Genomic DNA, 115,343 nt, shown 5'->3' on the forward strand with positions numbered 1-115,343 from the left:
TCGTCACGTCGCGGATCGAGGTGACGGTGAAGCCCGCGGCCTGCAGCGCGCGCAGGGCCGACTCACGGCCAGAACCCGGACCGGCAACCTCGACCTCGAGGGTGCGCATGCCGTGCTCCTGGGCCTTCTTGGACACGTCCTCCGCCGCGACTTGCGCAGCATACGGGGTCGACTTGCGCGATCCCTTGAAACCCATCGTGCCGGCCGACGACCAGGCAATGGTGTTGCCCTGGGCATCGGTGATGGTGATGGTCGTGTTGTTGAACGACGAATTCACGTGGGCGACGCCGGAGGCGATGTTCTTGCGCTCACGACGACGGACACGTGCGGCTTCCTTGGCCATATAGGTACCTTTCTCGAGATCTCAACGCCGCCGTAGTGCCAGCGGCTACACCAAAAGCGCGAATGGTGAATAGCGAGTAGCGAATAGGGAACTCCCCTACTCGCCACTCGCTATCAGCAACTCGCCAAAATTACTTCTTCTTGCCGGCGATCGCCTTGGCCGGACCCTTGCGCGTACGCGCATTGGTATGGGTGCGCTGACCGCGCACCGGCAGGCCGCGGCGATGACGCAGGCCGCGATAGCAGCCGAGGTCCATCAGCCGCTTGATGTTGATGCCGGTCTCGCGCCGCAGGTCGCCCTCGACGACATAGTCACGGTCGATGACTTCGCGGATCTGCAGGACTTCCTGGTCGCTCAGCTGGTTGACGCGACGATCCTCGGCAATCTTCACCTTCTCGATGATGTCGGCCGCGATCTTCGGGCCAATGCCATGGATATACTGGAGCGCGATCAGGACGCGCTTGTTGGTCGGGATGTTGACACCGGCAATACGGGCCACGGACTTCTCTCCTGTCACCGATCCAAGGACGGACCGGCCTTCGTTCTCGCTATCTCGGGCAGGCGTCCGCAAACGCGAACAAGACGCCCACCCCTCGATTCCTGGGGCCCGGCATCTTTGGGAAACTATCCGACTTGGATGCGGGCTTATTAATGGATTCACACGGCGGTCGTCAACCGCCCCTACAAGATTCGATCACCTCTTGGCGCGCTTTTTTGGCGCCTTTGCAGAGGTTTTCCGGGTTCCCCCGGTCGCCTTGGCGGCGGCCTTTGGGGCCTTCTTCGAAGCCTTGGAGGCCTTCTTGGGGGCCGCCTTGGCGGCCTTTGTTGCAGTCCTGGCCGCCCTTTTGGCTGTCTTGCCGGCCTTTTTCACCGGGGCAGCCGCCTTCGGAGCCTTTTTGGCGGCCTTCTTGGCCGATTTCGCCGGCGTGGCCTTGCCCGAAGCTTTGGGGCTCCGCTTGGCCTGGCTCGCCTTCTTCGCCGCCCGACTGCCCCCACTCTTGCCGACGGCGGCCAGGATTCGGCCGATCTCCTCGGTCACCTCCTCGATCGGCATCATGCCGTCGACGGTCGCGAGCATCCGGTGGTCGGAATAATAGTGGATCAGCGGCTCGGTCTGATCGCGGTAGCTGGCCAGGCGCTTGGTGAGCACCTCCGGGGTATCGTCCGCCCTGACCGCCTCGCCGCGAGCCCGCGTCTCGGCCGCCCGGCGCTCGACCCGCTCCAGCAGCACGCCTTCGTTGACCCGGAGCTCGATCACGGCGTCCAGCTTCATCTGCTTCTGCTTGAGCAGCGCGTCCAGCGCCTCGGCCTGCGGCACGGTTCGCGGGAAACCATCCAGAATGAAACCATTCGCCGCATCAGGCTGCTCGATTCGGTCGGCAATGATGCCAACCACGACCTCGTCCGGCACCAGGCCGCCGGCCGCCATGATGTCCTTGGCCTTCAGCCCGATCGGCGTCTGCGCGGCCACAGCGGCACGCAGCATATCGCCGGTCGATAGCTGGACGATGCCATGACGCTGCACCAGGCGCTGCGCCTGCGTGCCCTTGCCCGAACCGGGCGGTCCCAGAAGAATGAGTCTCATCGAATTTCGCCCCCCGGCACACGGTGAGCGACCCTCCCGCACACCTTGTTCTTGGCTTTTGGTTCCCGGGCGCGGATTCGCCGCGATCAGCGGCGACGCCCCCGCAACTTCGACTTCCTGATCAGCCCCTCATACTGATGGGCGAGCAGATAACCCTGAACCTGCGCCACGGTATCCATCGTAACGCTGACCACGATCAGAAGCGAAGTGCCACCAAAGTAGAACGGGACGGAAGCGTAGGAAATCAGAATTTCCGGGATCAGACACACGATCGCCAGATAGATGGCGCCGAGCACGGTGATCCGCGACAGCACGTAATCGATGTATTCCGCAGTGCGCTCACCCGGCCGGATGCCCGGGATGAAGCCGCCATGCTTCTTCAGATTGTCGGCCGTCTCGGTCGGGTTGAATACGATGGCCGTATAGAAGAACGCGAAGAACAGGATCAGAGCCAGATACAGCACCAGGAACAGCGGGCGGCCGTGGCCGAGCTGGGTGGTGATCCACTGGAACCATTCCGGCCCCTTGCCGGCGTTGAAATTGGCGACCGTGGTCGGCAGCAGCAGCAGCGACGAGGCGAAGATCGGCGGAATCACGCCCGAAGTGTTGAGCTTCAGCGGCAGATGCGAGGACTGGCCCTCGAACATCTTGTTGCCGACCTGACGCTTCGGATACTGGATCAGGAGGCGGCGCTGGGCGCGCTCCATGAACACGATGAAGGCGATCACGGCGACCGCCATCACGATGACGATCAGGATCAGGCCGGTCGACAGCGCGCCCTGGCGTCCGAGCTCGAGCATGTTGGCAAGCGCCGAGGGCAGCTCCGCGACGATGCCGGACAGGATGATCAGCGAGATGCCGTTGCCAATGCCGCGCGAGGTGATCTGCTCGCCCAGCCACATCAGGAACATGGTGCCGCCGGTCAGCGTGATCGCAGTCGACAGGCGGAAGAACAGGCCGGGATCGGCGACCACATTGCCGGCGCCCTCGAGGCCGACGGCGATGCCGTAGGACTGCACGGCGGCCAGGATCACCGTCAGATAGCGGGTGTACTGGTTCAGCATCTTGCGGCCCGCCTCACCCTCTTTCTTGAGGGCTTCGAGCTGCGGCGAGACGGTGGTCAAGAGCTGGATGATGATCGATGCCGAGATGTACGGCATGATGTTCAACGCGAAAATCGCCATGCGGTGGATGCCGCCGCCGGCGAACATGTTGAACATGCCGAGAATGCCGCCGGCCTGGGTGCGGAACACCGAATCCCAGATGTTCGGATCGATGCCGGGCAGCGGAATATAGGTGCCGAGGCGGTAGACCAGCAGCGCGCCGAGGGTGAACCAGATGCGCTTCTTCAGCTCATCGGCTTTTGCAAGCGCGCCGAAATTGAGGTTTGCCGCAAGTTGTTCCGCTGCTGAGGCCATGTCTAGCTTTCTCCCGCCGCCCGTTCTTGACCGCATCAGCCCCGCGAGGGCTCGCGGGGCTTGGGCAGACGTCGAATATTATCTGGTGCGCAGGCGCAGTCTGTCCATCGCCCTGCCCGCTTCGGCATGAACCGAAGGCAGGGAGATGACGCAGAAGTTACGCCGCTTCGCCTTCGTCCTTGGCCGGAGCCAGGAGCTTGACGGTGCCGCCGGCCTTCTCGACCGCCGCGATCGCCGACTTCGAGGCACCATGCACCTCGATGTTGATCTTCGCGGTGAGCTCGCCGCGGCCGAGCAGACGCACGCCGTCCTTGGCGCGGCGCAGCGCGCCCGACTTCACGAGGGATTCGGCGTTGATCACGCTGCCGGCATCCAGCTTCTTGGCATCGATCGCCTGCTGGATCCGGTCGAGATTGATCTCGACGAAATCGAGCGCGAAGATGTTGTTGAAGCCGCGCTTCGGCAGACGGCGATGCATCGGCATCTGACCGCCTTCGAAGCCCTTGATGCGCACGCCGGAGCGTGCGGTCTGGCCCTTGCCGCCACGGCCGGAAGTCTTGCCCTTGCCGGAGCCGATGCCGCGGCCGACGCGCATGCGCTTCTTGCGCGCGCCGGCGTTGTCGGCGATATCGCTGAGCTTCATCGCCCTTCTCCTTACTTCTCGTCGACGATGCGGACGAGATGATGAACCTTGGTGATCATGCCGCGCACCGACGGCGTATCCGCCAGCTCGGTCACGCGGCCGATCTTGTTGAGCTTCAACCCGATCAGCGTCTCGCGCTGCGAATGATGCCGGCGGATCGGGCTGCCGATCTGCTCGATCTTGATCGTCTTGGCGTCAGCCATTGTCCTCACTCCGAGATGCGCCAGCCGGTGGCGGCGCGCGTTCGTTAGTCGGCGGCTGCCTCGGCATCGCCACCGACGCGGCGGGCCTGCAGGGTCGACACCTTGATGTTGCGGCGGGCAGCGACCGAGCGCGGGCTATCCTGGTGCTTCAGCGCGTTGAAGGTCGCGCGAACCATGTTGTACGGGTTCGACGAGCCGATCGACTTCGCCACCACGTCCTGGATGCCCAGCGTCTCGAACACGGCGCGCATCGGGCCGCCGGCGATGATGCCGGTACCGGCCGGAGCGGCACGCAGATAGACGCGGCCCGCACCGTGACGACCGAAGATGTCGTGGTGCAGAGTGCGGCCTTCGCGCAGCGCGACGCGGGTCAAATTGCGCTTGGCGGAGTCGGTCGCCTTGCGGATCGCCTCCGGCACTTCGCGCGCCTTGCCGTGGCCGAAGCCGACCCGGCCCTTCTGATCGCCGATCACGACGAGCGCCGCAAAGCCGAAGCGCTTACCGCCCTTCACGACCTTCGCGACTCGGTTGATGTGGACGAGCTTGTCGACGAACTCGCTGTCGCGCTCCTCGCGCTCCTTGCGATCGCGACCGCCTCGTTCCCGTTCACCTGCCATGGTGCTATCCAATCTTCTGAGGGGCTCTCGCGCCCATATCCATTGATGTTAGAAGCTCAGCCCGCTCTCGCGCGCCGCATCGGCCAGCGCCTTGACGCGCCCGTGATAGAGATAGCCGCCGCGATCGAACACGACTTCCTTGATCCCGGCCTTCACCGCGCGCTCGGCGAGCAGCTTGCCCACCGCCTTGGCCGCGTCGATGTCGGCACCGGTGTTGCCGGCCGCGCGCATCTCCTTCTCCATCGACGACGCGGAGGCGAGCGTCTCGCCCTTCTGATCGTCGATGACCTGAGCGTAGATGTGCTTCGACGAGCGGAACACAGACAGACGCGGACGGCCGCCGGCGGAGCGGCGCAGCGACAGCCTCACACGCTGCTTGCGCCGGGCATTCGTAACCTTTGCTCTCGACATGTCCGGCTCCGTTACTTCTTCTTGCCTTCCTTGCGGAAGATGAATTCACCCGCGTACTTCACGCCCTTGCCCTTGTAGGGCTCCGGCGGACGGTAGGCGCGGATTTCGGCGGCCACCTGGCCGACGCGCTGCGGGTCGATGCCCGTGACCGTGATCTCGGTCGGCTTCGGCACCGCGATCGTGATGCCTTCCGGGATCTGGTAGACGACGTCGTGGCTGTAGCCGAGCGCGAGCTGCAGGTTCTTGCCCTGCATCGCGGCACGGTAGCCGACGCCGGTGATCTCAAGCTTCTTCTCGAAGCCCTTGGTCACGCCTTCCACAAGGTTGGCGATCTGGGCGCGGGCGGTGCCGTACAGCGAGCGCGCGCGCTTGGTCTCGGCGCGCGGGGCAACCTTGACCTGGCCGTTCTCGAACTTCACGTCCACGTCGTCATGAACGATGAACTGAAGCTGGCCCTTCGGCCCCTTCATCTTGACGGTCTGTCCGTCGACGGAAGCCGTCACACCGGACGGCACCGCCACAGGCTTCTTGCCAATACGTGACATGGCTCAATCCTTCTTAGAACACCGTGAAGAGAACTTCACCGCCGACATTCGCGTCACGCGCGCTATGGTCGGCCATGATTCCCTTCGGCGTCGACAAAACAGAAATTCCGAGCCCGTTGTTCACGCGCGGCAGGTTCTTCACCGAGGTGTAGACGCGCCGGCCGGGCTTCGAGACGCGCTCGATCTCACGGATCACGGGCTCGCCGTCGAAATATTTCAGCTCGATCTCGATCTCGCTGCGGCCCGACGGATGCTCCACCGTGGCGTAGCCGCGGATGTAGCCTTCGGACTTCAGCACTTCGAGCACGCTTGCGCGCATCTTGGAGCCCGGCGTCGAAACCTTCGACTTCGAGCGCATCTGCGCGTTGCGGATGCGGGTGATCAGATCGCTGATGGGATCGTGCGTTGACATGTTCGACCCTCCTTACCAGCTCGACTTCACGAGGCCCGGAACCAGGCCCTTGGATCCGAGCTCGCGCAGCGCGATGCGGCTCAGCTTGTTCTTGCGGTAGTTCGACCGCGGACGGCCCGTCAGCTCGCATCGGTTGCGGATGCGGGTGGCCGACGAGTTGCGCGGCATTTCGGCCAGCTTCAGGGTCGCGGCGAAGCGCTCCTCCATCGGCTTGGTCTTGTCGGCGATGATCGCCTTCAACCGCGCACGCTTCGGGGCGGCGTTCTTCGCCATCCGCTTGCGCCGGTTGTTCTTCTCGACTGAACTCTTCTTTGCCATGCTTGGCTCCTGGGTATCCGCGTTTGAGAAGCTTGAAGTCAGCTGCTCACTGCCGGAACGGGAAATTGAATGCGGTCAGAAGGGCACGGGCCTCGTCGTCGGTCGTCGCGGTGGTGCACACCGTGATGTCCATGCCCCAGCTCTCCCCGGCCTTGTCGAAGTCGATCTCGGGGAAAATGATGTGCTCCTTGATGCCGAGCGAATAGTTGCCGCGGCCGTCGAAGCTCTTCGGGTTCAGGCCGCGGAAGTCGCGGACGCGCGGCAGCGCGACGTTGATCAGGCGGTCGATGAACTCGTACATCTTGGTCTTGCGCAGCGTGACCTTGCAGCCGATCGGCTGGTTCTCGCGCAGCTTGAAGGTAGCGATGGCGACGCGCGAATAGGTCACGACCGCCTTCTGGCCGGCGATCAGCGACAGGTCGGCCGCCGCCGTCTCTGCCTTCTTGCGGTCGTTCACGGCCTCGCCGATGCCCATGTTGAGCACGACCTTGTCGAGCCGCGGCACCTGCATGACGTTGGCGTAGCCGAACTTTTCGGTCAGCTGGCTCTTGATCGTGCGATCGTATTCCGTGCGGAGGCGCGGGGTGTAAGCAGTCTCAGCCATCGATCTCAACTCCCGAGCTCTTGGCAACGCGGACCTTCTTGCCGTCCGCCTGAATCTTGAATCCGATGCGCGTCGGCTTGCCGTCCTTGCCGACGTAGGCGACGTTGGACAGGTTGATCGGCGCTTCCTTGGTGATGATGCCGCCTTCCTGGTTCTGCGTCTGCTTCTGATGACGCTTCACCAGGTTGATGCCGCGCACCAGCGCCGTGCCGGCGTCGGGACGCACCTCGTACACCTCGCCGGTGCGACCCTTGTCGCGACCGGTCAGGACGATCACCTTGTCGCCCTTGCGGATCTTGGCAGCCATCACAGCACCTCCGGCGCGAGCGAAATGATCTTCATGTGGTTCTTGGCGCGCAGCTCGCGCGGCACCGGCCCGAAGATACGGGTGCCGACCGGCTCCGACTGGTTGTTGATCAGAACGGCCGCGTTGCGGTCGAAGCGGATCACCGAGCCGTCGGCGCGGCGAATGTCCTTGCGGACGCGCACCACGACGGCCTTCATGACGTCGCCCTTCTTCACCTTGCCACGCGGAATGGCTTCCTTGATCGACACCACGATGATGTCGCCGACGGTGGCGTAGCGGCGCTTCGAGCCACCGAGCACCTTGATACACATGACACGGCGTGCGCCGGAATTATCGGCCACGTCGAGGTTGGTCTGCATCTGAATCATTGATGCACCTCGTCCTCTTCATCTGCTGCGCAGGAAAGCTGCGCCTTTTCTGATCCCGAAAGCGAAACCGGCCCCTTCAATCAGGGCCGCGTCTCACGACTCAGGCGGTTTTCTTATGCTCGCCGCGGACCACCGTCCAGCGCTTGAGCTTCGAGATCGGCTTGCTCTCCTCGATCCAGACCATGTCGCCCGGCTTGAACTCGTTGTTCTCGTCGTGGGCGTGGTAGTTCTTCGAGCGGCGGATCGTCTTCTTGTAGATCGGGTGGGTGAAGCGCCGGTCGACGCGCACGACCACCGTCTTGGCCTGCTTGTCGCTGACGACAACGCCCTGGAGGGTCCGTTTCGGCATGTCGAGCCTCTTACTTCGTCTTGGCGCGCTGCTGCGCGGCGATGGTCTTGATACGGGCGATGTCGCGGCGCGCTTCACGCAGGCGGGCGGTGTTCTCGAGCTGCCCGGTGGCGCGCTGGAAGCGCAGGTTGAAGCGCTCCTTCTTCAGATTGACGATCGCATCGTCCATCTGATCGGGGCTCATCGCGCGAATGTCGGCAATCTTCATCTCGGCCATGACCATTACTCCGCAATGCGCTCGACGAAGCGCGTCTTGATCGGCAGCTTGGCGGCGGCCAGCGTCAGCGCCTCGCGCGCGATCTGGTTGCTGACACCATCGATCTCGAACATCACCCGGCCCGGCTTGACGCGAGCCACCCACAATTCCGGCGAGCCCTTGCCGGAGCCCATGCGGACTTCGGCCGGCTTCTTCGACACCGGCAGGTCCGGGAACACCCGGATCCAGACGCGGCCGGCGCGTTTCATGTGACGGGTCAAAGCACGACGGGCGGCCTCGATCTGGCGCGCGGTGACGCGATCCGGCTCCATCGCCTTCAGCCCGAACTGGCCGAAGGCCAGCGTCGCGCCCGAGGACGCAACGCCGTGGATACGGCCCTTATGCGCCTTTCGGAACTTGGTCTTCTTTGGTTGCATCATGGCTTTGAGCCCTCAAACCTGTCTTGTCGCGGCTGATCGATCAGGCCGCGTCGCGGCGCGACCGGGGCTGCGAGCTCTCGCCGCCGCCTTCGTTCATCCGCTTGTCCTGTGCCATCGGATCGTGCTCAAGGATCTCGCCCTTGAAGATCCAGACCTTCACGCCGCAGGTGCCGAAGGTGGTGAACGCGGTGGCCACACCGTAGTCGATGTCGGCGCGCAGCGTGTGCAGCGGCACCCGGCCCTCGCGATACCACTCCATGCGGGCGATTTCCGCGCCGCCCAGACGACCCGAGCAGTTGATGCGGATGCCCTCGGCGCCGAGACGCATCGCCGACTGCACGGCGCGCTTCATGGCGCGGCGGAACGCGACGCGACGCTCGAGCTGCTGAGCGATCGACTCGGCGACCAGCGTGGCATCGAGCTCCGGCTTGCGGATCTCGACGATGTTGATGACGACGTCAGACGACGTGATGTCGGCGACGCGCTTGCGCAGCTTGTCGATGTCGGCGCCCTTCTTGCCGATCACGACGCCGGGACGCGCCGAGTGGATCGTGACGCGGCACTTCTTGTGCGGACGCTCGATCACGATGCGGGCGACGGCCGCCTGCTTGAGCTCCTTGTGCAGGATCTCGCGGATCTTGACGTCCTCATGCAGCAGCTTGCCGTACTCGGCCTTGCCGGCGAACCAGCGCGAATCCCAGGTCCGGTTGATGCCGAGACGCAGACCGATCGGATTGATCTTTTGACCCATCGTATTCTCCCAGCGCCTGCTTTAAGCGCTCGCCTCGACCTGACGCACAATGATCGTCAGCTGCGAAAACGGTTTGAAAACTCGGCCCGAACGGCCACGGCCGCGCGGCGAGAAACGCTTCATCACGATTCCCTTGCCGACGAAAGCCTGCGAGACGACGAGATCGTCGACCTCGAGCTCGTGGTTGTTCTCGGCATTGGCGATCGCCGATTCCAGGCACTTCTTGACGTCGACCGCAATCCGCTTGCGCGAGAACTGCAGGTCGGCGAGGGCTGCCGACGCCTTGCGGCCGCGGATCATCTGCGCCACCAGGTTCAGCTTCTGCGGGCTCACCCGAAGCATCCGGGCCACAGCCTTGGCCTCGTTGTCGGGGAGGCTCCGTTCGCGCTTTGGTTTGCTCATCGCTTAATCCTCAAGCCTTCTTGGCTTTCTTATCGCCCGAATGGCCGTGGAAGGTGCGGGTCGGCGAGAACTCGCCGAACTTGTGGCCGACCATCTCTTCGTTGATCGCCACCGGCACGTGCTTCTGGCCGTTGTAGACGCCGAACGTCAGGCCGACGAACTGCGGCAGGATGGTCGAGCGGCGGCTCCAGATCTTGATGACGTCGTGACGGCCGGACGCGCGCGCCGCATCTGCCTTCTTGAGCAGCGACGCCTCGACGAACGGGCCTTTCCAGACTGAACGAACCATGTCCGTCGTTCCTTACTTCTTCCGCTTGTGGCGGCTCAAGAGAATGAATTTGTCGGTCGACTTGTTGGTGCGGGTCTTCTTGCCCTTGGTGGGCTTGCCCCATGGAGTGACCGGGTGACGACCGCCCGAGGTACGGCCTTCGCCGCCGCCGTGCGGATGGTCGATCGGGTTCATCGCGACACCGCGGTTGTGCGGGCGACGGCCCATCCAACGCTTGCGGCCGGCCTTGCCGATCGAGGTGTTCATGTGGTCCGGGTTCGACACCGCACCGATGGTGCCGCGGCAGCGGCCATGCACCAGGCGCTGCTCGCCCGAGTTCAGGCGGACGATCACGTAGTCCTGGTCGCGACCGACGATCTGGGCATAGGTGCCGGCCGAACGCGCGAGCTGGCCGCCCTTCCCGATCTTGACCTCGATGTTGTGGACGATCGTGCCCACCGGCATGTTGCCGAGCGGCATGACGTTGCCCGGCTTCACGTCGACATAATTGCCGGCGACGATGGTGTCGCCGACCGCCAGGCGCTGCGGCGCCAGGATGTAGGCGAGCTCGCCGTCCTGGTACTTGACCAGGGCGATGAAGGCCGTCCGGTTCGGGTCATACTCCAGGCGCTCGACGGTCGCGGGAACGTCGACCTTGTCGCGCTTGAAGTCGACCGTGCGGTACGACTGCTTGTGGCCGCCGCCGAGGAAGCGAACCGTGATGCGGCCGGTGTTGTTGCGGCCGCCGCTCGACTGCTTGCCCTCGGTCAACGCCTTGACCGGCTTGCCCTTGTACAGGGCCGAACGATCGACCATCACCAGCTGGCGCTGGCCCGGCGTCGTGGGATTGAATGTCTTCAGTGCCATGGCAGCTCAGCCTTACAGTCCGGTGGTGACGTCGATCCGGTGGCCCTCTTCGAGGGTCACGATCGCCCGCTTGCTGTCCGATTGCGAACCGAAATTGCCGCGGAACACCTTGGTCTTGCCCTTGCGGACGAGCGTATTGACGCTCTTGACCTTGACGTCGAACAGCTTCTCGATCGCTTCCTTGATCTGCGGCTTGGTCGCCTTGGCGGCCACCTTGAACAGAACCTTGTTGTGCTCCGAGGCGAAGGTCGCCTTCTCGGTCACGACCGGCGCGATGATGATGTCGTAGTGGCGCGGATCGATGGTCTTCATTTGAAGCGCGCCTCCAGCGCATCGATCGCCGCCTTGGTCAGCACGAGCTTCTGACGGCGCAGGATGTCATAGACGTTGATGCCCTGGATCGGCAGTACATCCATGTTCGGGATGTTGCGGGCGGCATTGGCGAAACCGGTGTGCAGCTCGGCGCCGTCGATGATCAGCGCATTGGTCAGGCCGAGACCGGAGAAGTGTCCGATCAGCGCCTTGGTCTTCGCCGCCTCGAGGGTGGCGTTCTCCAGCACGACCAGATCACCGTCCTTGGCCTTGGCCGACAACGCATGCTTCAGCGCCATTGCACGGACCTTCTTCGGCAGGTCGGTCGCATGCGAACGCACGACCGGACCGAAGGCGCGGCCGCCGCCACGGAACTGCGGCACGCGGGCCGAGCCGTGACGAGCACCGCCGGTGCCCTTCTGCTTGTACATCTTCTTGCCGGTGCGCCAGATCTCGGCGCGGCCCTTGGCCTTGTGGGTACCGGCCTGGCGTTTGTTGAGCTGCCACTGGACGCAGCGCTGAATGATGTCAGCGCGCGGCTCCAGACCGAAGATGGCGTCGGACAGCTGGACGGAGCCGGCTTCCTTGCCCTCGAGCGTGGTGACTTTCAGTTCCATTTATGCGCCCTCCTGCACGGCCGGCGCTTCGGCAGCCTGCTCACCCGCGACCTTGAACTTGCCGGGCTTCGGCGCTTCCTTCGGCAGCGGCTTCTTCACGGCGTCGCGCACCGAGATCCAGCCACCCTTGGAGCCGGGCACCGCGCCTTCGACCAGGATCAGGCCGCGCTCGACGTCCGTCTGCACCACACGCAGGTTCAGCGTGGTGATGCGGTCGACACCCATGTGACCGGGCATCTTCTTGTTCTTCCAGGTCTTGCCGGGGTCCTGACGGCCACCGGTCGAACCGATCGAACGGTGCGAGATCGACACACCGTGCGTGGCGCGCAGACCGCCGAAGTTCCAGCGCTTCATGCCGCCGGCGAAGCCCTTACCGACCGAGGTGCCGGTGACGTCGACGAACTGACCGACGACGAAGTGGTCGGCCTGGATCTCGGCGCCGACCGGGATCAGCGAGTCCTCGCTGACACGGAATTCGGCGAGCTTGCGCTTCGGCTCGACCTTGGCGACCGCGAACTGGCCGCGCTCCGCCTTCGGCATGTAGACCGTCTTGCGGCTGCCGCTGCCGAGCTGCAGCGCGACGTAGCCGTTCTTCTCGGTGGTGCGGTGACCGACCACCTGGCAATTGCCGAGCTTCAGCACGGTCACGGGGATATGTTCGCCGGTCTCCGTGAAGACCCGCGTCATCCCGACCTTTTGTGCGATCACTCCGGAGCGCATCGGCGTGCTTCCTGTTCTTCTCTATGTCCGCGAAAAGGCGAACGTGAATCCAAAAACTTAGAGCTTGATCTCGACGTCGACGCCGGCGGCCAGATCGAGCTTCATGAGAGCATCGACGGTCTGCGGGGTCGGATCGACGATGTCGAGCAGGCGCTTGTGGGTGCGCATCTCGAACTGCTCGCGGCTCTTCTTGTCGACGTGCGGCGAACGGTTCACGGTGAACTTCTCGATGCGGGTCGGCAGCGGAATGGGTCCGCGAACCTGCGCGCCGGTCCGTTTCGCCGTGTTGACGATCTCGCGCGTCGACGTATCGAGGATACGATGGTCAAACGCCTTGAGACGGATGCGGATATTTTGGCCGTTCATTGCCGTATCTTTCTGTGAGTAGTGAGTGGCGAGTAGCGAACGGCGAATGGATAATCTCCATTCGCCACCCGCCATTCCCTATTCGCTGTTGTTACTCGATGATCGAGGCGACGACGCCGGCGCCGACGGTACGGCCGCCTTCACGAATGGCGAAGCGCAGCTTCTCTTCCATCGCGATCGGCACGATCAGGTGCACTTCCATCGCGATGTTGTCGCCCGGCATCACCATCTCGGTGCCTTCCGGCAGATGAACGACGCCGGTCACGTCGGTCGTGCGGAAGTAGAACTGCGGGCGATAGTTGGTGAAGAACGGGGTGTGGCGGCCGCCCTCTTCCTTGGTGAGGATGTACGCCTCAGCCTTGAACTTGGTGTGCGGCTTGACCGAACCCGGCTTGCAGAGAACCTGGCCGCGCTCGACGTCCTCACGCTTGGTGCCGCGGAGCAGCGCACCGATGTTGTCGCCGGCCTGGCCCTGATCGAGCAGCTTGCGGAACATCTCGACGCCGGTGACGGTGGTCTTCTGGGTCGGACGGATGCCGACGATCTCGATTTCCTCACCGACCTTGATGATGCCGCGCTCGACACGGCCGGTCACCACGGTGCCGCGGCCCGAGATCGAGAACACGTCTTCGACCGGCATCAGGAAGGGCTGATCGATCGGACGCTCCGGCTGCGGAATGTACTCGTCGACATTGCGCATCAGCTCGAGGATGGCGTCGTGGCCGAGCTTCTTGTCCGAATCTTCCAGAGCGGCCAGCGCCGAGCCCTTGATGATCGGGATCTTGTCGCCCGGGAATTCGTACTTCGAGAGCAGCTCGCGAACTTCGAGCTCGACCAGCTCAAGCAGCTCCGGATCGTCGACCATGTCGCACTTGTTGAGGAACACGACCAGCGCGGGCACGCCGACCTGGCGGGCGAGCAGGATGTGCTCGCGGGTCTGCGGCATCGGGCCGTCAGCGGCCGACACGACCAGGATCGCACCGTCCATCTGGGCGGCGCCGGTGATCATGTTCTTCACGTAGTCGGCGTGGCCGGGGCAGTCGACGTGCGCGTAGTGGCGGTTCTTGGTCTCGTACTCGACGTGAGCCGTCGAGATGGTGATGCCGCGGGCCTTCTCTTCCGGCGCCTTGTCGATCTGGTCGTAGGCAGTGAACGTCGCACCGCCCGTCTCGGCCAGGATCTTGGTGATGGCAGCCGTCAGCGAGGTCTTGCCATGGTCGACGTGACCGATGGTGCCGATGTTGCAGTGGGGCTTGTTACGTTCAAATTTAGCTTTGGCCATTTGACTCTCCGTTCAGTCGCTAACTTGAGCTCGCGACAATCAGGCAAACTTCTTCTGGACTTCCGCCGACACGTTGGCCGGCGCTTCAGCGTAGTGCGAGAACTGCATCGTGAAGGTCGCGCGACCCTGGCTCATCGAGCGCAGGTTATTCACGTAACCGAACATGTTCATGAGCGGCACCATCGCGTTGATGACGTTGGCGTTGCCGCGCATGTCCTGGCCCTGGATCTGGCCACGACGCGAGTTCAGGTCGCCGATGACCGAACCGGTGTAGTCTTCCGGGGTCACGACCTCGACCTTCATGATCGGCTCGAGCAGAACCGACTTGCCCTTCTGCAGCGCTTCGCGGAAAGCCGCGCGGGACGCGATTTCGAAGGCCAGCGCCGACGAGTCGACGTCGTGATACTTGCCGTCGACCAGCGCGACCTTGACGTCGACCACCGGGAAGCCGGCAACAACGCCCGCGCCGAGCACACTCTCGATGCCCTTTTCGACGCCGGGGATGTATTCCTTCGGAACCGCACCGCCGACGATCTTGGACTCGAACACGTAACCGCCGCCCGGCTCGTTCGGCTCGACCACGAGGCTCACGGCCGCGAACTGGCCCGTGCCGCCGGTCTGCTTCTTGTGGGTGTAGTCCACATTGGCCGGCTTGGTAATGCGCTCACGGAACGCCACCTGCGGCGCGCCGATGTTCGCATCCACCTTATAGGTGCGCTTCAGGATGTCGACCTTGATGTCGAGATGGAGCTCGCCCATCCCCTTGAGGATGGTCTGGCCCGACTCGTGGTCCGTCGACACGCGGAAGGACGGATCCTCCGCGGCCAGCTTCGCCAGCGCGACACCGAGCTTCTCCTGGTCGGCCTTCGACTTCGGCTCGATCGCGATCTCGATGACCGGCTCCGGGAATTCCATCTTTTCCAGGATCACCTGGTTGGACGGATCGCACAGCGTGTCACCGGTGCGGGCTTCCTTGAGGCCTGCGAGAGCGACGATGTCGCCGGCATAGGCTTCCTTGATGTCCTCGCGATTGTTCGCATGCATCAGCAGCATGCGGCCGATGCGCTCCTTCTTCTCGCGGGTCGAGTTCACGACGCCGGTGCCCGAGGTCAGGATGCCCGAATAGATGCGGCAGAACGTGATCGTGCCGACGAAGGGGTCGTCCATGATCTTGAACGCCAGCAGCGCCAGAGGCTCCTTGTCGTCCGCCTTGCGCACGACTTCGTTGCCCTTGTCGTCGGTGCCCTTGATCGCGGGCACGTCGAGCGGCGACGGCAGGTAGTCGACGACCGCGTCGAGCAGGGGCTGAACGCCCTTGTTCTTGAAGGCCGAGCCGCACAGCACCGGATAGAAGGCTCCGGTCAGCACCGCCTTGCGGATCAGCTTCTTGAGCGTCGCCTCGTCCGGCTCCTTGCCGTCGAGGAACGCGGTCAAGGCATCGTCGTCGAGCTCGACGGCAGCTTCCACCAGCTTCTCGCGATATTCCTTGGCCTGATCGGCCAGATCAGCCGGGATCTCGGCGTAGTCGAACTTCGCGCCGAGCGCTTCGTCGTTCCAGACGATCGCCTTCATCGTCACGAGGTCGATGCAGCCCTTGAAGTTGTTCTCGGCGCCGATCGGCAGCTGGATCGCAACCGGCTTCGCGCCCAGGCGGTCGACGATGTCGGCCAGGCACTTGAAGAAGTCGGCACCGGTCTTGTCCATCTTGTTGGCGAAGACGATGCGCGGCACCTTGTACTTGTCGCCCTGACGCCAGACGGTCTCGGTCTGCGGCTCGACGCCCTGGTTGGAGTCGAGCACGCATACGGCACCGTCGAGCACGCGGAGCGAACGCTCGACTTCGATGGTGAAGTCGACGTGGCCGGGGGTGTCGATGATGTTCAGGCGCTTGCCATTCCAGAACGCGGTGGTGGCAGCGGAAGTGATCGTGATGCCACGCTCCTGCTCCTGCTCCATCCAGTCCATCGTCGCGGCACCTTCGTGCACTTCGCCGATCTTGTGGCTCTTGCCGGTGTAATACAGGATGCGCTCGGTCGTCGTGGTCTTACCGGCGTCGATATGCGCCATGATACCGAAGTTACGATAGTCTTCGATGGCGTGTTGGCGGGGCATGGATCTGTTCCCTGATTTCCGTTCGGGCCGCTGTTACCAGCGGTAGTGCGAGAAGGCGCGGTTGGCTTCCGCCATCCGGTGCACGTCTTCACGCTTCTTCACGGCGTTACCCCGATTGTTCGAGGCATCGAGCAGCTCCGCCGAAAGCCGCTCGGTCATGGTCTTCTCGTTGCGGTCGCGGGCCGCCGAGATCAGCCAGCGAATGCCCAGCGCCTGCCGGCGGGTCGAGCGAACTTCGACCGGCACCTGGTAGGTCGCACCACCGACGCGGCGCGAGCGCACTTCGATCGTCGGCATGACGTTTTCCAGCGCCTGCTCGAACACCGTCAGCGGGCTCTGCTTGGTCTTGGACTCGATGATGCCGAACGCGCCGTAGACAATACCTTCGGCGACCGACTTCTTGCCGGCGTACATCACCGAATTCATGAACTTGGTGACGATGATGTTCCCGAACTTCGGATCCGGAAGCACTTCACGCTTTTCGGCTGAATGGCGACGCGACATGTGATCTTTTCCCGCTTTTCTCGAACGTCTTACTTCGGACGCTTCGCGCCATACTTCGAACGGCGCTGCTTACGGTTCTTGACGCCCTGGGTATCCAGCACGCCGCGGAGGATGTGGTAGCGAACGCCCGGCAAGTCCTTGACGCGACCGCCGCGGATCATGACCACCGAGTGCTCCTGCAGGTTATGGCCCTCACCCGGGATGTAGCCGATCACCTCGAAGCCGTTGGTCAGGCGCACCTTGGCGACCTTACGAAGCGCCGAGTTCGGCTTCTTCGGGGTCGTGGTGTAGACGCGCGTGCAAACGCCACGCTTCTGCGGCGACTGCTGCAGCGCCGGCACCTTCTTGCGCGACTTCTGCACTTCGCGCGGATTTGCGATCAGCTGGTTGATCGTCGGCATCTTGGCCTTCACCCTTCTCAACGTTCGAACGGAGACCGTGACCGGCTTCCGCAAATTCTGTTCGAGGTTCCCCGCCTCACCGGGCCGCCTCGCGCGAAAAACCCGCGCAAAACGAAATCGCGCCAACCATTCATCGCTGAACGGAAAGCGCTTGACGCCACAGAGGACCGCGATCACCCCCCTTCAGCTTGCGCTGACGGCGGCCTACCGAGGTCATGCATCCGAAATTGGTCTCAAGAGAACGAGCTCAAGAGATCGAATATCGTTTTGGCATTGCCTAGCTATGATCGACAGCGTTTGAGCGGCATTCGTCGAGGTTGGTGCCCGTCTTGCCCTGTTAGAGGCGGTCCGGGTGATCCGTACCGACGCTGGCGAAGCTCACCGCCTGTCGTTGAGTGCCGGCCTTTTATAAGCGGTAAAACCCCAAGTCAAGCAAAACGACGCCGCAGGACGCGCAAACCGCTCTTTCGGGAGCCGGCCACCACACCCCATCGCCCGCTCGGTACCGGCCATCAGGTCAGCCTCACCTATTCACTCAATGCTGCCTTTCAAGTCCATGTTGTCGCTGCAAGATTGGTCTCCTGGCAGAATCGCTTTCAATGATGCCGGTGCGAGACAAAGGGCCTGACGGCCACTTGTGCTGCCGCCCGCCGCGCGACCGGCGGGCCGCCATGCTCCGCAGCCTGGCAGGCGGTGGCCGCCCGGCGAATCCGTCCGTTCACGCTCAGCAACAGGCTGAAACAACAGAGCTAAGGCTTTGTTCGGCTTTGGCGGACAGGATGGCGCCGCAACGAGGCATCCGGTGACCCGATATACCGACATTGCGATCATTGGCGGCGGTCTGGCGGGCTCGATTGCGGCCGGCATGCTGGGGCGGGCAGGCATACCTGCGGTTCTGGTCGATCCGCACCCGGTCTACCCGCCGGACTTCCGAATCGAGAAGATCTCCGGCGCCGAGCAGATCGCGCGCTTCAGGCGCACGGGGGGCGCCGACCTGGCGCTGCGCCGTGCGACATTGGCGTCCGAGAACTGGATCGCGCGATTCGGCTACGTGCTCGACAAGGCGCCGGTCCATCAATACGGGATCGTGTACGATGCGCTGGTCGCGGCGGTCCGGGAGGAGGTTCCCGGCGCCGTCGCGCGAATCGTCGCCAAGGCGGTCGCGATCAACCCCAGCGAAGACCGCCAATCGGTCACCCTGTCGAACGGAGAGATCCTCTCCGCCCGTCTGGTCGTGCTCGCCAACGGCCTGAATGTCGGGCTTCGTCACATGCTGGGAATCACCCGCAGGATCACCAGCCCAGCCCACTCGATCTCGGTCGGCTTCGATCTGGTGCCGATCGGGCGCCCCACCTTCCCGTTTCCGGCCATGACCTATTTCCAGGAGCGGGCCAGCAGCCGGGTGCCCTACGTCACGCTGTTCCCGATCGGCGACCGCATGCGGGCCAATCTGTTCGCCTATCGCGAGGTCGACGATCCCTGGCTGCGGGCCGTCCGGCACGACCCGGTCAAGATGCTGCAGGCCGCCCTGCCCGGCCTTAAGCGGATCACCGGCGACTACGCCGTGACCGGCGAGGTCAAGGTCCGGCCGGCCGACCTCATCATCAACAGCGGCTATCGCATGCCCGGCGTCGTCCTGGTCGGCGACGCGTTCTGCACCACCTGCCCGGTCACGGGTACGGGCTCCGACAAGGTGTTCACCGATGTCGAGCGCCTGTGCAACGTGCACATCCCGCGCTGGCTCGCCACCGACGGGATGAGCGAGGGCAAGATCGCGGCGTTCTACGACGATCCGGTCAAGACAGCCTGCGACGCGTGGTCGCTCGACAAGGCCTGGCGTTTCCGAGAGGTCTCGATCGGCACCGGCCCGTATTGGCTGGCGCAGCGCTGGGCGCGGTTTGCGGTCTCGCTCGGCCGCGGCGTGCGACACCGACTTGAAAGCGCGGGGCTCCAGGCGGGTTCTCGTAGCCCGGAAGAGCGCAGCGATATCCGGGGTCTCACCAAAAGCTCGTGAGACCCCGCATGTCACTGCGCTCATGCGGGCTGCGGGTCACTCCTCATCGTCCTCATCGTCCTCGAGGTCGTCTTCCTCTTCCTCTTCCTCGTCCTCGTCGTCGCTGTCGTCATCCGCCTGAGCGAGCCGGCTCGGCTGGTGGCCCTGGTCGTCCCAGAGCTTGCGATAGGTACCGTTCTTGGCCAGCAGCTCGGCATGGCTGCCGCGCTCGATGGCGCGGCCGCCGGAGATGACGATGATCTCGTCCATCTCGACCACCGAGGTCAGGCGGTGGGTCGACCAGATCATGGTGCGGCCCTTGGCGACCTTGAGCAAGGTGCGGTTGATCGCGGCTTCCGTGGTCTGGTCGAGCGCCGAGGTCGCCTCGTCGAGCAGCAGCACCGAGGGATTGCGGATGATGGCCCGGGCGATCGCGATGCGCTGGCGCTGGCCGCCGGACAGCGTGTCGCCGCGCTCGCCAACGAGGGTGTCGTATTTCTGCGGCAGGCTCATGATGTAGCGGTGGATCTCGGCCTTCTTGGCCGCTTCCTCCACCTCCTCGTCGGTCGCCCCCTCCTTGCCGAGCCGGATGTTCTCGCGCAGCGACATGTTGAACAGCATGTTCTCCTGGAACACGACGGCCATGCTGCCGCGGAGCGAATCGCGCGTCACCTTGCGGATGTCGACGCCGTCGATCGTCACGCGCCCCTCGTCCGGGACGTAGAGCCGCAGGATCAAATTGAGCAGCGTGCTCTTGCCGGAACCGGAGGGCCCGACGATCGCGATGCGCTTGCCGACATCGAGCTTGAGGCTGAGATTGTCGAGCACCGGCGTCTCACTGCCCTCGTACTGGAAGCTGACGCGCTCGAAGGTGATGTCGTGGCTGATGCGCGGCAGGTCCGGCGCGCCCGGCCGGTCCGCGCCGCGCGTCGGCTCGTCCAGCAGCTCCTGCATGTGACGGATCGCGGCCGCCGAGGAGATCGACACCGGCACGAAATGCATGACGTGGGCAATGTTGTAGGACACCTCCCAGAACGCGCTCTCGAAGGTGACGAAGGTGCCGATCGTGATCTGGCCCTTGGTGGCGAGATAGGCGCCGATCGCCAGCACCACGAGATGCAGCAGCAGCACCGCGATCGTCACCGAGCGCTCGACCATCGTCGACAGGAACATCGCATCTGCGATCTTTCGCCGCGCCTCGTCGTTGCGGAAGGAGAACCAGCCGAACACCTTGCGATGCAGGCTGAAAGCCTTGATGACCGCCTGCGCCGCGATGTTCTCCTGGATGACGCCAAGCAGCGAAGCCTCGTTGAGCTTCTGCTCGTAATTGGCCTGCACCGCCTTGGGCGTCAGGATGCGCGGCCCGATCAGGGTGATCGGGAACACCAAGAGCGCGATCGCCGCGAGCTGCCAGTTGAGAAACAGCATCAGGACAATGCCGGCGATGAGCTCGAGCAGCGGCAGGGCCGCGCTGTTGACGAAGGTCTTGACCACGCCCTCGAAGGCCGACATGTCGACCGAGAAGCGTGACAGGATCTCGCCGCGCTTGGTGCGCTGGAAATAGGCTGCCGGCAGGTTCTGCACGTGATCGAACAGACGCGTGCGGACATCCGAGATGATGCCGGCCGCCAGACGCGCATCCCAGCGCTCATAGAGCACGGCGACGATCGAGGTGAAGATGCCGGCCGCGGCCAGCACGCCGAGGATGCGGTAGAGCGCCTCGAAATCCTCCTCGCCGAGCGCGTCGTCGATCAGGAACTTCAGGCTCAGCGGCATGATGACGTTGAACAGCGTCTCGATCAGCACGCCGATCGTCACGAAGGCCAGCATCTTCTTGTACTTCGCCAGCAGCGGCGAGACGAAGCCATAGATCGTCGCCAGCGCGCCGGCGGCCTCGCGGGCCGTGTAGACGACGAGATCCTCGTCGTCGTCATCGTCGTCGAGATCGAGAGCGGCCTCTTCGCCCTCCTCCTCATCATCGTCGCCGGCGATAGGGGCCTTGTCGCTCGCGGCCGCCTTTGGTGTTCCGGCTTTTGGAACCGCGGGCTTGGCCGCAGCCGTCATCGCGCGCTTGTCAGCAGGATCATCTGCCGATCCGGACTTCTGATTTTCCGGCGGTGAAGATTTGGGCGCCATTCAACGAACCGATCCTGTACGGCCCCGAAGCCGTCACGGATTAAAGCGGCCCGGCTTTAACACCTGTGCTGGCCTCCCGCCAGCGTTCTCGCGACATGGTGCCGCAGCCGCCGAGAGCACGGCGTGCCGCTGTCGCGCAATCAGCACAGTTCATCGGGCCGGGTTACGACGAGCGCGCCAGCAGCCGTGCGTCCCGCTGTCAGTCCTCGTCGTCCTCGACCTTGTCGAAGAACGAATAGCGCAGGCTGTCCGCGTCGGCATACCACCGACCAGGCCCCTTGTTGGCCGCCAGGGTCGCAGCCCACACCTCGTCGGTGCAGTCGCGGCGGTGCATCGCCAGATCGAAACCGTTGCCGAAGAACAGCTCGGACCATTCCCACCAGGTGCCGAGCTTCTTGACGCCGCGCAGCAGGTCGTAACGGTCGACCAGCGCCGGCGCCATGTCCGAGGTGATCGAGCCGAACACCAGGCCGGTCTTGACCACCCGGTTGAGCTCGCGAATCGCCCGGGCCACCTGCTTGTCGCCGAGATGGCACAGACTGGTCTCGAACACGAAGTCGAACTCGCCGGCCTTGAACGGCAGATCGGTGATCGAGCCGAGCTTGTTGTACTTCTTCAGCGCCTTCGGCGTCTTGCCGTGAATGTAGCGGTTGTTCTCGACGCCCCAGGCATCGATGCCGCGCTCGCGCAGCGCGCCGATCAGTTCGCCGCTGGCCGAGCCTGCGACCAGGAGCTTGTAGCCCTTGCCCTTGCTGGCACGGTTCCAGACGATCTTGATCAGGCTGGTCAGATAGTCTGGATCGGTGAAGTGGGACCATGATTCGCCGTATGGCCCCTGCCCGCGATAGTTGTCGAAGTAGTCGCGGTCGATCTTGTCCGACAGTGGCGCTTCGGCCTGCGAGCGGGCACGGCGCAACCGCATCATCTCGGTGAGGATGATGTCGGTGGCTGCATCGGACGAATCCAGCAGGCCGTTCAGGGTTGAGTCGAACAGGTAGTCGCCGACCACCACGATCCCCGGATGCTCCTTCGGCTCGGGCCGGTGATTCGTCATGACGTCGCGCACCGGCAGGCCGCCGGGCAGCGCATTGACCGACGACAGCCAGCGGTGGATCTTGCCTTCCATGAAGTGCGCCCGAGCGTCGCCAAGCGCCGCCGGCAGCGACTTCAGGGCGGCATCGATCAGCTCCTGGTCCGAGAGGTTGGCGAAGGCGAGCGCATCGGACCCGGCGATCAGCCAGTTCAGCACGCCGTGCTTGCCGACGTCGTGGCGCGAGCCCTCGTTGTAGATGCAGCAGCCGCCGAACGCTTCCGACATGAACCAGGACCCCGGGATCCGGTCGCCCCAGAACGGCTCGTCGAACAGGATCGAGACCCGCAGATAATGCGCAGGCCGGTCGAAATAAGCGATGTGCTTGATCATCGACTGGCGCAGCTTCTCGCCGTCCCAGCCGACGGTCGACAGCCAGGAATGTGGCAGACAGACCAGCACGAGATCGAACTCGCGCGTCTCGGGGCCCTTGCCGTTCATCATGTTGAGCCGGTAGCGACCCTGCTCGGTCTTGCCGATGCGCAGCACGCGGTGATTGAGCTGGATGTCGGCGTCGACCTCGGAGCGCAGGCACTCGATCAGTTGCTCATTGCCGTTCTGGATCGAATACAGGCCGATGTAGTCGTCGATATCCATCACGAAGTTCTTGAGGGCGTTGAGGCCGTTGGTGTTGTGGGCCTCGGTCGCGAGATCGGAGCGCGACATCACCTTGAAGAAGCGCTTGGCGGTGGGGTCCTCGACCTCCTCGTCGAGCAGCTCCTCGCAGGTCTTGTAGGCCCATGGGTGCTCGTTGTCATGGGCGCCGACGCCCTCGTAATATTCGACCGGCGACATCACGTCGGCGCAACGCTTGCGGAACGCTTCGACGGCGGCCGCCGTCTTCGGCCCGTATTTGCGGCGCAGCCCCGGCACGTCGTCGAGCAGCTCGCCATCGAGTTGCACCTGCAAGGCGTCCATCGGGATCGTCTGCAGGCCGAAATGCTGGATCAGTTCGCGCAACGGATCGGGGCCGGTCATGGAGTAGTCGTAGATTTCGGCTACACCCGCTTCATACATGGCCGGCGCGCTGTCGAACTTGCGCGTGACGATCTTGCCGCCGAGCCGGTCGGACGCTTCGAAGATCGTCACCTTGCAGAGATCGCCGAGCTTCCGCCTCAAGTACCAGGCGCTCATCAGGCCGCCCGGACCGCCACCAACAATCGCAAGGTCAAGCATCGAAGTTCCGCCATCTCCGGCTGTCAGCAACGTTGCCGGTCGTCCATGTCACGGGTCCTGCCACCCACACCCTCGGCGCCCGACCAGCCATAGCGTATCGCTCTCCGCATGGTTTGCGCCTGAGCAAATCAGCGCATCGCATCGCGGTCGACGGACATCACGTCGGCGGATCAGGCGTTACCAGAAGCGCCATTTTCCCTGAAGGGAAGATGAACAAGGAAGGTGCAGCGCTGCAACAGGAGAAGATAATGTTAAAAAAGGCCGGCAAAAGCCGGCCTTTTTCTATGCTCGATGAACGCGCGGCAGAACCAGGCACCGCTGGCCGGCTCGCCGCTCGTTCGCTTACTCCGCCGGGGGCAACGCCAGCGGCTGCGGCTCGGGCTGCGACGGCACGATCGCCGCCTGCTTCTCGCGCTCGTCCAGAATCAGCTTGTCGCGCTTGAGAGCGACTTCGCGGATGCGGGCCATCGAGGCGCCGGTGCCGGCCGGGATCAGACGGCCGACGATGACGTTCTCCTTCAGACCCTCGAGCGGATCGATCTTGCCGTTGACGGCCGCCTCGGTGAGGACGCGGGTGGTCTCCTGGAACGAAGCCGCCGAGAAGAACGACCGGGTCTGCAGGCTCGCCTTGGTGATGCCGAGCAGAACCGGATTGCCGGTCGCAGGCTTCTTCGCCTCCTCCACGGCCTTCGCGTTCAGCGCGTCGAACTCGATCTTGTCGACCTGCTCGCCGGCAATCATGTCGGTGTCGCCCTGGTCGGTGACCTCGATCTTCTGCAGCATCTGACGGACAATCACCTCGATGTGCTTGTCGTTGATGAGCACGCCCTGGAGCCGGTAGACCTCCTGGATCTCGTTGACCAGATAGGCCGCGAGCTCCTCGATGCCCTTGATCGCCAGGATGTCATGCGGCGCCGGGTTGCCTTCGACGATGAAGTCACCCTTCTCGACGATGTCGCCATCCTGCAGATGGATGTGCTTGCCCTTCGGGATCAGGTACTCGCGCGGCTCCTCGGTCTTGTCCACCGGCTCGATCGAGATGCGACGCTTGTTCTTGTAGTCGCGGCCGAACCGGATGGTGCCGGCGATCTCGGCGATGATCGCGGCATCCTTCGGCTTGCGCGCTTCGAACAGCTCCGCCACCCGCGGCAGACCGCCGGTGATGTCGCGCGTCTTGGCGCTCTCGGTCGAGATACGTGCCAGGATGTCGCCCGGCTTGACCGTCGAGCCGACGTCGACCGACAAAATCGCATCGACCGACAGCATGTAGCGGGCATCGCCACCGCGGGCGAGCTTGAGCACCTTGCCGTCCTTGCCCTTGATCACGATCGCCGGACGCAGATCCGCGCCACCGCGCGTTCCGCGCCAGTCGATGACCACGCGCTTGGCGATACCGGTGGATTCGTCCAGCGTTTCCGAGATCGAGAGGCCTTCGGTCAGATCCTCGAACCCGATCGTACCCTCCGCTTCCGTGAGGATCGGACGGGTATACGGATCCCACTCGGCGATGCGCTGGCCGCGCTTGATCGTGTCGCCGTCGTCGACATGCATACGCGCGCCGTACTGGATACGGTGCGTCGCACGCTCGGTGCCGTCGGAATCGACGATCGCAACAACCATGTTGCGGACCATCGCGATCAGGTGACCCTCGCTGTTGCGAGCGATCGCCTTGTTGCGGATCACGACCTTGCCTTCGAAGTTCGATTCGACGAAGGACTGCTCGTTGAGCTGCGCGGCGCCGCCGATGTGGAACGTGCGCATCGTCAGCTGCGTACCCGGTTCACCGATCGACTGCGCGGCAATGACGCCGACAGCTTCACCATGATTGACCGGAGTACCGCGGGCCAGGTCGCGACCGTAGCACATCTTGCAGATGCCGTTGACGAGCTCGCAGGTGAGCGCCGAACGGATCTTCACCTCCTGCACGCCAGCCTGCTGGATGGCGTCGATGTGGCTCTCCTCCATCAAGGTGCCGGCCTTGATCAGCACATTGCCGGTGGCCGGATCACGCACGTCATCGCAAGGCACGCGGCCGAGGATGCGCGAGCCGAGCGAGGCCACGATGGTGCCGGCGTCGACGATGGCGCGCATCTTGATGCCGAGATGGGTGCCGCAATCGTCCTGCGTGATGATGCAGTCCTGCGCGACGTCGACCAAACGACGGGTCAGGTAACCCGAGTTCGCGGTCTTCAGCGCGGTGTCCGCGAGGCCCTTGCGCGCGCCGTGGGTCGAGTTGAAGTACTCGAGAACCGAGAGACCTTCCTTGAAGTTCGAGATGATCGGCGTCTCGATGATCTCGCCCGACGGCTTGGCCATCAGGCCGCGCATGCCGGCGAGCTGACGCATCTGGGCCGGCGAACCGCGGGCACCGGAATGCGACATCATGTAGATCGAGTTGATGTCGGCATCAGCCCCCGTCGCCGTCTTCTTGGTGACGGAGATCTCCTTCATCATCTCCTTGGCGATCTCTTCCGAGGCCTTCGACCAGGCGTCGACGACCTTGTTGTACTTCTCGCCATGGGTGATCAGACCGTCATTGTACTGCTGCTCGAAATCCTTCGCCAGCGTACGCGTCGTGTCGACGATCTTCCACTTGCCGGCCGGCACGACCATGTCGTCCTTGCCGAACGAGATGCCCGCCTTGAAGGCGTTGTAGAAGCCGAGCGCCATGATGCGGTCGCAGAAGATCACCGTCTCCTTCTGACCGCAATGACGGTAGACCTGATCGATGACGCCCGAGATCTCGCGCTTGGTCATCAGCTTGTTGATGACCTCGAACGTCACGCGCGGATGCTTCGGCAGCAGATTGCCGAGCATGACCCGGCCAGCGGTGGTCTCGATCCAGCGCTTGGCGATCTTGCCTTCCTCATTCATCCCCTCCCAGCGGTACTTGATCTTGCTGTGGAGATGGATGGCCTTGGCGTGCAGCGCATGCTCGAGCTCGGCCATGTTGCCGAACGCCATGCCCTGGCCGGGCATGCCCTCGCGCATGATCGAGACGTAGTAGAGACCGAGCACGATGTCCTGCGATGGCACGATGATCGGCTGGCCGTTCGCCGGGTGCAGGATGTTGTTGGTCGACATCATCAGGACGCGCGCTTCCAGCTGCGCTTCGAGCGACAGCGGAACGTGCACGGCCATCTGGTCGCCGTCGAAGTCGGCGTTGAAGGCCGAGCAGACCAGCGGATGCAGCTGGATCGCCTTGCCCTCGATCAGCACCGGCTCGAACGCCTGAATGCCCAGGCGATGCAGCGTCGGCGCGCGGTTCAGCAGTACCGGATGCTCGCGGATGACCTCGTCCAGGATGTCCCAGACCTCGGGGCGCTCCTTCTCGACCAGCTTCTTGGCCTGCTTGACGGTCGTCGACAGGCCCTTGGCGTCGAGCCGCGAGTAGATGAACGGCTTGAACAGCTCGAGCGCCATCTTCTTCGGCAGGCCGCACTGATGCAGGCGCAGCTCCGGACCGACGACGATGACCGAACGGCCCGAATAGTCGACGCGCTTGCCCAGCAGGTTCTGACGGAAGCGGCCCTGCTTGCCCTTGAGCATGTCGGCGAGCGACTTCAGCGGACGCTTGTTGGCGCCGGTGATGACGCGGCCGCGGCGGCCGTTGTCGAACAGCGCATCCACCGCTTCCTGAAGCATGCGCTTCTCGTTGCGGATGATGATGTCCGGCGCGCGCAGCTCCATCAGCCGCTTCAGGCGGTTGTTGCGGTTGATGACGCGGCGGTAGAGGTCGTTCAGGTCCGAGGTCGCGAAGCGGCCACCGTCGAGCGGCACCAGCGGCCGCAGATCCGGCGGGATCACCGGAACCACGGTCATGATCATCCATTCCGGCTTGTTGCCGGAGTGGCGGAACGCCTCGACGATCTTCAGGCGCTTGGCGAGCTTCTTGTGCTTGATGTCGGAGTCGGTCTCCTGCATCTCGGCACGCAGCGTCTGCTCGAGCTTTTCGAGCTCGAGGCCGCGCAGCAGCTCACGGATGGCCTCGGCGCCGATCATGGCGGTGAAGCTGTCCTGGCCGTACTCGTCCTGCGCCTTGAGGTACTCGTCCTCGGACAGCAGCTGACGGTCCTTGAGCGCGGTGAGACCCGGCTCGAGGACGACGTAGTATTCGAAGTACAGGATCCGCTCGAGATCCTTCAGCGTCATGTCGAGCAGCAGGCCGATGCGCGACGGCAACGACTTCAGGAACCAGATGTGCGCGACGGGAGCGGCGAGCTCGATGTGACCCATGCGCTCGCGCCGGACGCGCGACAACGTCACCTCGACCGAGCACTTCTCGCAGATGATGCCCTTGTACTTCATCCGCTTGTACTTGCCGCACAAGCACTCGTAGTCCTTGATCGGTCCGAAGATGCGGGCGCAGAACAGGCCGTCGCGCTCCGGCTTGAAGGTGCGGTAGTTGATCGTTTCCGGCTTCTTGATCTCGCCGTAGGACCAGGACAGAATCTTCTCCGGAGACGCAATCGAGATCCGGATCTGGTCGAAGACCTGAGCCGGCGTCGTCGGATTGAAGAGATTCATAATTTCTTGGTTCATCGTATTCTCCTCGCGGACCGATCGGGGGTCAGCCGCAAATTCGAAAATCTCTTGGCAGACGGCGCCCTGCCCCGACCCGCGGGAAGAAGGCGCCGGCACCCGGCCGTCAGAGGACGGCCGGGCCTGATGTCTTGAACTACTCGGCGGCTTCCGACGTCGGCGCCGGTCCGAGCTTGGAGTTGTGCAGGTCGACGTTGAGGCCGAGCGAGCGCATTTCCTTGACCAGCACGTTGAACGATTCCGGAATACCGGCCTCGAACGTGTCGTCGCCGCGCACGATCGCCTCGTAGACCTTGGTGCGGCCGGCGACGTCGTCCGACTTCACCGTCAGCATCTCCTGCAGCGTGTAGGCCGCGCCATAGGCTTCGAGCGCCCACACCTCCATCTCACCGAAGCGCTGGCCGCCGAACTGGGCCTTGCCGCCCAGCGGCTGCTGGGTGACCAGCGAGTACGGACCGATCGAACGCGCATGGATCTTGTCGTCGACCAAGTGGTGCAGCTTCAGCATGTAGATGTAGCCAACGGTGACCTTGCGGTCGAAGGCATCGCCGGTGCGGCCGTCATAGACGGTCGACTGACCCGAGGCGTCGAGCCCGGCGAGCTTCAACATCTCCTCGATGTCGGCCTCCTTGGCGCCGTCGAACACCGGAGTCGCGATCGGCACGCCGCGGCTCAGATTGTGACCAAGCTCGATCAACTCGTTGTCGTTGAGCGACTTGATGGTCTCGTCCTCGCCGTAGATGCGCTTCAGGGTCTCCTTCAGCGGCTTGACGTCCTGCTTCGACAGATACGCATCCACCGTCTGCGCGATGCGCCGGCCCAGGCCCGCGCAGGCCCAGCCGAGATGCGTCTCGAGGATCTGGCCGACGTTCATGCGCGAAGGCACGCCCAGCGGGTTCAGCACGATGTCCGCATGGGTGCCGTCCTCCAGGAACGGCATGTCCTCGATCGGCACGATCTTGGACACGACGCCCTTGTTGCCGTGCCGGCCGGCCATCTTGTCGCCCGGCTGGATCTTGCGCTTCACGGCGACGAAGACCTTGACCATCTTCATCACGCCCGGCGGCAGCTCGTCGCCACGCTGCAGCTTCTCGACCTTGTCGAGGAAGCGCTGTTCCAGCCCCTTCTTCGACTCGTCGTACTGCTTCCGCATGGCCTCGATCTCGGCCATCAGCTTGTCGTTCGGCGAGGCGAACAGCCACCACTGCGACTTCGGATACTCGTCGAGCACCGCACGGGTGATCTTGGTGTCCTTCTTGAAGCCCTTCGGCCCCGAGATGCCCTGGCGGCCGTCCAGCATGTCGGCGAGACGGCTGTAGACGTTGCGGTCCAGGATCGCCTGCTCGTCGTCGCGGTCCTTGGCGAGACGCTCGATCTCTTCCCGCTCGATCGCCAGCGCACGCTCGTCCTTGTCGACGCCGTGACGATTGAACACGCGGACCTCGACGATCGTGCCCTGCACGCCCGGCGGCACCCGCAGCGAGGTGTCACGAACGTCGGAAGCCTTCTCGCCGAAGATGGCCCGCAAGAGCTTTTCTTCCGGCGTCATCGGGCTCTCGCCCTTCGGCGTGATCTTGCCGACCAGGATGTCGCCGGCGCGCACTTCCGCGCCGATATAGACGATGCCGGCTTCGTCGAGGTTCTTCAGCGCCTCTTCCGACACGTTCGGAATGTCGCGCGTGATTTCCTCCGGACCGAGCTTGGTGTCGCGGGCCATCACCTCGAATTCCTCGATGTGGATCGAGGTGAAGACGTCCTCCTTCACGATCCGCTCGGAGAGCAGGATGGAGTCCTCGAAGTTGTAGCCGTTCCACGGCATGAACGCGACCAGCACGTTACGGCCGAGCGCGAGCTCGCCGAGATCGGTCGACGGACCGTCAGCGATGATGTCGCCCTTCTTGACGATGTCGCCGACCTTCACCAGCGGACGCTGGTTGATGCAGGTCGACTGGTTCGAGCGCTGGTACTTCATCAGCCGGTAGATATCGACGCCCGACTTGGTCGGATCGAGATCTTCGGTGGCGCGGATGACGACGCGGGTCGCGTCGATCTGGTCGATCACGCCCGAGCGGCGGGCCGCGATCGCGGCGCCCGAGTCACGGGCCACCACGCCCTCCATGCCGGTGCCGACGAACGGCGCCTCGGCGCGAACCAGCGGCACCGCCTGGCGCTGCATGTTCGAGCCCATCAGCGCGCGGTTGGCGTCGTCGTTCTCGAGGAACGGGATCAGCGCCGCGGCCACCGAAACCAGCTGCTTCGGCGACACGTCCATGTAGTCGACCTTGTCCGGCGTCATCGGCACGACTTCGCCAGCGTGACGGCAGACCACGAGGTCCTCGGTGAAGCGGCCCTTGGCATCGAGCGGCACGTTGGCCTGCGCGACGCGGTAGCGCCCCTCTTCCATGGCGGACAGATACACCACCTCGTCGGTGACGCGGCCATCCTTGACCTTGCGGTAGGGCGTCTCGACGAAGCCATACTTGTTGACGCGGGCGAACGTCGCCAGCGAGTTGATCAGGCCGATGTTCGGACCTTCCGGCGTCTCGATCGGGCAGATGCGGCCGTAATGCGTCGGATGCACGTCGCGCACCTCGAAGCCGGCGCGCTCGCGGGTCAGACCGCCCGGTCCAAGCGCCGACAGACGGCGCTTGTGGGTGATCTCCGACAGCGGGTTGGTCTGGTCCATGAACTGCGACAGCTGCGACGAGCCGAAGAATTCACGCACGGCAGCGGCGGCAGGCTTGGCGTTGATCAGGTCCTGCGGCATCACGGTGTCGATATCGACGCTCGACATGCGCTCCTTGATGGCGCGTTCCATGCGCAGCAGACCGATGCGGTACTGGTTCTCCATGAGCTCGCCGACCGAGCGCACGCGGCGGTTGCCGAGATGGTCGATGTCATCGATCTCGCCCTTGCCGTCGCGCAGGTCGACCAGGGTCTTGATGACCGCCAGGATATCTTCCTTGCGCAGCGTACGCTGGGTGTCCGGCGCATCGAGCTCGAGGCGCATGTTCATCTTGACGCGGCCGACCGCGGAGAGGTCGTAGCGCTCGGCGTCGAAGAACAGCGACTGGAACATCGCCTGCGCGGAATCCAGCGTCGGCGGCTCACCCGGACGCATCACGCGGTAGATGTCGAACAGCGCATCCTCACGCGTCATGTTCTTGTCGGCCGACAGCGTGTTGCGGATATAGGGACCGACATTGACGTGGTCGATGTCGAGCAGCGGCAGGTCCTTGTAGCCCTGCTCGTTCAGCACCTTGAACAGCTTGTCGGTGATTTCGTCGCCGGCCTCGGCGTAGATCTCGCCGGTCTTCGGGTTGACGAGATCCTCGGCGATGTAGTTGCCGAGCAGCTCCTCGTCCGACATACGCAGCGCCTTCAGCCCCTTCTCCTGGAGCTGGCGGGCGGCACGGACGGTGAGCTTCTTGCCGGCCTCGAGCACGACCTTACCGGTGTCGGCATCGATCAGGTCGTTGACGGTCGAGTAGCCGCGGAAGCGGTTGGCGTCGAACGGAACGCGCCAGCCTTCCTTGATGCGCTTGTAGATCAGCTTCTTGTAGAAGGTCGACAGGATCTGCTCGCCATCGAGGCCGAGCGCGAACATCAGCGACGTCACCGGCAGCTTGCGGCGACGGTCGATGCGCGCGAACACGATGTCCTTGGCGTCGAACTCGATGTCGAGCCAGGAGCCGCGATACGGGATGACGCGGGCGGCGAACAAGAGCTTGCCCGACGAATGGGTCTTGCCCTTGTCGTGGTCGAAGAACACGCCGGGCGAACGGTGCATCTGCGAGACGATGACGCGCTCGGTGCCGTTGACGATGAAGGTGCCGTTCATGGTCATGAGCGGAATGTCGCCCATGTACACGTCCTGCTCCTTGATGTCCTTGACCGACTTGGCGCCGGTCTCCTCGTCGATATCGAACACGATGAGACGGAGCGTCACCTTGAGCGGCGCAGCGAAGGTCATGCCGCGCTGGCGGCACTCGTCGACGTCGTATTTCGGGGGCTCGAACTCGTAGCGGACGAACTCGAGCATCGAGGTGCCCGAGAAGTCGGAGATCGGGAACACCGAACGGAACACCGCCTGCAGGCCCTCGTCCGGCCGGCCGCCCGTGGGCTCGTCCACCATCAGGAACTGGTCGTAGGATGCCTTCTGAACCTCGATGAGGTTCGGCATCTCCGCGACTTCCTTGATGTGTCCAAAGAACTTGCGAACGCGTTTGCGACCGGTGAATGTCTGCTGCGCCATCGTGGCCTCTCATGTCGTCGCCCGGAGGGGCGATCCTTCCGAAACAGCGGCTGCCACCGCCATCCCGGGTTGAATTTCGATCCATTTCGAAGGTCTGAGGCACAGAACGCGGAACGGAAACGTCCCAGATCTGTTCTTCACACCGCCAAAACGCAAAACGACGCGCGAGGCGCGAGGACGCACCCGCTCGTCAGAACCATCTCGTCACGGACTGCAAAAGCCCGAAATTGCCTATCTCCCAACGGCTTACGACGGAAACGCCACTCCATCGTCAAAACCGGCTTTTCGTGCTGCCGACCCAATATGGGTTGACACTAGTCGAGATTCGAGAGCGACGCCCCCAAATCTCCACACTTTTCCGTGTTCGGCCCGCAGCGGATGTTTCCGTTGCACGCCTTTTGCAACGATTCCGGCCGACCCGGATACCCCCGCAAACGTCTTTGTCTTTATGATGACCGGGCGATGTTACCACCCGGTCACCAAATTCGTTTGGAAGCGCCGCGCCTTGCCGTCAGGCGGCCCGGCGCTCCGCAAGAAGCCGTCGCTTACTTGAGCTCGATCTTGGCGCCAGCCTTCTCGAGCTGAGCCTTGATCTTCTCGGCCTCGTCCTTGTTGACGCCTTCCTTGACCGGCTTCGGAGCGCCCTCGACGAGGTCCTTGGCCTCCTTCAGGCCCAGGCCGGTGATGGCGCGGACTTCCTTGATGACCTCGATCTTCTTGTCGCCGGCCGAAGCCAGGACAACGGTGAACTCGGTCTTCTCTTCCGCCGGAGCGGCAGCGGCGCCACCAGCGCCCGGAGCGGCGACGGCCACGGCGGCCGCGGCGGACACGCCCCACTTCTCTTCCAGGAGCTTGGCGAGCTCAGCGGCCTCGAGAACGGTGAGGGCCGAGAGGTCGTCGACGATCTTCTGCAGGTCAGCCATTGATGTAGTCCCTTAATGTGGTTCGGTTCGAAACCAGGTTGTGAGTGTTTGCGAAGGGCGTCAGGCCGCTTCGCCCTTTGAGGCATGAGCCTGAATGACGCGCGCGACCTTGGCCGCGGGAGCATTGGCGAGCTGGGCCAGCTTGGTCGCCGGAGCCTGAATCAGGCCGACGAGCTTGCCGCGCAGTTCGTCCAGCGACGGCAGCGAGGCGAGAGCCTTGACGCTGTCGACATTCAGGACGGTTGACCCCATCGAGCCGCCGAGGATGACGAACTTTTCGTTCGCCTTGGCGAATTCGATGGCAACCTTGGGCGCCGCGACAGGATCGTTCGAAGTTGCGATCACGGTCGGCCCCTTCAACAGGGAACCGATGCCGACGACGTCCGTGCCTTCAAGAGCAATTTTGGCGAGACGGTTCTTCGAGACCTTCACCGACGCGCCAGCCTGCTTCATCTGCTTGCGCAGGTTCTGCATCTGGGCCACGGTAAGGCCGGAATAGTGAGCGACGACGGCAACGCCCGTGGTCTTGAAGACCTCGTGCAGCTGCTCGACCGCCTCTTTCTTTGCCGCTCGTTCCACAGCAAGCTCTCTCCGGTTGGCAGCCTTCGCCCGAAAGCGGGACCGCCGGGTTAAACCCGCCGCCCGCCAAACCCGACCTCTGGACGCTAGAACCCCAAAGGACACGTCAGGCAGCACGACGATGAATAGCCTGCCCTTCCCGAAGGCCTGACCGGCCCTGGGAGTGTCGAGGTTCGAACCAAACCTGCATGCCATCGCGACGAGCGCAGAGGACATGCCGAAATCCGGTCTTCACCCGTCTATGCAGGCTGAATGATTAAGCCATTGAGGAAATTTGATTTCCGCGCCGGCGCCTGCAGTCTCGGACAGGATTCGAGGGGATCGGCGGACCGACCTCCCCTGCGGCATTCGAGAGCAGAAAGATCCTTCTTCCTTCCGAGAAATCCAAACGGATATCCTCAAAAGGAATGCTGGCTCCCTAGGCTGTCGGAATGCGCGCACGGTCGCGCCAGCAACAGCCAGCCCGCCCGGAAGCCGGTTCTTTAACGGGTCGATCGCGACTTGCCAAGACCCCCAAGGAGCAAAAATCGCACCAATTGGGCCACGCCGGAAAGCCCCTAGCCCCGCATGCGCGACAGCCGGCGCGCGGGACGCCCGTCGGTCATAGCGACATGCGAACCTCACGTGCCGGCCGGAGAATCCGGATGTCGCTGAGCGCATCCGAGGCTACCGGGAATCACGCGCAGTGGCGCGATCCCGCCTCACCCTTTCGGACAGGCTGCTCCGGCGTCGGCCCAGGCCTTGATCAGCTCACCAAACTGTTTCTGGGTTCCCGGCGCCGGCGTCCGCCCCGCGCCCGGATTCCAGCCCCAGCCGACCAGCTCATCCTCAGCCATATGGTGAACCAGCTGGGCCATGGTCTTGCCGCCGTTGAGCTTCGAATCCTTGATCTGCGCGCAGATCTGGCCAAGGGAGCGGCCTTGCCACGCCATTTCGATCGGCGCCAGCTGCCACTTTGGATTGCCGGGCACACGTGCGGCGTCGAAATTGGCCTCGTGGTGACAGGTGGTGCAGGCGAGCCCGCCTGGCGCTCCCATGCCGGCTTCGCCGCGGACCACCAGGGGCTGGTGCGGAAGCATCTTGTCGGTCTGCGTCGGACGATCGCCAGCCGGATGACAGTTCATGCAGCGCGGCGACTGCAGCACCTTGCCGGCTTCCTCGAACAGCGCCACCGCACGTTCGTCCTTGTTCTTGATCCTGGCGAAATCCGTCACCGGCTTCAGCCCGGCGGCCATGCGGACCGCCTCCGGCGCTGCGTCGGCGCGCCGCAGCCCCGGATAAGCGGCGATCGCAACCGCGGCCAAGCTGCCGGCGAGCAGCGCCAGCGTCCCCGTTCCGACCACTCTCATGCGGTATCTCCCGGCCGGATCGGCAATTGCGTTGGTCGCGGCAGGCCGAGTTTCGCCATGGCATTGGCGACGGCCGGTCCGAGCGGCGGCACGCCGGGCTCGCCTACACCCGTGGGCTTCTCTGTCGACGGCACGATGGCAACCTCGATCTGCGGCATCTCGTTGATCCGCAGCGAGCGGTAGCTGTCGAAATTGCCTGCCACTGGCCGGCCCTCCTCGAGCGGCTGCTGCGCATACAGGATGTGGCCGAGCGCAAAGCCGATGCCCCCCTCCATTTGGGCCCGGATGATGTCCGGGTTGACGGCAACGCCGCAGTCGACGGCGCACCAGACCTTGTGAACCACCGGTCCCTCCTGGCCCATCGACAGCTCGACCACTTGCGCCACATAGGTATTAAAGCTCTCGACGACGGCGACGCCACGGGCGCGGCCGGCTTCGAGCTTGGCGCCCTTCCAGTCGGCGAGCTGCGCAACCGCCTTGAGCACGCCGGCATGGCGCGGCTTGTCGGCCATCATGGCAAGCCGGCCCTCGACCGGGTCCTGACCGGCGGCTTCGAGCAGTTGATCGACGAAGGCCTCGACGGCGTAGCCGGTATGGGTGTGGCCGACCGAGCGCCACCACAGCACGGGGACGCCGACATCGACCTGGTGCAGGTCGCAGCGGAAGTTCGGCACCTGGTAAGGGATCTCGTTCGAGCCCTCATAGGCGGTCGAATCGAGACCATTCTTCATGGTCATCGCCTCGAACGGCGAGCCCTTCATGATCGACTGGCCGACGATCGTGTCCGACCACGCCACGATCTTGCCGTCGCGGACCACGCCGCGCATGCGGTGCAGGCTGAACGGCCGGTAGTAGCCGCCACGCATGTCGTCCTCGCGGGTCCATACCAGCTTGACGGGCCGTCCCGGCCCGATCGCCTTGGCAACCTGCGCCAACTCCAGCGCGACATGGGTCGATTGCTGTGCCCGCCGGCCGAAGCTGCCGCCAGCCAGGATCGTCTTGAGCTCGACCTTGGCAATATCCAGCCCGAGCACCTGGGCAATCGCGGCATGATCCGGCGTCGGAAACTGGCTGCCATAGCGCGCCGAGGCGGTCTCGCCCTTCCAATGAATGAAGGCGTTGATCGGCTCCATCGGCGCATGGGCCAGATACGGAAAGACAAACTCGGTCTCGATCAGCTTGCCGCCCTTGGCGATCTCGGCGTCGACGTCGCCCTCCTGCTTGACCAGCGCGCCCTGCTTCTTCGCGCGCGCGCGAAACTCCTCCAGCAGCTGCGCCGTGCCGCGCGTCTCCGCCTTGCTGTCATCCCAGGTGATCTTGAGTAACTCGCGAGCTGTCTTGGCCGGCCAGAAGCCATCCGCATAGACGGCAACGCCGTTCGGCACCTTCTTGATGTCGACAACACCGGGCACGGCCTTGGCTGCCGCCGCGTCGAACGAGGCGACCTTGCCGCCGAATCGCGGCGAGCGCGCCACCAGCACGGTCAACGTGCCCGGATCCTTGATATCGAGCGTGTACTCGGCCGTGCCGTTCGACTTCGCCACGCTGTCGAGCCGGGTCACGGCGCCTTCTTTGCCGATCAGCTTGAAAGCGGAGGGATCCTTGAGCTGCGGGTTCGCCGGCGCCGGCTGCTGCATCGCCTTGGCGGCCAGGGCGCCGAAACCGCTCTGCTTGCCCGAAGCGTGCTTGATGATGCCCTTCTCGACCGTGATCTCCTCGGCCGGCACCTTCCATTCGTCGGCGGCCGCGGCCACCAGCATCGCGCGGGCGGCAGCGCCGACCTTGCGCATCTGCTCGTAGGAATTGGCGATCGCGCTGGAGCCGCCGGTGCCCTGCACGCCGAACAACAGGTTCTTGTACAGCACAGGGTTGGAAGGCGCGTGATCGGCGCGCATCTGCGTCCAATCGGCGTCCAGCTCCTCGGCCACCAGCGTGGCCATGCCGGTGAACGGCCCCTGCCCGAACTCGATGTGCTTGCACAACACCGTGACAGTGTCGTCCTGACCGATCACCAGGAATGTATTCGGGGCGATGTTGACCGACTTGGCCGCGGCGCCGTCCTGCGCGTAAGCCACACCGTTGCGGGCGACATAGGTGGCGAGCACCAGGCCCGCCCCTGCTTTCAGCAGCGAACGGCGTGACAATGCGGTCGAGGCAGCAGGCTTCACATGTGCATTCATGGTCAGCCCTCCAGCGACTTGGCGGCGGAATGGATCGCAGCGCGGATGCGGACATAGGTCGCGCAGCGGCAGATGTTGCCGTTCATCGCCAGATCGATGTCCTGGTCGGTGGGCTTGGGATTGAGGCCGAGCAGCGCGGCCGCGCTCATCACCTGCCCCGACTGGCAGTAGCCGCATTGCGGCACGTCGTGCGCGGCCCAGGCCTTCTGCACGGCGACGGCTTCCTTGGATGTCAGCCCCTCGATCGTGGTCACCTCGCTCTTTCCGACCGCCGAGACGGGCAAAGAGCATGAGCGGACGGTCTGGCCATCGACATAGACGGTGCAGGCGCCGCACTGCGCGACGCCACAGCCATACTTCGTGCCGGTCAACCCGACATTATCGCGAATGGCCCACAACAAGGGCGTCCCAGGATCGACATCAATCTGATGCTCCCGCCCGTTGATCTTCAAGGTGAACGCCGCCATTGCCGCCCTCGCTCTTCATCGACGAATGGCAAGGATTAGAAGCGTTCGAGAACGACTCGCAACTCACAGAGATGTGCAGTGCGTCAGAATATTTCTCCGACTGCACGGAACTATTTTGGATGCAGGAGAACGCCGCCGCGAGCTGATCACTTGACCTGGTAAGGCAATGTCTCACCGGCGAAGAAGGCGGTGAGATTGGCGACAACGCAGGCCTGCATCGCGACATGCGACTCCCGCGTGTTGCCGCCGACGTGCGGCGTCACCACCACGCCAGGAAGCGAGGTCAGTTCGTCAGGTGCATGCGGCTCGGTTTCGAACACGTCGAGCCCGGCGCCGGCGATGACACCGTCCTTCAGCGCTGCCAGCAGCGCGCGCTCGTCGATCACCGAGCCGCGTGAAATGTTGACGACATGGCCGTCGGGCCCGAGCTTCTTCAGGAGTTCAGCATTGACGGCATGGGTCGTCTCGGTGCTGGCGCGGACGGCGATCATCAGTACGGTGCACCATTCGGCGAGCGCATCGAGGCTCGGGAAGTATGGGTACGGCAGCTCGTCGTAGCGGGTACGGTTGAAATAGCCGACCTCGGTCTCGAACGCGGCGACGCGGGCCGCGATCTTGCGGCCGATCTCGCCCATGCCGTAGACGCCGACCTTGCAGCCGGACAGGCTCGGCGGCGGCTTCATCAGTGGCGACGGCTTGGACGCGGCCCAGCCGCCGTCGCGGACATAGGCATCGGCAACGACCAACCGCCGCGTGCTCGCCAGCATCAGCATCACCGCGACATCGGCGACCGCCGCGGCATTGGCGCCGGGACTGTGGCCGACAGCGATGTTGCGCGCCGCCGCCGCCTCCAGGTCGACGCCATCGTAGCCAGTGCCATAGCAGACGATCGCGCCCAACGCCGGCAGCCGGTCCATCTCTTCCGCGCCCAGCCGAGTGGCACCAGCCGTGATCAGCGCGCGGACCTGCGCCACCTCCTCCGCCGCAAACACCTCGTCCGCCGGCCTGCCGCCGGTGTCGAGCAGGTCGAAGCGGTCGGCGAAGCGCTGGGTCAGGGATTTGGGGAAACGGGAATAGATCAGGACCTTGTCGGGCATGTTGGCCAAGCACTCCAAATGCGAAGGGCGGGATCGTTCGACGATCCCGCCCTTCTCAATCTAACGCATGCCTGGCCGCTTAGGCGAGCACGGTGCCCGGCTCGACCTTGACGCCCGGGCCCATCGTCGAGGACACCGCGACGCGCTGGACGTAGGTACCCTTGGCGCCTGCCGGCTTGGCCTTCACGACCGCGTCCGCCAGCGCCTTGATGTTCTCGACCAGCTTGTCCTCGGCGAACGAGGCCTTGCCGACGCCGGCCTGGATGATGCCAGCCTTCTCGACGCGGAACTCGACCGAGCCGCCCTTGGCACCCTTGACGGCGCCCGCGACGTCCATGGTCACGGTGCCGATCTTCGGGTTCGGCATCATGCCGCGCGGACCGAGCACCTTACCGAGACGGCCGACCAGCGGCATCATGTCGGGGGTGGCGATACAACGGTCGAAGTCGATGTTGCCGTTCTGCACCTTCTCGACCAGGTCCTCCGCACCGACCACGTCGGCACCGGCGGCCTTGGCTTCGTCGGCCTTGGCACCACGGGCGAACACACCGACGCGCAGCGTACGGCCGGTGCCGTTCGGCAGCATGACGACGCCGCGGACCATCTGGTCAGCGTGGCGCGGATCGACGCCGAGGTTGATCGAGACCTCGATGGTCTCGTCGAACTTCGAGACGGCCCGCTCCTTGATCATCTTGATCGCGTCAGCAAGCGGGTACAGCTTGGTGCGGTCGATACCCTCGCGGGCCTTCTTCAAACGCTTTCCGATAGCCATTGGCGCTTACCCCGCAACTTCCAGACCCATCGAGCGGGCGGAGCCCTCGACCATCTTCATGGCCGACTCGATCGAGTCGCAATTCAGGTCCTTCATCTTCTTCTCGGCGATCTCGCGCACCTGCGCCTTGGTCACCTTGCCGGCCTTGTCGCGACCCGGGGCCTTGGAGCCCGATTGGATCTTGGCAGCCTGCTTGAGGAAGAAGGACATCGGCGGGGTCTTCATCTCGAAGGTGAAGGACCGGTCCGCGTAAATCGTGATGACCACCGGGATCGGGGTGTTCTTCTCTTCCTTCTGGGTCTGCGCGTTGAACGCCTTGCAGAACTCCATGATGTTGAGACCGCGCTGACCGAGCGCGGGGCCGATCGGCGGCGACGGGTTCGCCGCGCCGGCCGGAACCTGAAGCTTCAGGTAACCGGTTACTTTCTTTGCCATTGTGATTCTCCAACGCGTTCGCGTGTCTTGCCTGATGCGAACGCACCGCCCTCCGGGCGACAAAACCCGTCGGGCGAGGTTTGGGACCGTGGTCCGGCGCGCTTTGATCCGGCTGGCAAAGCCGGCCGCGCCTCCCACGAACGAAATCGCCCCCGTTGGGGAGCGAAGCGCGCCCGATACACGAGATCGGACAAAAAGGAAAGGGTTGAGGGCGCAAGTCCCTCCCCACGTCATTCCGGGGCGCCCGCAAGGGCGAACCCGGAATCCATAGCCACGAGGCGCCGTGTGAGGCACTCCAGAAGTGGCAGCCCGCCGTCCCAGACCCATTTGGGGTTATGGATTCCGGGCTCAGCCCTTTCGGGCTGCCCCGGAATGACGGCGGAGAGAGCCAAGCCGCCGGCCCTAGCCGACCACCTTCTCGACCTGGTTGAACTCGAGCTCGACCGGGGTCGCGCGACCGAAGATCGACACCGCGACCTTGACGCGCGAACGGGCCTCGTCGATTTCCTCGACCACGCCGGAGAAAGAGGCGAACGGGCCGTCGGCGACGCGGACGTTCTCGCCGATCTCGAACGACACCGACGATTTCGGCCGCTCCACGCCTTCCTGCATCTGGTTCAGGATGCGCATCGCCTCGCCTTCGGAGATCGGCATCGGCTTGTTCTCGGCGCCGAGGAAGCCGGTCACCTTGGGCGTGTTCTTGATCAGGTGGAACGCCTCGTCGGTCAGCTTCATCTTCACCAGCACGTAGCCGGGGAAGAACTTGCGCTCGGCATCGATCTTGCGGCCGCGGCGCACCTCGGTGACCTTCTCGATCGGCACCAGCACCTGCTCGAACAGATCCTCGAGATTGCGCTGCTTGGCCTGCTCGCGGATCGACTCCGCGACCTTCTTCTCGAAGTTCGAATAGGCGTGGACGATGTACCAGCGCTTGTCGGAGCTTTGCGTTGCGGTTGCCATCAGTGGATGCCCAGCACGAGGGTGATGAGATAACGGATGATCTGATCGGCGGCGAAGAAGAACACCGAGGCCAGCGCCACCATCACGAACACCATGATCGTGGTGATGGTGACCTCGCGACGGCTCGGCCACGAGACCTTGGCGGTCTCCGAGCGCACTTCCTGAAGGAATTTGAACGGGCTTGTAGCCATCGTCAGGGGTCCTCGTCCGTCATCGGACGATTGAAGAGTTGACTGGGAAAACCGAACAGCCGACCGCTGCCCACCCTCTTGTCGGAGAGATGAGCCGAATCCACGGGCTCGCTTGTTCGGGGATTGAAAAGCCGCGCCGGATATCCGCTGTCCGCGGGCCGGCTGCAGGTCTCCGATATCTACTGTCGGACCGGCCCGAGGTCAAGATATGGGCAGGCCGGGTGTCCCCGGTCATTCCCTTGGCAGGCCACGCAGGATTCCGCCTCACCCCGGTTTTTCGTGCCACGGCAGGCCATTTCCGCACCACGGCAGGTTGAGCAGGTGCCGCGACGAAATGCCCGGGATGGAGGGTTTGCTGCCCTTGCCGCGCCTTCGACGGCCGCTCATGCTCGCGGGCACAAGAACAATCAGGAGGAAACCCATGACCTTTGCCACGGGCAAGGGACGGACGCGCCTTGCCGCCGTCGGTCTCGTTGCCGGCCTTGCCGCCCTCACCCTCACCGCCGTCCATGCCCGCGCCCAGGCGCCGCTCAAGATCGGCGTGCTCGGCGACTTCTCGTCGGTCTATTCGGACATCGGCGGCCAGGGCAATCTGGAGGCAACCAAGCTCGCGGTCGAGGAGTTCGGCGGCACCATGTTCGGCAAGCCGATCGAGGTGATCAGCGCCGATCCGCAGAACAAGGCCGACATCGCCGCCTCGATCTCGCGCAAATGGTACGAGAACGAAGCGGTCGACATGATCATCGACATGCCGACCTCGGCCACCGCGCTCGCCGGCATGGAGATGTCGAAGCAGTTCGAGAAGATCATGATCGTGACGGACGCGGCGAGCTCCGACATCACCGGCAAATCCTGCTCGCCCTACACCCTGCACTGGACCTACGACACCTACGGCAACGCGCACACCGTCGGTCAGGCGATCGTCAAGAACGGCGGCGACAGCTGGTTCTTCATCACCGCGGACTATCTGTTCGGCCATTCGATCGAGCGCGACACCGGCGATGTCGTGCGCGCCTCCGGCGGCAAGGTGGTCGGCAGCGCCCGGCATCCGCTGAACAACCAGGACTTCTCGTCCTTCCTGCTGCAGGCGCAGGCCTCCAAGGCCAAGATCATCGGCATGGCCAATGGCGGCGGCGACACCATCAACACCATCAAGCAGGCCGCCGAGTTCGGCATCGTCGCCGGCGGCCAGAACCTCGCCGGCATCGTGATGTTCATCTCCGACATCCACAGCCTCGGCCTGAAGCTGGCACAGGGCCTGATCATCACCGAGGCCTACTACTGGGACCTCAACGACCGCACCCGCGCCTTCGGCAAGAAGTTCTTCGACAAGATGAAGCGGATGCCGACCATGAACCAGGCGGCGACCTACAGCGCCACCCTGCATTATCTCAACGCGGTGAAAGCCGCCGGCACCCGCGACACCAAGCCGGTGCTCGCCAAGATGCGCGAGACCCCGGTGCGCGACGCCTTCACCGACAACGGCTTCGTCCGAGAGGACGGCCGCATGGTGCACTCGATGTTCCTGTTCGAGGTCAAGAAGCCGGAGGAGTCGAAGGGCCCGTGGGACTATTACAAGGTGCTGGCGGAGGTGCCCGGCGACCAGGTGTTCCGGCCGCTGAAGGACGGCAATTGTCCTTACGTGAAACAATAAGGACCCGCCAAAACGCGTTCGGGGCTCGCGCATCGCGGGCCCCGGGCAAACCGTCTTCGTCGATTTCGGTGTTAAGTGCTTGATCTCGCTGGCAGCTGCCTCGCTGGCAGGAGTGGAGAGGCTCGAACTCCCAACCCCCGGTTTTGGAGACCGGTGCTCTACCAATTGAGCTACACTCCTAGCGAGCCGGGACTGCGTCGCCGGTTCGGCCGCTTTGAAGCATAGACCTCCCCCCGAATGCAAGGGTGCAATCGGGCAAATCGACTGGTCAGACCACAACTTCCGCGCCAGACTTGATCCAAACCGATAACATTGCCCCAGGGAGAGCCCATGACCCCGTCCCCCGCCCCCAGCATGCCGCTGTCCGCGCTCCGCTCGCTGAGCTCGCCGCTGCCGGATGACCGGCCGGAGGCGCTCGGGCTCTCGGCTGCGCGGCTTCAGCGGGCCTCGGACGCGTTCAAGCGCGAGGCCGACAAGGGCACCATCCCCGGAGCCACCCTGCTGGTCGGCCGGCGCGGCCGGATCGGCTGGTTCGATGCGATCGGCCGGCAGGCGCCGGATCAGGACACGCCGATGCGCCCCGATTCGCTGTTCCGCATCTTCTCGATGACCAAGCCAATCGTCTCGCTCGGGATCATGATGCTGGTCGAGGACGGCGATCTCCTGCTGTCCGATCCCGTCGCCAAGTTCATCCCCGAATTCGGCGACCAGAAGGTCGGCGTCGACAACGGCGGCAAGCTCGAGCTCGTGCCGGTCGCCCAGCCGATGGCGGTGCAGGACCTGCTGCGCCACACCTCGGGTCTTGCATACGAGCACACCGGCACCGGGCCGGTGCACCAGCTCTACCAGCAGTCCCGGGTACGCAGCCGCAAGATCACCAACGCCGAGCACGCGGCCATCGTCGCCGGCCTGCCGCTGATCTGCCAGCCCGGCGCCGAGTTCAACTACAGCCGCTCGACCGACATCCTCGGCCGGATCATCGAGGTCGTCTCCGGCCAGTCGCTCGGCGCGTTCCTCTCCGCGCGCATCCTCTCGCCGCTTGGCATGAACGAGACCGGCTTCTTCACAAGCGAGTCCAATGCGCACCGGCTCGCCGAGCCGTTCGCCAAGGACCCCTGGACCGGCGAGGCGGTCAATCTGTTCAAGATGACCGAGCAGCCGCTGATGGAATCCGGCGGCGGCGGGCTGGTGGCGACCACCATGGACTACGCCCGCTTCTGCGCCATGCTGCTCAACAAGGGCAGCCTCGACGACACCAGGCTGGTCGGGCGAAAGACGCTGGAACTGATGGCCTCCGACCATCTCGGTCCGCACGTGAAGACGGTCGGCACCTTGCTGTCGCCCGGTCACGGCTTCGGCCTTGGCTTCGCCGTCCGCCGCGACGCCGGTATTGCCCCCTTCCCCGGCTCGCCCGGCACCTTCTTCTGGAGCGGCATCGCCGGCACCTTCTTCTGGATCGATCCGAAGGAGGAGCTGTTCTGCGTGTTCATGGCCCAGGCCCCGGGGCAGCGGGACTATCTGCGCACGCTGGTCCGTGACGTGGTGTACGCGGCGGTGGAGTGAGGCAACTGGATCGTTTGCCCGGATGCGGCACCCACCACCGTCATCCCGGCGAACGCCGGGATCCATACCGCGTGATCTGTCGAGGGATGTCACTGCCAGTTGCGTGCCTCACACCCGCCGGTGGTTATGGGTCCCGGCGTTCGCCGGGACGACAGTAGTGAGTGTGGCCGCACCACGGGCGACACGCGCAGCCCCCCTCAACTGATCGTCGCGCCGCCGTCGATCACCATGGTCTGGCCGGTCATGAAGTTGCCGGCGGCGGAGCCCAGGAACACCGCCGCACCCGCGATCTCGTCGGGGATGCCGATGCGCAAGAGCGGCGAGCGGGCGGTCGAGGCCTTCAGGTTGTCCGGGTTATCCCACAGCGCCTTGGCGAAATCGGTCTTGATCAGGCCGGGCGCGATGCAGTTCACGCGAACATTGTGCGGGCCGTATTCGCAGGCGAGATTGCGCGCGAGCTGCATGTCGGCGGCCTTGGAGATCGCGTAGGCGCCGAGAATGGTCGAGCCCTTGAGGCCGCCGATCGAGGAGACGATGATGACAGAGCCGTCCTTGCGCGCGATCATCTGCGGCACGACCATGCTGATCAGCCAGTTGTTGGCGACGATGTTGTTGTCGAGAATTTTTCGGAACTGATCGTCGGAGATGCCGGCGAGCGGCCCGTAATACGGGTTCGACGCCGCGTTGCAGACCAGCACGTCGATCTTGCCGTAGATCCGGTTGGCCTCGTCGACGAGGTTCTGCAGGTTCTCCTTGCTGGAAATGTTCGCGGCCACCGCGGCCGCAGTGCCGGCGCCGAACCGCTCGTTGATCTCCTTGGCGACGGCATCGCAGACGTCGGCCTTGCGCGAGGAGATCACCACCTTGGCGCCGTGCTCGGCCATGCGCTCGGCGATGGCAAGTCCGATGCCGCGGGTGGAGCCGGTGATGACGGCGACTTTGCCTGTCATATCGAACAGAGTCATGGGGAAGTCCTCCTACCTATTAATTGTCATTGACTCGAACATCGCACCGCGAATTCTGTGCCGCCTCTCCGCGGTGCAAGTGACTGCGCCCTCTCCCCTTGTGGGAGAGGACAGCACCAGCCCCACCGTCGTACTCGCACGGGTGAGGGGTTCGTCCCACAGCACTGTCTTCGCGGAGAGAGACCCCTCACCCGGTATGACCGCGCTGGCGCGGTCATACCGCCCTGTCCCACAAGGGGAGAGGGTGCACTGCCCGTGCGGCGAGATATAGTTAGATCGCATCTATAGAGGTCCGTCACTACGCCAGCTTGCTCGTCATAACCTCCGGCCCGGCCGGCTGGTGCATCGCGCGGTGCGCGGCATCCGCGATCCAGGGCTGCTGGTTGACCATCGGCAGCCGCCATGTGCTGGTCTCGCCGGCGACGATGTGGTCGAGCCGGGTCACCGAGCAATTGTCGATGTCGAAGGCGAGGCCCTTCTCGACGAGCCCGCCCAGCGCAAGGCCGACGGCGGCCTTGATGGTGCCGCCATGCCCCACCGCGATGACATCGCGGCCGGCTTCCGCCGCCGTGATGCGCGCGATCGCTGAGGTGACGCGCGTGTACAGATCCATGTAGCTCTCGCCGCCCGGTGCCGGTTCGTCGATCGCGGCGAACCAGTGGCTGCCGGCGGGGCGGCTCGCCAGGAACGCCGCGCGGTTCATGCCCTGCCATTGGCCGAGATGCTGCTCGGCAAAGGCGGCCTCCTTGATCATCGTAGAGGGCTGCGGAAACCCGGCGGCCCAGATCGCCTCCGCCGTCTGATGCGTGCGCATCAGATTGCTCGCATACCACACCGCGCTGCGCGGCAGGATTTTTGCGACCGCCTCGAACACCTCGCGATCCCCCGTGTCGCAGGCAATGTCGGACTGGCCATAGATATTGCCGCCGTCGCTACGCACCGGCGCATGGCGCACCCACCACCAGCGCGTGGTGACCACAGAAGGCTTGCTTCCATCACTCGTCATCGCTCACCCTTCCCTCTGCCGGTCTCTCGCTGTACGTGAAGGCCTCAGTCGTCTCAAGCCGCTTGCCGATCCCGGCACGTTTGAAACGGCGTTTGAATTCCGTTGCGCGGCACGCAACTGATCACAACGAAAGCAGGAGGAAACATGGGCCGCCTCGAAGGCAAATCCGTCATCATCACCGGCGCCGGCAGCGGCATCGGCCGCGCCGCATCCCTGATGTTCACGAAGGAAGGCGCGCGGCTGATCGCGGTCGATCGCAGCGAGGCCGTCAAGGAGACGGTCGAGATGGTCAAGCAGCAGGGCGGCATCGCCGAGGCCGTGCTCGCCGACGCCGGATCCGAAGCCGATGTCTCCGGCTTCATCGATCGCGCGGTCGCGACCTACGGCAAGCTTGACGTGATCTGGGCCAATGCCGGCATCTCCGGCGGGCTGAAGCCGATCGCCGAGCAGACCGTCGAGCATTGGCAGGAGATCCTGCGCATCAATCTGATCGGCCCGTTCCTCGCGGTCAAATACGCCATGCCGCACATGGTCCGGCAGCAGCGCGGCGCCATCGTCTGCACGGCTTCCGTCGCGGGCCTGAAGTCCGGCGCCTCGGGCCATCCCTATGCGGCGAGCAAGGCCGGCGTGATCAGCCTGGTGCAGACCACCGCCTACTCGCTGTCCGGGACCGGCGTGCGCATCAACGCGGTCTGCCCTGGCCTGATCGAGACCGGCATGACCAAGCCGATCTTCGACGGCGCCAAGGAGCGCGGCACCGAGGGCAAGATCGGCCAGCTCAATCCGCTCAAGCGCGCCGGCCAGCCGCACGAGATCGCCGCCATGGCCCTGTTCCTCGCCAGCGACGAAGCCTCCTACGTCAACGGCCAGGCGTTCCCGGTCGACGGCGGCCTCACGGCCTCGATGCCGTATGCGGGCAAGCCGATCTAGGCGAGTTGCCACGCCAACCTCCGCCGTCGTCCCGGCGAACGCCGGGACCCATACCCCCAGGGAGCGGTGTGAGGCAGACTGTCCATTGGCTTTTTGCCTCACACGCCTGCTGCGGCGTATGGATCCCGGCTCTGCGCACCGCCAGCGCATTCGCGCTGGCCATGCTTGGCCGGGATGACGGTGTTTGTTGGAGCCGTCATCGCGAGCGCAGCGACGCGATCCAGAGTCGTTGTCTGAGCCCTGGATTGCTTCCGCCTTCGCTCTTCGAGCGACGGCGGACAAGTCGCTGCGCTCGCAATGACGGAGTCCAAACATGCGCGTTCATTCCCGCGACGCCTCCGCGCCCGAGTGATCCCGAATTTTACACGCCCTCTCGACAGAGGGCGCAGGGAAGGCCAGGCGTCGGCTGACGCCTGCGGCCCGCCTGCGAAAAAAATGCAGGCGGCAGGTACCACAGGTGCAGCCGAGAACACCCGGCCTTCCCTGCGCGACGGTCTTCACGCTTATACGCAGTCTCCCTGGTGCGCCGGGCTTGTTGGCCACCATGCCGCGACAAGGCTTGCGCCTTGCGCGGGTGACACCAGCTTCGGGGTGTCAGGACGCTGCGACTTCGCGTCCGCAATCGATCGTTCGTCCGCGCCCTCGTGAGAGGACGCTGCGATCTCTCGCGGCCATCGCTCCCCGCCTCGCGTGTCGTGACGATCGCGCGCAACGCCCCTCTTCGATGAGGCGGGATGACCACAGCAAAGCACAAATTCCGAAAAAGCGAAAGTAAAATCTTTCACCCGCTCGGACTGATCGAGACGATCGCCTTGATCGCGCTCGCGAACTTTTCTAGCCGGGGCGACCGCGTCATGTCGCAGCGAGCAGGAGTCCGGTTCAACCTCAGACATCGGCACTGGCGGCTTTTTTTCGGCGCGCCTCTTCGAACCGCCTGCTTGCAGGCTCCGTCGAACTTCGCAAGCGGACCATTTCCGGCTTCGCCAAACCGAAGGATGGAATCAGATGTCGAGACTATCGAAACTGCGACTGCTCACCCTGATCGGCGCCCTCGCGGCCGGGGCGGCTGCGACCAGCGCCCAGGCGCGCCAGCCCAGCCTGCCGCCGTGCGAGCTGAGCTCATGGGGCTCCTGCGGCACCTACCAACACGTGCAAGAGGGCCCGCGCCGCAAGAGCACCGACACCTCGCCGATCTACATGAAGCAGACCGATCCGCGCTACAGCAGTGCGATGACGACGGCCGGTGGCGGCGGCGGCGGCGGTGGTGGCGGCGGTGGCCGCTGAGAGGGTGTGTAGCGCGTATCCCGGATGAGCAAAGCGACATCCGGGTTCACCGCAGCAGCACGTGAGAACCCGGATGTCGCTGACGCTCATCCGGGCTCCAAGAGGCTACACCGCACCCGCCTTCTGCGCGTACTCCCAGGCCTGCTTGGTCATCGGCACCATGCGCTTGACCGACTCGATCGCCTTGTCGTTGGCGGCGGTGCCGTCGCGGATGCGGCCGATGATGCCCTGGAGAATGCCGGCGAGGCGGAACAGATTGTAGGCGAAGTACCAGTTGAGGTCGGGCAGCTCCGTGCCGGTGACGCCGCGATAGATCTCCGCCGCCTCCTCCATGGTCGGGATGTTGAGCGCCTTGAGATCGACGCCGGCGAGGCCGGGCATGATCCACTGCATCAACAGATAAGTGAAATCGGCCATGGGGTCGCCGAGCGTCGACAGTTCCCAGTCGAGCACCGCGATGACGCGCGGCTCGGTCGCGTGGAAGATCATGTTGTCGAGCCGGTAGTCGCCATGCACAATCGAGACACGCTGCTGCACCGGCAGGGTGCGCGGCAGCCATTCGATCAGCTTCTCCATCTCCGGCAGATGCTCGGTTTCCGAGGCGCGATATTGCTTGGTCCAGCGGTCGACCTGGCGGGCAAAATAGTTGCCGGGCTTGCCGAAGTCGGCGAGGCCGATCGCGGTGGGATCGTAGGTGTGCAGCTTCGCCAGGGTCTCGATCTTGCTTGTGAAGATCGCGCGGCGCTCCGGGGCCGCGACATGCGGCAGGGTCGGATCCCAGAACACCCGGCCCTCCTCCATCGACATGATGTAGAAGGCCGAGCCGATGACGCTGTCGTCGTTGCAGAGCGCGTAGGCGCGGGCGACTGGAAAGCCCTGCTTGCCGAGGGCGGCGATGACGCGGAATTCGCGATCGACGGCGTGCGCCGACGGCAGCAGCTTGCCGAACGGCTTTCGCCTGAGCACGTAGGAGCGGCCGGGCGTGTTCAGCCGATAGGTCGGATTCGACTGTCCGCCCTTGAACTGCAGCACGGTCAGCGGGCCGGCATAGCCCTCGACATGCTCGGCCATCCAGGCCGCGAGCCTGGCTTCGTCGAAACGATGCCGCTCCTCGACTGGCTTGGTGCCGGAGAATTCTTCGTCCTTCTTGACGCCGTCGGCCACGACGAACTCCCTTGGTCGCTTGATTCTGTCTCTGATCTGACGAGCGGCGGCCTGTTGTCCGCCGGTCGTCCTTTTCGTCATTGCGAGCGAAGCGAAGCAATCCAGGGCTCCGCCGAGACTCTGGATTGCTTCGCTCGCCATGACGGAGGTCGTGGTTGCGAGCGTGCCGTGAGGGTAGGCAAAGCGCAACGTGCCCACCGCCTGCCGCGAGCTCGAAGATGGTGGGCACGCGTCCGGCTGCGCGCTGTGCGCTCGGCCGGACGCTTTGCCCACCTTACAAGATTACGCTCAGTGGCGCGGCTCGTTGGCATACTTCTTCATTTCGAGCCGGGCGATGGCGCGGTTGTGCACTTCGTCCGGGCCGTCGGCCAGACGCAGCGTGCGGATGTTGGCGTAGTCCTTGGCGAGACCCGCATCATCCGACACGCCGGCGCCGCCGAACGCCTGGATGGCGTCGTCGATGATCTTCAGCGCCATGTTGGGCGCGGCGACCTTGATCATCGCGATCTCGCCCTGCGCGGTCTTGTTGCCGACCTTGTCCATCATGTCGGCGGCCTTGAGGCACAACAGCCGGCACATCTCGATGTTGGTCCGGGCCTCGCCGATGCGCTGCTCCCACACCGAATGCTCGATGATCTTCTTGCCGAAGGCCTGGCGCGTCATCAGCCGGCGCACCATTTTCTCCAGCGACTCCTCGGCCTTGCCGATGGTGCGCATGCAGTGATGGATGCGGCCAGGACCAAGGCGGCCCTGCGCGATCTCGAAGCCGCGGCCCTCGCCGAGCAGGATGTTCTCCGCAGGCACGCGGACGTTCTCGAGCAGCACCTGGGCGTGGCCGTGCGGCGCGTCATCGAAGCCGAACACCGGCAGCATCTTCTCGACCTTGATGCCGGGGGTGTCGAGCGGCACCAGGATCTGCGACTGCTGCTGATGCTTGGCGGCCGACGGATCGGTCTTGCCCATCAGGATCGCGATCTTGCAGCGGGGATCGCCGACGCCAGACGACCACCATTTGCGGCCGTTGATGACGTAGTGATCGCCGTCGCGCACGATGCGGGTCTCGATGTTGGTGGCGTCGGACGAGGCCACCGCAGGCTCGGTCATCAGGAACGCCGAACGGATCTCGCCGTCCATCAGCGGGCGCAGCCATTTGCGCTTCTGCTCCTTGGTGCCGTAGCGGATGAACACCTCCATGTTGCCGGTGTCCGGCGCGGAGCAGTTGAACACCTCGGAGGCCCAGGAGATGCGGCCCATTTCCTCCGACAGCAGCGCATATTCGAGGTTGGTCAGCCCGGCGCCGCGGAACTCGTCGTCCTCATGCGGCGACGGCGGCATGAACATGTTCCACAGGCCCTCGGCCTTCGCCCTGGCCTTCAGTTCCTCGAGGATCGGGATCACCTTCCAGCGGTCGCCCTCGGCGTCCTGCTGCTTGTAGATCGGCACCGCCGGGCGGACATGCTTGGTCATGAAGCTGCGCACGCGCTCCAGCCATTCCTGCTGCTTCGCCGACATCGTGAAGTCCATGGGACTCTCCTTGGGTGTTTCCTCGAACCTTGTTTGGCCGCAGTGTCGATCCGCCGGCCGCGTCTGCGCAAGAGCCATCTTGCGCGGCACGGTTTCTCAGGGATCGTCGCTGCAGCGCCGAAATCTCGCCCCGCGGAAGCACCGCGATTGACATTCCGGCCGTCTCAAACAATAGTTTCATACAATTGTTTGAAACGCAACTCCCCCACCCTCGTCGTTCGGGAGGACGAGCATGGCGACCGACCAGACCCGGACTGCGATCCTCATCGCCGCCGAGCGGCTCTATGCCGAGCGCGGCTTCTCCGACGTGACTCTGCGCGACATCGTCGCGGAGGCCAACGTCAACCTCGCCGCGGTGAACTACCATTTCGGCTCCAAGGACGAATTGATCGCCGAGCTGTTCGTGACGCGCTCGATCGCGCTCAACCGCGAGCGGCTGCGCGAATTGCGGGCGGCGGAAGACGCCGGCGGCGGCCGCGCCGAGATCGGCGCCATCCTGCGCGCCCTCGTCGGCCCGATCCTGCGCGGCTGCCTGGGGCCTGCGAACCAGCGCTCGCCGGTGGCGCGCTTCATGATCCGCGCCTCGATCGAATCGGTGCCGCCAATTCGCCGCATCAAGAACAAGGAAATCGACCATCTGCGGAAATTCGCCGCAGCGATGAAGCGCGCGCTGCCGGAGAGTTCCGAAGTCGACCTGTTCTGGGGCCTGCATTTTGCGCTGGCCATGGCGCATCACACCATCCGCGAGAGCGAGCGGCTCACCAAACTGTCCGACGGGCAATGCGACCTCGACGATGTCGAGGATGTGATCGGCCGTGTGGTGCGCGGCGCCGTACTCGGCTTGACGATGCGCGTCCCGACGGCAAAGTCAACGCAGAAGGTTGCGGCGCGCGAGGCGCGCTAGCCAGAATGGAGCAAAGCCGGATGACGCAGCGCCTGCGATTGATCATGGCCCTCGCCGCCACGGCGATCGCGATGGTCTCGGCCAGCGAGCCGGTGCTGGCGCGCGGCGCCGCCGCCAACATCATGAACTCCCCCGGCTATCAGCGCCGCCTGCAGGAATCGCGGCAACAGCTCGGCGCGCCGCCGCCGGCTCCGTATGTGTCAGAGCCGCGCTATCACGCGCCCAGGCACAAGGCGCAGCGCTACCGTCACCACCGCCACAACTGAGGCACACTCTCTCCACGGGTCGTCCCGGCGAACGCCGGGACCCATACCGCGTGATCCGTCTTGAGGCACGCGGGGAGAGATCGAGGATCAGCACCGCGGCCGGTGGTTATGGGTCCCGGCGTTCGCCGGGACGACACCGGGGAATGCCGCGATTGTCGCGCACTACACCACGCCCTGCTGCTTCAACGCCGCGATCTTCGCCGCGTCGTAGCCGAGCCCCGCCAGCACGTCCTGGGTATGCTCGCCGAGCAATGGCGGGGCGCGGTAGTCGGTGATCGGCGTGCCCGAGAAGGTCAGCGCGTTGCGGATCACCGACAGCTGCGGCTCGAACTTGTGCTCGACCTTGACCTCCATGCCGCGCGAGCGGACGTGCGGGTCGGCGAACACATGGGCAAAGTCGTTGACGGGGCCGCAGGGCACACCCGCCTTCTCCAATTCCTCTAGCCAATGCGCCACCGAGTTCTTCAGGAACAGGCCGGCGAAGATGGCCATGATCTCCTTGCCGTTGACGACGCGGTCGTTGTTCTTGAGAAACTTGGGGTCGGTCGCGAGTTCCGGCGAGCCGAGCACGGCGCAGGTGCGCGCGAACTGGGCGTCGTTGCCGACCACCAGCATCAATTCGCCGTCGGTGCAGCGGAACACGCCGGCCGGCATGCCGCCATTGCCCCAGGTGCCGCGGCGCGGCGGCGATTTGCCGTTGATCAGGAAGATCTGCGCGTAATGCGACAGCGAGGCGATCACGGTGTCGAACAGGCAGACGTCGACATGCTGGCCGCCGCCGCCATTGACGTTGCGGTGATACAGCGCCGAGAGAATGCCGATCGAGGTGTTCATGCCGGTCATGTAGTCGACGATTGACGGGCCGACCTTCATCGGCCCCGCCCCCGGCTCGCCGTCCATGTGGCCGGTCACGCTCATCAGCCCGCCCATCGCCTGGAAGATCGCGTCATAGCCGGCGCGCGGCGCATACGGCCCGGTCTGGCCGAAGCCGGTGACCGAACAATAGATCACGTCGGGATTGACGGCCTTGATGGTCGCGTAGTCGAGGCCGTAGCGCTTGAGATCACCGACCTTGTAGTTCTCCATGAACACGTCGCAGTCTTTCGCCAGCGCGCGGATGATCTCCTGGCCCTCCGGCGAGGCGATGTTGACGGTGACCGATTTCTTGTTGCGGTTGGCGCAGATGTAGAACGAATTGTTGTTGTTGGCCTTGCCCTCGGGATCCCTGAGGTAGGGCGGGCCGAAGGCCCGGGCGTCGTCGCCGGTGCCGGGCCGCTCGATCTTGATCACCTCGGCGCCGAGATCCGCCAGCATCTGGGCGGACAGCGGCCCCGCCAGCACGCGGGTCAAATCGAGAATCTTGATGCCAGACAGCGGCAGAGCCGACATGGAGTTCCTCCGGGAGCTTATTCCTTGTGGCGGACATGCCCCGCCAGGGCGTCGCCTTCACCTGCGGATACACCATTTCACGGCTTCGAGCACTGCGCTGTCGGCATGCCGCCTTGCCCGGCACAGGAGGTGAGCCGCTCCTCTAAAAAAGTCGTCATTCCGGGGCGTGCGAAGCACGAGCCCGGAATCCATTTATCCGCACGTGATGCCGCCCGATGGATTCCGGGCTCGCGCCGCGCGCGCCCCGGAATGACAGCGGGGGGTGGGGCGTGCTCGTCGCAGACACCGCAGGACTCGCGCCGTCCGGTCGACTTTCTTGCTTCGTTTTGTGTGCGCGCCGAGTCTAGACATGTCTGGAAACAGGGAACAAGGAGCCGTTAAGCGTTCCAGCCGCACCTGAAGGCAGGTTTGATGTCGCAACCCTCGGAGCATGCCATGACGTCGATCTCCGCCTCCTCCATGAGCGGCTTTTCCCCGCTCGACCTGCTCAAGCAGGAGCTCACCAAGGAAGTCTCGGCCGGCAAGGTCAGCTCCACCGACCAGACCGCGCTGTCGTCGGCGCTCGACGACATCGACTCCGCATTGCAGAGCGGCAGCTCGTCGGCGTCGACCAGCTCCAGCAAACCGCCATCGCCCGAGGAGATGCAGTCGAAGATCGACGACCTCATCCAGAGCGAGGTCGACAGCGGCAAGCTGACCTCGGACCAGGCGACCGAGCTGAAGAACGTATTTGCCAACGCCTTCTCCGGCGGTCCGGGCGGCGCAGGTGGCGCCGGCGGTCCGCCGCCGGCCCCGCCGAGCGATGAGTCCAGCACCGACACCACGTCGAGCACCTCCTCCTCGTCGTCTTCATCGTCCTCGTCCCAGGTCGAGGAGCTGTTGAAGAAGCTGCTCGAGGCGCTGCAGAGCTCGAACACCAGCAAGACATCCTCCTACAGCGCCAGCGGCACGAGCTCGTCGAGCTCGACCAGCAAGTCGCTGGTGGTGGACTTCTCTGCCTGATGCGGCCGTCTCGCCTAGGTAGCCCGGATGAGCGCAGCGACATCCGGGTTCGCCGCCACAACTCATGAGACCCCGCCTATCGCTGCGCTCATCCGGGCTACGGAGCTTCACTCCGGCGCGTTGAACGTCCGCGCAAAATACACCGGCGCAGCCGCAGCCTTTAACCGATACAGCTGCGCCGGCCGGTTCGGCCCCTTGCGCATCTTGTCGATCGGTTCGATCAGGTCGGCGGAGAGCATGCGGGTGCGGAAGGCGCTCTTTTCCAGCGGCCGGTCGAGCACGATCTCGTAGGTTCGCTGCAGCTCGGGCAAGGTGAACTCCTCCGGCATCAAATAGGCCGGCAGCGAAGTGTATTCGACCTTGTTGCGCAGCCGCTGCACGGCGGCCTGCAGGATCTCCTGATGGTCGAAGGCGAGCCTCGGCTTGACACCGGCGCCGTACAGGGGAAACCATTGCGCATCGGCCGCGAGCGCCGTCTCCGCGGCTGAGGCGGGGATCAGCGCGAAATAGGCATGGGTCGCCGACCAGCCGCGCGGATCGCGTGTGGCGCTGCCCCAGCTGCCGAGCTGCTCGAGATACGGACTGACGACGCCGGTCTTCTCGGCGAGCTTGCGCCGCGCGCAGGCCTCGAGGTCGCGATCCCTCGCAACATCGACGAACCCCCCCGGCAGTGCCTGCGCATCCGGGAACGGCTCGCCCTCGGCATGGCCGCGACGCACCAGCAGCACGTGCAGCGCCTCCAGCCGGATCGTGAAGATGACGATGTCGACGCTGGTCAGTGGCCGCGGGAAATCCAGCCCTGCCCTTCTTGCACCCGCTTTGTTCCCTGCTCCGCCGCCCTGTCCTTGCCGTCCCACCATACCGTTCACCCCGCCGATTTTGCTGCTTGACACTAGCACACTTAGTTGTACTGTCCAACTTACTTAGTTGGCGTAACACACTTACGCCGTCAAACGTCAGGAGGCCGCCATGTTCGGCTTGCGTTTCATCAAGGCCCAGCCCACCACCTATCTGCTCAAGTACCGCGCGGGCAGCGTGGTCGAGGAAGGCGCCGGGCTCTCCACCTTCTATTACGGGCCCGCCACCTCGCTGGTCGCGATCCCCATCGGCAGCCGCGACGCCGCCTTCATCTTCCAGCAGATCGCCCGCGACTTTCAGACGCTGACGATCCAGGGCCAGGTCACCTACCGCATCGGCGAGCCGAAGAAGGCGGCGGCGATGCTGAACTTCACCCTCAAGCGCGACGGCAAGACCTACGAGTCCGATGACCCGGAGGAGCTGCCGCAGCGCGTGCTCGGCGCGGTCGAGGTGCTGGCGCAGCAGGCGGTCAAGGACATGACCCTCCGGGAAGCGCTGCGCGCCTCCGACCGCATCGCGGAGGCGATCGCGGCTGGATTGAAGCAACGCGCCGACATCGATGCGCTCGGCCTCGAAATCCTCGGCGTCGCGGTGCGCGCGGTGAAGCCGACGCCGGAAACCGCCAAGGCGCTGGAGGCCGAGGCGCGTGAGGCGATCCTGAAGACCGCGGACGAAGCGATCTTCGCCCGGCGCAATTTCGCGGTCGAGCGCGAGCGGGCCATCCGCGAGAGCGAGCTCGATACCGAGATCGCGGTCGAGCAGAAGAAGCGCTCGATCCGCGAGACGCAGATGGATGCGGAGACCAGCGTGGCCGCGAAGAAGAACGAGCTGCGCGAGGCCGGCATGGTCGCCGACATCGGGCTGGAGGCGAAGCGCAAGGACTTCGTGGCGCTGAATGCCTCCAATACCCGCACGCTGGCCGATGCCGAAGCCTATCGCGTCGGGGCGCTGATGAAGATCTTCGAGGGCGTCGACACCCGCGTGATCCAGGCGCTGGCGGCGACCGGCATGCAGCCGGGCCAGCTGATCGCGCAGGCCTTCTCCGGGCTGGCCGAAAAGGCCGAGAAGATCGGCCAGCTCAACGTCTCGCCCGAGCTGCTGAACAGCCTGATGCAGAAGCCTGCGGAGGCGCCCCGTGTCCGGCAATGACCGCAAGGTGGTGCTGGTCACCAGGAGAACGCGGCTCGAGGAGCTGATCGCAAAATTTCTCACCGCGGACCAGGCCCGCTTCTATGTCGAGCATCTCGGCGCCGACTTCTCGGACTACGAACGCGAGCACGCGGCCTACCAGGCCGCGCGCGCCACGGCGACGCAGACGCTGGAGCGCTGGGGCCGCTACCAGATCGTGGACCGCGGCTTCCTGCCGAACTTCATCTTCGGCCCCGCCGACATCGTTGCTGCGCTCGGCCCCGACGGGCTAGTCGCCAACACCATGAAATATCTCGACGGCCAGCCGCTGCTCGGCCTCAACCCGGATGCGGCTCGGCATGACGGCGTGCTGCTGCCGTTCGCGCCGGAGGACCTCGCGAGACTCTTGCCGGAGGTGGCTGCCGACAAGCGCGCGGCCAAGGCGGTGACCATGGCGCGCGCGAGCCTCGCCGACGGCCAGGTGCTCCATGCCGTCAACGACCTCTTCATCGGCGCCCGCACGCACGTCTCGGCGCGCTACGAAATCGCGACGCGCGAGGCGCAGGAGCGGCAGTCGTCGAGCGGACTGATCGTGGCGACGGGGCTCGGCTCAACGGCCTGGTTCAAGAGCATCGTCACCGGCGCGCTGGCGATCGCCGGCAGCTATGGCAGTCACGGCGATGGCGGCTACACCGCCCTGCCCTGGGACGCCCGCAAGCTCCGCTTCGCCGTCCGCGAGCCGTTCCCGAGCAAGACCTCGCAGACCTCGCTGGTGTGCGGCGGCCTCGCCGGCGCGGAGACCCTGCGCCTGCGCTCGCTGATGCCGGAGAGCGGCGTGATCTTCTCGGACGGCGTCGAGGCGGATCATCTCGATTTCAATGCAGGGACCGAGGCCGTGATCTCGATTGCAGAACGGCAAGGGCGACTGATCGTCTAATCCGAGGCCGCAATCGGGATCGCGGAACGGCAGGGTCGATTGATCGTGTAGCCGCACGGGCTACACTCCTCATTTCCGCGCGAACACCAGTACGCCGTTGGCCGGGATCGTCACCATCGCCGAATTCGGCTGGCCGTGCAGCGCGGGGCCGTTCGCGGTCACCGCGCCGTTGTTGCCGACGACGCCGGGATTGACCCAATTGTCGTAGACGTCGCTGTTGAACACCTCATGCCACGTGCCGCCAGCGGGAAAGCCGATCGCGTAGTCGCGCCATGGTGTTTCGCTGAGGCTCGCGATCACCATGACGTCGTCGCCTTGGCCGTCCCAGCGGTGGAAGGCTAGGACGCGGTTGGCGTCATGGACGTGGACGATGGCGCAGCCCTCGGATGTCAGCGCCGGATGGGTGCGACGGATGGCGATCAGCTCTGATGTGAAGCGCGTTGCGTCCGCGGTGATCTTGTCCTCGCCGTCGAGCAGCGCCCACTGGATCGTGGTGTCCAGGCTGGGCGTGTCGCTCCAGGGCCGGTCCTCGAACAGCTCCTGGCCCATGAACAGCATCGGGATGCCCGGCGCGGTCAGCAGCAGGCCGGTGGCGACGCGGCAGCGGCTGCGCGCGTACCAGCAGCGGCTGTCGACGGGATCGGCGAGACGCGAGATGCGCGGCTCGCGCCCGGCATAGACGATGTCGTGGTTCTCGATCGAATTGACAGCGCGCCAGCGCTGGCCGAGGCCGAGATCGGCGATCGCCGCGGCAATCGGCTGCATGGCGACCTGAGCCCCTGCCCCGCCGGCCGCGCCGGCGATCGCGCCGCGCACGGCGAGCCGCAGGCCATCGCTCCAGGTCGCATCGAACCCCGCGCCGCCCGTGGCGATGGTCTTCACCACCCACGGATTGACCGGCCAGAATTCGGCGATCTGGATCGCGTCAGGCTTCTCCGCGCGCAGCGCCTCGGTCAGTTGCTGGCAGGTTGCCCAGCCGCCGAAGCGGTCCATCACGCTAACCTCGTCGAAGCGCAGGCCGTCGGCGTGATATTCGCGGTAGAACATGATCGCGTTGTCGACGAGGTACTGCCGCACGTCGGCATTCCAGTAGGCAAACACCTGGCCGCCGGCCCAGCCCTGGTCGGTGAAATACAGGCTGCGATTGGGATCGCCGTAAGGCTGGCGGTCGAAGAACCAGATGCTGGCCTCGTCGAAACCGCCCCCGGCGTGGTTATAGACGACGTCGAACAGCACGGCGATGCCATGGACATGGCAAACGTCGATCAGCGCGCGCAACTGGTCGTCGCAATGCCTGACGACGCCGAGATCGGCGTAAGGCGCGGCGCCCGCGGCCATCAGGATCTCGTTGGTCCGCGCGAAATAGGCCGCGAGATGCGCCTCCTCCGCCTCGCCATAGTCCGTCTCGGGGCTGAACAGGTCGGTGCCGTTGTAGCCCATGCTGAACATAGTCGGGAATTCCTGCACCGGCAGCAGCTCGATGGCGTTGATGCCGAGCTTGGCGAGGTGCGGCACACGCTCGATCACGTCGAAGAAGCAGCCGTCGGGATTGCCCGCCTTCATGTCGAACGTGCCGACATGGAGCTGATAGATCACCAGCTCGTTGCTGGGGGGCGGCGCGAAATCAGCGTCATGCCAGGGAAAGGCTTGCGGGTTGCGCAGCACCGAATGCGCCTGCGGGAACGGTGGATCGACGGTGAGCAGACGCGCGTGGGGATCGCGCTTGTAGCCCGAATGGCCCTCGCCCTCGACGAAGTACATGTAGGCGTCGCCGTCCTTCAAGGATGGGATGAAGACCGCCCAATGACCGTTGCCGATCGGCGCCAGGCGGCAGCTCGCATCCTGCGCCCAGTCGTTGAACGGGCCGGAGACGTAGATCGCCTTGGCATGCGGCGCGAACACGCGGAACGTGGCGCCGCCCGTCACGAGCGTGCCGCCCATGGGAGCCTGGAGAAGGTGCATCTGCCGCAGCGAAATCCTCAAGCCTTCGGGGAACGGCGGCAGCGTAACAGGTTCCAGCAGCATATCCACGGTATCGGCTCCCCTGCTCAGAACAGCCGCGCGCCGTTCGGCACGCGCTTGTCGGGCTGGAACAGCACGACGTTGCCCTGTTCGTCGGGAAAGCCGAGCGTCAGCACCTCGGACATGAATTTGCCGATCTGGCGCGGCGGGAAGTTGACGACCGCGGCGACCTGGCGGCCGACCAGCGTCACCGGATCATAGAGCGAGGCGATCTGCGCGCTGGAGCGCTTGGTGCCGATGGCGGGTCCGAAATCGATCGTCAGCTTCAGCGATGGCTTGCGCGCCTCCGGATACGGCTCGGCGGCGACGACGGTGCCGGCGCGGATGTCGACGGCCAGGAACTGGTCGAAGCTGATCTGCGCGGCCGCCGGTGCTGTCGGATCATGGGCGAGATGCATGGCGGCCTCTTCGAACGCGGGACATGCCGCGCCAATCGGGTTCCGGCGCGGCGGTGGACTTGAGATTCCTCAACCGGATCAATTTCTAGTCGCCGGGTCGGGCGGTGACAATGCACCGGCCTGGGGATGGCGCGTGCGCAGGGACGATTGGGAAGGTCGGTGTGGCCGATGAGCAGCAGGCCGCGCCCGCTTGGGGAAGAGCCCCGCTGCTTTCCCACGCTCCGCCGTCGTCCCGGCGCACGCCGGGACCCATAACCACAGGCCGTGGTCGTGACACGAGACGGCCAGGCTTGCGCAAGCCAACAGCCGACACGGAGCATGGGGCCCGGGTCAGCGCCCGCCGCCGCTTCGCGTCGGCGGGCTTGCCCGGGACGACAACGGAGGTTGGCGTGAGAGCGGGTGATCAGAGCCGCAGCGCCACACCAACTACGCGGGGTTCTCCAAATGACACGCCACCCACTGCTCCTCGCCCTTCAACCTCAGCTCCGGCACTTCGCTCCGGCAGCGGTCGAAGGCCAGAGGGCAACGCGTATGGAAGCGGCAGCCTTTCGGCGGATTGACCGGGCTCGGCACGTCGCCCTTGAGGATGATCGGGCTGCGCTCGGCGCCGGGCTCGGGGATCGGCACGGCTGACAGCAGCGCCTTGGTGTAGGGATGGCCGGGGCTGGCGAAGATCTGACGGCGCGGGGCGATCTCGACGATGCGGCCGAGATACATCACGGCGACGCGATGCGTCATGTGCTCGACGATGGCGAGGTCGTGGCTGATGAACAGCAGCGCGAGGCCGAACTCGCGCTGCAGATCCTGCAGCAGGTTGACGATCTGCGCCTTGACGGAGACGTCGAGCGCCGACACCGCCTCGTCGCAGACGATGAGGTCGGGCTTGGCGGCGAGCGCGCGCGCGATGCCGATGCGCTGGCGCTGGCCGCCGGAGAATTCATGCGGCCTGCGGCTCACGGCGTCGCGCGGCAGGCGAACGATCTCCATCAGCTCCTTGATGCGCGCATCGAGTTCGGCCTTGTCCTTGGCGAGCCCGAAATTGTTGATCGGCTCGGCGAGGATGTCGCGGATCCGCATCCGCGGGTTGAGGCTGGAAAACGGGTCCTGGAACACGACCTGGACGCGACGGCGCATCTCGCGCAGGCTGCCAGGGCCAAGATCATCGATGCGCTTGCCGTCGAGCACGATCTGGCCGCCGGTGATGTCGAACAGCCGCAGGATGGCGCGGCCGACGGTGGACTTGCCGCAGCCGGATTCGCCGACCAGCGACAAGGTCTCGCCGCGCGCGATCTCGAACGACACGCCGTCGACGGCGTGCACCCGGCTCTTGCTGCGGCCGAACAGGCCACTGCGGATCGGAAAATGCTTCTTGAGGTCGTTGACCTGGAGCAGTGGCATGGTCATGCGGCGGCCTGCTCCTTGGCGGCGAAGTGGCAGGCGGCGATGTGATGCGCGGCCTTCTGCTCCAGCCCCGGCGCGTATTGACGGCACAGGTCGGTCGCAAGCGCGCAGCGGCCGGCGAACACGCAGCCGTCGATACGCTGCTTGAGGTCCGGCACCTGGCCGGGGATCTCGGCGAGGCGCTTGGTCTCGCCCGACAGCGACGAGCCGAGCTTGGGCAGCGCGCCGAGGAGGCCTTGCGTGTAGGGATGACGCGGCGAACGGAACAGCTCCTTCACCGGCGCTTCCTCGACCTTGCGTCCCGCATACATCACCATCACGCGCTCGGCGACTTCGGCGACGACGCCGAGATCGTGGGTGATCAGGATGATCGCGGCGCCGACGCGCTGCTTCAGTTCGAGCATCAGCTTGAGGATCTGCGCCTGGATGGTGACGTCGAGCGCGGTGGTCGGCTCGTCGGCGATCAGGAGCTTCGGATTGCAGGCCAGCGCCATCGCGATCATCACGCGCTGGCGCATGCCGCCGGACAACTGGTGCGGATATTCGCGCACGCGGCGCGCAGGCTCGGGGATGCCGACCAGCGTCAGCATCTCGACGGCGCGCGCTTCCGCCTGCGCCTGGTCGAGGCCCTGATGCAGCCGCAGGGTCTCGCCGATCTGGCGGCCGACGGTCAGCACCGGATTGAGGCTCGTCATCGGCTCCTGGAAGATCATCGAGATGTCGTTGCCGCGCAGCGCGCGCATCTCGCGATCGCTGAGCGACAGGATGTCCCGGCCCTCGAGCCTGATCGAGCCCGCGATCTTGCCGGGCGGCTCCGGGATCAGCCGCATCATCGACATCGACGTGACGGACTTGCCGCAGCCGGATTCGCCGACGATGGCGAGCGTCTCGCCGGGATTGACGTGGAACGACACGCCGTCGACCGCACGGTTGATGCCGGTGGGGGTGCGGAAGTGGACCTGGAGATTCTCGACCTCGAGCAGCGGCATCAGGTGAGCTCCGGGTCGGACGCGTGATCGCAAATGACCTCGCTCGATCTGACCGAGTCCGTGGCGGGCTGCACTCTCGCCCCACGTCGTTCCGGGGCGCGCGTCAGCGCGAGCCCGGAACCCATACCCACAGGGAGACGTGTGAGGCACGCTCGTAGTGGGATCCCGCCCCACATCATCTGCCTGTGGTTATGGATTCCGGGCTCAGCCCTGCGGGCTGCCCCGGAATGACGGGCGGAGAGAGTGGAGTGAGCCATCGGCAGCGTTGTCGCGGGTGCTGCGATTGCGCGGGCGGACATGGTTCTGCTCGCTCCGCTCATGGTGATTTCGCCATGCGCGGGTCGAGCGCGTCGCGGAGGCCGTCGCCGACGAGGTTGACGGCGAGCACCGTGACCGAGAGGAACGCGGCCGGGAAGAACACGATGTAGGGCTTGACCTGCCACAGCGCGCGGCCCTCGGCCATGATGTTGCCCCAGGACGGAATGGTCGGCGGCGTGCCGGCGCCGATGAAGGACAGGATCGCCTCGGTGATCATGGCGCTGGCACAGATATAGGTCGCCTGCACCAGCATCGGCGCCGTCGTGTTGGGCAGGATGTGGCGCAGGATCACCATCGGCGTGCGCGTGCCGGAGGCGACCGCGCCATCGACATAGGGCTGCTCGCGCAAGCTCAGCACCACGCCGCGCACCAGGCGCGCGACGCGCGGGATCTCGGCGATGGTAATGGCGAGGATGACGTTGCCGACGCTGCCCCGAGTCAGCGCCATCAGCGCCACGGCCAGCAGGATCGGCGGGATCGACATCAGCCCGTCCATGCAGCGCATCAGCACGCCGTCGGCCCAGCGCACGAAGCCGGCGACGAGGCCGATCGCGAGCCCGATCAGCGAGGCCGCCAGAGCGACCGAGAGGCCCACCGTGAGCGAGACGCGGGTGCCGTACAGCACGCGCGAATAGATGTCGCGGCCCAGCGCATCGGTGCCGAACCAGAAATCCGCCGACGGCAGCCGCGTGCGCTTGGCCGGCGCGATCGCGGTGGGGTCAACGGTGAAGAGGAACGGCGCGAACACGCCGATGATGACGAGTACCAGCAGCAGCGCGCCGCCGATCGCGACCGTCGGATGGTTGCGCAGGAAGCCGATGGCGCCGCGCCGGATCTTCGGGGCCGCCATCAGGTCGGGCAGACGAGGCGCGACGACGAGGCCCGGCGGCGGAGAGGTTGTGGTCGTGGCGGTCAATAGCGGATCCTCGGGTCGACCAGGGTGTAGGTGATGTCGATCAGGAGATTGACGAGCACGTAGACGAAGCTGAACAGCAGCACGATGCCCTGAATGACAGGATAGTCGCGGCGCAGGATGGCATCGATGGTGAGGCGGCCCAAACCCGGGATCGCGAACACGCTCTCGGTGACGACGGCGCCGCCGATCAGAAGCGCAATGCCGATGCCGACCACGGTGACGATCGGCACCGCCGCGTTCTTCAGCGCGTGGATGAACAGGATGCCGCCCTGCCCCAGCCCCTTGGCGCGCGCGGTGCGGATGTAGTCCTGTTGCAAAACCTCGAGCATGGCGGCGCGGGTGATGCGGGCGATCAGCGCGATGTAGACGCAGCCGAGCGCGACCGCCGGCAGGATCAGGTTCTGCAGCCACGGCCAGAAGCCCTGAGCAAGTGGCGTGTAGCCTTGCACCGGCAACAGGTCGAACTTCAAGGCAAACACATAAGCGAGGATGTAGCCGACGACGAACACCGGCACCGAGAACCCGAACACGGCGAACGCCATGATCACGCGGTCGATCCAGGTCCCCGCCTTCCACGCCGCGATGACGCCGAGAGGCACCGCGACGATGATGGTGAGGACCAGGGTCACCATCATCAGCGACAAGGTCGGCTCGATGCGCTGGGCGATCATCGAGGCCACCGGCAGGTTGGTGAAGATCGAGGTGCCCAGATCGAAGTGCAGCAGGCGCCACACCCAGCTGCCGAACTGGACCAGGAAGGGCTGGTCCAGTCCGAGATTGGCGCGGATGCGCTCGACGTCGGCCGGGCTCGCCTGGTCGCCTGCAATCACCGCGGCGGGATCACCCGGCGCGATGTAAAGCAGGCTGAAGACGAACAGCGCGACGATCGCCATCACGGGCAAGGTCGACAGCACGCGTCGGAGCGCATAAGCGAGCATCTGAGGTCAGCGCCTTATGCGGTCTTCGATACGCCCCAGAACAGCGGGATCGGCCCCTTGGTCACGCCGGAGACGTTCTTGCGCCACGCGGTGTAGCCGAGGAAGAAGCCGGTCGGTGCAAACACGACGTCGTCGAGCGCTGCCTTGTTGATGCGGGCCGCGACGGTCTTCTCCTCGTCGAGCGACTTGGCGTTGAACCAGTTGGTGATCTCCGTCTCGACCTTCTCGCTGGTCGGCCAGCCGAACCAGGCCTTGTCGCCATTGGCGCGCAGCGCGGTGTAGGCGGCCGGGTTGATGCAATCAGCGCCGGCATGCCAGGTGTGGAACATGTGCCAGCCGCCTTGGGCAGGCGGCGTCTTCTGGGCGCGGCGGGCGCCCACGGTGCCCCAATCGGTGGCGACGAAGTCCACATTCATGCCGAGCTTCTTGAGCAGATCGGCGGTGACGTCGCCGAACGCCTTGGTGATCGGCTGGTCCTGCGCGACCACGCAGGTGATCGGCTCGCCCTTGTAGCCGGCTTCCTCGAGCAGCTTCTTGGCCGCCGCGAAGTCGCGCTTGCCCTTCAGGATCTCGCCGCCGGCCTCGGTGTAGAGCGGCGTGTCCGGGGTGAAGAAGCCGGGCAGCGGCTTCCACAGCGCGTTGTCGTCGCCGACCAGCGCGCGCATGTAGTCTTCCTGGCTCAGCGCCATCAGGATGGCCTGGCGCGCCTTCACATTGTTGAACGGCGCATGCAGATGGTTCATGCGGAACGAGCCGACATTGCCGAGAGGATCGCCGATGTCGACGCCGATGTTCTTGTTGCCCTTCAGCACCGGCACGAGATCGGTGATCGGGTTCTCCCACCAGTCGACCTCGCCGTTCTGCAAGGCGGCGGCGGCGGTCGCCGGATCGGGCATGATCACCCATTCAACACGATCGACCAGCACCTTCTTGCCGCCGGCAAGCCACACCGGCTTCTCGTCGCGCGGCACGTAGTCGGCGAACTTCTCGAACACCGCCTTGGCGCCCGGCACCCACTCGCCCTTGACGAATTTGAACGGACCGGAGCCGATGTATTCCGACATCTGCTTGAACGGGTCGGTCTGCGCGATGCGCTCAGGCATGATGAAGGCGCAGGGCGCATTGCCCTTGCCCAGCGCGAACAGCATTTTCGGGTAAGGCTGCTTCAGCACCCACTTGAAAGTCGTGTCGTCGACCGCCGTGAGCTCGTTCTGGATCGCCTTGAGCATCAGGCCCATCGGATCGCGCGCCGACCAGCGCGTCAGGCTCGCCACCACGTCCTTGGCGAGCACCGGCTCACCGTCGTGGAATTTCAGGCCGGGACGCAGCTTGAAGGTCCAAGTCAGGCCGTCGGAGGAGACTTCTTCCGACTCCACCATCTGGCGCTGCGGCACGAACTTGTCGTCGATGCCGTACAGCGTGTCCCAGACCATCGCCGCCGCGTTGCGCACGACGTATTGCGTGCCCCAGATCGGATCGAAATTGGCAAGATTGGCCTGCGGCACAAAGCGCAAGGTCCGCGCATTTGCACCTTGTGCGATCGCCGGCGCTGCAATTCCCGTCAGCGCCAGACCACCCGCGCCTGCCAATCCCTTCAATACCGTTCTGCGATCCATGTTCTCTCCTGATGCAAGATGCCTGAGTTCAATTGCCGAAATTGTAAGCAAGGCCCATGCCATGCACGTCGAGTGCATTCATTTGAACGCAAATGAGGCATGGAGCGCAAGAGCCCGCTCGTCTCCACGCGTCATTCCGGGGCGTACCGCGCAGCGGCGCGAGCCCGGATTCCACAGCCACAGGCGGGCGTTGGAGATGCGAGATGTCACCACCCGCGTGCCCCGCACGTTTGCCTGTGGTTATGGATTCCGGGCTCATCGCTGCGCGATGCCCCGGAATGACTCGTGGAGGGGTCTCGGCCTTGCATCACTGCTTCTTCACCGGCGATCCATCCGCCATCAGCGTCTCGCCCTTGCGCTCGACGATCATGCCGTAAGCCCCCGGCTGGCGATGGACGTCGAAATTGAAGATCGTCTGCTTATAGGACTTGCACAGATCGAGGTCGCATCGCGCCAGCGCGATCTCGTCGCCCTTCGTGGCGCAGGCCGCGACGATCTCGCCTGACGGCGCGATGATGCAGCTGCCGGCGATGTGGTCGATGCCCTCCTCGATGCCGCCCTTGGCGACGCCGATCACCCAGGTGCCGTTCTGATAGGCACCGGACTGCATCACGAGGCGGTTGTGGAACAGCGAGAGGTCGTCATGCTCCGGCGCCGGCGGATTGTGCACCGGCGTGTTGTAGCCGATCAGCACCATCTCGACGCCCTGCAGCCCCATCACGCGATAGGTCTCGGGCCAGCGGCGGTCGTTGCAGATCGCCATGCCGATGACGCCGCCGAATGCGTCGGCCACGCCGAAACTCTTGCCGGGCTCGAAGTAACGCTTTTCCAGATGCTGGAACTTGCGCCACGGCTCGTGCTCGGCATGACCCGGCAGATGCACCTTGCGGTATTTCGAGACGATGCGCGCGTCCTTGTCGACCAGAATCGCCGTGTTGTAGCGGTGCACCACACCGTCCTCGATCGTGAGCTCGGCATAGCCGAGGCAGAAGCCGATGCGCAGCTCCTTCGCGAGGGCGAACAGAGCCTGCGTCTCCGGCCCCGGCATCTCGCGCTCGAAATAGCAATCGATCTCCGCCTGATCGGCCATGTACCAGCGCGGGAAGAAGGTCGTGAGCGCGAGCTCGGGATAGACGATGAGATCGCAGCCATTGGCGTGGGCCTGGCGCATCAAGGCGATCAGCCGCGCAACCACCGCGGTCCGTGACTCGCTCCTGGCAATCGGGCCGAGTTGACCAATGGCGACGTTGACGAAGCGCGGCATCACTCTGTTCCTTATTTCGGAACTGGCTCGTCGTTCCGTGGGCGCGCAGTTCTTGCACCGATCATGCCATGCAGCCCCGTCGGCGCAAGCACCTGATTCACGACATCGTCTCACTCACGCAAGCCGGGCGCGTAGCCGAAAGCGACCGCGGGCTCGGCGGCGGTCTCGACCCACACGCTTTTCACCTGCGTATATTCGTAGAGCGCCTCGACGCCGGAGGAGCGGCCATGGCCGCTGTTGTTGTAGCCGCCGAAGGGCGAGGCGACATTGATCGTCTTGTAGGAGTTGATCCAGAAGGTACCGGCCTTCACGCTCGCTGCAACGCGATGCGCGCGCGCGACGTCCTTCGTCCACACCGCGCCGGCAAGGCCGAACTCGCTGTCATTGGCGATCGCGATCGCCTCCGCCTCGGTCTCGAAGCGGATCGCCGCGACCACGGGGCCGAACACCTCCTTGCGCGCAATGCTCATCGCGTTGGTGACGTTCTTGAGCACGGTCGGCTTGACGTAGTAGCCGCTGGACGCGGCCTCGCCAAAGCTGCCGCTGACGATCTCGGCCCCCTCCCCCACGCCGTCGCGGATCAGCGACAGCACGCGATCATATTGCCTGGCGTTGTTGATCGGACCGATCTCGGTGTCCGCCGACAGCGGATCACCGCATTTGATCTTGGCTGCGCCTTTCGCGACCAGATCGACGAAACGGTCGTACACCGCGCTCTGCACCAGCAGACGCGAGCCCGCGACGCAGCTCTGTCCCGCACCGCCGAAGATCGCCGCCTGCGCGCCGATCGCGGCGCGTTCGAGATCGGCATCGGCGAACACGATGTTGGCGGACTTGCCGCCGAGCTCGAGCACCGACGGCACCAGCCGCCGCGCCGCGGCCTCGCCGATCAGGCGGCCCGTCGGCACCGAGCCGACGAACACGACCTTCTTCACCGCCGGCTGACTCAATGCCGCCTGCCCCGTGGTGTGGCCGAAGCCGGCGAGCACGTTGACGACGCCCTTCGGCAGCCCCGCGCCCTCGGCGATCACCGCGAGCGCCAGGGACGTCAGCGGCGTCAGTTCGGACGGCTTGAGCAGCACCGCATTGCCCATGCTGATCGCGGGCGCGATCTGCCAGCCGGCGGTGAAGACCGGCGCATTCCATGGCGTGATCTGCAGCACGACGCCCATCGGCTCGCGGCGCGTGTAGTTGAGATGGCTCGACGGCACCGGGATGACGTCGCCGTGGAATTTGTCGGCCCACCCCGCATAGTATTCGAACATCTCCGCGACCTTGGCGACCTCGCCCCTTGTGTCGCGGATCGGCTTGCCGGCGGAGAGCGATTCCAGTAGCGCCAGCGGCTCGGCCGCGGCGAGAATCGCGCGCGCGATGGCCTGCATGATGCGGCCGCGGCCCGCAGCGGTGACACGTGCCCACTCCGCCTGCCCGGCCGTCGCCGCCGCTGCGGCCTTCGCGGCGACGTCGGCACCCGCATCCGCATAGCTGAACAGCAATTGCCCGGTGGCGGGATCATTCACCGAGACGGTCGCGCCATCGCCGATGACGAGTTCGCCGCCGACATGCGAGCCGATGCTCGCGAAGTCGGGCCAGAACGGCCGGATGACCTCGCGCAGTCGCGGGTCGATGAAGTGGGTCATGGCTGCACTCATGTCTTCGAGATCGGGCCGAGCTGCAGCTCGACGATGCGGTTGAAATCCTCAGGGTCCGCGATGCTGCCAGCACTCTCGGCCCAGATGCGCGCGGTGTCGGCCGCCATCGGCAAGGCAAGGCCGAGCTCGCCGATGAGCTGCGCCGCGAGTCTCACATCCTTGCGCATCAACTGCATGGTGAAGCCGGAATCGAAGGCGCCGTTGAGGATCCAGTTGGGCACGTTGACCTGGGTGATGCCGGAGCGGCCGGAGCCGGCGTTGAGGCCGTCGAGCAGCCTGAACGCATCGACGCCGGCGGCATCGGCGATGCGCAGCGCTTCGGCGGCGGTGAGCAGATGCGCGGCGCAGAGCAGATTGTTGACGATCTTGGCGACATTGCCGGCACCGACGCCGCCGACATGCACGCGCTTGGCGCTCATCCGCTCAAGCACCGGCAGCACCCGGGCGAGATCGTCGTCGTCGGCACCGATCACCATGGTCATGGTGCCCGTCGCCGCGCCCTTCGGTCCGCCGCTGACCGGCGCATCGACGAAGCCCATGCCGCGCGCCTTGAGCAGGCCCGCGAGCCGCCGCGACGTTTCGGGATGAGACGTGGAGGTGTCTGCGATGACGGCACCGGCCCGCGCATGGGCGAGGATGCCGTCGGCGCCCTCCACCACGCGCGCGACGATCTCGGCCGTCGGCAGCGACAGGATGATGGTGTCGGCGGCTGCGACCACGGCGCCGATGCCGTCAGCAATGGCAATGCCCGCGACGGCCAGCGCCGCGCGGGTTGCCTCGGATGCGTCATAGCCGGTGACGGCGAAGCCCGCGCCCTTCAGCGTCAGCGCCATGCCGCGTCCCATGTTGCCAAGTCCGATGATGCCGACGGCGGTCACGATGCCTCCTGAGATACTGCCCAGAAAATCTAGCCGCCCGATTCCAGGGCAGACATCAGCGCAACCCGGCGCTAGTGTTGACCTCTGGTCAACACTCATCCGAAGCCATGTCCGCCTTGCTCGACCACCACCGGCTCCATTATCTCCACGAGGCGATCCGGCTCGGCTCGGTCCGCGCCGCCGCCGAGGCCCTCGACATCAACGCCTCCGTGATCAGCCGGCAGATCGCGCTGCTGGAGAAGGAGCTCGGGCTCACGCTGGTCGAGCGGCTCAGCCGCGGCATCCGCGCCACCGCGGCCGGCGCGCTGCTGGCCGAGCGCTTCCGGCAATGGCAGGCCGACCAGGCCGACACCGTGGCCAAGCTGCGCGAGTTGCAAGGGCTCAAGCGCGGCCATGTCGACATCGTGCTCGGCGAAGGCTTCGTCAGCGACCTGATGTCGGGCCCGCTCGGCCGATTCTGGCAGCGCCATCCCGATCTGACCATGGCGTTCGATCTCGCCGGCACCAACGAGGTCGTCAACGCGGTGGCTGAGGACCGCTATCACATCGGCCTGGTGTTCAACCCCTCAGCCGATCCGCGCATCCGGATCGCCACCGCAAGCCGCCAGCCACTCTGCGCGATCGCGCCGCCGGATCATGCGCTGACGCGGCTCGGCCGTCCCTTGCGCCTGCGCGAGCTTGCCGACCATCCGCTCGGCCTGATGCATGCAAGCTACGGCACCCGCCAGATCGTCGCGCTGGCAGAAGCCGCCGAGCACATCGCGCTGGCGCCGAAGCTCACGACCAGCTCGATCAACGTGCTCCGTCACTTCGTCAAGAGCGGCCTCGGCCTGACGCTGCTCCCCGCGTTCTCCATTGCTGCCGATCTCGCCGACGGCTCGCTCGCTGCGATACCGATCGACAGCCGCCTGCTGTCCTCGAGCGAGGCCTGCGTCATCACCCGGCGCGGCCGCGAGCTGCCCCACGCGGCAAGTCATCTGCTGCGCTTCCTCAGCGGTCAGATGAAGGCGTTCAAGGGCGGCGAAGCAGCACGCAGGGCCGGCATCGGCGCCGCCGCGCGATGACGGCCTGACGTTCCCGATTGCTCTCTATTGCACTCGCGCCTTGGTTGCGCTTGGATATTGCAACGCCAGGAGACACCGTCATGCGCCACGTCCTCGCGATCGCCTTCCTGCTGGCAGCGACCGCAGCCGAGGCTGAGACCTGCCAAGTCATCGGCAATCAGGTCGTGTGCGACAATGGCATGTCCGGGCAGCGCATCGGCAACAACACCTATTGGAGCGACGGCACCTCGTCGCAGCAGGTCGGGCGTTTCACCTACAACAGCGACGGGACGAGCTCGCAGCAGATCGGCAGTCACACTTATTACAGCGACGGCACGTCCTCGCAGACGATCGGGAACACGACCACCTTCAGCGATGGCAGGTCATGCCGGCGGATCGGAAATCAGATCTATTGCGATTGATCGGTCTCCAGCAGGGCCGGCGCCATCTGTTGGCGGATCGACGGTCTGGAGCGGGTGAAGGCTGGAGCGGGTGAAGGGAATCGAACCCTCGTATTCAGCTTGGAAGGCTGCTGCTCTACCATTGAGCTACACCCGCATCGGCGCGTTCCCTAACATGGTCCGGCGCCGGTCTCAACCTCTTCGGGCTCAGGACCGCTTCAGGCCAAGTCCGGCACCGGAGGTGATTGAGGCCGCGGTCGAACGGCGCGTTTCGAAGGATCCGTCCGTTCCGAACCGCAATGCAGCATGGATCACGACGGGAAGTTCCGTATTCGGCCCCCCTACCATCCCGGCCCGCCCCGGCCTATATTGACATTTCCATCAACAACGAAAGGAGGTGATCCAGTGTCTTTCACCAAGCGCTGTCACCTCGCTGGGATCGCCCGCTGAGCAGCTCTTCATGAGCGACGTTCGATGAGCGCGTGATTCGTCAGCGATCGCGCTATCGCGGCTTGGCAACGGGGCGGTCTCGGCCCTGGACCAGCGAGTTCAAGATCGGAAGGCGCGGCGGGTCTGATGGCCCGCCGCGTTTTTTTGTCTCAAGGACGGTCGCCTGCGGCTTGCACCGGCGCCGAGCGCACGAAGCGCCGCACCAACATTCCGCCGAAGCCGAGCATCCAGAAATATTGGACATATTCCGGCGCGTAGGCGGCAATCACCATGCCCGGCACGAACACGACCACCGGGAAGACCGCGCCGGCGATCTCGGCATGGCGGCCGCTCGGCAGTGCGAGCCACCACAGCGCGGCGTTGAGAGCGGCGATCACCGTCAGATGCAGGCCGTACAGCACGGCCACCGCGCTCGACAGCCGGTAGCCGCCGTACAGACCGTTGGTGACCGGCAGCAGCACGATCGACAGCAGGAAGAACAGGTTGAGCAGCACGACGGGACGGCTGCCGAACGGCTGCCGCGCCAGCCGGCGGTGATGGCTGATCCAGAACACGCCGGCGATGATGAAGCTCAGCGCCAGCCCGGCGAGCCTGCCGGAATAGGTGTGTGCCAGATCCACCCAGTCCGGCAGTTGCGCGAAATGGGGCTTCGGCAGGTCATAGGCCAGAAGCGTCATCGCCACACCGAAGATGGTGTTGGAGAGCGATTCGAGGCGGCGCATTTCGAACAGGTCGGATTGGGGCTCGGTCATTTCAGATCGGAGGCATCGGCACGCGTGCGGGACAAGTCAGCTCCGATCTATAGCAGGTCTCGGACGGCATTGTCCGAGCCGCACGCGACGGGGGCGGCCGCCCATTGCAGCCCCCTCTCCCAGCCTCAGCGGCAGGCGTAGGTGTGACCGTCGAAGCCGCGATAGCTCCGTGTAGCCGGATTGTAGCTGCGGAACTGCACGCAGGGCGGCAAGCCGGCGGTACGCCGTGGCCGCTCCTCGGCTTGGGAGCGGGCCGCAACCGGCGTTCCGGTGTTGGCCGGCTTCGCCATCACGATCATCGATCGGATCGCCGACATCGTCGTGGGCTTGCCGGTCTCCTTGCCGGCGGCTTTCGGCTGCTCGGTCTGTCCCCCCTTGGGCGCCGCATCCTTGACGGCAACGACCACGGCTTTGGCGGATGTCGCCTTGGCGGCCGAAGGCTTGCCGGCCGAAGGCTTGTCGGGTGCGTTGCCTGAGGCCGTTCTGCTCGGCGCCGCACCACCTGCCGCCGCGGTCACGGACAATGCTCGGCCGGAGATGGTCTTCGCTGCCGCAGGCTTGGCCGGGGTGGCCTTGCCGGTTGCCGGGTTGCTCGACGCAGGTTTGGCAGCCGCCGCGGGATCGAGGGCAGCAGCCTTGGAGACCGCCTCCGCCTTGTCCCCGGCAGTCGCCTGCTTCTCCTCTGCGGCGGGCACGGGTTGGGCGGCCGCAGCCGCGTCATTGGCCGCCGGCTTGGCCTCGGCAGTGGCCGATGGGCTCGATTGTGCCGGCTTGGGGTCCGCCTTGGCGTCTGTCTTGGCGTCCGTAGATGCGGTCCTGTCGTCGGCGGTCTTATCGACAGCCGCGACCGGAGCCTCGGCCGGCTTCTTGATCAGCTTCTTGCAGTCGAGCGGAAATACCAGCTCGCCGGATGCAGTAAGCCCGATCGGCTCGCATCCGCCAAAGGGACCGCTCTCCTTCTGCACGTCCCTGGCTACATCGGTGGCAGGCGCCGCACTCGCTCCCCCCGCCTCTGCCCCCTGCGCAACGGGAGCCATCGACGCAACCTGTAATAGAACAACGCCGCACAACAAGCCGGCCCGGCCGGTCTTCCGCCCCAATGTACGCATGACACGCTCGCTCGACGCATGAACTACTTGCGAAGCCAACACGCCATTGAGGCAAGTCTGTGAAGGAAAGCCGCGCTGAGCCCCAGCGATGTCAATTCAGTGGCGTTGTGTCATGTCTGCACGACCGGTTGCACCACAGGAATCCCTCAATGCAGTTGCAATCGGCGCTTACTCAGGTCGCTCCGCCCGCGCTGATCGCTCGAGAAGACGCCAGCCGCGCGCGCCGTTCGGACCTGGACCTTGAGCTCAACCGACTATCGTCCCGACATCGACTGCCTGCGCGCCTTCGCGGTCATCTCGGTCATCGCGTTCCACTACGACATTCCGCCATTCCGCAGCGGCTATGTCGGCGTGGACGTGTTCTTCGTCATCTCTGGCTTTCTGATCACCCGGATCATCCACGACGAGGCCAGCACGGGCACGTTCTCGTTCGCGGCATTCTATCGCCGCCGCGCCCGGCGTATCCTACCCGCGGCGTTCGCCATGCTGTGCGCGACCCTGGTCGGCGCCAGCCTGATCCTGCTGCCGCAGGAGACGGTATCGGTGGCTCAGCAGGCGGTGGCCGTGCTGACCTTCAGCTCCAACATCCTGTTCTGGTCGCAGCAGAGCTATTTCGATGGCGCCGCCATCGCCAAGCCGTTGCTGCACACCTGGTCGCTCGGTGTCGAAGAGCAGTACTACGTGCTGTTTCCGGCGCTGGCGCTGGCCGTCTTTGCGCTGCGGCGCGCACAGATGCTGGCGATCCTCGCCGCAGCCTGCGCCGTCTCGTTCCTGCTCTGCGTCGTCCAGACCCGGATGCAGCCGGCGGCGGCGTTCTATCTGCTGCCGGCGCGGGCTTGGCAGCTTGCGCTCGGCGCATTGCTGGGGGTGGAGGCGCTGCCGGCGCTGCGGAGCGAGCGGCTCAGGATCGCGGCGACCACGCTGGGGTGGATCGCGCTCGGCGCCTCGGTCAACATCTTCTCACCGCGCACGCTCTACCCGGGCACGGCGGCGCTGCTGCCCTGCCTCGGCACCGCCGCGGTGATCTGGGGCAAGCCGGCCCTGCCGAGGACCGTCCTGATGCTGGCGCGGCCAATGATGGCCGTCGGCCTGTGGTCCTACTCGCTTTATCTCTGGCACTGGCCGGTGGTCTCGTTCGCAACCGCCATCTGGGGGCCGCCCGGCTCAGCGATAGACAAGCTCGCGCTGCTCTGTGGCTGCACGACCCTGGCGCTGGCGAGCTTCTATCTGATCGAGCAGCCGGCCCGCCGCGCCGATTGGCCGGGAACGGCGCGCGCCCTCGCGGCAACCGGCGCAGCTGCGCTCGCCGCCAGCGTCGTCATGATCTCCGCGTCCGGCTTTCCCAACCGGTTCTCCCCGCAGCAACGGGCCATGGCCGACTTCCTCGGCTACGACCACAGGGACGTCTACGAGGAAGGCCGCTGCTTCCTCGCCCCGGGTCAAACAGTCGAGGCGCTGCAGCCCGCCTGTCTCGCCAAGGGCCCGCATCCCAACATCCTGTTGTGGGGCGACAGCCATGCCGCACATCTGGCTCACGGTCTGAAGCTGGCGCTGCCGCAGGCCACGCTGTTGCGCGCGACGATGGCGCAATGCGTGCCCTATGACGAGCCGGGCCAATCGGCGGCCTGCACAGCCTTCAATCGCCGGCTGCCCGGCCTCGTCCGCAATCTCACGCCCGACACGGTGATTCTCTCCGGCAATTGGACGCATACTGCGATGGCACCGGCGGCGCGCACCAGCCTGCTGGCAACCATCAGGACGATCGCTGACGCCGGCAGCAGGGTCGTTGTCGTCGGACCGAGCCCGCAATTCGACCGCGCTCTGCCCCACCTCCTGATCGCAGCGATGCGCTTCGGCGTCACGACCGAGGGACACATGCCGAATCTTTTCGGCGAGGTCGACGGCTTTCTGCGGGCGCAGCTGAAGGACCGGCCACGAACGGACTACGTATCGCTGCTCGCGCTGCTCTGCCCTGGCGGTGCGTGCATCCTGCAGGCGCACGACGGCGCGCCGATCGCCTGGGATCAGGGCCATTTCACCGCACAAGGCTCGGAGCTCGCCGCCACCGGCATCGTCCGGGAATCGCCGACACTGGCGGCATCGCTTCCGGACGAGCGCGACTGAGTCCGGCGCTTTGCCCTAATCGTCGGCGAGAAAGGTCGCAAAGATCGGCGCTGCCCGCTCGCCCATGCGTTGCGCGCCGGCCACCGTGAAATGGCCGGCGTCCTGGAACAGCCAGACGCCGTCCTCCACGACCGGACAATCCTGGTCGCAATAAACCTCCGAGGGCCGCAGCAGCGTCGCCTTCTGCAAGGGCCTGATCGCCTCGCTCAGGACGACGTCGATGGTATGGTTGGCCGCGACGGCCTCGCCCTTCGGCACGGGATCGCAGGGCTTCGCCGGCGCGTGCCAGCGCGGACCCGGCAGCATGCGCAACGGATCGAACGCGCAGTTCACCGGCCGAACCTGACCGCCGATGACGAGGAAATGGCGGCCGGGCCGGTCGAGCAGGCGGATCGTCTCGGCCAGATGATGGGCCACCTCGGCGTTCCGGGCCTGGGCCGCCGGCCCGTCGCCGAGATCGAGATAATTCTGCCAGGCCTGCCCGATCACGACGAAATCCGCCTGCGATTGCCGGATGCGCGGCAGCTCGCTGTCGCGCAGCTCCGCACAGACGCGCGCGCGCGGGCCTTCCGCGGTCAGGCCGGCGAGCGTCGGGCAGCCGCTCATCGTCGAGACATGCCCGATCATGCCGCGCGTCTTCAGGGAGTCGTCGAGCGCCGCGACATATTGCTGGACGTAGGAATCGCCGAGCAGCTCGACGCCGCGCGTGCCCTGAAGATCGCCGAACGCGCACAGGCGCCCGATCGTCCGGCCGCATTTGTTGAGGCCGAAGCCCTGCAGCTGGAACAGCGCGAGCTGATCGTCCGGCAGCCGCGACACGACGCCGTTGGCGCGGAACGTCACATGGGTCAGGCCGGCACCGACGAGGAGCACGGTCGCGAAGCTTGCCACCTGCGCGAAACGCGGCCAGGGCAGCCGTCGCAGCGGTTGCTCGACCGCGACGAACATGAGCGCCGCCAACGCGCCCATCAGCGCAAGCTGGGACGCCAGCCCCGCAACCGTCTGCGCAGCATCGCCGAAGAGGAAGCTGGCGAAGAAGATCACCGGCCAATGCACGAGATAGAGCGAATAGGAGACGATGCCGACCGCGCGCACCGGACGGGCCATGAGCAGCGAGGTCGGCGCATTTGCGGCGATGATGACGGCCGCGGCAACGCATGGCACGAGCGCCGACACACCCGCATAGGCCTGGATGCGGCCGATGACGAGGAGGCTGCCGATCAGGACGACGTCGCCACAGGCCGCCGCGAGCGAGCGAAGGCGCGGCGACGGTGCGAGACGCGCCTCGATCGGAATGGCGAGCGCGCCGAGCGCAAATTCGAACACCCGGAACGGCGTCAGGAAGAACACGGCGTCCGCATCATGCGGCAGCCAGAGCACAGCGGCAGCCAGCGACAGCAGGCCGAGGGCGGCGATGAGACGGAAGACATGCCGGCCGGCGCCCACCCACATCAGGAGCAGCGGCGCCAGTGCATAGAACTGGACCTCAAGCGACAACGACCACAGATGCAGCAGCGGCAGCTGATCCGCCGTCGGCGCAAAATAGGCGCTCGCCTCGCGCCAATACTGGATGTTGGAAATCGAGAGCAGCCCGTGCGTCGCCTCCTTGGCCAGCTGGCGCAAGGCCTCCGGCGACAGGAACAGCCAGCCGACGGCGAAGGTCATGCCGATCGTCGTCACCAGCGCAGGCAGAATGCGCCGCGCCCGCCGCAGATAGAATTCGGATAGCGAGAACCGCCCTGCCCTGACGTCACGCAGGATCTGGCCGGTGATGAGATAGCCGGAGATGACGAAGAAGATGTCGACGCCGGCAAAACCCGCCTCGAAGCCCCTGATCTTGAGATGGAACAGAATGACGATGACGACGGCAATCGCCCTGAGGGCATCGATGTCAGCACGATGACTGCGTTCCAATGTGGCCACCCCGCGCATGCTTCGAGGCAAACGAGATGCGCAGACGCCAATGGCAACAGCGGGAAACAGTCATGACGCCATCGGACCCATCCGATGACCTCCGGCAGGCGGCGGCGTGGCGGCGCCCAGGAAAGGCCAATTTCGGAGCCGGCCCTCTCCGCTACGGCTTGGACTGCTCGGAGATGAATTGAGCGATGACAGAGGCGGCGCGCTGCCCCATCCACTTTGCTCCCGCCACCGTGAAATGACCTGGATCGAGAAACATCCAGACGCCGTCGTGGCGCACGACCGGACAATCCTGGTCGCAATACACAGCGGTCGGCCGCAGCAGCACGGCGTTGCGCGTCCCCGTCAACGCGGAGTCCAGCAGACGATCGATTTCGAGCGCATCTGCGCGCGCCTTGGCCGAATCCAGCGCGGTACATTGCGGAGGCGGCGCATGCCACAACGGTCCGGGCTGCATCCGCATGTGATCGAAGCTGCACGTCACCGGTCTCACCTGGCCGCCGATGATCAGGAAGCGGCGGCCGGGCCGATCGAGCAGACGAAGCAGCGCGTTCAGGCCATCGCGGATGTCAGCGGCCCTTCGCTCGTCTGGCTCGCCGTCCCCAGTCAGATAGAGGTGCCACGCTTGCCCGATCACGACGAGATCGGCCGCCGACGCCTGGACGCGCGCCAGCTCGCGCTCGCGAAGGGCGATGCATTCGGCCACGCGCGGCGGGCGCGGGGCAACACCGACAAGCATCGGACAACCGCCGACTGTCGACGTCTTGCCGCGAATGCCATGCGCCTTGAGCTGGTCGTCCAACACGGCGACGTATTGTTGAACGTAGGAATCACCGAGCAGCTCCAGCGTGCGAGAGCCGGCGGGAGCGCCGAACTCGCAATAATCCCCTGAGCGAATACAGGGGCTCATACCAAATCGCTGCAGCTCCAGCCGGGCACGTTGCTCCGCCGGAAGCCGCCACGCGACGCCGTCTGCCTTGAACGTTCCGTGGGTGACGACGATGCAGAGGCCGAGCACCGTCGCGAACGCGGTTGCCTGCTTCCACTGCACACTGCGGGCCCGGCGGATGGGCTGCTCGATGAGAAAGAACATCGCGGCGGTCAGCGCCGCCATGACCAGCAATTGCCCGGCCAGACCCGCCGTGCCGCCGGCCCGCTCGCCAAAAATGAAGCTCGCGAAGTAGATCACCGGCCAGTGCACGAGATAGAGCGAGTAAGACGAGCGTCCGATCGCCAGGACCGCCCGATTTGCGAACAGGCGCACCGGTCGGTTCGCCGCAATGATCACGGCCGTCGCGAGGCTGGGCGGCAGGGCGCCGAGCCCGGCGTCGTGCTGGAAGCGCTCGATCACCAGGAGGCTCGAGAAAAGCGCGGCATACCCGATCCACGCCGCGACCGTCCGAGCCGCCTGCCAAGCCGTAACGCGTCGCTCCAACACGATGGTCAATGCACCGAGGACGAACTCGAATGCACGAAACGGCGTCAGGAAGAAAACCGCCTCGGGATCTCTGGGAAGCCAGATGATGGCCGCCACGAACGACGCAAGCCCCGCCAGCGCGATGCCGGTGAACACGTGACGCGTACGGCTGAGGAGCACCAGGATCAACGGCGTGACGAGATAGAACTGCTCCTCCGCCGACAGCGACCACAGGTGCAACAGCCCGAGTCGATCGGCGCTCGGTGCGAAATACTGGTTCGCCTCACGCCAATATTGAACGTTGGCGATCGAGAGCAGCCCGTGCGTCGCCTCCTTGGCAAGCTGACGCAACTCGTCCGGAGGCAGCCACAGCCAGCCAGCCGCCACGGTCAGCATGATGGTGACGATGAGCGCTGGCAGGATGCGCCGGGCCCGGCGCGCATAGAATCCTGCGAACGAAAACGTGCCGAACTCGATATCGCGGAGGATGTGCCCGGTGATCAGGTAGCCGGAGATGACGAAGAAGATATCGACGCCGGCGAAGCCGCCACCAAAGCCACCAACTCTCAGGTGGAACAATACAACAATGCAGACGGCGATCGCCCTGAGGCCATCGATATCAGCCCGATAACGACCTTCCAACTCCATCCACCCTACGCCTGTTCGCGCCGCACGATACGGACAGACACGAATGGCAGCAATCAGAAACAGTCATGGCCGGGGGATAGCGATCAGCCGATGAAAGCTGACGGCGATGCACGACATCGGGGTTTCAGAAGCGAGCTGAGGAAGGCGCGATGGAAGCTCTGGAAAGCTCATGCCGACGGTCCGTCGGAATCCGGCCATCCGTTGAACGATCCGGCCGAATGCGGCAATCTGGCGACGACGCGGGGAGCGACGGACTGATGCAGGTGACTATTCGATCGGAGCAAGGATGGTGCAGCTTGCTCGGGCTTGCCATCGCAGGGCTGCTCGTCTCGGCTCCCGTAACCCTGGCACAAGCGCCGGTTGCGCCGACCACACCTTCTCCTGCCCAGACCACGGTCGAGCGCAGCGCCAAGGGTGTCGCCGGCAAGGCGATCCAGGTTGGGGTGTATCTTAACGTGCAGCCGGACTGCTCGTCCGGTCCGCTTCCCTCGATCCGGCTGGTGACGCCACCCGGCAACGGAACCGTGACGATCAAGCGCGGCAAGATCTCCGCAACCAACTACAAGCAGTGTCTGGCCCTGGAAGTGCCCGGCTTCATCGCCTTCTACCAGTCCAAGGCCGACTTCGCAGGCACCGACACGGTCACGCTGGAGGTGAAGTTTCCGCAGGGCCGAACTGAACTGCAGCGGATCACGGTCAGCGTCGGCGTCGGGCCCGCCGGACAAAAAATCTGATTGTCCACACCATGGCTTGGCGATGGTTCCGGCCATGAAAAAGGGCCGCCCCTCGGGCGGCCCTTTCGATTCTCGTCTCGCCCGTCAAGTTCGGATCAGACGTGGACCTGCGTCTGAGCGTGACTGTTGTCGAGGATCATCTTGATCACGTCGTCACCTCCCGTGAAGTTGGTGCCGGTGTCCTTGATCGTCGCGACATTGGTCCAGCCGGAACCGAGATTGACCTGCAGCGTCAGATCGCCGTTGTTCAGCACGCCGCTGCCGTTTGCCGATGCGAGGCTGGAGTGCCCACCGCCATCGACAAAGCGCACCGCGTCGGCGTGGTTGCCGGAGACGCCGGACAGCAGGCCGGACAGATCGATGACATCACCGCCGCTGCCCGACTGGAAGTCGAGGATGCTGTCGACACCCCCGCCGGTCAGATCGCCAGCCTGCCACTTGAAGGTGTCAGAACCGCCATTGCCGGTCAGCTGATCGCTGCCACGGCCACCGATCAGAACGTCCGCGCTGCTCGAGCCGATGATCGTATCGTTGAAGTTCGAGCCGATCACGCCTTCCATGTTCTTGTAGGTGTCCTGGCCGATCCCGGACAATGTCGACCCGGCCGTGTTGCTGCTGCTCTGCGTCAGCGTGAAGGTGATGCCGGCCGTCGCATCGGAGAAGTCGAGCAGGTCGAGGCCGCCCCCGCCGTCGATCGTGTCGTTGCCGCCACCACCGCGGATGATGTCGTCACCATCGCCGCCATTGATCGTGTTGTTGGCACCGCTGCCGATCAACGTATCGTCGCCCGAACCGCCGGTCACGCGCTCGATGCTGGCAATCGAGCTGAAGCCGGTCGCCGTTCCGGCTCCGAGATTGACCGTCACGTCCTCGCTGGTGACATAGGTCAGCGTATCGCTGCTGCTGCTGCCGAGATCGGCCGTCACCGCCTCGATGTTGCTGAGCTTGGTCCCGTTGACGTCGGTGATGACGCCGCCGGCAAGCGTGACCCACACCAGATCCTGGGACGAGGTGCCCTCGATCGTGAAGGTGTCGGTACCGATGCCGCCGTCGACGATGTCGACGCCGTCGTTCACACCCCAATAGAAGGTATCATTTCCGGAACCACCGATCGTGAAATCGTTGCCGCTGCCGCCCCGGATCGAGTCGTTGCCGGCGCCGCCATTGATGTAGTCGGTGTTGGCACCACCGAGCAGCGTGTCATTGCCGCCGAGACCGTAGATGCCGTCATCGTCGGCGCCGCCGTTGAAGTTGTTGCCGCCGCTCGACCCGATCATCACGTCGTAGCCGTTGTTGGCGTTGGCTTCGAGCGGGTTGTCCACCGTCGCGGTGATCGCGTCGCCGTCGTTCGCGCTGTAGCCGGATAGCCATGGGGCCGAGCCGACGACGTTCGAATTGGGCGACAGCGAGTTGATGGTGAGATTCAACGCTCCGTTGTCGAGCGCGTTGAAGGCGAGATAGGTCGACACCGACGACACCGAGTCGGTGGCTGTCACCTTGTAGACGTACAGGCCGGCATCGTTGTTGTCCGGATTGCCGGAGAACTGGTTGCCGTTGCGCTGAATCCAGCCGTCGTCGCCGGTCGAGCTGTAGACCAGGGCATAGGTGTAGGTGACCGTTCCGTACCCGCCGGAGAACAGCGAGGCAGCATTCAGGCTGATCGTGTTCGGCGAATCGGTGTTCTTGGACAGCGCATACCGTCCGTCCACGCTCGTGGTGTCGACGACAGCCAGCGGCGCCGGCTCGTTGGTGCCGTTGATGGTGACGTCGATGACCTGGCTCGCGGTGCCGTCGACCGACTTCACGGTCAGCGTGTCGTGCTTGACGTCACCGTCGTTGAGCGCCTGAACGTTGGCGGCCGAATTGTTGAGCGTGTAGCCCCACGCACCGGTCACGGCGTTGAAGCTGAAGGTGCCATAGGTGCCGGCCAGCGAGGCCGGGGTCTGGAACTGGTTCTCGCCGCTGTCGACGTCGGAGACCGTCAACGTGCCGCCGGCGGTCAGCGTACCGTCCTCCTTCACCGTACCTGCCGCGGTGCCCGAGATCGACGCGGCATCGTTGACGCCGTTCACGGTGATGGTGACGGTCTGGGTCGTGGTCCCACCATGGCCGTCGTCGATCTTCACCGTGTAGGTCTGATCGATGTGGTCGCTGGCGCGCAGCGACTGGATGTCGGCGTCGTTGACGCTGAACGTCCAGTTCACCTTGTGATTGGTGTTGTCGACCGTGGCGTTGAACGAACCGTAGTAATTGCTGCCGTTCGGCGTGCTGTACGTCACCGTCTGGACGTCGCCGTCCACGTCGGTGAAGGCGATCGCGCCGGACGCCTTTTCGACGCCGGGCGTCACGACCGTGCTGGCCTGCACCGAAATGTCGTCGATGGCGGCACCGCCCGCGCTTGCGAACTTGATTGTCGTCGACGTCGACGTCGCAGTGAACTGATAGCTCTGCTCCGTCCAGCCGAGATTCCAGTTGCTGGTCGTCAGAACGGTCGTTCCGTCCACGGCGGATGTCAGGGCCGTGCCGTAGGTCATCACGTAGAAGTCGACGGTATAGGTCACGCCGACGACGGTGCTGATGGTCTGACTGATCGAGCTCGATGCCCCGTAGAAATCGGCCGAACCGCCATCCGTGCGGCCACCGACCACCGTGACCGCATGGGCTCCTCCGACCGTCCACGCATCCAGCGTGTACCAATCATTATTATAGAAGCTGAACGTGCCGTTCTGGACCAGATTGCCGGTCGGGGCCGCATAGGAGGCATCCTCCGTGACGCTTCCCGCAGTGGTGCCCGATCCGAACGTCGGGGCGTGGTTCGGGACCGTGACAGTGCCGGTCTGGCTGCTGGTCACGTTCTCGCTGAAGCCCTGGCCGTCGATGTAGGTGACGTTGGCCGAGATCTTGTGGCCGACATCGTTGGCGCCGAGCGTATAGGTCGTCCCGGACGCACCGTTGATGACGGCACCGTCCCGCAGCCAGTGATAAACGACGTTGGATGCCGCGCCGTCCGGATCGCTGCCGAGATTGGCCGTCAGCGTCTGGCCCTGGTTCGCCGTGCCCGTCACCGTCACCGTTGCGGCGCCGTCATTGACCGGCGTGATCGTCAGCGTGAAGGTGTCCGAGGCGGCATATTCGCCATCGCCGGCATACACGGTGACGTTGACCGCGCCGGCAAAGTTCACCGGCGGTGTCCCGCTGAAGGTGCCCGTCGCCGCATCGAAGTGCAGCCAGGCTGGCAGCGCACTACCGTCCTGCTGAACCGCCTCCAGCGTCAGCGGACCGTTGGTGCCGTCGAAACGACCATCGATGTCCGCGAAGGTGTTCGCCGGAATGGTGAAGCTGAACGGCTGGTCCTCCGCCGAATTGTGGTCGACGATCGCGTTCTGCAGGGTCGGCGCATCATTGTTGCCGATGATCTGGATCGTCACCGTCTTGGGAGTGCCGTCCTCGGTGTAGACCGTGAAGCTGTCGGTCAGCGTGGTCTGGTTTTCCTTCAGCGCCTGGATCGTCGGATTGTTGTTGTAGAGGCCGTAGGTCCACTTGCCGTCGCTGCCGATGTCGAACCAGCCATAGCCGTTGGCCGTGTTGGAAGCGGCCGCCTGCCACACGTCGTTGTGGCCGTCGACGTCGGTCGCATTGAGGTCGCCGCGGGCGATGGCATAGAGCGGGCTGCTCTGGCTGTTGCCCACGCCTCCCTCCTCCGCGATCGTGCCGGTGGAATCGCCGGTGATCACGGCCGCGTCGTTCACGCCGGTGACGGTGATCTTCAGGGTCGCGGTGTTCGACACCGCGCCCGACGGATCCTTGTCGGTGTAGGTAAAGGTATCGATCGCATTGACGCCGGCGGCCAACGCAGCGGCCTTGTCGGCGACGTAGGTGTAGGAGCCGTCGGCGTTCAAGGTCAGATGGCCGTAGGCGCCCTCGATCGAGGTACCCACACCCGCCCCCTGCGTCACGCTGCCGGTGCCGGCGACGACGCCGGACACCACGAGCGACGAGACGCCGGTGTCGGCATCGGTGTCGGCGACCGAGCCGCCCGTCGAGCCGCGGACGATGCCATTGGCCGCCGCAATGTTGATCGTGCCGTCCTCGAGCACCGCATTGGTATCGGAGTTTGCGACCGGCGGATCGTTGGCCGGGATGACCGCGATATTGACGGTCTGGGAGTCGCTCAGGCTGCCGCCGCCGACATTGCCATTGTCGTTGATGGTGATCGTGACCGAGCCCGGCTGGTCGCTGTTCGGCGTGAACACGGCCGATTCCAGATAGTGGTTCAGATCGCTGATCTTGAACCCGCTCATGGTGAGCGTCTGGCTGGCGTCGAACACGCCGAGCGACGGGATCGAGATCGTGCCGCCAACGATGTCCAACCTCACGAACGCCACGACATCCCCGTCCGCGTCCGAGAACGTGATCGCGTTCGTGCCGCTGAAAGCGAACGCCACGCCTTGATTGGCGGTCACCTGCGTCGGTGCATGGACCTCGGGCGCATCGTTCACCGGGGTCACGTTGATCGTCAGCGTACCGGTGTCCGTCTGCCCGGCCGCATCGCGCACGGTGTAGTCGATCGTATCGGCGCCGTAGAAGTCGGCCTTCGGCTTGTAGACATAGGTGCCGTCGGCGTTGAAGTGGATCGTGCCGCCCTTGGCCGTCGTGAAGTCGCCCGCGACGACGCTCAAGGTGTCGCCGGTGTCCGGATCGCGGTCGTTGTGCAGGACGCCCTGCACCGGGCTGGACACGGTCAAGGTCGTATCTTCGGTGGCCGTCGCCGTGTCGTCGGCGGCAACGGGCGCATCCTCGATCGGGTTGATGTTGATCGTAATCGTCTGCGTCGCGCTCAGACTGCCGCCGCTGCCGACATTGCCGTTGTCGTTGATGGTGATCGTGACCGATCCCGCCACGTCATTGTTGGCGGCCGGCGTGAATACGGCGGACGCGAGATAGTTGTTCAGATCGCTGATCTTGAACCCGCTCATCGTGAGCGTCTGGCTGGCGTCGAAGACGCCGAGAGACGGGATCGAGAGCGTCCCGCCGACGATGTCCAACCTTACGAACGCAACGACATCGCCGTCTGCGTCGGAGAAGTTGAACGCGTTGGCGCCCGTGAACTGGAACGACGTGTCCTCGTTCGTGGTCACCTGCGTCGGCGCGTGGATCTCGGGCGCGTCATTGACCGGAGTAACGGTGACGTCGATGGTCTGCAGATCAGTGATCGCCACGTCCCTGTGAACCTGGCCGTCCGACAGCGTCGCCTGGTCGGTGACCTCCACGGAGACCGACAGCGTGAAGGTGCCGTTGTAGTTTGCCGGCGGCGTCACCTTGAGCGGCTGGCTGTTGAAGTTGACGATCGCGGTCTGGTCGTCGATCACCCACTTGCCGGCATCGGCACCGGTGCCGGCATGGCCGACCGAGAAGGTCGCACCGTCCGGATATCCCGTGATCAGCATCCGCAGGTTTTCGGAGCCGTCGTGATCGCTGACCCCGGCCGTCATCACCTTGAGGGCGACCGCGCTGTCCTCGGCGCCCGTGGCCGGCCCGACCTCGAAGAAGCCTATTGTCGGCGAATCCGCCTTCGGCGCAACATCGACCGTGACATGCGCGGTCGCGGTGCCGCCATCGCCATCGCTGATCGTGTAGTCGAAGCCGGCGACGCCGGAGAAGTTCCTGTCCGGCGTGAACAGCGGATTGCCGTTGTTCAGCGAAACCGTGCCGTGCGTGGCATTGCCGACGCCGGTGACGGTGAGCGTGTCGTTGTCGACGTCGGTGTCGTTGTTGAGCAGATTCAACAGCGCGTTGATCGTGAGCGGGGAATCTTCCGACGCATCCACCTTGTCGTCATGCGCGACCGGCGGGGTGTTGAAGATGCCCGTCAGGGTGCGCGTGCCGTCGGTGAACGTGAAGCTTTCGTAGTTTGTGAAGGTGTCGGTCAGGCCGCCATGGGTGACCTGCACGCCGATCAGCGTCACACCATCCGAGCCGAACACCTTGGTGTAGGTCGCATCGGCGAGCTTGAAGCCGAACTTCACGGTGTCGCTATCGGAGCCGCCGTCCGAGACCACGCTGGTGTTGCCGGCGAACCGGGTCAGGTCGAGCGTGTCGTTGCCGGAGCCGCCGTTGAACACGATGGTCGAGGGCGCGATCGCGGTGCCGCTGATGTCGGTGATCGTCACCGTATCGCTGGCGCCGCCGCCTGTGATGGTGACGCGCTCGATCTCGTCGGCGCGGATGGTCGCGCCGTTCGGGCCGTCATAGCGCACCAGGATGTCAGTGGCGTTGCTCGCCGCTGCGTCATTCAGCGTCGGATCGATGGCCGTACCGGACGAGGTCTTGCCGATGGTGAAGTTCCGCGCATTCGCATCGCCGGAGATCGCGAGCACGTCGTAGTCCGGGAAGGCCGAGCCGGACTCCGAGCCGCCATCGACGACGTCGTCGCCGTCGCCAACCGTGTGGAGGAAGGTGTCGTTGCCGGAGCCGCCGAACAGCTGGTCCGCAGCTGCCCCGCCCTTGATGACGTCGTTCCCCGCACCGCCGAACAGTTTGTCGATCCCGCTGCCGCCGACCAGGATGTCGTCGCCGCCGGAGCCGTGCGCCTCGGTCACGCCGCCGAGCTTGTCGATGCCGACCACCTTGTCGGTCACCGAGGCACGGTCGGTCACGCTGTGAGCCCCGACCGTCTCGCCGAGGATCGTTGCCGAGCTGTCGCCGAGGTTGATGAACACCGGCGAGTTCGCAGCATCGTAGCGCGTCGTCGTCACCGTACCGGCGGCATCGACTCGGACCGTGAAATTGTTGGCGAAGACGTCGTGATCGCGGTCCTCCACCTCGAACGCGAAGTTGAGGTCGAGATACTGGTCGGCTGCGCTGGCCGTGCCGATCGGAGCCGGATGATCGAGCGGCTGCAGCAGGGTGAAATTGTAGGAGCCGCTGCCGGTCTCCGACAGCGTTACCGTGAACACGGCGGCGTCAGCGGCGTTGCCGGTGACCTGGCCGTTCTGGCCGACATAGTCGCTGCCGCTCATGCGGTAGGCGGTCAGCGTGGTGTGATCAGCCGAGAGCACGTAGCTCAGCCCGAAGCCCAGCGAGGTCAGCCCCGACATCTGGTGATGAGCGGCGTCGTAGACGCGCACCGGCGAGGCGCCGGGGAACGTCACCGACGGACCCGAGCTGTCGCCATCGGCGCCGTAGATGATCTGCAGATCGACCGCGCCGGTCGAAACGCTGCCGGCCGCCTCCGAGATCGCGACCGTGTCGACGTCCTGCGACTGCGCGCTGTCGTCGTTGACGGTGATGATGATCTGGCCGTGCAGCGCGAGCGAGTCGCCATCGGAATCGACGGCGGTCACGGCCGTCGACATGTCGAGCGTCAGCGCGTTGTCATGGCCGGTGCCGACGTGGTCGAGCGCGCCCTTCAGCCGGAACGAATATTGGCCGGTGGTGGCGTCGACCTGGAATTCGAAGATCGTCACGCTGCCGGCCTTCGCCACCAGCATGTTGTTGGCGGTGTCGATGCTGTAGGTCAGCGCCACGCCGCCCGAGGTCAGCGACAGCAGCTCAGGCGCGAGGTTGGTCTTCTCGACCGTGTAGGTGCCGGGCTTGTCGGCGCCGAACGACACCAGCGAGGTCAGATTACCCGTATAGTACGAATCGTTACCATTGGCATCGCCGTTGAGGTCGCCGCCATGCAAGCCGCCGTTAGCGACGGTCACCGTTCCGTTCGGCAGCTCGCTCTCATAGACGGCAACAGACTGCACGGTCGCGGTCGCCACTGGGCTGTCATCGTTGATCGTGACGGCGAAGGACGAGCTGGTGCTGTCGCCATCGGCATCGGTGGCGGTGAAGCCGAAGGTCAGCTTGATGTCGTTCTCGTTCTGGCCCGCCGGATGATCGACATGCTTCAGCAGCGTGAAGCTGTAGCTGCCCGAACCGGAATCATCGAGGCTGACCTTGAACACCTGGTTGGCGGCCGCCGGTGCGGTGTTGGCATTGACCGGATTGGAGCCGGTGTAGCCGTAGAGGGTGTTGCCGACCACCCAGTACTTGACCTGCTCGCCGTTGACCTTGAGCAGGCCCGCATCAGAGGACGCGTTCGCGCCGTTGGTGAAGCCGGAGAAGGCCACCGCGCGATTGGCCGAGCCGCTGTTGTTGTCGTCGGCGCCCCAGGAGATCGCGAGCGAACCTGTTGCGGCGACATTGGCGCCGGCGACGTCGCCGGTTGCCGCTGCCGTGTTGCCGCCGGACAGACCGTCCTCATCGACGGTGCCAGCCACCGGCGTACCGATCGCCGGACGGCCGTTGTCGTCATTGATGGTGACGGTGAAATTACCAGTGGCTGAATCGCCGTCGGCATCGGTCGCGGTGAAGCCGAGCTTCAGCGCGAGCGCGTTGGTCTGGCCGGAGCCGATGTGATCAACGTTGTCGAGGAGCTCGAACGTGTAGTTCCCCGAGCCATTGTCTGACAGCGTGACGTGGAACACCTTGCGGTCGCTCAGGCTCAGCGAGCCGCCATTGTCATTGGCGACGCCCCAGATCTCCGTATCCGAGACGCGAATGAACTGCACGGTCACGCCGTTCGAGGTCAGCGCCGGGCTGCCCGAACCGGTCGTGCGCACGATGTCGCCGCTGTCGATCGTCGGATCGAACGCGATGGCGCGGTTGGCCGTGCCCGCATTGCTGTCGTCGGCGCCCCAATTGATGTTGAGCGCGATGGTCGACGCCGTTTGCGTCTCGAACGCCTCCGCGCCCGCCGCGCCCGTGGTGTTCTCGGTCAGGGTCGCGCCGCTCGGCGTGCCGACGACCGGCACGTCGTCCTTCACCGAGACGGTGAAGCTGTTGCTGGACGTGTCGCCGTCACCATCGGTCGCCGTGAAGCTGAAGGTGAGATTGACGAGGTTCTCGCCGGAGCCGGCGGGATGATCGATGTTGCCGAGCAGCTTGAAGCTGTAGGAGCCGTCGTTCTGATCGCTCAGTGACACTTCGAACACACGGGTGCCGTGAGCAAGATCAGTGCCGGTGTAGCCGACCAGCACGCCGTTCTCGAAGACATATTTGACGGTCTGTCCGTCCGAGGTCAGCGTCAGATTGCGGCCGGAGCTGTCCTCCGCGTCGACGTTGGCGCTGGCGCTCGAATAGCGGAATGAGACCGACCGGTCGCCGAGGCCGCCGCCGGCCGTCTTGTTGTTGTCGTCGCTGCCCCAGCTGATGTTGAGATCGCCGTTGACGGTCGTCGATTCCTTGGAGGAATCGGTGCCGTTCGACAGATCGTCCTCGTCGACGGTCCGGGAGTCCCCGGCCGCCGCGACCGGCGCAGTGTCGATCACGTTGACCTTGAAGGTGCTCGTGACGCTGTCGCCATCGGAATCGGAGGCCTTGAAGCCGAAGGTCAGCGGCAGGCTGTCCTTGTTGGCGCCCGACGAGGGATGGTCCAGGTTGTCGTAAAGCGTGAACTTGTAGCTGCCGTCGCCGCTGTCGGACAGCTGGATGGTGAAGATCGTACGGTTGTCCGCGCTGACGGCCGTCAGCAGCGTGCCGTCGCTGGACACCGTGTAGCTGATTGCCGAACCGTCGGAGGTGAGGCCCGTTGCACCGGCGGCGGTGGTGAACACCACCGACCGGTTGTGGCCGACGCCGCTATTATTGTCGTCCGCACCCCAGGAGATGTCCAGATTCCCGGTCTGCACCGTCGAATTCGACGCATCGGGATGGCCGGTGTCGTAGCTGGTCGTCGGCAGGCTGGCTTCGCTGACGGTCTCGTCGTCGGCGCAACCGATCGTCGGCACGTCGTCGGAGACCGATACGGAAAAGCTGCTGGTGGCGCTGTCGCCGTCGGAATCGGTTGCCTTGAAGCCGAAGTTCAGCGTTCGACTGTCGCTGCCCGCGCCGCTGTGGTCGATGTTGTCGAGCAGCGTGAACTTGTAGCTGCCGTCGCCGTCGTCGCTCAGCGTGACGGTGAACACCGTGCGGTGGTCGGTGGTGACGGCGGTGAGCGTGGTGCCGTCGGCCGAGATCACATAGCTGACCGCATAGCCGTTCGAAGTCAGGCCATCCGGTGCGGTCGTGTTGAAGAACGCCACCGAGCGGTTGTTGGTCGCGCCCGAGTCGTTGTCGTCGGCTCCCCAGGAGATGGCGAGCCCGCCGGTCTGGACGGTCGAATATGGCGAATCCGGGAAGGCGACATCGTAGAGATCGGTCGGCAGGTTGGATTCGCTGACCGTCTCATTGTCGGCATGCCCGATCGTCGGGACATCGTCGACGACGGTGACGGTGAAGGTGCTGCTGCTCGAATCGCCGTCGGAATCGGTCGCGGTATAGTCGAACGTCAGCTTGACGACGTTGCTGCCCTGCCCGGCCGGATGATCGAGATTGCCGAGCAGCTTGAAGGTGTAGGTGCCGGTGCCGTCGTCATCCAGCGAGACCTCGAACACGCGCTGGCCGAAGGCCAGGTTGCTGCCGGTGTAGCCGACCAGCACGCCATGATCGAAGGCGTACTTCACGGTCTGGCCGTCCGATGTCAGGCCGCTGAGCGCAACATCGCTGCCGTTGGTCACATGGACATCGGCCGCGGCGTTGGACGTGTTGGCGAAACTGACCGATCGATCGGCCGCGCCGCGGTCGTTGTTGTCGGCGCCCCAATTGATGTTGAGCGCGCCGGTGACCTGCGGATCGCTGCCGCCGCCATGCCCATCGCCGTGGTGCCCATCATCGTCATGTCCGCCGAAGTCGCAATCGCCGCCGGCGTTGAGATCGGCTTCGCCGATGCTCTTGGCAGTGCCGATCTGCGCCACGGGGCTGTCGTCGTTGACGTTGACCTTGAATGTGCCGCTGACCTGGTCACCATCGGAATCGGTGACGACGTACTTCAGCGTCAGCCCGATGTTGTCCTCGGTATTCGGGACGGGGTGGTCGAGATTCTCCAGCAGCGTGAAGGTGTAGGAGCCGGAATCCACGTCGGACAGCTTGACCGTGAAAACGGCGGCGTTGGCCTTGCTGTTGGTCCAGTTGCCGTTGCCGTCGATATAGTGCTGGCCGTCGAAGCGGTAGGCCGTGATCAGCGTGCCGCCTTCGCTGACGGCGTAGGTCAGCGCAACGCCGTTCGAGGTCAGATGCTGACCTGCGAGCGTGGTGGTGGCGTCGGACGCGAAGGTGACCGCGCGATCGCCCGCAACCGGCGAGGCGCCGGTGATCCCGACATTGCCGAGATTGTTGGCGCTATCAGCACCCCAGGAGATGCCGAGATTTCCGGTCGCGACCGTGTTCTGGCCGGGCACGTCGTTCGGACCGCCGGCAATGCCGGTCGCCAGTCCGTCCTCGTCGACCACGCCGGTCGCGATCTCCCGGTTCAGCACCGGCGCGTCGTCATTGACCTTCACGGTGAAGGTGTTGGCGACCGCGTCTCCGTCCGAATCGGTGGCGACGAAGCCCAGCGTCAGCGTGACGTCATCCTCGGTGTTGCGGGCGGGATGATCGATATTGTCGATCAGGGTGAAGGTGTAGGCCCCCTGCCCCTGATCGGACAGCGACACCGTGAACACCGCGGCGCTCGCCGGATCGTCGGTCGGCTTGCCATTCGCGTCGACATAGGTCTCGTGCGCGGCATCATAGCGATAGGCCGACAGCAGCGTTCCGTTCTCGGAGACGGCATAGGTCAGCCCAAAGCCATTCGACGTCAGATTCTTGGCGTCGAGCGTTGCGATCACGTCCGCGGCAAAGGTGACGGCGCGATCGCCGTTGACCGGCGAACCGCTGATGCCACCGTCGACCTGGCTGTTGGCGCTGTCGGCACCCCACTGGATGCCAAGGAAATCAGTCACGGTCAGATTGACGCCGGCGGCATCCTTGCCGTCCGCATAGGAATTGCCGGGATTGCCCAGCCCGTCCTCGTCGACCACCGAATAGGAGACGCGCTCCCCGAAGGTCGGCGCGTCGTCGTTGACGTCGACAGTGAAGCTGCCGGTGATCGCATCACCGTCGGAATCGGTGGCGACGAAGCCGAGATTGAGGGTGATGTCGTCCTCGGTGCCATGCACCGGGTGATCGAGATTGCCCGTCAACTCGAAAGTATATGAGCCGGCCTCCTTGTCGGACAGCGACACGGTGAACACCGCGGCGCCGGCCTGCTCCGTCGGCTTGCCGTCGGCGCCGATATAGGTTTCGTTCGCGGCGTCGTAACGATAGGCGGTCAGCACCGTGCCGTTCGACGACACCTCGTAGTGCAGCACGAAGCCGTCCGAGGTGAGGTTCTGGGCCTCGAGCGAGGCCACCACGTTCGCGGCGAAAGTGACGGCGCGATCGCCGTTGACGGGGGAGCCGTTGATGCCGCCATCGACATTGCCGTTGGCGCTATCAGCGCCCCAGACGATGCCGAGCGTGCCGGTCGCCGTCAGTTCGGCGCCGGCCGCATCGCCGCCATCCTCATAGCTGTTGCCGTCATTGCCGAGGCCATCCTCGTCGACGACCGTGTGGCTCGGCTTGCCGTCGAGCACAGGCGCGTCGTCGTTGACCTCGACGACGAAGCTGCCGTTGATCGCATCGCCGTCCGAGTCGGTGGCGGTGTAGCTGAAGAACAGCGCCTGATTGTCTTCGCTGCCATGGACCGGATGATCGAGGTTGCCGGTCAGCGTGAACGTGTAGGACCCGGCGTTCTGGTCCGACAGCGACACGGTGAATACCGCAGCGCCGGCGAGATCCTCTGTCGGCTGGCCGTTGGCATCGATGTAGTGCTCGCCGTCAAACCGGTATGCGGTCAGCAGCGTTCCGTTCTCGGTTACAGCATAGGTCAGAGCGACGCCGTTCGACGTCAGCCCGAGCTCGGCCAGCGAGGGGATCGCCATCGAATCGAAAGTGACGGCGCGGTCGCCGTTGACCGGCGAGCCGTCGATGCCGCCATCGACATGGCTGTTGGCGCCGTCAGCGCCCCAGAGGATGCCGAGCGTCTTGGTCACCGTCAGATCGGCGTCGGCCGCGTCGTTGCCCTCCACATAGCTGTCGCCGACATTGCCGAGGCCATCCTCGTCGACCTGGCCGGAGCTCTGCTCCGCACCGATGACCGGCGCGTCGTCGTTGATCTTGACGGTGAAGACGTCGGTGATCGCGTCGCCGTCGGAATCGGTGGCAACGAAGCCGAGATGCAGCGTCAGATCATCTTCGCTGCCATGCTGCGGATGATCGAGATTGGCCGACAGCGTGAAGGTGTAGGAGCCGTAGCCCTGATCGGACAGCGACACCGTGAACACCAGCGTGCCGGAGCTCCCTTCGCTGCCCTCGCTGATTGCGTCCGCGCGATAGGCGGTCAGCGTGGTGCCGTCAGCCGACAGCTCGTAGCGCAGCGCGAAGCCGTCCGAGGTCAGATTCTGCGCCTCGAGCGTCGCGACGACGTCAGGCGCGAAGGTGACGGCGCGGTCGCCGTTGACGGACGCGCCGGTGATACCGCCGTCGACCTGGCTGTTGGCGCTGTCGGCGCCCCAGCGGATGCCGAGCGTGTCGGTCACGGTCAGGTCTTCGCCGTAGGCGTCGGTGCCGCCCTTGTAGCTGTCTCCGGCATTGCCGAGGCCGTCCTCGTCGACCACCGAATAGCTCGGCTTCTCGCCGAAGACAGGCGCGTCGTCATTGACCTTCACCGTGAAGGTGTCGGTGATCTGGTCGCCGTCGGAATCGGTCGCGACGAAGCCGAGATCGAGCGTGATGTCGTCTTCGGCGCCATGCTCGGGATGATCGAGATTGCCCGCCAATGTGAAGGTGTAGGAGCCGCGGTCCACGTCGGACAGCGACACCGTGAACACCACGGCGCCCGAAAGCCCCTCGCTCCCCTCGACGTTCAGCGGCTTGCCGTCGGCGCCGACATAGGTTTCGTGCTCGGAGTCGTAGCGATAGGCGGTCAGCACGGTGCCGTTTGACGACAGCTCGTAGCGCAGCGCGAAGCCGTCGGAGGTGAGATTCTGCGCCTCGAGCGTCGACACCACGTCCGCCGAGAAGGTGACGGCGCGATCGCCGTTGACCGGCGCACCGTTGATGCCGCCGTCGACGTTGATGTTCGCATCGTCGGAGCCCCAGCGGATTCCGAGCGTCTCGGTGACCGTGAGGTCCTCGCCATCGGCATCGCCGCTCTTGATGACGGCGAGCTTGAAGCTGCCGCCCTCGCCGCCCTCCTCGCCTCCGGAATGGTAGCTGTCGCCGGGATTGCCGAGGCCGTCTTCATCGACGACCGAGTAGCTCGGCCGTTCGCCGAAGCTCGGGCCGTCGTCGCCGATATTGACCGTGAAGGCGCTGTCGACCGGGTCGCCGTCGGCGTCGGTCGCGACCACATTGAACGTCAGCGGCTGCGACGCGCCATTGGCGCCGTTGTGGTCGATGTTGTCGGACAGCGTGAAGGTGTAGCTGCCGGATCCCGTGTCGGACAGCGTGACCGTGAAGATGGTGCGCTCGCCCTCGCCGCTGCCGGCGGTGGCGATGATTTCCGTGCCGTCGGCAGAGAGGCTGTACGAAATGGTCTCGCCGTTGGAGGTCAGACCGAGCGCCTGAAGCGTCGCGATCTCGGAAGACGCGAACACCAGAGAGCGGTCGCCGTCGACCACCGTACCAGTCGAGCCGCCGTCGACCTTGCTGTTGCCGCTGTCGGCGCCCCAGGAGATGCCGAGGTCCACCGTCTCGGTGGTCTGGACGAATCCGCCTTCGCCGTTGGTCTGCTCGGCCAGTGCCGTGGTCTCAACGGTCGACGCGACCGGAGAATCGTCGTTCACGCCGATCACGATCGTCACGGGAGCGGTGTCGCCGCTGCCATCGATCGCGATGACGTTGACGGTGAGGTTCAGCGTGTCTTCGGTCCCGAACACCGGATGGTCGAGCGGACGCAGCAGCGTGACGGTATAGGTCCCCGCGATCGTCGTCTGGGCGTCGAGCGTGATGGTGAAGACCTGGTTGGCCGCGATCGACGGATCGCTGCCGATATAGCCGATCAGCTCCGGCTGGCCGTTGACGGTGGTGATCGCAAAATGCACCTCCTCGCCGCCGGATGTCAGACCAGCGAGGCCCGGCTGCGAAGCCGCAAATGCAAAGGCGCGGCCGATCACGTCGGTGCCGAAATCGACATTCAGCGAGCCGGTGAAGCTCGTGGCTACGCCACCGACGTCGCCATTGCCGCCGGGCTGCCCCTCGGACAAACCATCTTCGTTGAGCAGCGCGGACTGGACGCCGCCGGGGATCGGCGTCGGGTTCGGCGTGGTCGGAGTGTCGCCGAAATTGGTCCCGGTGGATTCGCCGGCCAACAGAGCCAGCGGCGTGCCGCCCGTCAGCTGATCGATGGTGAAGGCGCCGAAATTGGCGCCGGCAGGCACGCCCGGCGCACCCGCCGTTCCGGCCGCCGGCAACACCGATTGGTCGGTCGTGATCGGAAACAGCTCAGCGAACTGATCGCCGTTGATGATTCGGTCGGGGCCGACTTCGAAGCTGACGTCCTTCAGCGGCGCGCCGTTGTTGTCGAAGACAGGCTCGATCGCCACCGTCGACTGATTGTCGAACAGAATGATTAGGCGGCTACCGATCTTGACGAACGTCAGGCGCTCGCTGGCGATTTCGCTGAGATCGATCTGGTTCTGGCCGTTCAGCTGGACCGTAACGGACTGGCTGCCCTGCGGCTTGCCGATCTTGATGTGCTTTGCAGAGGCGCTCGTGGGCTGCGAGGACGTGCCGGTCAACTGGGCCAGCAAGACAGGAGCGTTCATGCGCCAAAATCTCCAAAGTCGGGGCGCCTTGGTGGCGCTCCCATTTCTGCGATTAAACTATTATTAAAGTTTAATTCGGGTCAATATTACCAGCGTCTCTTAACCGGACTTTAGGGACTTTGGGTAAATGCAGTCAAGTGCAGCCGCGTTTACCAAGGTCAACGGGCCGGCGGAAATGCTTGGGGACTGCGGGACGTCCGGGATCGGACTCGAGAATAGAACGGGTCTATTCTATTAATCTGGGCCGGGCTCTCAGGTATTCGGGCCAGCTATACTTGTCGAACGGCACCGCGCGCGGCCCGCGAATAAGGCAGAAACGCCTCAAAATCGACGAAATGGAACCGCCTCCCGCGAATTATTTGCGGGAGACGGGGGTTATTCTTCTGAAAGATTGAAAAAGACCGGAGCGATCAGATCCGGCTGACGACGCAGGGGATCGGCTCGTACTTGCGCAGGTACAACATCGCCTGGTCATTGATGCCATCGAGCCACACACCGCGGCCCGCATAGCGGTAGCCATTGCCCATTGGGATCAGACGAACCGGGATGGCGTGATGCGCGCTGAGACGCAGCTCGCCTGTGACGATTTGCCCGGGCGCGAGCACGGGACGAGAACGCAGCACATAGTTGCCCCCGTTGTCGCAAGAGATCGCGAACGCTGCGCCGGGCAACATGAGATCATGCGCCGCTGCGCTGCCGACAGACCCACCGACCGTCGCGAGGGCCAACGCCCCGTACATCATGACCTGCTTGATCTTCACTGCAATCCTCCGCTCGCCAGCTTCCCCGCGCGCATTAAGACCGCAAATCGCCGCGACGACAAGTCGTCGTGGCGACGCAAGTCAAAGCAGCAGCGGCGCGCCCGGCTGCCAGCCGCCGCCGGTCTCCGCCTCGGCCGCCGGCGCGAGATCGCTCTCGCTCTCGTGGTGCAGGCGTTCCGCATAGGGCGCGGCGAACAGGCTGACGCCGCGCTGGTCGATCGCAAACAGCGGCATGAAGGATTGGAGATCACGACCTTCCATCAGCGTGGCCCGCCGATTGTCGAGGACGAGCCACTTGCCGTCGATCCGCACGGCGAGAACCGCGTGATCCTGCCGCACGGCGAGGTCACGCACCAAAAGCAGCCGCAGATCGGATTCGGGCGTGCCTGCCGCCAGCAACAAGGCGTATTTGGCGATCGCGTAGTCCTCGCAATCGCCGAGCCCGCTCCGCAGGGTCTGCAGCGGCGCGCTCCAGACGTCCGGCAGGCCGTGCTGCTGATCGTCGCTGACATAACGCACGGCCTGATTGACGCCGCGATTGACGATCTCCGCCCGCGCCCGCTCGTCGCCGGCCGCCACAGCCGCGCGCTTGAGCGCGACGAAGATGCGCTCCGACGCCGAACATCGCGCATCATCGGCATTGCAGCGCTCGATCGACAGCCGCTCGCTGCTCATCGCGCCCTGGATGCCGCGCCATTTGACCCACAACAGGCCCTCGGGCGCGCGGAACGTCATCAGCCCGAACGGCTCGTCGCTGGGCGCCGGGACCGCAGGCCCCTGCGGCGCATCGCTGCCGATTCCGGCGCGCACAGCGGTACCGGTGGATGCGACCTCGACCGGGCCTGAAGCGGCGCGGCGCAGGCCGTCATGCTTGGCGAGCACGGCATTGATGGTGAAGAAACGAACGGGCGGCGGCACCGACAGTGCACTATCAGCATTGTCCCGCTGGGATCTGCGGCTCGCCGTCTCGGCGAAGGCGGCCCCGGCGCAACCGGCCGCCACCGAGAAGGCAAGCGCAAGCCCCAGCGCACGCGGGATTCCCCGCGGCCGATCGATCCGCAACATCACTGACGCCCCGTATGCTCCGGGACATCGGCCGACATCATCGTGTCGGTCCCCGTCCCGGTTGTTATGGGATCAGGGATAGAGCCGGCGCCGCTTCGGGCCGGTTAAGGCGCGGTCAAACCCGCGGCCAAGCTGGCAACGCAACTAATCGCGGCCCACCGGATCGCGTTGCATTTGATCGATTCAGGATTCGGTAACGCTGCGCCTCCCGGCCGTAGCCTGGATGGGCGCAGCGGACATCCGGGGTCGCAAGAGCCTTCAGGGAGAAGCCGGGCGCTCCTGCGCTGATCCGAGCGACGCGCGGCGCGTTCAGCGCTCGCGCAGGGCCTCGTCGCGCAGCATGCGCGCCGGCCGGACCAGATAGTCCAGCACGGACTTCTTGCCAGTGAGGATCTCGACGGTCGCAACCATGCCGGGGATGATCGGGAGCGGCTGCTCGGCCGTCCCGAGGTGGTTCTTCTCGGTGCGAACCATCACGCGATAGAACGTCTCGCCACGCTCGTTCTTGTCGCCCTTCTCGTCGGTGATGGTGTCGGCGCTGATCCGCTCGACGCGGCCGTGCAGCGAGCCGTACACCGAGGAATCATAGGCGCTGAGTTTGACCACCGCCTCGTGGTTGGGACGGATGAAGGCAATGTCCTGCGGCCGGATGCGGCCCTCGACCAGCAGCGTATCGTCGAGCGGCGTGATCTCCATCAGGCTGGCGCCTGGCGCGACGACCGCACCGATGGTGGTGACGTTGAGCCGGTTGACGATGCCGCGCACGGGCGAACGCAGCTCGGTGCGCCGAACGCGGTCCTGAGCCGACTTGATGTTCTCGTCGAGCACGGCGAGATCGCCGCGGGACTTGGCGAGATCGTCCTCGGCCTGGGCTCGAAAGGCGGTGACGATGTTGAGCCGGCGCGCGCGCGCCTCCTGCACGGCGGACTCGGTCTTCACGATGCTCGCCTGCACGACCGCGAGCTGCCCGCGCATGTCGGTGGCCTGGCGATCGGCGCGCAGCATCTCGATTTCAGGCACCACCTTCTGCTCGTAGAGCTTGCGGGTCAGCCCCAGCTCGCGATTGAGCAGCGCCAGCGTCTCCGAGAACCGCTTCTCGCTCGCCCGGAGTTCGTCGATCTCCTTGCTCTTCTGCTGCTCCTGCTGCTGCACGACGTCGACGTCCTGCGCCAGCTTGCGGGCATGGGCGTCGAACACCGCGCGCTCGCTCTGCACCGCGCGCGGCGCGTCGGCGACGAGTTCGTCGGGAAATTCGACCTTGTTGCGGCCTTCGGTCTCCGCCGCCAGCCGGATCACCCGCGCCGCCATCGCGCCACGGCGCTCGCGAATCTCGCCGAACTGAGAGGCAAACGTCGTGTCCTCGATGCGCGCCAGCGGCTGATCCTTCTCGACGATCGCGCCTTCCTGAACCAGGAGATCGGCGATGATGCCGCCCTCCAACGATTGCACCACCTGAGTCTGCCTGGACGGCACCACCTTGCCATTGCCGCGCTTGACCTCGTCGAGCACGGCGAAATGCGCCCAGATCAGGAAGGTGAAGAACAGGCCCAGCGATGCGAACAGCAGCATGCGCGCCGTCTTCGGCGTGCGCAATTCGACCGCCGCGCGGATGTCGTTGGAGAATGCGAAATCACTCTGCGCCATGTCACCTCGTCCCTTGGACCGGCTTCACGGCGGGGCTCGCGGCCGGCGCCGCCGCGGGTGGCTGCGGACGCAGCATCGTGAGGATCTGCGCGGTCGGACCGTCGGCGACGATCTTGCCGGAATCGAACACCAGGATGCGGTCGACCAGCGACAACAGCGAGGGCCGGTGGGTCGAGACGATGATGGACATCTCGCCGGCCCTGTCGCCCTTGGCCAGGACCTTTAGCCGCTCGAGGAATTCGCCCTCGCTGCGCACGTCGAAATGCGCGGTCGGCTCGTCGAGGAACAGCACGCGGGGCTTGCGGATCAGGACGCGGGCGAGCCCGATCGCCTGCTTCTGTCCGCCCGACAGGCTGCGGCCGCCCTCGGCGATCATCATCTCGTAGCCTTGCGGATGGCCGGCGATGAAGGTCTCGACACCGGCGAGCCGTGCCGCTTCCAGCACCTCCTCGTCGGTCGCGGCCGGACGGCCAAGCGTGATGTTGTCGCGCAGCTTGCCGTAGAACAGGTCGGTGTCCTGCAGCACGAAGCCGATGCCGGCGCGCAAATCGGCCGGGTCGTATTGCGCGATGTCGATGCCGTCGATCAGGATGCTGCCTTCAGTCGGCGGATAGAACGCGGTGGCGAGGCGGCCGACCGTCGTCTTGCCAGAGCCGACGCGCCCGATGATGCCGATCTTCTCGCCCGGCTTGATGTCGAAGGAGACGTTGTCGAGCGCCTTGGCCTGGCTTCCCGGATAGGCGAAGCTGACATTCTTGAACTGAATCCGGCCCTGCTTGATCTCGCGCGCGACGTAGATCTTTTCCGGCGGGCGCTCACGATCCAGCGACATCAGCCGGTCGATCGAACGCAGCGCCGATGTCGTCTGGGTGAAGCGCGTCATCAGGCCCGCGATGCCGGCGATCGGACCGAGCACGCGGCCGGACAGCATGTTGGCCGCGACCAGCGCGCCGACCGAGAGCTTGCCGTCGAGGATCAGGAACACGCCGACCACCACCAGCAGCAGGCTGCAGAACTGGCTGGCGACGCTCGCCGCGGTCATCGCCATCGACGCCCAGAACTGCACGTCCTCGCTGGAGCGCGCCTGCGCCGCCACCGAGCGTTCCCACACCGTCTGCACCCGGCTCTCGCCGGCCACCGCGCGGACCGTCTCCATCCCATTCAGCGATTCCACCAGAATGCCGTGCCGGGCGGCCGATTGCGCCTGCATCTTGCGCATCGCGCGATCGAGCGGGCGCTGGATCAACAACCCGACTGCGATCATGACGGGTAGCATCAGCAGCGGAATCCAGGCGATGGGACCGGCAATGATGAACAGCACGATGATGAACACGACGGCGAAGAGCATGTCCGTCGCCGACACCACGGTGCCCGAGGTGAAGAACTCGCGCACCGAATCGAAATCGCGAAGCTGGTTGGCGAGGATGCCGACCGACGGCGGCCGCTTGTCCATCTTCAGCGCCATGACGTGCTCGAAGATGTTGGCGGCGAGCACCACGTCGATCTTCTTGCCGGTCATGTCGATGATGCGGCTTCGGACCACCTTGAGCAGGAAGTCGAATCCGATCGCCAGCGCCAGGCCGACGCCGAGCGCAACCAGCGACGGGATGGCGCCGTTCGGAATGACACGGTCGTAGACGCTCATCGTGAACAAGGGCGCCGCCAGCGCCAGGATGTTGACGATGAAGGCTGCGATCGCGACGTGGCCGTAATTGGCGCCGAAGCGGCTGACGACGGACCAGAACCAGTGCGTCTTCGGCAACTCGCCCGCCGCATCGACACGGGCATCGGCGAGCGCAGCCGGCCGCACCAGATAGGCAAAGCCGACATATTGCGCCGCGACCGTCTCGATGCGCTCGATCGCCGGCGCTTCACGGTGCGATGGATCGACGATGGTGAGACGGCCGGCCGCCTCGTCGATCGTCAGCAGGATGCGCGTGGTGCCGTCGTGGAACATCAGCACGCAGGGCAGCACCAGCGCGGGAATCTCGCTCAGCGGCCGTTCGACCAACTGCGCCTCGAGCCCTGCCCGGCGCGCGGCCCGATCATACAGGCCGATGCTGAGCACGCCGCTTTCCAGCGGCAGACCCGACAAGAGCGCACTGCGACTGAGGGCGCGGCCATGATGAGCTGCAAGGTAGAGCAGACTGTCACTGAGCGGATCGGATGCCGGGGGGGCCGCGCTCGCCTGTGGCAGCACGGGCGCCTCTTCCAGCTCGAACCTGGTCGGACGAATATTCAACGATGCCTCGGAAATCCAGCGGGCCAACCAGGCAACACGGGGCTGCACCCAGCGCATTCTGCTAATGATTTTCGTTTAGCCCAATTCTGTGGCCGGGACCCGTGTTTTTCGGGGTCTTTGCCGGTAGCAGGGTGACAATATCGTCGCAGAGTAAATGCGAAAAGCTGGCGCGGTATGCGCCAGCTTTTCGTTAGGTTCATTTCGGTGCCGGCCCGCCCGATCCGATGCCGCCATACTTTCCGGAAACGACGAACAGCGATGTATCAGCAGGATCGCTCGAGGCCCAGCGATCACCGAAGGTGATCGGCGTAGGTTGCTTCGGCCCACCGTCCTCCAGGCCGAACAGCGGCACCGGACCTGCGGCGCTCAGCGGTGCCGGACCTGGCGAGGGTGCGCTCAGCCGCAGCGGCGGCAGGCGGTACCCGACGAAGCCGCCAGAGACGTCGAGCGGTACGGTCTCCGGCGGGTGGCCGGTCTTCAGATAGGCCAGCATCTGCCCCATCGCGGCGAGCAGCTGATAATCCGCGAACACCACGACTCCGCGCGCCGACACCAGCGACACGTTGGCATTGAAGTACTGGTTCTGCGAGTTCAGCAGGTCGATCAGCGTGCGCTGGCCGAGCTCATATTCCTTGTTGTAGGCGATGAAGGTACGGCGTGCCGCCTCGACGTCGCGCACCAGGGCCGCAACCCGATCGGCGGTGATGATGCGGGCCGCCCAGGCCTTGTCGATCGATTCCAGCGCGTCACGCTGCAGCCGCGCGTGCTTCTGCTGCTCCTGGATCATCCGCTGCGCGGCTTCTTCACGGCGCCACGAATTCTGGCCGCCGTTGAAAATATCCCAGGAGGCCACGACCTTGCCGCTCACCTCGTCGTAGCGGTTGTTGTAGGTGACCGACTCCTTGCCCGTGGTGGCGCGGCCTTCGAGCGAGACCGTCGGCAGGAAGGTGCCGGTGGTGGCGTCGAAGCCGCGCTTGGCGGCGGTCACGTCGGCTGCGGCAGCGCGCAGCGTCGGATTGAACTTGTAGGCGATATCGAGCGATTCCGCCTTGTCGCGCGGCAGATCCGATAGCCGGCCCGGGAAGCGCAGATTGTACGGCTCGACGCCGACGACTTTGCGATATTTCGCCCGCGCGACTTCCAGGCTGAGGCGGAATTCCTCGAGCACGGCCTGGGCTGCAGCGACGCGCTCTTCCGCCTGCTGCGTATCGCCCTCGCCGGCCCGGCCGCCCTGGAAGCGCGCCAGCACGTTCTTGCGCAGCTCGAGATGAACCTTGAGGTTCTTCTCGGCGAGGCCGACCAGCGTCGTGTAGCGCACCACGTCCACATAGGCCTCAGCGGCATCGAGCCCGATCAGTTCGGTGCGCTCGAGCACGCGGAACGCAGCCGCATCCACTCGCGCAGCCTGTCTCCACACTTCGTTGATGGAGGAAAAGCCATCGAACAGCAGCTGGCGCACGACCACGCTGGCCTCACGGCCGCGCAAGTACCGGCCATTGTTGTTCGGCGCGGGCGTGACATATTGCTTGAGCATTTCAGGACCTGCGCTCGCATCGAGGCGGACCTGCGGGAGCAGAGTTCCCTGCTGCTGGCGAAGCTCCGATTCCGTCGCGCGACGGTTGGCTGCCGCCTCGCCGACGCCTGGATTGGTCTTCACCGCCTGATTGATGGCGTCCTGAATCGTGAAGGGTTCCGCCGCAAACGCCGGGCTAAAGCCCATTCCCACGACACAAATGAAACCGAGTGAATGTATGATCTTCAACATACAGTATCGGTAACAAAGCCGCGATCAGCTCGCAATGGACCTCGCCACACTTCCGGCGAAAAATCGACCCGATGTTGCAGAATGGCGACTCCCTGCCACATTCCGGAAAATTCATAAACTGGATCAAGAAAGTAGGGAGACGATCGCGGGAAGCCGATGGTGGGGGAGGCAGGACTCGAACCTGCGAAGCCATGAGGCGGCTGATTTACAGTCAGCTCCCTTTGCCACTCGGGACACTCCCCCGTATCGATGGCAGTCGACGATCGGCCGCGAGAACAGCGGTTGAGCGACCAGCGGCGCCATTGAGACGGTAAGACCGCGGGGGCCCCGGATGAAGGGGCGCGCGCGACCGGGGCCCTTATGATCGAACCGGCCCCTCAAAGTCAACCAAGGGACGACGAATTTTCCCCTCTCGGCGGTGCCAAATTGCCAGAATCCGGAAGGCGTGACAGAAGCTCGTGCATGAGCGAACGCGACCGTAAGCCCCCTTTTCGCCGCCAGGGCGGCAAATCTCCCGGCAAATTCTCCGGCAAGCCGCGCGGCTTCGAGCGGCAGCAGGCTTGGCGCGAGCGCGAGTCCGGTGCGGATGGCCCCGTCATTCTCTATGGCTGGCATACGGTCACCCTGGCGCTCGCCAATCCGAAGCGCAGGATTCGCAAGCTCTACGTCACCGAGAACGCCGCGCGCCGGCTCGCTGACGAGCGGATCGAAACCAAGGTGACACCGGAGATCGTCCGCCCTGGCCAGATCGACCAGCGGCTCGGTCCCGATGCGGTGCATCAGGGCCTGCTGGCGGAGGCTGATCCCCTGCCCTCACCGGACATCGACACGCTCGAACCGGAAGGCATGATCCTGGTGCTCGACCAGATCACCGATCCGCACAATGTCGGCGCCATCCTGCGCTCGGCGGCCGCGTTCGACGTCAAGGCGATCGTGACCACGGCCCGCCACAGCCCGGAGGCCACCGGCGTGCTGGCCAAGTCCGCCTCGGGCGCGCTGGAATTGGTGCCGATCATCACGGTGCAGAACCTCGCCCGCGCGCTCACCCGGCTCGACGAGCGCGGTTTCCAGACGGTCGGACTCGACAGCGCCGGTGCTGAGGACATCGCCGCCGTCACCCTCCGCGAGCCGCTGGCGCTCGTGCTCGGCGCCGAGGGCAAGGGTCTGCGCCAGCTGACCCGGGAGACCTGCAGCGTGGTGGCCCGGCTCGACATGCCCGGCGCGATCAAGAGCCTCAACGTCTCCAACGCCGCAGTGCTCGCGCTCTATGTCGGCGCGAGCCGGCTCGGGCTGATGTCCAGATGACGAAACGCCCGCGCGCTGATGCGCACGGGCGTTCGCGACGAAGGCTGACGCGATCGATCAGTAGTAACGGCGCAGCACGCGGCGGCCGTGATAATAGGGCGAAGCGCCCCAGCGATAGCCGCCGTGCGGCTGGGCGTAGACCACTTCGGGCGCGACGCGGGTCGCCTCATAGGCGTGACGGCGATGGTGATAGCGATAGACCGGGAGCGCGCGCTCCTCATAGGCCGGATACGGCGCGAACGCGCCGGGACCGCTGTAGGTCGGGCCCTGGTTGACGTAGTAGTACTGCCGGGTCGGCTCGGGCAGCCGCTCATAATGGGCGCTGCAGCTGCCGCATCCGGCGTGACCGTAGCTGTAGCCGGGCTGATAGGTATAGGTCGGCTGATAGGTCACGGTCGGCGCGCATGGGCTGGCATAGCCGCAAGGCGCGCAGGCCGTCGCGCCACAGGCCGCAGCAGGCGCACTGCCCGCGACGGCGAGGCCGGCAATGGCCACAAGTCCTGAAATCATTCCACGCATTACTCTCTCCTGATCATCTGGTTTTTTATTGTGGTCTCGTTGGCGAGGATGACCGCTAGCGATAGGCCGGCGGCGGACTGACATAGTTGCGGGGGCCACCGTCCCGCGGTGCGACGATCACCGCCGGCGGATACATCGGCACCTCGGGTTCGGCTGGCTGCATCATGGACTGAGCGCCCCAAGAACGGGAAAAGCTCTCGGCTGGCTTGGGCAGCTTGCGATCTGGCGGCGGCTCGATCTCCATGCGGCCATAGCCGGGCTTGGCGCCGAGCGTGGGATAGTAGTGACCGACATAGAGCTCGGGCTCGACCGGGCGACCGCCATAGACCCTGGGCTGGATATGGTGCCCCTTGCCGAGTCCGTACTGGCCCTCCACGACGGCATAGGAGGCATCGATGCCGTTGATGACGACGGGCACGCCGGGCCGCTGCGGGATCACGATTTCGAAGCCTTCGGCAGCCAGCGCAGCCGACGCCGACCCGATCAGAATCGCGAAAGCTGTTGCAAAACGCATGAATTCACGCCCCGGTTGCCAACCTACTAATACCGCAACGCGCCCCGCCATGGGTTAAGCGCGCGGGTCAATCTGACGGTAAGGCTAACGCGCAGGTCGTTCGTTCGGGTTAAGACGCCTCGCGGGTTCACACGGGACGGTTAATGCCTGCTCATCATCCGAGCGCGGTGGCAGCGATGGTGCGCAGCCCGATCGCCACGGTGACGAGCCCAACGCCGCCCTGCAGCGCGCGATTGGCCATCGTCAGCCCCCGCGCGGAGATCGCAATCGGCACTGCGATCAGGGTCGAGAGCGCACCCATGCCGATCATCGAGCCGATGCCGAACAGGAGGATGTAGGCAAGACCCGCGCCCGGCGTCGGCGCCTCTGCGACAACCAGCAGCAGCAGCGCCGCAGAGCCGGCCATGCCATGCATCAGGCCGACCAGCAGGCTGCGCCAGCGAAACCCGTGGACATGGTCGTGCGGCGCGCGCCCATGCGATCCCCGCTCGCCGGCATGGCTGTGGGCGTGGAAATGCGCCGAGCCGTCGCGATGGCTGTGGCGGTGAAAATGGACGCGCTCGCGCCACAACCGCCACAGCAGGTGTGCGCCGAGCCCGACCAGCATCACGCCGACCGCCCCCTCGAACCGACGCGACAGCTCCTCCGGGATGACATGACCGAGCAGCAATGCAGCACCGGCGAAGCCGAACAGCGTCAGCGTGTGGCCGAGGCCCCAGGTGAGACCGTGCCTGACGATGTCACCCACCTTGCTGCGGCGGGCTGCGATGCTCGACACCGCTGCGATGTGATCGGCCTCCAGCGCATGCTGCAAGCCCAACAGAAAACCCAGAGACAATATTGCCAGCATCAACCCCGCCTGCCCTGCTCGCGAGCCTACCAGTCTTCGCGGTCACAGCAAGCCGCAGGCCGGATGAACTGCCCAAGCGCATGCGCGCAGAAAAACATCCGCGGCGCGGCGGAACGGCGCGGGCTGGATCAGCTTAAGGTTCGGGGCGCAACGACGGAGTGATTCATGATCAGATCTGCAATTCTCGGGGCTGCTGTGCTCGCAACCGCGCTGGCCGGCCCGGCCATGGCGCGCGACATGCACCACCGCCACCACATGGCCCGCCACGACGCCGCAATGATGCAGCACCGCGCCGACGGCGGCTGGAACAACAACGGCTGGAACAATGATTGGAACCGCCGCGGCACCGGCTTCTGGCCAGCCGACATTGCGGCCGGCGCGGTCGGCGCTGCCGCAGGCGTCGCTGGCGCCGCGATCGGCACCGCCGGCGCGATCGCGACCGCACCGTTCCGCACGGCCGATGCCTATGCCTACGATCCCGGTCCCTACCGCTATGGCCAGCCGACCTATGATCGTGGTCAGCTCGGCTACTACGGCGACTGGAACAGCTACGCCACCCGTAACGGCCTGGTCTGCCGCCCCGGCACCATGTTCAAGGGCAGCGACGGCGCAATGCACATCTGCCAGTAAGCTGCGGACCTCGATCGCGTCGAAAGGGGCGGCCCTACGGCCGCCCTTTTTGCGCCTGCAGTGTTCTCGGCCGGGAGCCGCGACGGTAGTAGCCTCACCGCATCAACTCTGGTAGGAACACCGCGCCTCGGAGCAACTCGCCACGCTCCGCCGCCACTCGCGGGGCACTCGCCGGCTTAGCTCAGCGGTAGAGCAGCGGTTTTGTAAACCGAAGGTCGGGGGTTCAATCCCCTCAGCCGGCACCATCGACCGTCAAGTTTCTCTCTCTATCCATCGCAGCTTCGAGCCGCCGCGGCGGCGCGCATCGCTGCTCATTTTGCCTTCGTCTTGATTCCCGCCGCCGGCGCCTCGGTCCCGGCCGCCGGCTTGGGCGCTGCCCATTCGGGATTCGGCACCGGCCCGCCCTCCTGGCCGGTGCCCCTACGAGCTGGCCGGGCAACAGATCCGTGACCTGCACCCAGCCCTGGGTGGCGCAGAACAGTCCCATCAGGCAGCCTTTGACGGCCAGCATTCTCGGTCCCTCGCGCCAGATCGAGACGCGGTAGGTCTTGCCGTCCTCGGCATTGTAGACCTCTCCCGCATGGCGGCCGTCGGTGTTCAACTTCAGACCAAGCAGCATTTGATGTCCGAGCAGGAGGCGGCCCCGCTTGCTTGCGTCGGGATTGAGCCGGTCGCGGAACGGCTGCCCCTTGGCATCGGCGGTCTCCTTCATCCACACGATGTAGCCGCAGATGCGGTCGGGCGTCGCGCCGCAGCGCTCGATCCGAATGCGGGCGCGGCCGTCCTCTGCCCTAGGAACGTTCTCTGCGGCTGCGGATTGACGGTATCGATTTCCGGGGGCGGGACGAAACAGGCTCAGACTGTGGCAATATTGTTGCCACATCTCAACCAGAACTCTCACTTATCCCCAGAAGTCACTGGTCTTACAGCTTGATTTTACAGCGAGCATTTGTTGCAATTGCGGCTTCTGGGGGATGCTGGCCATGACGTGGAAGGAAGAGCGTGATGCGCTGATCGCGCAGACGATGGCCTTCGTGCAGTCGGTCACCGGCAAGCCGGCGGATTTCTCCCAGTTCGAGCTGCCTGCCGTTCCGGCCGTGACTCCGGCCCCGCAGACGGCGTTCGCGCGCGCAGGAACGGCGCCACCGGTAATCGTTTCCCCGACCGTGGCCGACGCTGCACATCAGGCCATCGAACAAGGCCCGGACCAAGTCCCGCCGCCGGCCGAGCCGGCCAGGACGAGACCGCGAGCGTCTGCAACGCCCGAGACCGCTGTCGCCGGAACCCGCCCGGTCGTCACCGAACGTTTCACCAGCATCGCCTCCCAGCTCGATCTGCAGCGTGACATGCAGGCCGAGATTCGTGCCCGCGTCGCCCGCTTCCGCGCCCATCAGGAGCGCTTCAACCGTGAGCGCCAGGAATATTTCAGCGCAACGCTGGCCCGCCTGAAAGCCTCCGCCGAGGGTACGGTGCTCCCCGAGGACTGAGCGCTCGGAGCGCCGCCGCGGATGGTCGAGATGTCTTGGCAGGTCGACATGCCGGCTCACAGCCAGGCGCACAGCAGCGCCACATTGGCAACGAAGGCGAGCAGCAATCCACAGGTGAGTGTCAGCTGGATCCGCCCGCAAAAGATGTGGAGATCGGTTCCCATGACTTAACCATCTGGCGATTCTAGCCCCGGAGTCCCACGGATTCTTTTTCCAAAAATTTAGGACTCGTTTACGACTCGACCGATCCGAAAAGGCCGCTTTCCGGCCGCGAACCCGCCTGTGTCTCGCTACAACCCCTGTTCATCGTCGGTTCATCCTTCGCTTCTCTGGAGCTGCTTGGAATGCCCTATGCCCTGTTTTGCAATGAGGCCAAGTTGAGCAAGGCCTATCCGACCGAGGGTGATGTCTGGCGCTTGGCGCGGCAGAGCGGGCTGGTGGTGGACGTGATGATCAATGCGCGGCGCTCGGCCGGGTATTTGCAGCTCGACAACGACTACGAGATTCGTCCCTGCGCCGCCGAGCCTGAGGAAGATCCCTGGCAGAACCGTGCGGAAGCCGAGCAGGAGTTCAACATCCCGTTCGCGTCGTGATCGCAGAAGCAGGCCGCGAGCCCCTTGTTTGAGGATACGCGCGGCGGTCGCGACGGAGAAAGCCGTGGGTGATCGGTTCAGTCAGCGCGCTGGGTGATCCGGGATGCGGTCGATCAGCAGATCCCGCTGTCTGGCTGCGCGACTGCGATCGAGGCCTTTGCCATCGCCCAAGGCAGGCTCTTGCGGCAGGCTCTCGACGATCCAGCGACGGACGGCCCTCAGCGGGCAGCCGGAGGCTGCTCGCTGCGGCGTTGTCATGAAGTCCGAGCTTACTTACGGCGTTGCCGTCGCCAGCGAGGCGGTTTCGGACGGAAGTGCGACACAAGCGCGCTTGCGGCTGACGCCGCGGATTGCGCCGGTCACCTTCAGCACCTTTCCCGACGGGCAGGACGCGGTTTGCACCAGCGCAACCTCGTAAGGGGCAAGCATCAACGGTTCGGACTTCAGGACGGTCTGGGCGGAGCACGGCAAAACGGCCGCCGACAACAACAGCACGGACAACAAGATACGCATGTGGGATGATCCATCAAACCGGCGCACTCATAATAACGACTGATGGCGAAAGTTTCACGAAGGTTTGAAAATTTTTTTGCACTGCGTGAGCGGTCTCGAAACCACTCCTTACCTTTCGGCGCTCAAAGCAAGACGCCCGCACCGAGGCGCGGGCGTCTGCCAACTGTCGTTTGCGAATGCCGGACGGCCAGACCCGGCCGACAGCTCAGTACTTGCTGGCGACGGGACCACCCCAGCCGAAGCGATAGTTCACACCGACCTTGACCGTATGGTCTTCGTTGTTGAAGCGGCTGCCCACGACCGGAGCCGGGCCACCCGTGAAGGTGGTGTTGCCGAAATTGTAGTACTGGTACTCGGCCTTGGCCGACCAGTTGGGCGCAAACATGTATTCGAGGCCGGCACCAACGGTGTAGCCGTCCTTGGCATTGCCCGATGTGCTGAAGCCGGCCGGAACGCCAGCGACGTTCACGCCCAGTGCGTTGCCGTCGCGCCAGGCATAGCCGCCCTTGGCATAGACCATCGCCGGGCCCCAGGTGTAGCCGAGACGGCCGGTCACCGAGCCGAGTTGGTTGGCGCCGGTCGAGGTCACGGTCGTGGCGCCAGGGAAGCCGAAATTGGTCGTGTTGCGGTCCATCCAGCTGTACTGGGCCTCGATGCCCAGCACCCAGTTCGGCGCGAACTGGTAGTCGAAACCGCCCTGAACGCCGCCGAGGAATCGGCCGTCGTTGCCTTCAAGACCGTTGCCGCCGGCAAAGGCGCCGCCGAGATGGCCACCGACATAGAAGCCGGTCCAGTTGTAGATCGCCTGCGGCGGCGTCATGGGCGGCGCCTTGGTGTAGGTGCGCGCGGGCATGTCGGCGGCGAAAGCCGGGACGGCACCCGCCGTCAAAGCGAGAGCGCTCAAAACGACTGCACTCGAGAAAACGCGTTTCATGGGACGTCCCCGTTATTCATTTGCGACATCTATCGAACATCGTGGCCGCATTTAGGTTGCCCGATGGCGGTGACGCAGCTGTGATTAACCAATGCGTGTCACCAGCGAGCAACAAAGGCCTTTTGTTCCATAGGCTTCCCGAAGATTTCGTGAAGCTGCACGCATCGCCCGACATTTGGTCGCAGTGAGGCGGCAAAGCGTTTGAACCCATCCCTGACTTGTGATCGCCGCGACGCCTCCGCAACCCGCTGCGACGTCGTGGCAGGTGTGCGGAAAGCAGGCCCAACAGCTACCGCGTCAGGCTGGCCAGCTCGGGAAACGGCGCATAGGTCGAGCCGGCGCACAGTTCGGCGGCGTCCTCGATGAGCCGGTCAAACCGGCCGTCGACATAGATCGCCGCGCGGTCCTTTGCCGGTGGGTAGCTGCCGTCGGAGTCACGGGCCGCGTAGCGCAGGCAGCTGACATAGCGCAGCCGGCCGCCGACCGTCCGCTGCACCGGCTCGGCCATGACGCCGTCGCGCACGCCGACCGGATTGTTCAGATAGGTGCGCAGATAGGCCAACACCTCGCTGCGGTAGTTCGCGGGAAACGGCTGGCCCGAGACACCGCGATCACCCGTATAGGAAATGCTGCGATTGTCCTCGCTCACGAAGGCCGCCGGCCCTCCGCTGGCACAACCTGCCAGCAACAGCACCAGCGCAGCTGCCGGCCACCAGCTCTTCGTCCCCATCGCCACGCGCCCGTCTCGCCCGATCCCTCTCGCGTCACCCGGCTTCTAGCTCAAAGCGGCCAATGAGGGAAATCGGCCCGCAGGGGCGGACGTGGAGGCTGCGAAGGACAATGGCGATGCGACGGCCGGCGACCGCGGCAAGGGACAGCGTGTCGCGATCGCCGACGCGCCGAGGCGTCGGCGATCGCAGGCGACGCGAGCTCACCCGCGGCGGGTCGCCGGAGTGACGCGCTTGAAGCTCACCTTCTTGTGGCTGATCGCATGCGAGACCTTCACCTTGTCGTGATGGCGGAGATGCGCGGTATGCCGGTGCGTGTGACGGAGCAGCGAGGCGTGAGGCTTGCCCTTCCCCTTGCCGTCGGCCGGCTTCATCTCGTTGGCCTTGTTGCCCGACTGCATGCCGCCCGGCTTCGTCGCATCCGACTTGGTCGCATCGGTCTTCGTCGCATCAGCCTTCCCGGTCCCGGTGGTCGAGCCGGTGATCTGGTTCGGCTTCGCCGGCGTGTCGGTTTTCACAGGGCCCGCGGCGAAAGCGGGCGCAGCCAGGATCGACGCGGCGAGCAGCGCAACGGACATTGACTTCAGCATGGTCGTCTCCGTGATGAGAGGATCTGCGAGGCACCATCCAGAGCGGATGGGCTCGTGATCATGACGACGACCATAAGGAACCGGGACTGAACCCCCTCTGAAGTAAAGCAGGGCTTTCGGTTCATTGAGATGAAGGGATAGTCATCGAGATGACTAGCCTGTCATCATGTGGCCAGTATAATGCACCGATCGCGGCGCAAAATCCGCGCAAAGGGCCGGGAATATTTCGCAGCTGCGGAAGTTCTTCTCCGCATGCAGTCACCTGTTGGATCGACAACTCGGGAGATACGAATGAAAAAGTCTGCGCTCAGGATCGCCACGCTGGCACTGTTCTCCATGGCCGTGGCCTCCGGGCCGCTGCTTCTGTCGAAGGCCTACGCGGCTGGCAGCGAGACCCCGTCAGCGCCGCCCGCCTCGGATTCGAAGAAGAAGAAGGACAAGAGCTCGAGCATCGAAGATCCGAAGTTCCTCGCCGCCTATCGCACGGCCTACACCTCGATCTATGATCGCGGCGACTATGCCACCGCGATCCAGCAGTTGAAGGCGCTGAACCGCGAGGACGTTGCCGACGTTGCCAACCTGATCGGCTACTCCTACCGCAAGCTCGGCAACTACCAGGCCTCGAAGCAGTACTACGAGCAGGCCCTGGCGGATGATCCGAACCACGTGCGCACCTGGCAGTATTACGGCCTGTGGCAGCTCGAGCAGGGCAACCGCGAGCAGGCCAAGTACCACCTCGACAAGGTGGCGCAGCTCGCCGGCACCAACAGCGCCGAATATCGCTCGCTGGCCGACGCGCTCGAGAAGCAGCCGGGCACCGGCCTCGTGTACTGACGCGCGATCGGATCAGATCCGATCTCGACAGTGGCGCAACCCGAAAGGGTTGCGCCATTTTCGTTGCGCCGATCTCGTCGATCTCGTAGCCCTCCTTGTCCAGCGCCGGTGCTCCGGTCATGATGATGCATCGGCGCACGACCGTTCGCGCCACCAGATGGAGACGGCGTCGTGGAGCCCTGGCTTGGCACAGCGATTGGTTACATCAAGGATTGGCTGGCGTTCCAGGTCGAGGTCTCCGGACAGCCCGGCTGCATCGTCGCGATCGCCCATCGCGGCGAGATCGTCCTGGAGGCGGCCTATGGTCATGCCAATCTCGACAGCGGCGAGAAGCTGACGCCGCGGCATCGCTTCCGCATCGCCTCTCACACCAAGGCATTCACGGCCGCCGGCATCATGCGTCTGCGCGAGCAGAAGCGGTTGAAGCTCGACGATCCCGTCGGCGATCATGTCGCGGATCTGCATCCGGACGTCGCCACGGCCACCCTCGGGCAATTGCTCTCGCACACGGCGGGCCTGATCCGAGACGGCAAGGATTCCGGCCAGTTCACCGATGGCCGGCCCTATCTGGGGAAAGACGAGTTGCTGGCCGAGTTGAAGCTGCCGCCGGCGATCACGCCGAACAGCCGCTTCAAATATTCCAACCACGGCTACGGCCTGCTCGGCCTGGTCATCGAGTCCATTACCGGTGAGCCCTATCCGTCCTGGCTGCAGCGCGAGATCATGACGCCGCTGTCCCTGCGCGAGAGTGCGCCGGACATGGCGCTGCTCGGCAAGTCGGTGCCGTTCGCGCGCGGCCATTCCCGCATCGTGCCGGTGGGACGCCGCGTCGTGATTCCCGGCGACAACCCGACCAATGCCATCATGGCCGCGGCCGGCGTGGTCGCGACCGCAGCCGACACCGCGCGGTTCTTCGCGCAGCTCGCGCCGAATGCCAAAAAGAGTCTGCTGACGGTCGCGAGCCGACGCGAGATGATCCGCCGGCAGTGGCGCGTCCCCCAGGACGCCGAAGAAGCCCATTACGGTCTGGCGCTGATGAGCGGCACGACCGCCGGCTTCGACTGGTTCGGCCACGGCGGCGGCTTCCAGGGCTACATCTCGCGGACGTCGGTGATTCCGGCGCGCGAGATCACCATCACCGTGCTGACCAACGCCGTCGATGGCTGGGCGCCGGGCTGGGCCAACGGCATCAAGTTCATCCTGCAGGCCTTCGCCACCCATGGCGCGCCGTCGCGCCGGACGCGTGACTGGACCGGGCGTTGGTGGACGCTGTGGGGCGCCGTCGATCTCGTCCCGTTCGGCGAGCAGGTCATGGTCGCCAATCCCGTCTTCCTCAACCCCTTCATCGATGCCGCCCGCATCGAGGTGACCGGGCGCGACACCGGCAACATCGTGCAGGCAGCCGGCTACGCCAGTCATGGCGAAGCCGTCAGGCGCGTCCGCACCAAATCCGGTGTCAGCGAGATATGGCTCGCCGGAGCACGCGTGCGCCCCGAACGCGTGGTCAGGGCGGAGATGGAACGGAAATATCCGAAGGGGCGCCGGAGGAAGGACGCATAGACAGTAAGTAGCCGCGACCTGATCGC

At 65.1% G+C, this 115,343-nt stretch carries 98 protein-coding genes and 4 tRNA genes (1 of these 102 only partly in view); 21 read left to right on the top strand and 81 right to left on the bottom strand.

Annotated elements, in window-relative coordinates; genetic code table 11:
• The 29 genes from rpsK to rpsL all read right to left on the bottom strand — a co-directional run.
• Positions 1-343, bottom strand: the 5' portion of a protein-coding gene (gene rpsK, locus HL666_RS05200; protein ID WP_006611861.1) for a 30S ribosomal protein S11. Its footprint begins 47 nt before the window's first position; 343 of the gene's 390 nt are visible here — the first part of the coding sequence; it begins with the start codon at positions 341-343; the stop codon falls past the left edge of the window.
• 130 nt (positions 344-473) lie between these two features.
• Positions 474-842 (bottom strand): 30S ribosomal protein S13, encoded by a 369-nt coding sequence (gene rpsM / locus HL666_RS05205; protein ID WP_172108081.1) that lies wholly within the window; start codon positions 840-842, stop codon positions 474-476.
• A gap of 195 nt (positions 843-1,037) precedes the next feature.
• Complete coding sequence (locus tag HL666_RS05210) at positions 1,038-1,928, bottom strand: adenylate kinase (RefSeq protein WP_172180293.1); 891 nt, start codon at positions 1,926-1,928, stop codon at positions 1,038-1,040.
• 86 nt (positions 1,929-2,014) lie between these two features.
• Entirely contained in the window at positions 2,015-3,346 is a 1,332-nt protein-coding gene (gene secY / locus HL666_RS05215; RefSeq protein WP_011926058.1) for a preprotein translocase subunit SecY, read from the bottom strand.
• A gap of 157 nt (positions 3,347-3,503) precedes the next feature.
• Positions 3,504-3,989, bottom strand: a complete 486-nt coding sequence (gene rplO, locus HL666_RS05220; protein WP_172108077.1) for a 50S ribosomal protein L15 — start codon at positions 3,987-3,989, stop codon at positions 3,504-3,506.
• Between the two features lie 11 nt (positions 3,990-4,000).
• The gene (gene rpmD, locus HL666_RS05225) at positions 4,001-4,192 is read right to left on the bottom strand and encodes a 50S ribosomal protein L30 (protein ID WP_172108075.1); all 192 of its coding nucleotides are present in this window, start codon (positions 4,190-4,192) and stop codon (positions 4,001-4,003) included.
• A 44-nt stretch (positions 4,193-4,236) separates the two neighbouring features.
• On the bottom strand, positions 4,237-4,809 hold the full coding sequence (gene rpsE / locus HL666_RS05230) for a 30S ribosomal protein S5 (RefSeq protein WP_006611855.1): 573 nt from the start codon (positions 4,807-4,809) through the stop codon (positions 4,237-4,239).
• 48 nt (positions 4,810-4,857) lie between these two features.
• Positions 4,858-5,220: a 50S ribosomal protein L18 gene (rplR, locus tag HL666_RS05235; RefSeq protein ID WP_008963474.1), complete on the bottom strand. Its 363-nt coding sequence runs from the start codon at positions 5,218-5,220 to the stop codon at positions 4,858-4,860.
• Between the two features lie 11 nt (positions 5,221-5,231).
• Entirely contained in the window at positions 5,232-5,765 is a 534-nt protein-coding gene (gene rplF / locus HL666_RS05240; protein ID WP_172108074.1) for a 50S ribosomal protein L6, read from the bottom strand.
• A 13-nt stretch (positions 5,766-5,778) separates the two neighbouring features.
• On the bottom strand, positions 5,779-6,177 hold the full coding sequence (gene rpsH / locus HL666_RS05245; protein ID WP_172108072.1) for a 30S ribosomal protein S8: 399 nt from the start codon (positions 6,175-6,177) through the stop codon (positions 5,779-5,781).
• Between the two features lie 12 nt (positions 6,178-6,189).
• Positions 6,190-6,495 (bottom strand): 30S ribosomal protein S14, encoded by a 306-nt coding sequence (gene rpsN / locus HL666_RS05250; RefSeq protein WP_012045038.1) that lies wholly within the window; start codon positions 6,493-6,495, stop codon positions 6,190-6,192.
• A gap of 46 nt (positions 6,496-6,541) precedes the next feature.
• Complete coding sequence (gene rplE / locus HL666_RS05255) at positions 6,542-7,099, bottom strand: 50S ribosomal protein L5 (protein WP_172108070.1); 558 nt, start codon at positions 7,097-7,099, stop codon at positions 6,542-6,544.
• The gene (gene rplX, locus HL666_RS05260) at positions 7,092-7,406 is read right to left on the bottom strand and encodes a 50S ribosomal protein L24 (protein WP_172108068.1); all 315 of its coding nucleotides are present in this window, start codon (positions 7,404-7,406) and stop codon (positions 7,092-7,094) included. The genes rplE and rplX overlap by 8 nt, the downstream gene beginning before the upstream one ends.
• A complete protein-coding gene (gene rplN, locus HL666_RS05265; protein ID WP_006611848.1) occupies positions 7,406-7,774 on the bottom strand; it encodes a 50S ribosomal protein L14 in 369 nt (122 codons plus the stop codon). The genes rplX and rplN overlap by 1 nt, the downstream gene beginning before the upstream one ends.
• A gap of 100 nt (positions 7,775-7,874) precedes the next feature.
• The gene (gene rpsQ, locus HL666_RS05270) at positions 7,875-8,123 is read right to left on the bottom strand and encodes a 30S ribosomal protein S17 (protein ID WP_008963469.1); all 249 of its coding nucleotides are present in this window, start codon (positions 8,121-8,123) and stop codon (positions 7,875-7,877) included.
• 10 nt (positions 8,124-8,133) lie between these two features.
• Entirely contained in the window at positions 8,134-8,340 is a 207-nt protein-coding gene (gene rpmC, locus HL666_RS05275) for a 50S ribosomal protein L29 (RefSeq protein WP_006611846.1), read from the bottom strand.
• 5 nt (positions 8,341-8,345) lie between these two features.
• The gene (gene rplP / locus HL666_RS05280) at positions 8,346-8,759 is read right to left on the bottom strand and encodes a 50S ribosomal protein L16 (protein ID WP_006611845.1); all 414 of its coding nucleotides are present in this window, start codon (positions 8,757-8,759) and stop codon (positions 8,346-8,348) included.
• A gap of 40 nt (positions 8,760-8,799) precedes the next feature.
• Positions 8,800-9,510: a 30S ribosomal protein S3 gene (gene rpsC / locus HL666_RS05285; protein WP_012045041.1), complete on the bottom strand. Its 711-nt coding sequence runs from the start codon at positions 9,508-9,510 to the stop codon at positions 8,800-8,802.
• A gap of 21 nt (positions 9,511-9,531) precedes the next feature.
• The gene (rplV, locus tag HL666_RS05290; protein WP_006611843.1) at positions 9,532-9,912 is read right to left on the bottom strand and encodes a 50S ribosomal protein L22; all 381 of its coding nucleotides are present in this window, start codon (positions 9,910-9,912) and stop codon (positions 9,532-9,534) included.
• 10 nt (positions 9,913-9,922) lie between these two features.
• Positions 9,923-10,201, bottom strand: coding sequence for a 30S ribosomal protein S19 (gene rpsS, locus HL666_RS05295; RefSeq protein ID WP_006611842.1), 279 nt, complete (start codon positions 10,199-10,201; stop codon positions 9,923-9,925).
• 12 nt (positions 10,202-10,213) lie between these two features.
• On the bottom strand, positions 10,214-11,047 hold the full coding sequence (gene rplB, locus HL666_RS05300; protein WP_006611841.1) for a 50S ribosomal protein L2: 834 nt from the start codon (positions 11,045-11,047) through the stop codon (positions 10,214-10,216).
• Positions 11,048-11,059: 12 nt separating this feature from the next.
• Positions 11,060-11,359 carry a 50S ribosomal protein L23 gene (locus HL666_RS05305; protein ID WP_172108066.1) on the bottom strand — a complete coding sequence of 100 codons (300 nt, stop codon included), beginning with the start codon at positions 11,357-11,359 and terminating at the stop codon, positions 11,060-11,062.
• On the bottom strand, positions 11,356-11,976 hold the full coding sequence (rplD, locus tag HL666_RS05310) for a 50S ribosomal protein L4 (protein WP_172108064.1): 621 nt from the start codon (positions 11,974-11,976) through the stop codon (positions 11,356-11,358). The genes HL666_RS05305 and rplD overlap by 4 nt, the downstream gene beginning before the upstream one ends.
• Positions 11,977-12,696: a 50S ribosomal protein L3 gene (rplC, locus tag HL666_RS05315; protein WP_006611838.1), complete on the bottom strand. Its 720-nt coding sequence runs from the start codon at positions 12,694-12,696 to the stop codon at positions 11,977-11,979.
• Between the two features lie 57 nt (positions 12,697-12,753).
• Positions 12,754-13,062 carry a 30S ribosomal protein S10 gene (gene rpsJ, locus HL666_RS05320; RefSeq protein WP_002712302.1) on the bottom strand — a complete coding sequence of 103 codons (309 nt, stop codon included), beginning with the start codon at positions 13,060-13,062 and terminating at the stop codon, positions 12,754-12,756.
• A 91-nt stretch (positions 13,063-13,153) separates the two neighbouring features.
• Positions 13,154-14,344 carry an elongation factor Tu gene (gene tuf, locus HL666_RS05325; RefSeq protein ID WP_006611837.1) on the bottom strand — a complete coding sequence of 397 codons (1,191 nt, stop codon included), beginning with the start codon at positions 14,342-14,344 and terminating at the stop codon, positions 13,154-13,156.
• Positions 14,345-14,383: 39 nt separating this feature from the next.
• The gene (gene fusA / locus HL666_RS05330; protein ID WP_172108062.1) at positions 14,384-16,456 is read right to left on the bottom strand and encodes an elongation factor G; all 2,073 of its coding nucleotides are present in this window, start codon (positions 16,454-16,456) and stop codon (positions 14,384-14,386) included.
• A 33-nt stretch (positions 16,457-16,489) separates the two neighbouring features.
• On the bottom strand, positions 16,490-16,960 hold the full coding sequence (gene rpsG, locus HL666_RS05335; protein ID WP_015667620.1) for a 30S ribosomal protein S7: 471 nt from the start codon (positions 16,958-16,960) through the stop codon (positions 16,490-16,492).
• A 29-nt stretch (positions 16,961-16,989) separates the two neighbouring features.
• Entirely contained in the window at positions 16,990-17,361 is a 372-nt protein-coding gene (rpsL, locus tag HL666_RS05340; protein WP_006611834.1) for a 30S ribosomal protein S12, read from the bottom strand.
• Between the two features lie 802 nt (positions 17,362-18,163).
• Here rpsL and HL666_RS05345 point away from each other — a divergent pair.
• Entirely contained in the window at positions 18,164-19,375 is a 1,212-nt protein-coding gene (locus HL666_RS05345; protein ID WP_172180295.1) for an FAD-dependent oxidoreductase, read from the top strand.
• Positions 19,376-19,411: 36 nt separating this feature from the next.
• Here the strand turns inward: HL666_RS05345 and HL666_RS05350 are convergent, their stop codons facing one another.
• From HL666_RS05350 to secE, 14 genes are all read right to left on the bottom strand, one after another.
• Positions 19,412-21,490 carry an ABC transporter ATP-binding protein gene (locus HL666_RS05350; RefSeq protein ID WP_172180296.1) on the bottom strand — a complete coding sequence of 693 codons (2,079 nt, stop codon included), beginning with the start codon at positions 21,488-21,490 and terminating at the stop codon, positions 19,412-19,414.
• Between the two features lie 199 nt (positions 21,491-21,689).
• Positions 21,690-23,756: an FAD-dependent oxidoreductase gene (locus tag HL666_RS05355; RefSeq protein WP_172108056.1), complete on the bottom strand. Its 2,067-nt coding sequence runs from the start codon at positions 23,754-23,756 to the stop codon at positions 21,690-21,692.
• 342 nt (positions 23,757-24,098) lie between these two features.
• On the bottom strand, positions 24,099-28,298 hold the full coding sequence (rpoC, locus tag HL666_RS05360) for a DNA-directed RNA polymerase subunit beta' (RefSeq protein ID WP_172108054.1): 4,200 nt from the start codon (positions 28,296-28,298) through the stop codon (positions 24,099-24,101).
• 136 nt (positions 28,299-28,434) lie between these two features.
• Positions 28,435-32,553, bottom strand: coding sequence for a DNA-directed RNA polymerase subunit beta (gene rpoB / locus HL666_RS05365; RefSeq protein ID WP_172108052.1), 4,119 nt, complete (start codon positions 32,551-32,553; stop codon positions 28,435-28,437).
• A 545-nt stretch (positions 32,554-33,098) separates the two neighbouring features.
• A complete protein-coding gene (rplL, locus tag HL666_RS05370; RefSeq protein WP_172108050.1) occupies positions 33,099-33,476 on the bottom strand; it encodes a 50S ribosomal protein L7/L12 in 378 nt (125 codons plus the stop codon).
• 60 nt (positions 33,477-33,536) lie between these two features.
• Complete coding sequence (gene rplJ, locus HL666_RS05375) at positions 33,537-34,055, bottom strand: 50S ribosomal protein L10 (RefSeq protein ID WP_172109746.1); 519 nt, start codon at positions 34,053-34,055, stop codon at positions 33,537-33,539.
• A 701-nt stretch (positions 34,056-34,756) separates the two neighbouring features.
• A complete protein-coding gene (locus HL666_RS05380; protein ID WP_172180298.1) occupies positions 34,757-35,404 on the bottom strand; it encodes an Isoquinoline 1-oxidoreductase subunit in 648 nt (215 codons plus the stop codon).
• Entirely contained in the window at positions 35,401-37,584 is a 2,184-nt protein-coding gene (locus HL666_RS05385; protein WP_172180299.1) for a xanthine dehydrogenase family protein molybdopterin-binding subunit, read from the bottom strand. Before HL666_RS05385 ends, HL666_RS05380 begins: the two co-directional genes overlap by 4 nt.
• 2 nt (positions 37,585-37,586) lie before the next feature.
• Positions 37,587-38,051, bottom strand: coding sequence for a (2Fe-2S)-binding protein (locus HL666_RS05390; RefSeq protein ID WP_172108044.1), 465 nt, complete (start codon positions 38,049-38,051; stop codon positions 37,587-37,589).
• A 146-nt stretch (positions 38,052-38,197) separates the two neighbouring features.
• A complete protein-coding gene (locus HL666_RS05395; RefSeq protein WP_172180301.1) occupies positions 38,198-39,148 on the bottom strand; it encodes a 2-hydroxyacid dehydrogenase in 951 nt (316 codons plus the stop codon).
• Between the two features lie 79 nt (positions 39,149-39,227).
• Entirely contained in the window at positions 39,228-39,920 is a 693-nt protein-coding gene (rplA, locus tag HL666_RS05400; RefSeq protein WP_172108040.1) for a 50S ribosomal protein L1, read from the bottom strand.
• 6 nt (positions 39,921-39,926) lie between these two features.
• Entirely contained in the window at positions 39,927-40,355 is a 429-nt protein-coding gene (gene rplK / locus HL666_RS05405) for a 50S ribosomal protein L11 (RefSeq protein WP_006611824.1), read from the bottom strand.
• A 402-nt stretch (positions 40,356-40,757) separates the two neighbouring features.
• A complete protein-coding gene (gene nusG / locus HL666_RS05410; protein ID WP_015667633.1) occupies positions 40,758-41,315 on the bottom strand; it encodes a transcription termination/antitermination protein NusG in 558 nt (185 codons plus the stop codon).
• Positions 41,315-41,506 carry a preprotein translocase subunit SecE gene (gene secE / locus HL666_RS05415; protein WP_006611822.1) on the bottom strand — a complete coding sequence of 64 codons (192 nt, stop codon included), beginning with the start codon at positions 41,504-41,506 and terminating at the stop codon, positions 41,315-41,317. The genes nusG and secE overlap by 1 nt, the downstream gene beginning before the upstream one ends.
• 421 nt (positions 41,507-41,927) lie before the next feature.
• On the opposite strand from secE, the gene HL666_RS05420 reads away from it, so the two are divergent.
• Entirely contained in the window at positions 41,928-43,160 is a 1,233-nt protein-coding gene (locus tag HL666_RS05420; RefSeq protein ID WP_172108038.1) for an ABC transporter substrate-binding protein, read from the top strand.
• Between the two features lie 104 nt (positions 43,161-43,264).
• Here HL666_RS05420 and HL666_RS05425 read toward each other — a convergent pair.
• A tRNA-Trp gene (locus tag HL666_RS05425) sits at positions 43,265-43,340 on the bottom strand.
• Between the two features lie 150 nt (positions 43,341-43,490).
• On the opposite strand from HL666_RS05425, the gene HL666_RS05430 reads away from it, so the two are divergent.
• Entirely contained in the window at positions 43,491-44,723 is a 1,233-nt protein-coding gene (locus HL666_RS05430) for a serine hydrolase domain-containing protein (RefSeq protein WP_172130833.1), read from the top strand.
• Between the two features lie 197 nt (positions 44,724-44,920).
• Here HL666_RS05430 and HL666_RS05435 read toward each other — a convergent pair whose 3' ends face one another.
• Positions 44,921-45,688: an SDR family NAD(P)-dependent oxidoreductase gene (locus HL666_RS05435; protein ID WP_172108034.1), complete on the bottom strand. Its 768-nt coding sequence runs from the start codon at positions 45,686-45,688 to the stop codon at positions 44,921-44,923.
• Positions 45,689-45,986: 298 nt separating this feature from the next.
• The gene (locus HL666_RS05440) at positions 45,987-46,694 is read right to left on the bottom strand and encodes a histidine phosphatase family protein (protein ID WP_172108033.1); all 708 of its coding nucleotides are present in this window, start codon (positions 46,692-46,694) and stop codon (positions 45,987-45,989) included.
• 144 nt (positions 46,695-46,838) lie between these two features.
• Between HL666_RS05440 and HL666_RS05445 the strand changes: the two genes are divergently transcribed.
• Both HL666_RS05445 and HL666_RS05450 read left to right on the top strand, forming a co-directional pair.
• Positions 46,839-47,624: an SDR family NAD(P)-dependent oxidoreductase gene (locus HL666_RS05445; protein WP_172108031.1), complete on the top strand. Its 786-nt coding sequence runs from the start codon at positions 46,839-46,841 to the stop codon at positions 47,622-47,624.
• Positions 47,625-48,629: 1,005 nt separating this feature from the next.
• Entirely contained in the window at positions 48,630-48,908 is a 279-nt protein-coding gene (locus HL666_RS05450; protein ID WP_172180303.1) for a hypothetical protein, read from the top strand.
• Positions 48,909-49,013: 105 nt separating this feature from the next.
• On the opposite strand, the gene HL666_RS05455 is transcribed toward HL666_RS05450, so the two are convergent.
• Both HL666_RS05455 and HL666_RS05460 read right to left on the bottom strand, forming a co-directional pair.
• Positions 49,014-50,072 carry a phosphotransferase family protein gene (locus tag HL666_RS05455; RefSeq protein ID WP_172180305.1) on the bottom strand — a complete coding sequence of 353 codons (1,059 nt, stop codon included), beginning with the start codon at positions 50,070-50,072 and terminating at the stop codon, positions 49,014-49,016.
• A 288-nt stretch (positions 50,073-50,360) separates the two neighbouring features.
• The gene (locus tag HL666_RS05460) at positions 50,361-51,596 is read right to left on the bottom strand and encodes an acyl-CoA dehydrogenase family protein (protein WP_172180306.1); all 1,236 of its coding nucleotides are present in this window, start codon (positions 51,594-51,596) and stop codon (positions 50,361-50,363) included.
• Positions 51,597-51,828: 232 nt separating this feature from the next.
• On the opposite strand from HL666_RS05460, the gene HL666_RS05465 reads away from it, so the two are divergent.
• Both HL666_RS05465 and HL666_RS05470 read left to right on the top strand, forming a co-directional pair.
• Positions 51,829-52,500 (top strand): TetR/AcrR family transcriptional regulator, encoded by a 672-nt coding sequence (locus HL666_RS05465; protein ID WP_172180308.1) that lies wholly within the window; start codon positions 51,829-51,831, stop codon positions 52,498-52,500.
• A 20-nt stretch (positions 52,501-52,520) separates the two neighbouring features.
• A complete protein-coding gene (locus tag HL666_RS05470) occupies positions 52,521-52,766 on the top strand; it encodes a hypothetical protein (RefSeq protein WP_172180309.1) in 246 nt (81 codons plus the stop codon).
• A gap of 162 nt (positions 52,767-52,928) precedes the next feature.
• On the opposite strand, the gene HL666_RS05475 is transcribed toward HL666_RS05470, so the two are convergent.
• Positions 52,929-54,155: a CaiB/BaiF CoA transferase family protein gene (locus HL666_RS05475; protein ID WP_172180311.1), complete on the bottom strand. Its 1,227-nt coding sequence runs from the start codon at positions 54,153-54,155 to the stop codon at positions 52,929-52,931.
• A 435-nt stretch (positions 54,156-54,590) separates the two neighbouring features.
• Between HL666_RS05475 and HL666_RS05480 the strand changes: the two genes are divergently transcribed.
• Complete coding sequence (locus tag HL666_RS05480) at positions 54,591-55,157, top strand: hypothetical protein (RefSeq protein ID WP_172108017.1); 567 nt, start codon at positions 54,591-54,593, stop codon at positions 55,155-55,157.
• Between the two features lie 107 nt (positions 55,158-55,264).
• On the opposite strand, the gene HL666_RS05485 is transcribed toward HL666_RS05480, so the two are convergent.
• Positions 55,265-56,017: an NUDIX hydrolase gene (locus HL666_RS05485; protein WP_172130844.1), complete on the bottom strand. Its 753-nt coding sequence runs from the start codon at positions 56,015-56,017 to the stop codon at positions 55,265-55,267.
• 109 nt (positions 56,018-56,126) lie between these two features.
• Between HL666_RS05485 and HL666_RS05490 the strand changes: the two genes are divergently transcribed.
• Positions 56,127-57,164, top strand: coding sequence for an SPFH domain-containing protein (locus tag HL666_RS05490; protein ID WP_172130845.1), 1,038 nt, complete (start codon positions 56,127-56,129; stop codon positions 57,162-57,164).
• Positions 57,151-58,080: a diacylglycerol kinase catalytic domain-containing protein gene (locus tag HL666_RS05495; RefSeq protein ID WP_172130846.1), complete on the top strand. Its 930-nt coding sequence runs from the start codon at positions 57,151-57,153 to the stop codon at positions 58,078-58,080. The genes HL666_RS05490 and HL666_RS05495 overlap by 14 nt, the downstream gene beginning before the upstream one ends.
• Before the next feature lie 69 nt (positions 58,081-58,149).
• Here the strand turns inward: HL666_RS05495 and HL666_RS05500 are convergent, their stop codons facing one another.
• The 10 genes from HL666_RS05500 to HL666_RS05545 form a co-directional block, all read right to left on the bottom strand.
• Positions 58,150-60,105, bottom strand: coding sequence for an alpha amylase C-terminal domain-containing protein (locus tag HL666_RS05500; RefSeq protein ID WP_210261786.1), 1,956 nt, complete (start codon positions 60,103-60,105; stop codon positions 58,150-58,152).
• A gap of 23 nt (positions 60,106-60,128) precedes the next feature.
• On the bottom strand, positions 60,129-60,500 hold the full coding sequence (locus HL666_RS05505) for a tRNA-binding protein (protein WP_172108007.1): 372 nt from the start codon (positions 60,498-60,500) through the stop codon (positions 60,129-60,131).
• Positions 60,501-60,926: 426 nt separating this feature from the next.
• Complete coding sequence (locus HL666_RS05510) at positions 60,927-61,904, bottom strand: ABC transporter ATP-binding protein (protein WP_172108005.1); 978 nt, start codon at positions 61,902-61,904, stop codon at positions 60,927-60,929.
• Complete coding sequence (locus HL666_RS05515; protein ID WP_172108003.1) at positions 61,901-62,890, bottom strand: ABC transporter ATP-binding protein; 990 nt, start codon at positions 62,888-62,890, stop codon at positions 61,901-61,903. The genes HL666_RS05510 and HL666_RS05515 overlap by 4 nt, the downstream gene beginning before the upstream one ends.
• Positions 62,891-63,206: 316 nt before the next feature.
• Entirely contained in the window at positions 63,207-64,124 is a 918-nt protein-coding gene (locus HL666_RS05520; RefSeq protein WP_172108001.1) for an ABC transporter permease, read from the bottom strand.
• On the bottom strand, positions 64,121-65,062 hold the full coding sequence (locus HL666_RS05525; protein ID WP_172107999.1) for an ABC transporter permease: 942 nt from the start codon (positions 65,060-65,062) through the stop codon (positions 64,121-64,123). Before HL666_RS05525 ends, HL666_RS05520 begins: the two co-directional genes overlap by 4 nt.
• Before the next feature lie 14 nt (positions 65,063-65,076).
• Complete coding sequence (locus HL666_RS05530) at positions 65,077-66,678, bottom strand: ABC transporter substrate-binding protein (protein ID WP_172180314.1); 1,602 nt, start codon at positions 66,676-66,678, stop codon at positions 65,077-65,079.
• Between the two features lie 307 nt (positions 66,679-66,985).
• Positions 66,986-67,942, bottom strand: a complete 957-nt coding sequence (locus HL666_RS05535; protein WP_172180316.1) for an N-carbamoyl-D-amino-acid hydrolase — start codon at positions 67,940-67,942, stop codon at positions 66,986-66,988.
• A gap of 110 nt (positions 67,943-68,052) precedes the next feature.
• Positions 68,053-69,582 (bottom strand): aldehyde dehydrogenase family protein, encoded by a 1,530-nt coding sequence (locus tag HL666_RS05540; RefSeq protein WP_210261761.1) that lies wholly within the window; start codon positions 69,580-69,582, stop codon positions 68,053-68,055.
• 8 nt (positions 69,583-69,590) lie between these two features.
• On the bottom strand, positions 69,591-70,472 hold the full coding sequence (locus tag HL666_RS05545) for an NAD(P)-dependent oxidoreductase (RefSeq protein WP_172180319.1): 882 nt from the start codon (positions 70,470-70,472) through the stop codon (positions 69,591-69,593).
• A 107-nt stretch (positions 70,473-70,579) separates the two neighbouring features.
• On the opposite strand from HL666_RS05545, the gene HL666_RS05550 reads away from it, so the two are divergent.
• Entirely contained in the window at positions 70,580-71,536 is a 957-nt protein-coding gene (locus HL666_RS05550; RefSeq protein ID WP_172130854.1) for a LysR family transcriptional regulator, read from the top strand.
• An 80-nt stretch (positions 71,537-71,616) separates the two neighbouring features.
• Positions 71,617-71,937 carry a hypothetical protein gene (locus tag HL666_RS05555; RefSeq protein ID WP_172107987.1) on the top strand — a complete coding sequence of 107 codons (321 nt, stop codon included), beginning with the start codon at positions 71,617-71,619 and terminating at the stop codon, positions 71,935-71,937.
• A gap of 62 nt (positions 71,938-71,999) precedes the next feature.
• Here HL666_RS05555 and HL666_RS05560 read toward each other — a convergent pair.
• From HL666_RS05560 to HL666_RS05570, 3 genes are all read right to left on the bottom strand, one after another.
• Positions 72,000-72,073, bottom strand: a tRNA-Gly gene (locus tag HL666_RS05560).
• A gap of 442 nt (positions 72,074-72,515) precedes the next feature.
• On the bottom strand, positions 72,516-73,118 hold the full coding sequence (locus HL666_RS05565) for a TMEM175 family protein (protein WP_172107985.1): 603 nt from the start codon (positions 73,116-73,118) through the stop codon (positions 72,516-72,518).
• Positions 73,119-73,243: 125 nt separating this feature from the next.
• On the bottom strand, positions 73,244-74,155 hold the full coding sequence (locus HL666_RS05570; protein ID WP_172180321.1) for a BA14K family protein: 912 nt from the start codon (positions 74,153-74,155) through the stop codon (positions 73,244-73,246).
• A 312-nt stretch (positions 74,156-74,467) separates the two neighbouring features.
• On the opposite strand from HL666_RS05570, the gene HL666_RS05575 reads away from it, so the two are divergent.
• A complete protein-coding gene (locus HL666_RS05575) occupies positions 74,468-76,351 on the top strand; it encodes an acyltransferase family protein (protein WP_172180322.1) in 1,884 nt (627 codons plus the stop codon).
• A gap of 15 nt (positions 76,352-76,366) precedes the next feature.
• Here the strand turns inward: HL666_RS05575 and HL666_RS05580 are convergent, their stop codons facing one another.
• Together HL666_RS05580 and HL666_RS05585 are read right to left on the bottom strand one after the other, a co-directional pair.
• On the bottom strand, positions 76,367-78,265 hold the full coding sequence (locus HL666_RS05580) for an acyltransferase family protein (RefSeq protein ID WP_172180941.1): 1,899 nt from the start codon (positions 78,263-78,265) through the stop codon (positions 76,367-76,369).
• Positions 78,266-78,425: 160 nt separating this feature from the next.
• On the bottom strand, positions 78,426-80,336 hold the full coding sequence (locus tag HL666_RS05585) for an acyltransferase family protein (RefSeq protein ID WP_311975699.1): 1,911 nt from the start codon (positions 80,334-80,336) through the stop codon (positions 78,426-78,428).
• Between the two features lie 257 nt (positions 80,337-80,593).
• Between HL666_RS05585 and HL666_RS05590 the strand changes: the two genes are divergently transcribed.
• On the top strand, positions 80,594-81,070 hold the full coding sequence (locus HL666_RS05590; protein WP_172180943.1) for a hypothetical protein: 477 nt from the start codon (positions 80,594-80,596) through the stop codon (positions 81,068-81,070).
• A 95-nt stretch (positions 81,071-81,165) separates the two neighbouring features.
• Here HL666_RS05590 and HL666_RS34390 read toward each other — a convergent pair whose 3' ends face one another.
• The 7 genes from HL666_RS34390 to HL666_RS05625 form a co-directional block, all read right to left on the bottom strand.
• On the bottom strand, positions 81,166-96,783 hold the full coding sequence (locus HL666_RS34390) for a beta strand repeat-containing protein (protein WP_172180326.1): 15,618 nt from the start codon (positions 96,781-96,783) through the stop codon (positions 81,166-81,168).
• 410 nt (positions 96,784-97,193) lie between these two features.
• Positions 97,194-97,544 (bottom strand): hypothetical protein, encoded by a 351-nt coding sequence (locus tag HL666_RS05600; protein WP_172107974.1) that lies wholly within the window; start codon positions 97,542-97,544, stop codon positions 97,194-97,196.
• An 81-nt stretch (positions 97,545-97,625) separates the two neighbouring features.
• Positions 97,626-98,609: a transglutaminase-like cysteine peptidase gene (locus tag HL666_RS05605; RefSeq protein WP_172180327.1), complete on the bottom strand. Its 984-nt coding sequence runs from the start codon at positions 98,607-98,609 to the stop codon at positions 97,626-97,628.
• Between the two features lie 309 nt (positions 98,610-98,918).
• On the bottom strand, positions 98,919-100,253 hold the full coding sequence (locus HL666_RS05610; protein ID WP_172107970.1) for an HlyD family type I secretion periplasmic adaptor subunit: 1,335 nt from the start codon (positions 100,251-100,253) through the stop codon (positions 98,919-98,921).
• 1 nt (position 100,254) lies between these two features.
• Positions 100,255-102,552, bottom strand: coding sequence for a type I secretion system permease/ATPase (locus HL666_RS05615; protein ID WP_246739006.1), 2,298 nt, complete (start codon positions 102,550-102,552; stop codon positions 100,255-100,257).
• A gap of 139 nt (positions 102,553-102,691) precedes the next feature.
• A complete protein-coding gene (locus tag HL666_RS05620; RefSeq protein WP_246739005.1) occupies positions 102,692-104,215 on the bottom strand; it encodes a TolC family outer membrane protein in 1,524 nt (507 codons plus the stop codon).
• Between the two features lie 202 nt (positions 104,216-104,417).
• Positions 104,418-104,503: transfer RNA gene (locus HL666_RS05625), tRNA-Tyr, on the bottom strand.
• 219 nt (positions 104,504-104,722) lie between these two features.
• Here HL666_RS05625 and rlmB point away from each other — a divergent pair.
• Positions 104,723-105,565 carry a 23S rRNA (guanosine(2251)-2'-O)-methyltransferase RlmB gene (rlmB, locus tag HL666_RS05630; RefSeq protein ID WP_172180329.1) on the top strand — a complete coding sequence of 281 codons (843 nt, stop codon included), beginning with the start codon at positions 104,723-104,725 and terminating at the stop codon, positions 105,563-105,565.
• A 57-nt stretch (positions 105,566-105,622) separates the two neighbouring features.
• Here the strand turns inward: rlmB and HL666_RS05635 are convergent, their stop codons facing one another.
• The 3 genes from HL666_RS05635 to HL666_RS05645 form a co-directional block, all read right to left on the bottom strand.
• Positions 105,623-106,084: a hypothetical protein gene (locus tag HL666_RS05635; protein ID WP_172130875.1), complete on the bottom strand. Its 462-nt coding sequence runs from the start codon at positions 106,082-106,084 to the stop codon at positions 105,623-105,625.
• A 55-nt stretch (positions 106,085-106,139) separates the two neighbouring features.
• Complete coding sequence (locus HL666_RS05640; RefSeq protein ID WP_172180330.1) at positions 106,140-106,598, bottom strand: hypothetical protein; 459 nt, start codon at positions 106,596-106,598, stop codon at positions 106,140-106,142.
• A 154-nt stretch (positions 106,599-106,752) separates the two neighbouring features.
• Positions 106,753-107,448, bottom strand: a complete 696-nt coding sequence (locus tag HL666_RS05645) for a HoxN/HupN/NixA family nickel/cobalt transporter (RefSeq protein ID WP_172107960.1) — start codon at positions 107,446-107,448, stop codon at positions 106,753-106,755.
• 165 nt (positions 107,449-107,613) lie between these two features.
• On the opposite strand from HL666_RS05645, the gene HL666_RS05650 reads away from it, so the two are divergent.
• Together HL666_RS05650 and HL666_RS05655 are read left to right on the top strand one after the other, a co-directional pair.
• Positions 107,614-108,078 (top strand): hypothetical protein, encoded by a 465-nt coding sequence (locus HL666_RS05650; RefSeq protein WP_172130879.1) that lies wholly within the window; start codon positions 107,614-107,616, stop codon positions 108,076-108,078.
• 170 nt (positions 108,079-108,248) lie between these two features.
• Positions 108,249-108,323 (top strand) — tRNA-Thr (locus HL666_RS05655).
• Here the strand turns inward: HL666_RS05655 and HL666_RS05660 are convergent.
• The gene (locus HL666_RS05660) at positions 108,311-108,979 is read right to left on the bottom strand and encodes a DUF2147 domain-containing protein (RefSeq protein ID WP_311975700.1); all 669 of its coding nucleotides are present in this window, start codon (positions 108,977-108,979) and stop codon (positions 108,311-108,313) included. The genes HL666_RS05655 and HL666_RS05660 overlap by 13 nt on opposite strands.
• 82 nt (positions 108,980-109,061) lie before the next feature.
• Between HL666_RS05660 and HL666_RS05665 the strand changes: the two genes are divergently transcribed.
• Entirely contained in the window at positions 109,062-109,565 is a 504-nt protein-coding gene (locus HL666_RS05665) for a hypothetical protein (RefSeq protein WP_172180945.1), read from the top strand.
• A gap of 56 nt (positions 109,566-109,621) precedes the next feature.
• Here the strand turns inward: HL666_RS05665 and HL666_RS05670 are convergent, their stop codons facing one another.
• Positions 109,622-109,729, bottom strand: a complete 108-nt coding sequence (locus HL666_RS05670) for a hypothetical protein (protein ID WP_009031230.1) — start codon at positions 109,727-109,729, stop codon at positions 109,622-109,624.
• Positions 109,730-109,909: 180 nt separating this feature from the next.
• Between HL666_RS05670 and HL666_RS05675 the strand changes: the two genes are divergently transcribed.
• The gene (locus tag HL666_RS05675; protein WP_172107954.1) at positions 109,910-110,158 is read left to right on the top strand and encodes a hypothetical protein; all 249 of its coding nucleotides are present in this window, start codon (positions 109,910-109,912) and stop codon (positions 110,156-110,158) included.
• 273 nt (positions 110,159-110,431) lie between these two features.
• On the opposite strand, the gene HL666_RS05680 is transcribed toward HL666_RS05675, so the two are convergent.
• The 4 genes from HL666_RS05680 to HL666_RS05695 form a co-directional block, all read right to left on the bottom strand.
• Positions 110,432-110,671: a DUF6719 family protein gene (locus tag HL666_RS05680; protein ID WP_172107952.1), complete on the bottom strand. Its 240-nt coding sequence runs from the start codon at positions 110,669-110,671 to the stop codon at positions 110,432-110,434.
• 205 nt (positions 110,672-110,876) lie between these two features.
• The gene (locus tag HL666_RS05685; protein WP_172107950.1) at positions 110,877-111,605 is read right to left on the bottom strand and encodes an outer membrane protein; all 729 of its coding nucleotides are present in this window, start codon (positions 111,603-111,605) and stop codon (positions 110,877-110,879) included.
• Positions 111,606-111,894: 289 nt separating this feature from the next.
• Positions 111,895-112,335 carry a hypothetical protein gene (locus tag HL666_RS05690; RefSeq protein ID WP_172109743.1) on the bottom strand — a complete coding sequence of 147 codons (441 nt, stop codon included), beginning with the start codon at positions 112,333-112,335 and terminating at the stop codon, positions 111,895-111,897.
• Between the two features lie 201 nt (positions 112,336-112,536).
• On the bottom strand, positions 112,537-112,923 hold the full coding sequence (locus HL666_RS05695; RefSeq protein WP_172180332.1) for a hypothetical protein: 387 nt from the start codon (positions 112,921-112,923) through the stop codon (positions 112,537-112,539).
• 291 nt (positions 112,924-113,214) lie between these two features.
• On the opposite strand from HL666_RS05695, the gene HL666_RS05700 reads away from it, so the two are divergent.
• A complete protein-coding gene (locus HL666_RS05700; protein WP_172107946.1) occupies positions 113,215-113,757 on the top strand; it encodes a tetratricopeptide repeat protein in 543 nt (180 codons plus the stop codon).
• 171 nt (positions 113,758-113,928) lie between these two features.
• Entirely contained in the window at positions 113,929-115,317 is a 1,389-nt protein-coding gene (locus HL666_RS05705) for a serine hydrolase domain-containing protein (protein ID WP_172180333.1), read from the top strand.
• The last annotated feature ends 26 nt before the right edge of the window (positions 115,318-115,343 follow it).

The sequence above is a fragment of the Bradyrhizobium aeschynomenes genome (genome assembly GCF_013178945.1).
Taxonomy (GTDB): Bacteria; Pseudomonadota; Alphaproteobacteria; order Rhizobiales; family Xanthobacteraceae; genus Bradyrhizobium; species Bradyrhizobium aeschynomenes.

Coding starts and splice junctions, on each gene's coding strand:
- HL666_RS05210 (WP_172180293.1), bottom strand. CDS start 1,928: ATGAGACTCATTCTTCTGGGACCGCCCGGTTCGGGCAAGGGCACGCAG.
- secY (WP_011926058.1), bottom strand. CDS start 3,346: ATGGCCTCAGCAGCGGAACAACTTGCGGCAAACCTCAATTTCGGCGCG.
- rplO (WP_172108077.1), bottom strand. CDS start 3,989: ATGAAGCTCAGCGATATCGCCGACAACGCCGGCGCGCGCAAGAAGCGC.
- rpmD (WP_172108075.1), bottom strand. CDS start 4,192: ATGGCTGACGCCAAGACGATCAAGATCGAGCAGATCGGCAGCCCGATC.
- rpsE (WP_006611855.1), bottom strand. CDS start 4,809: ATGGCAGGTGAACGGGAACGAGGCGGTCGCGATCGCAAGGAGCGCGAG.
- rplR (WP_008963474.1), bottom strand. CDS start 5,220: ATGTCGAGAGCAAAGGTTACGAATGCCCGGCGCAAGCAGCGTGTGAGG.
- rplF (WP_172108074.1), bottom strand. CDS start 5,765: ATGTCACGTATTGGCAAGAAGCCTGTGGCGGTGCCGTCCGGTGTGACG.
- rpsH (WP_172108072.1), bottom strand. CDS start 6,177: ATGTCAACGCACGATCCCATCAGCGATCTGATCACCCGCATCCGCAAC.
- rpsN (WP_012045038.1), bottom strand. CDS start 6,495: ATGGCAAAGAAGAGTTCAGTCGAGAAGAACAACCGGCGCAAGCGGATG.
- rplE (WP_172108070.1), bottom strand. CDS start 7,099: ATGGCTGAGACTGCTTACACCCCGCGCCTCCGCACGGAATACGATCGC.
- rplX (WP_172108068.1), bottom strand. CDS start 7,406: ATGGCTGCCAAGATCCGCAAGGGCGACAAGGTGATCGTCCTGACCGGT.
- rplN (WP_006611848.1), bottom strand. CDS start 7,774: ATGATTCAGATGCAGACCAACCTCGACGTGGCCGATAATTCCGGCGCA.
- rpsQ (WP_008963469.1), bottom strand. CDS start 8,123: ATGCCGAAACGGACCCTCCAGGGCGTTGTCGTCAGCGACAAGCAGGCC.
- rpmC (WP_006611846.1), bottom strand. CDS start 8,340: ATGGCCGAGATGAAGATTGCCGACATTCGCGCGATGAGCCCCGATCAG.
- rplP (WP_006611845.1), bottom strand. CDS start 8,759: ATGATGCAACCAAAGAAGACCAAGTTCCGAAAGGCGCATAAGGGCCGT.
- rpsC (WP_012045041.1), bottom strand. CDS start 9,510: ATGGGTCAAAAGATCAATCCGATCGGTCTGCGTCTCGGCATCAACCGG.
- rplV (WP_006611843.1), bottom strand. CDS start 9,912: ATGAGCAAACCAAAGCGCGAACGGAGCCTCCCCGACAACGAGGCCAAG.
- rpsS (WP_006611842.1), bottom strand. CDS start 10,201: ATGGTTCGTTCAGTCTGGAAAGGCCCGTTCGTCGAGGCGTCGCTGCTC.
- rplB (WP_006611841.1), bottom strand. CDS start 11,047: ATGGCACTGAAGACATTCAATCCCACGACGCCGGGCCAGCGCCAGCTG.
- HL666_RS05305 (WP_172108066.1), bottom strand. CDS start 11,359: ATGAAGACCATCGATCCGCGCCACTACGACATCATCATCGCGCCGGTC.
- rplD (WP_172108064.1), bottom strand. CDS start 11,976: ATGGAACTGAAAGTCACCACGCTCGAGGGCAAGGAAGCCGGCTCCGTC.
- rplC (WP_006611838.1), bottom strand. CDS start 12,696: ATGCGCTCCGGAGTGATCGCACAAAAGGTCGGGATGACGCGGGTCTTC.
- rpsJ (WP_002712302.1), bottom strand. CDS start 13,062: ATGAACGGCCAAAATATCCGCATCCGTCTCAAGGCGTTTGACCATCGT.
- tuf (WP_006611837.1), bottom strand. CDS start 14,344: ATGGCCAAAGCTAAATTTGAACGTAACAAGCCCCACTGCAACATCGGC.
- fusA (WP_172108062.1), bottom strand. CDS start 16,456: ATGCCCCGCCAACACGCCATCGAAGACTATCGTAACTTCGGTATCATG.
- rpsG (WP_015667620.1), bottom strand. CDS start 16,960: ATGTCGCGTCGCCATTCAGCCGAAAAGCGTGAAGTGCTTCCGGATCCG.
- rpsL (WP_006611834.1), bottom strand. CDS start 17,361: ATGCCGACGATCAACCAGCTGATCGCAAATCCGCGCGAAGTGCAGAAG.
- HL666_RS05350 (WP_172180296.1), bottom strand. CDS start 21,490: ATGGCGCCCAAATCTTCACCGCCGGAAAATCAGAAGTCCGGATCGGCA.
- HL666_RS05355 (WP_172108056.1), bottom strand. CDS start 23,756: ATGCTTGACCTTGCGATTGTTGGTGGCGGTCCGGGCGGCCTGATGAGC.
- rpoC (WP_172108054.1), bottom strand. CDS start 28,298: ATGAACCAAGAAATTATGAATCTCTTCAATCCGACGACGCCGGCTCAG.
- rpoB (WP_172108052.1), bottom strand. CDS start 32,553: ATGGCGCAGCAGACATTCACCGGTCGCAAACGCGTTCGCAAGTTCTTT.
- rplL (WP_172108050.1), bottom strand. CDS start 33,476: ATGGCTGACCTGCAGAAGATCGTCGACGACCTCTCGGCCCTCACCGTT.
- HL666_RS05380 (WP_172180298.1), bottom strand. CDS start 35,404: ATGAGAGTGGTCGGAACGGGGACGCTGGCGCTGCTCGCCGGCAGCTTG.
- HL666_RS05385 (WP_172180299.1), bottom strand. CDS start 37,584: ATGAATGCACATGTGAAGCCTGCTGCCTCGACCGCATTGTCACGCCGT.
- HL666_RS05390 (WP_172108044.1), bottom strand. CDS start 38,051: ATGGCGGCGTTCACCTTGAAGATCAACGGGCGGGAGCATCAGATTGAT.
- HL666_RS05395 (WP_172180301.1), bottom strand. CDS start 39,148: ATGCCCGACAAGGTCCTGATCTATTCCCGTTTCCCCAAATCCCTGACC.
- rplA (WP_172108040.1), bottom strand. CDS start 39,920: ATGGCTATCGGAAAGCGTTTGAAGAAGGCCCGCGAGGGTATCGACCGC.
- rplK (WP_006611824.1), bottom strand. CDS start 40,355: ATGGCAAAGAAAGTAACCGGTTACCTGAAGCTTCAGGTTCCGGCCGGC.
- nusG (WP_015667633.1), bottom strand. CDS start 41,315: ATGGCAACCGCAACGCAAAGCTCCGACAAGCGCTGGTACATCGTCCAC.
- secE (WP_006611822.1), bottom strand. CDS start 41,506: ATGGCTACAAGCCCGTTCAAATTCCTTCAGGAAGTGCGCTCGGAGACC.
- HL666_RS05420 (WP_172108038.1), top strand. CDS start 41,928: ATGACCTTTGCCACGGGCAAGGGACGGACGCGCCTTGCCGCCGTCGGT.
- HL666_RS05430 (WP_172130833.1), top strand. CDS start 43,491: ATGACCCCGTCCCCCGCCCCCAGCATGCCGCTGTCCGCGCTCCGCTCG.
- HL666_RS05435 (WP_172108034.1), bottom strand. CDS start 45,688: ATGACTCTGTTCGATATGACAGGCAAAGTCGCCGTCATCACCGGCTCC.
- HL666_RS05440 (WP_172108033.1), bottom strand. CDS start 46,694: ATGACGAGTGATGGAAGCAAGCCTTCTGTGGTCACCACGCGCTGGTGG.
- HL666_RS05445 (WP_172108031.1), top strand. CDS start 46,839: ATGGGCCGCCTCGAAGGCAAATCCGTCATCATCACCGGCGCCGGCAGC.
- HL666_RS05450 (WP_172180303.1), top strand. CDS start 48,630: ATGTCGAGACTATCGAAACTGCGACTGCTCACCCTGATCGGCGCCCTC.
- HL666_RS05460 (WP_172180306.1), bottom strand. CDS start 51,596: ATGGACTTCACGATGTCGGCGAAGCAGCAGGAATGGCTGGAGCGCGTG.
- HL666_RS05465 (WP_172180308.1), top strand. CDS start 51,829: ATGGCGACCGACCAGACCCGGACTGCGATCCTCATCGCCGCCGAGCGG.
- HL666_RS05470 (WP_172180309.1), top strand. CDS start 52,521: ATGACGCAGCGCCTGCGATTGATCATGGCCCTCGCCGCCACGGCGATC.
- HL666_RS05475 (WP_172180311.1), bottom strand. CDS start 54,155: ATGTCGGCTCTGCCGCTGTCTGGCATCAAGATTCTCGATTTGACCCGC.
- HL666_RS05480 (WP_172108017.1), top strand. CDS start 54,591: ATGACGTCGATCTCCGCCTCCTCCATGAGCGGCTTTTCCCCGCTCGAC.
- HL666_RS05485 (WP_172130844.1), bottom strand. CDS start 56,017: ATGGTGGGACGGCAAGGACAGGGCGGCGGAGCAGGGAACAAAGCGGGT.
- HL666_RS05490 (WP_172130845.1), top strand. CDS start 56,127: ATGTTCGGCTTGCGTTTCATCAAGGCCCAGCCCACCACCTATCTGCTC.
- HL666_RS05500 (WP_210261786.1), bottom strand. CDS start 60,105: ATGCTGCTGGAACCTGTTACGCTGCCGCCGTTCCCCGAAGGCTTGAGG.
- HL666_RS05505 (WP_172108007.1), bottom strand. CDS start 60,500: ATGCATCTCGCCCATGATCCGACAGCACCGGCGGCCGCGCAGATCAGC.
- HL666_RS05510 (WP_172108005.1), bottom strand. CDS start 61,904: ATGACCATGCCACTGCTCCAGGTCAACGACCTCAAGAAGCATTTTCCG.
- HL666_RS05515 (WP_172108003.1), bottom strand. CDS start 62,890: ATGCCGCTGCTCGAGGTCGAGAATCTCCAGGTCCACTTCCGCACCCCC.
- HL666_RS05525 (WP_172107999.1), bottom strand. CDS start 65,062: ATGCTCGCTTATGCGCTCCGACGCGTGCTGTCGACCTTGCCCGTGATG.
- HL666_RS05530 (WP_172180314.1), bottom strand. CDS start 66,678: ATGGATCGCAGAACGGTATTGAAGGGATTGGCAGGCGCGGGTGGTCTG.
- HL666_RS05535 (WP_172180316.1), bottom strand. CDS start 67,942: ATGCCGCGCTTCGTCAACGTCGCCATTGGTCAACTCGGCCCGATTGCC.
- HL666_RS05540 (WP_210261761.1), bottom strand. CDS start 69,582: ATGACCCACTTCATCGACCCGCGACTGCGCGAGGTCATCCGGCCGTTC.
- HL666_RS05550 (WP_172130854.1), top strand. CDS start 70,580: ATGTCCGCCTTGCTCGACCACCACCGGCTCCATTATCTCCACGAGGCG.
- HL666_RS05555 (WP_172107987.1), top strand. CDS start 71,617: ATGCGCCACGTCCTCGCGATCGCCTTCCTGCTGGCAGCGACCGCAGCC.
- HL666_RS05565 (WP_172107985.1), bottom strand. CDS start 73,118: ATGACCGAGCCCCAATCCGACCTGTTCGAAATGCGCCGCCTCGAATCG.
- HL666_RS05570 (WP_172180321.1), bottom strand. CDS start 74,155: ATGGCTCCCGTTGCGCAGGGGGCAGAGGCGGGGGGAGCGAGTGCGGCG.
- HL666_RS05585 (WP_311975699.1), bottom strand. CDS start 80,336: ATGGAGTTGGAAGGTCGTTATCGGGCTGATATCGATGGCCTCAGGGCG.
- HL666_RS05590 (WP_172180943.1), top strand. CDS start 80,594: ATGCAGGTGACTATTCGATCGGAGCAAGGATGGTGCAGCTTGCTCGGG.
- HL666_RS34390 (WP_172180326.1), bottom strand. CDS start 96,783: ATGAACGCTCCTGTCTTGCTGGCCCAGTTGACCGGCACGTCCTCGCAG.
- HL666_RS05605 (WP_172180327.1), bottom strand. CDS start 98,609: ATGTTGCGGATCGATCGGCCGCGGGGAATCCCGCGTGCGCTGGGGCTT.
- HL666_RS05610 (WP_172107970.1), bottom strand. CDS start 100,253: ATGGCGCAGAGTGATTTCGCATTCTCCAACGACATCCGCGCGGCGGTC.
- HL666_RS05615 (WP_246739006.1), bottom strand. CDS start 102,552: ATGCGCTGGGTGCAGCCCCGTGTTGCCTGGTTGGCCCGCTGGATTTCC.
- HL666_RS05620 (WP_246739005.1), bottom strand. CDS start 104,215: ATGGGCTTTAGCCCGGCGTTTGCGGCGGAACCCTTCACGATTCAGGAC.
- rlmB (WP_172180329.1), top strand. CDS start 104,723: ATGAGCGAACGCGACCGTAAGCCCCCTTTTCGCCGCCAGGGCGGCAAA.
- HL666_RS05635 (WP_172130875.1), bottom strand. CDS start 106,084: ATGCGTGGAATGATTTCAGGACTTGTGGCCATTGCCGGCCTCGCCGTC.
- HL666_RS05640 (WP_172180330.1), bottom strand. CDS start 106,598: ATGCGTTTTGCAACAGCTTTCGCGATTCTGATCGGGTCGGCGTCGGCT.
- HL666_RS05645 (WP_172107960.1), bottom strand. CDS start 107,448: ATGCTGGCAATATTGTCTCTGGGTTTTCTGTTGGGCTTGCAGCATGCG.
- HL666_RS05650 (WP_172130879.1), top strand. CDS start 107,614: ATGATCAGATCTGCAATTCTCGGGGCTGCTGTGCTCGCAACCGCGCTG.
- HL666_RS05665 (WP_172180945.1), top strand. CDS start 109,062: ATGACGTGGAAGGAAGAGCGTGATGCGCTGATCGCGCAGACGATGGCC.
- HL666_RS05670 (WP_009031230.1), bottom strand. CDS start 109,729: ATGGGAACCGATCTCCACATCTTTTGCGGGCGGATCCAGCTGACACTC.
- HL666_RS05675 (WP_172107954.1), top strand. CDS start 109,910: ATGCCCTATGCCCTGTTTTGCAATGAGGCCAAGTTGAGCAAGGCCTAT.
- HL666_RS05680 (WP_172107952.1), bottom strand. CDS start 110,671: ATGCGTATCTTGTTGTCCGTGCTGTTGTTGTCGGCGGCCGTTTTGCCG.
- HL666_RS05685 (WP_172107950.1), bottom strand. CDS start 111,605: ATGAAACGCGTTTTCTCGAGTGCAGTCGTTTTGAGCGCTCTCGCTTTG.
- HL666_RS05690 (WP_172109743.1), bottom strand. CDS start 112,335: ATGGGGACGAAGAGCTGGTGGCCGGCAGCTGCGCTGGTGCTGTTGCTG.
- HL666_RS05695 (WP_172180332.1), bottom strand. CDS start 112,923: ATGCTGAAGTCAATGTCCGTTGCGCTGCTCGCCGCGTCGATCCTGGCT.
- HL666_RS05700 (WP_172107946.1), top strand. CDS start 113,215: ATGAAAAAGTCTGCGCTCAGGATCGCCACGCTGGCACTGTTCTCCATG.